The 112,737-nt window shown below is 66.7% G+C and carries 113 protein-coding genes, 3 tRNA genes and 3 pseudogenes (2 of these 119 running past the window's edge); 49 read left to right on the forward strand and 70 right to left on the reverse strand.

The window, feature by feature from the left end; genetic code table 11:
- Positions 1–588: the 5' portion of a YceI family protein gene (locus tag J2X34_RS17865; protein WP_429518728.1), read on the reverse strand. Its footprint begins 96 nt before the window's first position; only the first 588 of its 684 coding nucleotides appear in the window; the start codon lies at positions 586–588; its stop codon lies beyond the left edge, outside the window.
- A 315-nt stretch (positions 589–903) separates the two neighbouring features.
- On the opposite strand from J2X34_RS17865, the gene mdlC reads away from it, so the two are divergent.
- Positions 904–2,532, forward strand: coding sequence for a benzoylformate decarboxylase (gene mdlC, locus J2X34_RS17870; RefSeq protein WP_429518730.1), 1,629 nt, complete (start codon positions 904–906; stop codon positions 2,530–2,532).
- 431 nt (positions 2,533–2,963) lie between these two features.
- Here mdlC and J2X34_RS17875 read toward each other — a convergent pair whose 3' ends face one another.
- Together J2X34_RS17875 and J2X34_RS17880 are read right to left on the reverse strand one after the other, a co-directional pair.
- The gene (locus J2X34_RS17875; RefSeq protein WP_429518732.1) at positions 2,964–4,592 is read right to left on the reverse strand and encodes an MFS transporter; all 1,629 of its coding nucleotides are present in this window, start codon (positions 4,590–4,592) and stop codon (positions 2,964–2,966) included.
- Between the two features lie 44 nt (positions 4,593–4,636).
- The gene (locus tag J2X34_RS17880; protein ID WP_114723829.1) at positions 4,637–5,626 is read right to left on the reverse strand and encodes a linear amide C-N hydrolase; all 990 of its coding nucleotides are present in this window, start codon (positions 5,624–5,626) and stop codon (positions 4,637–4,639) included.
- Between the two features lie 484 nt (positions 5,627–6,110).
- Here J2X34_RS17880 and J2X34_RS17885 point away from each other — a divergent pair.
- Positions 6,111–6,544 (forward strand): annotated as a pseudogene (locus J2X34_RS17885) (carotenoid oxygenase family protein); the annotation flags it as partial.
- Between the two features lie 296 nt (positions 6,545–6,840).
- Here J2X34_RS17885 and J2X34_RS17890 read toward each other — a convergent pair.
- The 8 genes from J2X34_RS17890 to J2X34_RS17925 form a co-directional block, all read right to left on the reverse strand.
- On the reverse strand, positions 6,841–7,185 hold the full coding sequence (locus J2X34_RS17890; RefSeq protein ID WP_429518734.1) for a hypothetical protein: 345 nt from the start codon (positions 7,183–7,185) through the stop codon (positions 6,841–6,843).
- Between the two features lie 25 nt (positions 7,186–7,210).
- A complete protein-coding gene (locus J2X34_RS17895; protein ID WP_429518736.1) occupies positions 7,211–8,251 on the reverse strand; it encodes a MerR family transcriptional regulator in 1,041 nt (346 codons plus the stop codon).
- A gap of 33 nt (positions 8,252–8,284) precedes the next feature.
- Positions 8,285–9,613 carry an MFS transporter gene (locus J2X34_RS17900; RefSeq protein ID WP_429518738.1) on the reverse strand — a complete coding sequence of 443 codons (1,329 nt, stop codon included), beginning with the start codon at positions 9,611–9,613 and terminating at the stop codon, positions 8,285–8,287.
- Positions 9,610–10,068 carry a MarR family winged helix-turn-helix transcriptional regulator gene (locus J2X34_RS17905; RefSeq protein WP_114723826.1) on the reverse strand — a complete coding sequence of 153 codons (459 nt, stop codon included), beginning with the start codon at positions 10,066–10,068 and terminating at the stop codon, positions 9,610–9,612. The genes J2X34_RS17900 and J2X34_RS17905 overlap by 4 nt, the downstream gene beginning before the upstream one ends.
- 99 nt (positions 10,069–10,167) lie before the next feature.
- The gene (locus tag J2X34_RS17910; protein WP_429518740.1) at positions 10,168–11,043 is read right to left on the reverse strand and encodes a hypothetical protein; all 876 of its coding nucleotides are present in this window, start codon (positions 11,041–11,043) and stop codon (positions 10,168–10,170) included.
- Between the two features lie 2 nt (positions 11,044–11,045).
- On the reverse strand, positions 11,046–11,378 hold the full coding sequence (locus tag J2X34_RS17915; RefSeq protein ID WP_114723824.1) for a histone-like nucleoid-structuring protein Lsr2: 333 nt from the start codon (positions 11,376–11,378) through the stop codon (positions 11,046–11,048).
- Positions 11,379–11,513: 135 nt separating this feature from the next.
- Complete coding sequence (locus tag J2X34_RS17920; RefSeq protein ID WP_174907606.1) at positions 11,514–11,933, reverse strand: GlcG/HbpS family heme-binding protein; 420 nt, start codon at positions 11,931–11,933, stop codon at positions 11,514–11,516.
- Positions 11,934–12,056: 123 nt separating this feature from the next.
- Positions 12,057–13,385: a TerD family protein gene (locus tag J2X34_RS17925; RefSeq protein ID WP_429519028.1), complete on the reverse strand. Its 1,329-nt coding sequence runs from the start codon at positions 13,383–13,385 to the stop codon at positions 12,057–12,059.
- A gap of 166 nt (positions 13,386–13,551) precedes the next feature.
- Between J2X34_RS17925 and J2X34_RS17930 the strand changes: the two genes are divergently transcribed.
- The gene (locus J2X34_RS17930; protein ID WP_429518743.1) at positions 13,552–13,695 is read left to right on the forward strand and encodes a hypothetical protein; all 144 of its coding nucleotides are present in this window, start codon (positions 13,552–13,554) and stop codon (positions 13,693–13,695) included.
- Positions 13,696–13,714: 19 nt separating this feature from the next.
- On the opposite strand, the gene J2X34_RS17935 is transcribed toward J2X34_RS17930, so the two are convergent.
- Both J2X34_RS17935 and J2X34_RS17940 read right to left on the reverse strand, forming a co-directional pair.
- Positions 13,715–14,341 carry a PaaI family thioesterase gene (locus J2X34_RS17935; protein ID WP_429518745.1) on the reverse strand — a complete coding sequence of 209 codons (627 nt, stop codon included), beginning with the start codon at positions 14,339–14,341 and terminating at the stop codon, positions 13,715–13,717.
- 52 nt (positions 14,342–14,393) lie between these two features.
- A complete protein-coding gene (locus J2X34_RS17940) occupies positions 14,394–15,776 on the reverse strand; it encodes a phenylacetate--CoA ligase family protein (RefSeq protein ID WP_429518747.1) in 1,383 nt (460 codons plus the stop codon).
- Positions 15,777–15,909: 133 nt separating this feature from the next.
- Between J2X34_RS17940 and J2X34_RS17945 the strand changes: the two genes are divergently transcribed.
- Together J2X34_RS17945 and J2X34_RS17950 are read left to right on the forward strand one after the other, a co-directional pair.
- Positions 15,910–16,098, forward strand: a complete 189-nt coding sequence (locus J2X34_RS17945) for a ferredoxin (protein WP_429518749.1) — start codon at positions 15,910–15,912, stop codon at positions 16,096–16,098.
- 8 nt (positions 16,099–16,106) lie between these two features.
- Complete coding sequence (locus tag J2X34_RS17950; protein ID WP_429518751.1) at positions 16,107–17,315, forward strand: NAD(P)/FAD-dependent oxidoreductase; 1,209 nt, start codon at positions 16,107–16,109, stop codon at positions 17,313–17,315.
- Here J2X34_RS17950 and J2X34_RS17955 read toward each other — a convergent pair.
- The 3 genes from J2X34_RS17955 to J2X34_RS17965 all read right to left on the reverse strand — a co-directional run bounded on the left by J2X34_RS17955 (position 17,282) and on the right by J2X34_RS17965 (position 20,688).
- On the reverse strand, positions 17,282–17,929 hold the full coding sequence (locus tag J2X34_RS17955; protein ID WP_429518753.1) for a TetR family transcriptional regulator: 648 nt from the start codon (positions 17,927–17,929) through the stop codon (positions 17,282–17,284). The genes J2X34_RS17950 and J2X34_RS17955 overlap by 34 nt on opposite strands.
- Before the next feature lie 425 nt (positions 17,930–18,354).
- A complete protein-coding gene (locus J2X34_RS17960) occupies positions 18,355–19,560 on the reverse strand; it encodes a cytochrome P450 (RefSeq protein ID WP_429518755.1) in 1,206 nt (401 codons plus the stop codon).
- 6 nt (positions 19,561–19,566) lie between these two features.
- Positions 19,567–20,688, reverse strand: coding sequence for a thiolase family protein (locus J2X34_RS17965; protein WP_429518757.1), 1,122 nt, complete (start codon positions 20,686–20,688; stop codon positions 19,567–19,569).
- Positions 20,689–21,814: 1,126 nt separating this feature from the next.
- On the opposite strand from J2X34_RS17965, the gene J2X34_RS17970 reads away from it, so the two are divergent.
- The 5 genes and pseudogenes from J2X34_RS17970 to J2X34_RS17990 all read left to right on the forward strand — a co-directional run bounded on the left by J2X34_RS17970 (position 21,815) and on the right by J2X34_RS17990 (position 27,449).
- Positions 21,815–23,410: a long-chain-fatty-acid--CoA ligase gene (locus J2X34_RS17970; RefSeq protein ID WP_429518759.1), complete on the forward strand. Its 1,596-nt coding sequence runs from the start codon at positions 21,815–21,817 to the stop codon at positions 23,408–23,410.
- A gap of 157 nt (positions 23,411–23,567) precedes the next feature.
- Entirely contained in the window at positions 23,568–24,722 is a 1,155-nt protein-coding gene (locus J2X34_RS17975) for an acetyl-CoA C-acetyltransferase (RefSeq protein WP_429518761.1), read from the forward strand.
- A 12-nt stretch (positions 24,723–24,734) separates the two neighbouring features.
- Entirely contained in the window at positions 24,735–25,886 is a 1,152-nt protein-coding gene (locus J2X34_RS17980) for an acyl-CoA dehydrogenase family protein (protein ID WP_429518763.1), read from the forward strand.
- A gap of 88 nt (positions 25,887–25,974) precedes the next feature.
- A pseudogene (locus tag J2X34_RS17985) lies at positions 25,975–26,428 on the forward strand (MaoC family dehydratase).
- Positions 26,429–26,540: 112 nt separating this feature from the next.
- Positions 26,541–27,449 carry an SDR family NAD(P)-dependent oxidoreductase gene (locus J2X34_RS17990; protein ID WP_429518765.1) on the forward strand — a complete coding sequence of 303 codons (909 nt, stop codon included), beginning with the start codon at positions 26,541–26,543 and terminating at the stop codon, positions 27,447–27,449.
- A gap of 231 nt (positions 27,450–27,680) precedes the next feature.
- Here the strand turns inward: J2X34_RS17990 and J2X34_RS17995 are convergent.
- The 4 genes from J2X34_RS17995 to J2X34_RS18010 form a co-directional block, all read right to left on the reverse strand.
- A tRNA-Ser gene (locus tag J2X34_RS17995) sits at positions 27,681–27,771 on the reverse strand.
- A 51-nt stretch (positions 27,772–27,822) separates the two neighbouring features.
- A complete protein-coding gene (locus J2X34_RS18000) occupies positions 27,823–28,020 on the reverse strand; it encodes a CsbD family protein (RefSeq protein WP_114723820.1) in 198 nt (65 codons plus the stop codon).
- A 145-nt stretch (positions 28,021–28,165) separates the two neighbouring features.
- Positions 28,166–28,624 (reverse strand): nucleoside deaminase, encoded by a 459-nt coding sequence (locus J2X34_RS18005; protein ID WP_114723819.1) that lies wholly within the window; start codon positions 28,622–28,624, stop codon positions 28,166–28,168.
- A 16-nt stretch (positions 28,625–28,640) separates the two neighbouring features.
- Complete coding sequence (locus J2X34_RS18010; RefSeq protein WP_114723818.1) at positions 28,641–29,183, reverse strand: tRNA adenosine deaminase-associated protein; 543 nt, start codon at positions 29,181–29,183, stop codon at positions 28,641–28,643.
- A 49-nt stretch (positions 29,184–29,232) separates the two neighbouring features.
- Between J2X34_RS18010 and J2X34_RS18015 the strand changes: the two genes are divergently transcribed.
- Positions 29,233–30,198 (forward strand): prephenate dehydrogenase, encoded by a 966-nt coding sequence (locus J2X34_RS18015; protein ID WP_114723817.1) that lies wholly within the window; start codon positions 29,233–29,235, stop codon positions 30,196–30,198.
- On the forward strand, positions 30,195–31,544 hold the full coding sequence (locus tag J2X34_RS18020; RefSeq protein ID WP_181818920.1) for an amidase: 1,350 nt from the start codon (positions 30,195–30,197) through the stop codon (positions 31,542–31,544). The genes J2X34_RS18015 and J2X34_RS18020 overlap by 4 nt, the downstream gene beginning before the upstream one ends.
- Positions 31,545–31,559: 15 nt before the next feature.
- Here J2X34_RS18020 and J2X34_RS18025 read toward each other — a convergent pair whose 3' ends face one another.
- The 3 genes from J2X34_RS18025 to J2X34_RS18035 form a co-directional block, all read right to left on the reverse strand.
- Positions 31,560–32,156: a CueP family metal-binding protein gene (locus tag J2X34_RS18025; protein ID WP_114723816.1), complete on the reverse strand. Its 597-nt coding sequence runs from the start codon at positions 32,154–32,156 to the stop codon at positions 31,560–31,562.
- A gap of 147 nt (positions 32,157–32,303) precedes the next feature.
- Complete coding sequence (locus J2X34_RS18030) at positions 32,304–32,915, reverse strand: putative glycolipid-binding domain-containing protein (RefSeq protein ID WP_114723815.1); 612 nt, start codon at positions 32,913–32,915, stop codon at positions 32,304–32,306.
- A gap of 68 nt (positions 32,916–32,983) precedes the next feature.
- A complete protein-coding gene (locus tag J2X34_RS18035; protein ID WP_429518769.1) occupies positions 32,984–34,045 on the reverse strand; it encodes a hypothetical protein in 1,062 nt (353 codons plus the stop codon).
- Positions 34,046–34,208: 163 nt separating this feature from the next.
- Between J2X34_RS18035 and J2X34_RS18040 the strand changes: the two genes are divergently transcribed.
- On the forward strand, positions 34,209–36,701 hold the full coding sequence (locus J2X34_RS18040; protein WP_114723813.1) for an ATP-dependent Clp protease ATP-binding subunit: 2,493 nt from the start codon (positions 34,209–34,211) through the stop codon (positions 36,699–36,701).
- Positions 36,702–36,729: 28 nt separating this feature from the next.
- Here J2X34_RS18040 and J2X34_RS18045 read toward each other — a convergent pair whose 3' ends face one another.
- The gene (locus J2X34_RS18045; protein WP_429518775.1) at positions 36,730–37,677 is read right to left on the reverse strand and encodes a GNAT family N-acetyltransferase; all 948 of its coding nucleotides are present in this window, start codon (positions 37,675–37,677) and stop codon (positions 36,730–36,732) included.
- Between the two features lie 136 nt (positions 37,678–37,813).
- Here J2X34_RS18045 and dcm point away from each other — a divergent pair, with 136 nt between their 5' ends.
- The 3 genes from dcm (at position 37,814) to J2X34_RS18060 (ending at position 40,298) form a co-directional block, all read left to right on the forward strand.
- Positions 37,814–38,977 (forward strand): DNA cytosine methyltransferase, encoded by a 1,164-nt coding sequence (gene dcm, locus J2X34_RS18050; protein ID WP_114723874.1) that lies wholly within the window; start codon positions 37,814–37,816, stop codon positions 38,975–38,977.
- Positions 38,978–38,999: 22 nt separating this feature from the next.
- Complete coding sequence (locus tag J2X34_RS18055; RefSeq protein ID WP_114723873.1) at positions 39,000–39,404, forward strand: very short patch repair endonuclease; 405 nt, start codon at positions 39,000–39,002, stop codon at positions 39,402–39,404.
- Positions 39,405–39,467: 63 nt separating this feature from the next.
- A complete protein-coding gene (locus J2X34_RS18060) occupies positions 39,468–40,298 on the forward strand; it encodes an NAD-dependent epimerase/dehydratase family protein (RefSeq protein ID WP_114723811.1) in 831 nt (276 codons plus the stop codon).
- A gap of 33 nt (positions 40,299–40,331) precedes the next feature.
- Here the strand turns inward: J2X34_RS18060 and J2X34_RS18065 are convergent, their stop codons facing one another.
- Positions 40,332–40,718 (reverse strand): VOC family protein, encoded by a 387-nt coding sequence (locus tag J2X34_RS18065; RefSeq protein ID WP_114723872.1) that lies wholly within the window; start codon positions 40,716–40,718, stop codon positions 40,332–40,334.
- 62 nt (positions 40,719–40,780) lie between these two features.
- Here J2X34_RS18065 and J2X34_RS18070 point away from each other — a divergent pair, with 62 nt between their 5' ends.
- Positions 40,781–41,743: a helix-turn-helix transcriptional regulator gene (locus tag J2X34_RS18070; protein WP_114723810.1), complete on the forward strand. Its 963-nt coding sequence runs from the start codon at positions 40,781–40,783 to the stop codon at positions 41,741–41,743.
- Between the two features lie 29 nt (positions 41,744–41,772).
- Here J2X34_RS18070 and J2X34_RS18075 read toward each other — a convergent pair whose 3' ends face one another.
- On the reverse strand, positions 41,773–42,579 hold the full coding sequence (locus J2X34_RS18075) for an aldose 1-epimerase (protein WP_114723871.1): 807 nt from the start codon (positions 42,577–42,579) through the stop codon (positions 41,773–41,775).
- Between the two features lie 101 nt (positions 42,580–42,680).
- Between J2X34_RS18075 and J2X34_RS18080 the strand changes: the two genes are divergently transcribed.
- The 5 genes from J2X34_RS18080 to J2X34_RS18100 all read left to right on the forward strand — a co-directional run bounded on the left by J2X34_RS18080 (position 42,681) and on the right by J2X34_RS18100 (position 46,898).
- A complete protein-coding gene (locus tag J2X34_RS18080; RefSeq protein ID WP_114723809.1) occupies positions 42,681–43,778 on the forward strand; it encodes a glycerophosphodiester phosphodiesterase family protein in 1,098 nt (365 codons plus the stop codon).
- Between the two features lie 170 nt (positions 43,779–43,948).
- On the forward strand, positions 43,949–44,758 hold the full coding sequence (locus J2X34_RS18085; protein ID WP_174907588.1) for a class I SAM-dependent methyltransferase: 810 nt from the start codon (positions 43,949–43,951) through the stop codon (positions 44,756–44,758).
- Positions 44,755–45,531 carry a class I SAM-dependent methyltransferase gene (locus J2X34_RS18090; protein WP_114723807.1) on the forward strand — a complete coding sequence of 259 codons (777 nt, stop codon included), beginning with the start codon at positions 44,755–44,757 and terminating at the stop codon, positions 45,529–45,531. Before J2X34_RS18085 ends, J2X34_RS18090 begins: the two co-directional genes overlap by 4 nt.
- Positions 45,528–46,436, forward strand: coding sequence for a mycobacterial-type methylenetetrahydrofolate reductase (locus J2X34_RS18095; RefSeq protein WP_114723806.1), 909 nt, complete (start codon positions 45,528–45,530; stop codon positions 46,434–46,436). The genes J2X34_RS18090 and J2X34_RS18095 overlap by 4 nt, the downstream gene beginning before the upstream one ends.
- A gap of 30 nt (positions 46,437–46,466) precedes the next feature.
- Positions 46,467–46,898 carry a PaaI family thioesterase gene (locus J2X34_RS18100; protein WP_114723805.1) on the forward strand — a complete coding sequence of 144 codons (432 nt, stop codon included), beginning with the start codon at positions 46,467–46,469 and terminating at the stop codon, positions 46,896–46,898.
- Here the strand turns inward: J2X34_RS18100 and pcaG are convergent, their stop codons facing one another.
- Together pcaG and pcaH are read right to left on the reverse strand one after the other, a co-directional pair.
- Positions 46,899–47,570, reverse strand: a complete 672-nt coding sequence (pcaG, locus tag J2X34_RS18105; protein WP_429518790.1) for a protocatechuate 3,4-dioxygenase subunit alpha — start codon at positions 47,568–47,570, stop codon at positions 46,899–46,901.
- Positions 47,567–48,298, reverse strand: coding sequence for a protocatechuate 3,4-dioxygenase subunit beta (gene pcaH / locus J2X34_RS18110; RefSeq protein WP_429518792.1), 732 nt, complete (start codon positions 48,296–48,298; stop codon positions 47,567–47,569). The genes pcaG and pcaH overlap by 4 nt, the downstream gene beginning before the upstream one ends.
- Positions 48,299–48,393: 95 nt before the next feature.
- On the opposite strand from pcaH, the gene J2X34_RS18115 reads away from it, so the two are divergent.
- Together J2X34_RS18115 and J2X34_RS18120 are read left to right on the forward strand one after the other, a co-directional pair.
- Positions 48,394–49,350: a LysR substrate-binding domain-containing protein gene (locus tag J2X34_RS18115; protein ID WP_114723803.1), complete on the forward strand. Its 957-nt coding sequence runs from the start codon at positions 48,394–48,396 to the stop codon at positions 49,348–49,350.
- 106 nt (positions 49,351–49,456) lie between these two features.
- Complete coding sequence (locus tag J2X34_RS18120; RefSeq protein WP_397484751.1) at positions 49,457–50,245, forward strand: IclR family transcriptional regulator; 789 nt, start codon at positions 49,457–49,459, stop codon at positions 50,243–50,245.
- 186 nt (positions 50,246–50,431) lie between these two features.
- Here J2X34_RS18120 and J2X34_RS18125 read toward each other — a convergent pair whose 3' ends face one another.
- On the reverse strand, positions 50,432–51,349 hold the full coding sequence (locus J2X34_RS18125; RefSeq protein WP_114723868.1) for a D-isomer specific 2-hydroxyacid dehydrogenase family protein: 918 nt from the start codon (positions 51,347–51,349) through the stop codon (positions 50,432–50,434).
- Between the two features lie 324 nt (positions 51,350–51,673).
- Between J2X34_RS18125 and J2X34_RS18130 the strand changes: the two genes are divergently transcribed.
- Together J2X34_RS18130 and J2X34_RS18135 are read left to right on the forward strand one after the other, a co-directional pair.
- On the forward strand, positions 51,674–53,143 hold the full coding sequence (locus J2X34_RS18130) for an alkaline phosphatase PhoX (RefSeq protein ID WP_429518802.1): 1,470 nt from the start codon (positions 51,674–51,676) through the stop codon (positions 53,141–53,143).
- A gap of 200 nt (positions 53,144–53,343) precedes the next feature.
- The gene (locus tag J2X34_RS18135; protein ID WP_429518806.1) at positions 53,344–54,174 is read left to right on the forward strand and encodes a hypothetical protein; all 831 of its coding nucleotides are present in this window, start codon (positions 53,344–53,346) and stop codon (positions 54,172–54,174) included.
- Positions 54,175–54,437: 263 nt separating this feature from the next.
- Here J2X34_RS18135 and J2X34_RS18140 read toward each other — a convergent pair.
- The 3 genes from J2X34_RS18140 to J2X34_RS18150 form a co-directional block, all read right to left on the reverse strand.
- Positions 54,438–54,510 (reverse strand) — tRNA-Arg (locus J2X34_RS18140).
- 47 nt (positions 54,511–54,557) lie between these two features.
- Positions 54,558–54,649, reverse strand: a tRNA-Ser gene (locus tag J2X34_RS18145).
- Positions 54,650–54,744: 95 nt separating this feature from the next.
- A complete protein-coding gene (locus tag J2X34_RS18150; RefSeq protein WP_174907577.1) occupies positions 54,745–55,470 on the reverse strand; it encodes a dienelactone hydrolase family protein in 726 nt (241 codons plus the stop codon).
- Positions 55,471–55,531: 61 nt separating this feature from the next.
- On the opposite strand from J2X34_RS18150, the gene hisC reads away from it, so the two are divergent.
- The 3 genes from hisC (at position 55,532) to J2X34_RS18165 (ending at position 59,017) form a co-directional block, all read left to right on the forward strand.
- Positions 55,532–56,620, forward strand: coding sequence for a histidinol-phosphate transaminase (gene hisC / locus J2X34_RS18155; protein ID WP_429518811.1), 1,089 nt, complete (start codon positions 55,532–55,534; stop codon positions 56,618–56,620).
- 79 nt (positions 56,621–56,699) lie between these two features.
- A complete protein-coding gene (locus J2X34_RS18160; protein ID WP_429518815.1) occupies positions 56,700–58,403 on the forward strand; it encodes a bifunctional metallophosphatase/5'-nucleotidase in 1,704 nt (567 codons plus the stop codon).
- Positions 58,403–59,017, forward strand: a complete 615-nt coding sequence (locus J2X34_RS18165) for a hypothetical protein (RefSeq protein ID WP_429518819.1) — start codon at positions 58,403–58,405, stop codon at positions 59,015–59,017. Before J2X34_RS18160 ends, J2X34_RS18165 begins: the two co-directional genes overlap by 1 nt.
- A 131-nt stretch (positions 59,018–59,148) precedes the next feature.
- Here J2X34_RS18165 and J2X34_RS18170 read toward each other — a convergent pair whose 3' ends face one another.
- Together J2X34_RS18170 and J2X34_RS18175 are read right to left on the reverse strand one after the other, a co-directional pair.
- Positions 59,149–60,150: an alpha/beta hydrolase gene (locus tag J2X34_RS18170; protein WP_429518823.1), complete on the reverse strand. Its 1,002-nt coding sequence runs from the start codon at positions 60,148–60,150 to the stop codon at positions 59,149–59,151.
- A 378-nt stretch (positions 60,151–60,528) separates the two neighbouring features.
- The gene (locus tag J2X34_RS18175; RefSeq protein ID WP_429518827.1) at positions 60,529–61,896 is read right to left on the reverse strand and encodes a phenylacetate--CoA ligase family protein; all 1,368 of its coding nucleotides are present in this window, start codon (positions 61,894–61,896) and stop codon (positions 60,529–60,531) included.
- A 202-nt stretch (positions 61,897–62,098) separates the two neighbouring features.
- Here J2X34_RS18175 and J2X34_RS18180 point away from each other — a divergent pair, with 202 nt between their 5' ends.
- Positions 62,099–63,010, forward strand: a complete 912-nt coding sequence (locus J2X34_RS18180) for a tyrosine-protein phosphatase (RefSeq protein WP_429518831.1) — start codon at positions 62,099–62,101, stop codon at positions 63,008–63,010.
- 94 nt (positions 63,011–63,104) lie between these two features.
- Here the strand turns inward: J2X34_RS18180 and J2X34_RS18185 are convergent, their stop codons facing one another.
- Positions 63,105–63,356, reverse strand: a complete 252-nt coding sequence (locus J2X34_RS18185; protein ID WP_429518835.1) for a hotdog fold thioesterase — start codon at positions 63,354–63,356, stop codon at positions 63,105–63,107.
- A 41-nt stretch (positions 63,357–63,397) separates the two neighbouring features.
- Positions 63,398–64,249 carry a GAF domain-containing protein gene (locus J2X34_RS18190; protein ID WP_429518840.1) on the reverse strand — a complete coding sequence of 284 codons (852 nt, stop codon included), beginning with the start codon at positions 64,247–64,249 and terminating at the stop codon, positions 63,398–63,400.
- 137 nt (positions 64,250–64,386) lie between these two features.
- On the opposite strand from J2X34_RS18190, the gene J2X34_RS18195 reads away from it, so the two are divergent.
- Complete coding sequence (locus J2X34_RS18195) at positions 64,387–64,734, forward strand: response regulator transcription factor (RefSeq protein WP_429518844.1); 348 nt, start codon at positions 64,387–64,389, stop codon at positions 64,732–64,734.
- Here J2X34_RS18195 and J2X34_RS18200 read toward each other — a convergent pair.
- Positions 64,723–65,307, reverse strand: a complete 585-nt coding sequence (locus tag J2X34_RS18200) for a TetR/AcrR family transcriptional regulator (protein ID WP_429518848.1) — start codon at positions 65,305–65,307, stop codon at positions 64,723–64,725. The genes J2X34_RS18195 and J2X34_RS18200 overlap by 12 nt on opposite strands.
- Before the next feature lie 314 nt (positions 65,308–65,621).
- On the opposite strand from J2X34_RS18200, the gene J2X34_RS18205 reads away from it, so the two are divergent.
- The 3 genes from J2X34_RS18205 to meaB are packed head-to-tail and all read left to right on the forward strand — an operon-like array spanning position 65,622 to position 68,595.
- Positions 65,622–66,050 carry a cobalamin B12-binding domain-containing protein gene (locus J2X34_RS18205; protein ID WP_429518852.1) on the forward strand — a complete coding sequence of 143 codons (429 nt, stop codon included), beginning with the start codon at positions 65,622–65,624 and terminating at the stop codon, positions 66,048–66,050.
- On the forward strand, positions 66,047–67,708 hold the full coding sequence (locus J2X34_RS18210; protein ID WP_429518855.1) for an acyl-CoA mutase large subunit family protein: 1,662 nt from the start codon (positions 66,047–66,049) through the stop codon (positions 67,706–67,708). The genes J2X34_RS18205 and J2X34_RS18210 overlap by 4 nt, the downstream gene beginning before the upstream one ends.
- Positions 67,705–68,595, forward strand: a complete 891-nt coding sequence (gene meaB / locus J2X34_RS18215) for a methylmalonyl Co-A mutase-associated GTPase MeaB (protein ID WP_429518859.1) — start codon at positions 67,705–67,707, stop codon at positions 68,593–68,595. Before J2X34_RS18210 ends, meaB begins: the two co-directional genes overlap by 4 nt.
- A 274-nt stretch (positions 68,596–68,869) precedes the next feature.
- Here the strand turns inward: meaB and J2X34_RS18220 are convergent, their stop codons facing one another.
- Genes J2X34_RS18220 through J2X34_RS18235 form a run of 4 tightly spaced genes read right to left on the reverse strand, consistent with a single transcriptional unit; the run spans position 68,870 to position 72,879 of the window.
- Entirely contained in the window at positions 68,870–69,625 is a 756-nt protein-coding gene (locus tag J2X34_RS18220; RefSeq protein WP_429518863.1) for a glycerophosphodiester phosphodiesterase, read from the reverse strand.
- Positions 69,625–70,992, reverse strand: a complete 1,368-nt coding sequence (locus tag J2X34_RS18225) for an ABC transporter substrate-binding protein (protein ID WP_429518867.1) — start codon at positions 70,990–70,992, stop codon at positions 69,625–69,627. Before J2X34_RS18225 ends, J2X34_RS18220 begins: the two co-directional genes overlap by 1 nt.
- 46 nt (positions 70,993–71,038) lie before the next feature.
- On the reverse strand, positions 71,039–71,908 hold the full coding sequence (locus J2X34_RS18230) for a carbohydrate ABC transporter permease (protein WP_429518870.1): 870 nt from the start codon (positions 71,906–71,908) through the stop codon (positions 71,039–71,041).
- Positions 71,908–72,879, reverse strand: a complete 972-nt coding sequence (locus J2X34_RS18235; protein ID WP_429518873.1) for a carbohydrate ABC transporter permease — start codon at positions 72,877–72,879, stop codon at positions 71,908–71,910. The genes J2X34_RS18230 and J2X34_RS18235 overlap by 1 nt, the downstream gene beginning before the upstream one ends.
- Positions 72,880–73,188: 309 nt before the next feature.
- Between J2X34_RS18235 and J2X34_RS18240 the strand changes: the two genes are divergently transcribed.
- Both J2X34_RS18240 and J2X34_RS18245 read left to right on the forward strand, forming a co-directional pair.
- Positions 73,189–74,019: a DeoR/GlpR family DNA-binding transcription regulator gene (locus tag J2X34_RS18240; RefSeq protein ID WP_429518877.1), complete on the forward strand. Its 831-nt coding sequence runs from the start codon at positions 73,189–73,191 to the stop codon at positions 74,017–74,019.
- Positions 74,016–74,696 carry an HAD family hydrolase gene (locus J2X34_RS18245; RefSeq protein WP_429518881.1) on the forward strand — a complete coding sequence of 227 codons (681 nt, stop codon included), beginning with the start codon at positions 74,016–74,018 and terminating at the stop codon, positions 74,694–74,696. The genes J2X34_RS18240 and J2X34_RS18245 overlap by 4 nt, the downstream gene beginning before the upstream one ends.
- Before the next feature lie 100 nt (positions 74,697–74,796).
- Here J2X34_RS18245 and J2X34_RS18250 read toward each other — a convergent pair whose 3' ends face one another.
- Positions 74,797–75,879: an ABC transporter ATP-binding protein gene (locus J2X34_RS18250; RefSeq protein WP_429518886.1), complete on the reverse strand. Its 1,083-nt coding sequence runs from the start codon at positions 75,877–75,879 to the stop codon at positions 74,797–74,799.
- 210 nt (positions 75,880–76,089) lie between these two features.
- Between J2X34_RS18250 and J2X34_RS18255 the strand changes: the two genes are divergently transcribed.
- Entirely contained in the window at positions 76,090–76,683 is a 594-nt protein-coding gene (locus J2X34_RS18255; protein ID WP_429518890.1) for a dihydrofolate reductase family protein, read from the forward strand.
- 67 nt (positions 76,684–76,750) lie between these two features.
- Positions 76,751–77,641, forward strand: coding sequence for an alpha/beta fold hydrolase (locus tag J2X34_RS18260; protein ID WP_429518894.1), 891 nt, complete (start codon positions 76,751–76,753; stop codon positions 77,639–77,641).
- Between the two features lie 61 nt (positions 77,642–77,702).
- On the opposite strand, the gene J2X34_RS18265 is transcribed toward J2X34_RS18260, so the two are convergent.
- The gene (locus J2X34_RS18265) at positions 77,703–78,578 is read right to left on the reverse strand and encodes a LysR family transcriptional regulator (protein ID WP_429518896.1); all 876 of its coding nucleotides are present in this window, start codon (positions 78,576–78,578) and stop codon (positions 77,703–77,705) included.
- Between the two features lie 172 nt (positions 78,579–78,750).
- Here J2X34_RS18265 and J2X34_RS18270 point away from each other — a divergent pair, with 172 nt between their 5' ends.
- Positions 78,751–79,119, forward strand: coding sequence for a VOC family protein (locus tag J2X34_RS18270; protein WP_114723792.1), 369 nt, complete (start codon positions 78,751–78,753; stop codon positions 79,117–79,119).
- Between the two features lie 5 nt (positions 79,120–79,124).
- Here J2X34_RS18270 and J2X34_RS18275 read toward each other — a convergent pair.
- The 8 genes and pseudogenes from J2X34_RS18275 to J2X34_RS18310 form a co-directional block, all read right to left on the reverse strand.
- A pseudogene (locus J2X34_RS18275) lies at positions 79,125–79,526 on the reverse strand (alcohol dehydrogenase catalytic domain-containing protein); the annotation flags it as partial.
- A gap of 922 nt (positions 79,527–80,448) precedes the next feature.
- Entirely contained in the window at positions 80,449–81,087 is a 639-nt protein-coding gene (locus tag J2X34_RS18280) for a hypothetical protein (protein ID WP_429518902.1), read from the reverse strand.
- Between the two features lie 374 nt (positions 81,088–81,461).
- Positions 81,462–82,994, reverse strand: coding sequence for a hypothetical protein (locus J2X34_RS18285; protein ID WP_429518905.1), 1,533 nt, complete (start codon positions 82,992–82,994; stop codon positions 81,462–81,464).
- 335 nt (positions 82,995–83,329) lie between these two features.
- Positions 83,330–83,494, reverse strand: a complete 165-nt coding sequence (locus J2X34_RS18290) for a hypothetical protein (RefSeq protein WP_429518907.1) — start codon at positions 83,492–83,494, stop codon at positions 83,330–83,332.
- 84 nt (positions 83,495–83,578) lie between these two features.
- Positions 83,579–83,734 (reverse strand): hypothetical protein, encoded by a 156-nt coding sequence (locus J2X34_RS18295; protein WP_429518909.1) that lies wholly within the window; start codon positions 83,732–83,734, stop codon positions 83,579–83,581.
- 537 nt (positions 83,735–84,271) lie between these two features.
- Positions 84,272–86,098 (reverse strand): sacsin N-terminal ATP-binding-like domain-containing protein, encoded by a 1,827-nt coding sequence (locus J2X34_RS18300; RefSeq protein WP_429518912.1) that lies wholly within the window; start codon positions 86,096–86,098, stop codon positions 84,272–84,274.
- The gene (locus J2X34_RS18305) at positions 86,095–87,000 is read right to left on the reverse strand and encodes a hypothetical protein (RefSeq protein ID WP_429518916.1); all 906 of its coding nucleotides are present in this window, start codon (positions 86,998–87,000) and stop codon (positions 86,095–86,097) included. Before J2X34_RS18305 ends, J2X34_RS18300 begins: the two co-directional genes overlap by 4 nt.
- 527 nt (positions 87,001–87,527) lie before the next feature.
- Positions 87,528–87,869, reverse strand: a complete 342-nt coding sequence (locus J2X34_RS18310; RefSeq protein ID WP_429518920.1) for a DUF1330 domain-containing protein — start codon at positions 87,867–87,869, stop codon at positions 87,528–87,530.
- A gap of 263 nt (positions 87,870–88,132) precedes the next feature.
- Here J2X34_RS18310 and J2X34_RS18315 point away from each other — a divergent pair, with 263 nt between their 5' ends.
- The gene (locus tag J2X34_RS18315) at positions 88,133–88,687 is read left to right on the forward strand and encodes a hypothetical protein (protein ID WP_429518924.1); all 555 of its coding nucleotides are present in this window, start codon (positions 88,133–88,135) and stop codon (positions 88,685–88,687) included.
- 50 nt (positions 88,688–88,737) lie between these two features.
- Here J2X34_RS18315 and J2X34_RS18320 read toward each other — a convergent pair whose 3' ends face one another.
- On the reverse strand, positions 88,738–89,100 hold the full coding sequence (locus tag J2X34_RS18320; protein WP_429518928.1) for a hypothetical protein: 363 nt from the start codon (positions 89,098–89,100) through the stop codon (positions 88,738–88,740).
- Positions 89,101–89,165: 65 nt separating this feature from the next.
- On the reverse strand, positions 89,166–89,498 hold the full coding sequence (locus tag J2X34_RS18325) for a hypothetical protein (protein WP_429518931.1): 333 nt from the start codon (positions 89,496–89,498) through the stop codon (positions 89,166–89,168).
- A 149-nt stretch (positions 89,499–89,647) separates the two neighbouring features.
- On the opposite strand from J2X34_RS18325, the gene J2X34_RS18330 reads away from it, so the two are divergent.
- Positions 89,648–90,010, forward strand: a complete 363-nt coding sequence (locus J2X34_RS18330) for a hypothetical protein (protein ID WP_429518935.1) — start codon at positions 89,648–89,650, stop codon at positions 90,008–90,010.
- Positions 90,011–90,013: 3 nt separating this feature from the next.
- On the opposite strand, the gene J2X34_RS18335 is transcribed toward J2X34_RS18330, so the two are convergent.
- Complete coding sequence (locus J2X34_RS18335; RefSeq protein WP_429518939.1) at positions 90,014–90,997, reverse strand: hypothetical protein; 984 nt, start codon at positions 90,995–90,997, stop codon at positions 90,014–90,016.
- A gap of 324 nt (positions 90,998–91,321) precedes the next feature.
- Here J2X34_RS18335 and J2X34_RS18340 point away from each other — a divergent pair, with 324 nt between their 5' ends.
- Together J2X34_RS18340 and J2X34_RS18345 are read left to right on the forward strand one after the other, a co-directional pair.
- Positions 91,322–91,666 carry an MBL fold metallo-hydrolase gene (locus J2X34_RS18340; protein WP_429518942.1) on the forward strand — a complete coding sequence of 115 codons (345 nt, stop codon included), beginning with the start codon at positions 91,322–91,324 and terminating at the stop codon, positions 91,664–91,666.
- Between the two features lie 288 nt (positions 91,667–91,954).
- A complete protein-coding gene (locus J2X34_RS18345) occupies positions 91,955–92,329 on the forward strand; it encodes a hypothetical protein (protein WP_429518945.1) in 375 nt (124 codons plus the stop codon).
- A 164-nt stretch (positions 92,330–92,493) separates the two neighbouring features.
- Here the strand turns inward: J2X34_RS18345 and J2X34_RS18350 are convergent, their stop codons facing one another.
- Positions 92,494–92,910, reverse strand: coding sequence for a hypothetical protein (locus tag J2X34_RS18350; protein WP_429518948.1), 417 nt, complete (start codon positions 92,908–92,910; stop codon positions 92,494–92,496).
- Between the two features lie 217 nt (positions 92,911–93,127).
- Positions 93,128–94,711, reverse strand: coding sequence for an RNA-guided endonuclease InsQ/TnpB family protein (locus tag J2X34_RS18355; RefSeq protein WP_429518951.1), 1,584 nt, complete (start codon positions 94,709–94,711; stop codon positions 93,128–93,130).
- A gap of 3,794 nt (positions 94,712–98,505) precedes the next feature.
- Here J2X34_RS18355 and J2X34_RS18360 point away from each other — a divergent pair.
- Positions 98,506–98,814 (forward strand): hypothetical protein, encoded by a 309-nt coding sequence (locus tag J2X34_RS18360; RefSeq protein ID WP_147283579.1) that lies wholly within the window; start codon positions 98,506–98,508, stop codon positions 98,812–98,814.
- Positions 98,815–98,969: 155 nt separating this feature from the next.
- Here J2X34_RS18360 and J2X34_RS18365 read toward each other — a convergent pair whose 3' ends face one another.
- The 5 genes from J2X34_RS18365 to J2X34_RS18385 form a co-directional block, all read right to left on the reverse strand.
- The gene (locus tag J2X34_RS18365; RefSeq protein ID WP_429518953.1) at positions 98,970–99,839 is read right to left on the reverse strand and encodes a hypothetical protein; all 870 of its coding nucleotides are present in this window, start codon (positions 99,837–99,839) and stop codon (positions 98,970–98,972) included.
- A gap of 138 nt (positions 99,840–99,977) precedes the next feature.
- A complete protein-coding gene (locus J2X34_RS18370) occupies positions 99,978–100,283 on the reverse strand; it encodes a hypothetical protein (RefSeq protein WP_429518955.1) in 306 nt (101 codons plus the stop codon).
- A gap of 96 nt (positions 100,284–100,379) precedes the next feature.
- Positions 100,380–100,757 carry a hypothetical protein gene (locus J2X34_RS18375; RefSeq protein WP_429518957.1) on the reverse strand — a complete coding sequence of 126 codons (378 nt, stop codon included), beginning with the start codon at positions 100,755–100,757 and terminating at the stop codon, positions 100,380–100,382.
- Positions 100,754–101,368: a hypothetical protein gene (locus J2X34_RS18380; RefSeq protein ID WP_429518961.1), complete on the reverse strand. Its 615-nt coding sequence runs from the start codon at positions 101,366–101,368 to the stop codon at positions 100,754–100,756. Before J2X34_RS18380 ends, J2X34_RS18375 begins: the two co-directional genes overlap by 4 nt.
- A 9-nt stretch (positions 101,369–101,377) precedes the next feature.
- A complete protein-coding gene (locus tag J2X34_RS18385; protein WP_429518965.1) occupies positions 101,378–101,794 on the reverse strand; it encodes a hypothetical protein in 417 nt (138 codons plus the stop codon).
- 454 nt (positions 101,795–102,248) lie between these two features.
- Here J2X34_RS18385 and J2X34_RS18390 point away from each other — a divergent pair, with 454 nt between their 5' ends.
- A complete protein-coding gene (locus tag J2X34_RS18390) occupies positions 102,249–102,665 on the forward strand; it encodes a hypothetical protein (RefSeq protein ID WP_181818914.1) in 417 nt (138 codons plus the stop codon).
- A 634-nt stretch (positions 102,666–103,299) separates the two neighbouring features.
- Here the strand turns inward: J2X34_RS18390 and J2X34_RS18395 are convergent.
- A complete protein-coding gene (locus J2X34_RS18395) occupies positions 103,300–103,695 on the reverse strand; it encodes a hypothetical protein (RefSeq protein WP_258558122.1) in 396 nt (131 codons plus the stop codon).
- 122 nt (positions 103,696–103,817) lie between these two features.
- Here J2X34_RS18395 and J2X34_RS18400 point away from each other — a divergent pair, with 122 nt between their 5' ends.
- Complete coding sequence (locus J2X34_RS18400; protein ID WP_114723768.1) at positions 103,818–104,198, forward strand: hypothetical protein; 381 nt, start codon at positions 103,818–103,820, stop codon at positions 104,196–104,198.
- Between the two features lie 370 nt (positions 104,199–104,568).
- On the forward strand, positions 104,569–104,982 hold the full coding sequence (locus J2X34_RS18405; protein WP_114723766.1) for an SdpI family protein: 414 nt from the start codon (positions 104,569–104,571) through the stop codon (positions 104,980–104,982).
- Between the two features lie 1,012 nt (positions 104,983–105,994).
- Here the strand turns inward: J2X34_RS18405 and J2X34_RS18410 are convergent.
- Positions 105,995–106,717, reverse strand: coding sequence for a GAP family protein (locus tag J2X34_RS18410; RefSeq protein ID WP_429518972.1), 723 nt, complete (start codon positions 106,715–106,717; stop codon positions 105,995–105,997).
- 99 nt (positions 106,718–106,816) lie between these two features.
- On the opposite strand from J2X34_RS18410, the gene J2X34_RS18415 reads away from it, so the two are divergent.
- Positions 106,817–107,410: a TetR/AcrR family transcriptional regulator gene (locus tag J2X34_RS18415; protein ID WP_429518974.1), complete on the forward strand. Its 594-nt coding sequence runs from the start codon at positions 106,817–106,819 to the stop codon at positions 107,408–107,410.
- A gap of 261 nt (positions 107,411–107,671) precedes the next feature.
- Here J2X34_RS18415 and J2X34_RS18420 read toward each other — a convergent pair whose 3' ends face one another.
- The 7 genes from J2X34_RS18420 to J2X34_RS18450 form a co-directional block, all read right to left on the reverse strand.
- Positions 107,672–107,869, reverse strand: coding sequence for a hypothetical protein (locus J2X34_RS18420; RefSeq protein WP_114723765.1), 198 nt, complete (start codon positions 107,867–107,869; stop codon positions 107,672–107,674).
- Complete coding sequence (locus J2X34_RS18425; protein ID WP_107986258.1) at positions 107,866–108,111, reverse strand: type II toxin-antitoxin system Phd/YefM family antitoxin; 246 nt, start codon at positions 108,109–108,111, stop codon at positions 107,866–107,868. The genes J2X34_RS18420 and J2X34_RS18425 overlap by 4 nt, the downstream gene beginning before the upstream one ends.
- Before the next feature lie 67 nt (positions 108,112–108,178).
- Positions 108,179–108,673: a hypothetical protein gene (locus J2X34_RS18430; protein ID WP_114723764.1), complete on the reverse strand. Its 495-nt coding sequence runs from the start codon at positions 108,671–108,673 to the stop codon at positions 108,179–108,181.
- On the reverse strand, positions 108,670–108,867 hold the full coding sequence (locus tag J2X34_RS18435; RefSeq protein WP_114723763.1) for a hypothetical protein: 198 nt from the start codon (positions 108,865–108,867) through the stop codon (positions 108,670–108,672). Before J2X34_RS18435 ends, J2X34_RS18430 begins: the two co-directional genes overlap by 4 nt.
- Before the next feature lie 165 nt (positions 108,868–109,032).
- Positions 109,033–109,230, reverse strand: a complete 198-nt coding sequence (locus J2X34_RS18440; protein ID WP_107986261.1) for an antitoxin VbhA family protein — start codon at positions 109,228–109,230, stop codon at positions 109,033–109,035.
- A gap of 163 nt (positions 109,231–109,393) precedes the next feature.
- The gene (locus tag J2X34_RS18445) at positions 109,394–110,035 is read right to left on the reverse strand and encodes a Fic family protein (protein WP_429518978.1); all 642 of its coding nucleotides are present in this window, start codon (positions 110,033–110,035) and stop codon (positions 109,394–109,396) included.
- Between the two features lie 1,085 nt (positions 110,036–111,120).
- Entirely contained in the window at positions 111,121–112,149 is a 1,029-nt protein-coding gene (locus tag J2X34_RS18450) for a trypsin-like serine protease (protein WP_114723760.1), read from the reverse strand.
- A 554-nt stretch (positions 112,150–112,703) separates the two neighbouring features.
- Here J2X34_RS18450 and J2X34_RS18455 point away from each other — a divergent pair.
- A protein-coding gene (locus J2X34_RS18455) for a hypothetical protein (protein WP_114723759.1) crosses the window boundary here: on the forward strand, positions 112,704–112,737 show its start. The gene runs 305 nt beyond the window's last position; the window shows 34 of its 339 coding nt (coding positions 1–34); the start codon lies at positions 112,704–112,706; the stop codon falls past the right edge of the window.

The raw sequence follows: 112,737 nt of genomic DNA on the forward strand, positions 1-112,737 counted from the left end.
CGTGACCGGGACGCTGCCGGACGCGACCAGTTTGTCGCCGCTGTGCAGGACCTTCACGTCGACGGTCACCGGCCGGGTCTGGTCCTCGAGGGTCAGCGTCCCGTCCGCCTTCACGGTGGTGGCGGTTCCGTCGGTGGGCAGCGATGCCAGATCGACCGGCGTCGTGAGGGTGAACGTCGCGGTCGGGAACGTGTCGGCGGCCATGACGTTGCCGCGGAACTGTCCGTCGCGACGCGAGTTGTCGGTGGCGATGGCGGCCACCTGGACCACCACCTGGGCGCCGGAAAGCTTCTCACCGGAGACGTCGGCGGTCCCGGCCACCTGGTCGGTGGCGCCGACGACAGTGGCCCGCGCGCCGTTGAGGATCTCCGAGACGGTGTACCCGGCGGCGGTGCGGTTGGCGCCCTCCTCCGCGCCGACGATCCACTGCCCGTCCACCGAACCCGACGCCGCCTGTGCACCCTCGGTGGACACGCTCGCGGCCGGGGCATCGTCCTCGGCGATGAACTCACCGTAGATCCAGGGGCCCGCCGGAACACCCGCGCGCACCACCACGACCGCGGCACCGATGAGCCACCATTTCTTCATCGGCACAGCGTATGAGCACGACGGGGTAGGCGCCACGGCTACGTCGCCGCCCGGTGAGGTCTCGACCACCGTCGCGCCGCTCTGCCCCGCACGTCCGCCTCGAAACGCCGGGCCCGGTCGATCTCGTATTCAGAATCCCGCATCTTCGCCGCATCGAACTCATCCGTCGATTCATCCGTCGACTTCCGAATCGGAACACTCCGGCCATGATTCACTCGACAAAGCTGACAAGCACTGCAGATCGAAAACCCATCAAGACCAAGCCGGACATCACCGAACCCCGCTGCGGGGCGGTCACGGGGAGGATGGATCTCAATGGAAACGATTCGCGACATCACGTTCGATCTTCTGCGCAAACTCGGAATTACCACGGTATTCGGCAATCCAGGTTCGACCGAGGAGACATTCCTGAAGGATCTGCCCAGCGACTTCAGATACATCCTGGCACTGCAGGAGGCTTCAGCAGTCGCCATAGCCGACGGCTACGCTCAGGCCACCCGCTCCCCCGCGCTGGTCAACGTGCACACATCGGCGGGCATTTCCAACGCGATGAGCAACATCATGACTGCGGCGATGAATCACACCCCGCTCATCGTGACCGCCGGAAACCAGACGCGAGAAATGCTCCTGATGGAGCCGTGGCTGACCAACGTCGAGCCCGAAATGCTGACGAAGCCCTGGGCCAAGTGGAGCTACCAACCGGTGCGCGCCGAGGACGTGCCCGCGGCGTTCATGCGTGCGTACGCGATGGCGATGCAGCCGCCGGCCGGTCCGGTCTTCCTCTCGATCCCGCTGGACGACTGGGACCGACCCGCGGCGAGCACCCCGGTGCTTCGCTCGGTGACGACGCGGATCGGACCGGACCCCGACCGAATCGAGGAGTTCGCCCGCCGGTTGTCCGACGCGAAGAACCCGGTGCTCATCTACGGCTCCTCGATCGCGCGCGGGGACGGCTGGGCACAGGCGGTGGCACTGGCGGAGAAGCTCGGTGCACCCGTGTGGGCGGCACCATCCTCGGAGCGCCCGCCGTTCCCCGAGAACCACCCCCATTACAGGGGCGGGCTGCCGTTCGCCATCGGCCCCCTGTCGGAACGGCTGGCGGGCCACGACATCGGAATCGTCATCGGGGCACCGGTGTTCCGCTACTACCCGTACGTTCCGGGAGAGTATCTACCGGAGGGCATGTCACTCCTGCACGTCACCGACGACCCCGCCGAGGCAGGGAAGGCCCCGGTCGGCGACAGTCTGCTGTGCGATGCGGTCCTGGCCCTCGAGGGTTTGCTCGAGCTGGTCGAGGAACGGGCCCCGAGTGGCCCCGTCGCCGTGAATCCGCACCGCATGGCCCCGCATCCGGCGCCGCTTGTCGCCGAGGCGGGCGAGGCGGGCGGGACACTGACCGCGCTCGAGGTGTTCGAGGCGATCCGGTCCGTGGTGCCCGACGGCACCGTCCTGATGGAGGAGTCGCCGTCGAACATCGCGGAGTTGCACACCGCGTGGCCGATCGAGAAGCCCGACTCGTTCTACACCGCCGCGAGCGGCAGCCTCGGCTGGAATCTGCCGGCCAGTGTGGGTATCGCTCTCGCGGAACGTGATTCAGGCCGCAACCGCCCGGTGGTGGTGATGATAGGCGACGGATCGTTCCAGTACGCCATCCAGGCGTTGTGGACCGCCGCCGCCCACGAACTACCGATCCTCTACGTGGTTCCTCGGAACGAGGAGTACGCCATCCTCAAGGCGTTCGCCAAGCTGGAGGAGACGCCAGGAGTGCCGGGACTCGACATCCCGTCCCTCGACTTCGTCTCCCTCGGAGAGGGATACGGATGCGCGGGCGAACGAGCGGAGACCGTGGACGAGGTGCAGATCGCGGTGAAGGCCGCGCTCGCACGCTCCGGCCCCACCGTTCTGGAGGTTCCGATCGCAGCAACGGTCCCGCCACTGCTGTAGCCCGACATGGACTCCTCGATCGACTACCCAGACGCCGATCGACTACCTGACGCGCTGCCGTTAGCAGCGACCCACAGCCGCTTCGACATTCGAGGTGGCCTGATCTGATAGACCCGACTTCGCCAGACAAGTGGCCGTGCCGAGCTGAACCGCGAGCAGAACCAACACCGCCCCGCCCGCGCCGGCGGTGTTGGCTGTCTAGTGGGACTGTCTGAGAAACGGTGGATCCGGTCGTGGTCTGACACGCCGGGCGTGAGCCTGGCGGGAAGTATCGAGAGTCACCGATGCCTCGTTCGACCCGTAGATCGTCGGGAAACGTCAGCGACGCCTGACCGGGGTGGACGAGATCGTCCACTCGACCGGATCTACCACCCTCACCCACGCGACAACGCTCACGCCCTGTGGCTGCCAGCCCTGTTCCATGTTTCCCTTCACTGTTCCCGTCGAGTGGGCAGTTGGCGGAACGTCACGAGTGGCAGCAATACCGCAAGTCCGAGCACGAACAGGCTCGCGCGCAGCGCGACCAGTCTGGAATCGACGTTGATCTCCACCGCGCGGTCGAGCTGTGCCGAGGTCAAGTCCAGTCCGGCGAGACGGCCGCGGAGGTCATCGTTCGCGACGAAGCTGACCGAACTGGTGGTCACTTCGATTCTGCTGTCGGACCGCAGATCCGGGTCGTCAGCGACACGGCCCGAGGCGGATTGGGCGAGCACGGACATCAGCACGGCTCCCGCGACGGCAGTACCGGTGCAGAGTCCGAGGAAGTTCGCCATACCCCGAGCACTGCCGATCTCTCCGGAGAGCGACTGCGGGCTGGTCTCCATGAGCAGTGCACTTCCCGCACTCAGTCCGACTCCGATACCGAGACCCAGGCACACCTCGCTGACCCCTGTCCACACACCCGACCACTGATTCGAAATGGTCAGTGCCAGCAGCATCACGGCTGCGGCAGCGAGCACATGGGCACCGGTCAACAGCCAGCGGCACGCGAACAATCGCATCAGAACCGGTGTCGCAGCCGCCGAGACGAGCGCGGCGAGGGAGATCGGCACCAGCATCAGTGCCGAACCCACGGGCGTCTTCCCCAATACCATCTGGGTGTACAACGGCAACAGGTAACTCACGCCGGCCATCAGCAGGTTCACCGCGACCAGACCAATCAGGCAGGCACGGTTGAGCCCCGACCCGAACACCTGGGGGTCGAGCAGGGCCGTCCTGCCACCGTCGACGAGCGAATGCTGCCGCGCGGCGAACACATGCAGCACCAGCACGCCGAGCAGCAACAATGCCAGCACGGGCGACAGGCCGAGCACACTCATCGGCGCCGACTCGGCGGCCAGGAGAAGTCCCCATGCGCCGATCTGGTTGATCGCCGCGACCAACAAGAGCACACCGACGGCCGACAGCGCGATACTCGCCTTGTCGATGGAGCCCCGGAAGGGAGTCCGGGGCAGAACCACCCGGGAAGCGATGACGATGGTCCCCGCGATGACAACCAGCAGAAGGAGGAAGGGCGCCCGCCAGCCCCAGGTCTGCACGAGGAATCCACCGACCAACAGCGCGAGCGCAGCACCGATACCCGTGCTGCCCGCCAGGATCGACACAGCGACGGTGCGCTGTGTGCCGGAGTAGGCCTGACCGAGAATCGCCAGCGCGTTGGGAACGAGCAGCGCGCCACCGAGTCCCGCGACCGCTTCGCCCGCGATCAGCGCCGAGACATCCCGGGCCAGGAGACAGATCAGCATGCCTGCGATGTAGACGGTCAAGCCGAGCAGCTGGGTGTTCTTGGCACCGAGGACTCCGCTGATCTTGCCGCCCGTGACCGTGAAGGCGGCAACGAACACCCCGTACGCGACGATCGCCAACTGCACGTTCGAGATCGTGGTGTCCAGGCCCTCGACCACGCCGCTGATCGCCATGGGTAGCACCGACGCGTTGAACACCGAGACGAGACCGGTGAAACACACGAGAATCAGCGGCAACCAGCTCGCTCGCAGCAGCGCCTCGTCCGCGCTCTCGGTTGTCACACGAACGGCAGGCTGCTGATCAGCGGTGTCCATAGGTGCACCCCTCGGGGATCGTGCAGTGGGTTCGAGCCTGAAGATCAGGACGGCAGAGTCAGGAACTGCATCGGGGCCGTTTCCGCGAAGCGGCCGGTGACGTTGCCGGCGAGTCCGCCCTCGAGCGCCGTATCGCTCATCAGGTCAAGCTTGCCCGCCGGCGCGCCCACCCCGAAATCCAGCTTGTCCAGGTCCACCCACACGATGTTGGGCCGTGTCGTCGAGTCGAAGACGAACCGCTTGTTGGTCAGGTCGGCAACCGTCTGCCAAATCGTCTGCGACGCATACGGCTTGTCGGGATCGGGGATGCGGAAAGGCTGGGCGGCATTGCGGATGACGCTGAACATTCCCGCGACCGCCTCGACCTCGGTCTTGGGCTCGGGCAACCGGCCCACGTAGTACGCGGCGCGGGCGAACCGGTCGGTCGCGAGCGTGGTCCCGGGCAGGGGCCTGGTCCCACCGAACCCGTCGATCTCCTCGAGCAGTTCGATCTGCTTGTCGTAGGTCGGCGAATTGGTCATCACGCGATAGGCGCGGTCGTGCCAGACGGTGGCCTTGCCGTCGACGTACTCGATGATCGCCGAATCTCCGGTCGCATCATCCAGCGCGAGGTGTACCGCGGGCACCTCACCGGTCGCCGGGTCCCCGAGCGGTACAACCTGAACGTCGGACTCGGTGATCCACGCGGCGGCGTCCGCCACCGTGGCGAAGTTGTCCAGGAAGTACTGAAGCCAGATCGCCATGCTCAGAGCCGGCCGCGACTTGTCATGGGTGCCGTACTCGGACTCCGCGAGCCACAGGATGTGCCCCGCCAGTCCCGCCTCGTTCATGCCGTCCACCGTCATCATGTCGAACGCACCGGCCACGACACTGCCGTATTCGGCGGCCCAGCTGAGTGAACCACCGACGCCGTCATCACGTTTGATTCCCCGGGGAAGCGACCACAGGTTCGTTCCGGTATCTCGGTGATAGTCCATATTTCGCCCGACGAGCACAGCCCCTGCGGCGTCCGGCCAGATCACCCTGGTGCACATCACTCCACCTTCCGCAGCTCTCGAAAGAGCTGGCTTCTTCGTCGAGATCTCGAAACTGGATTAGGCGAACGATAGCAAGACTTTCGAGAGCGGCAGGCTCATTGGAGCAATCACCGCGAGCCCCGCACCACTCGTTGTCAGCCCGCGCCGAAACTCTCAATCATTTTGGTGGACACCCTGTTCTCCGATCCGGTCATCGTGTTCGAGGAGTGGGACGAGGTCGGGGCTCCCGGACACGACGAATGCGAGCGAGTCCCTCCGCGTTGGAGTTCCAGACGGGGTGCACGTCGCGGTGAACGCCGCGCTCGCATGCGCCGGCCCACCGGTCTGGAGGTTCCGAGCGCGGCAACGGTCCCGCCGCTGCTGTAGCCGCCGACTCGGGTCTCGTCGGGTGATGCCTGCCGGATCGGCCGGGACCGGTCTGGCAGGTATCCCGCACGGGAAGATCTTCCGGACCGGATACAACTGGTTCACCGGCGACGGCATGGTTCACGGCGTCCGACTCGGCGACGGGCAGGCACTGTGGTACCGGAACCGGTGGGTCGACTCGGAAGCGACGTCGGCGACCCTGCAACGGTTGGCCCCCTCCGAGCGCGGCCGATCACCCCTGCACGGACCGTCTGCGAACACGAACGTCATCGGGTTCACCGGCAAGACGCTCGCCCTGGTCGAGGGCGGTCTGGCGTGCGTGGAACTGTCCGAGGAACTCGACACGGTCGATGTCTGCGACTTCGACGGCACCGTTCGCGGCGGATACACAGCGCACCCATCGGGGGATCCGGAAACCGGTGAGCTCCATGCGGTTTCGTACCACTTCGGATGGGAAACACCTTGCAGTACAACGTGATCGGCGCCGACGGCCACCTCCGGAAGGAGATCCCGATCCGCGTCGGCGGCAGTCCGATGATGCACGCCTTCTCCCTGAGTCGCGACTACGTGGTGGTCTACGACCTGCCGGTGACGTTCGACGTTCGAAGCGCCGTCGCGGCCAACGTGGCCCGGCCACTGCGCCCCCTTGGCGGCATTGGTCTCCGAACGGACTGTGACCGCGGCGTGGCCGCCACTCGCGACTTCGATCCCCGATCGGCGATCGGCGATCGGGGAGTTCGTCTTTCATCCCGCGTCTTCCGATTGCGCGGAGGCCGGATTCCACGGCAACTGGATACCGACAGCGACGCACACGCCCTGACGCAACCGTGTCGACGTCCAGCGGTCTACGGGTGCGAGGGCCTCGGTTCGACGGAACGCTCGGTGACGGCCACGCCGACCTCGTCGACGGCCGTGCGGATCATCGCCCCGTACCCGTCGTCGCCGAGCGCGTCGAAATACCGACCGGCCGCATCGAGATGCTCGCGCGCCTGGTCGAACGATCCGAGCCGCCGGAGGTTGTCGGCGAGATTGAGGTGCAGCGACGGATAGAAGCCGCGAACCACGAGACCCGCGTGGTGTTGCCGGACACGGTCATTCGTGAGGGCATCGGCACGGGCGGCGTCCGGGTCACCGTCGCGGCCGAGCGTGACGGCACGGGTGATCGCGTCCGTCGTGAAGTCCGTGGTCATCGCGGTTCTACTGTCGCGGTGGAGGTTACGGGGCAGTGGGCATGGCGAGCGTGGTGAGGTCGCCGTCGGTGGCGGAGCGGATGACGACGGGCTGGTCGGCGGCGGAGAGGTCGAGCATAACGTCCGGCCCGACAGCCGTGGCGAGCGCGGCGCGCAGGGTGCCGGACGCGAAGTGCACCTCGATGCCCGGGCCGGACACCTCGGCGGTGAGGCGCGTTTCGCCTTCGTCGACACACACCACCACGGTGTCGGTGGCGATCGTGCACCGGATCCTCGCGTCGGGGCTGTCCTCGATCGCGGCGAGCAGCGCGTCCCGGGACACGACGACCCGGGTGGACGCGGCGGGCAGGGCGGTGAGCATCGCCCGGTAGTCGGGGAACGCGTCGTCGATGGTGGCGCATCGTCTTTCGTCGCCGCCGGCGACGACGACCAAGCGATCGGATCCGGATCGGAGGACGACGTCCCGGCTCCCACGCAGCCACGGGCCGAGCGCGGCAAGCTCGGCGGCGGCCACGACGACGGCCCACGGATCATCCGCGCCGGGGCAGGCGATGCTGCGCGTCGACAGGCGGTATCGGTCGGTGGCGGTGAGTGTGACGGCCCCGTCCCCCACCTCCACGAGAATCCCGGCCAGGACCGGAAACGCGGGATCCGACGCCACAGCGACCCGCACCTGCCCGATGGCATCGGCGAGCGTGGCGGCGCAGATCGACGCCGAGGGCCGCGGCGGCGGCGCCTGTCGGACGGACTCGGCGACCGCGGCGGCGGCGTCGGCCCGCTCCCGCAGCGCGCGGACGTGTGCGTCGAGCAGGCGTCCGGCGTCGTCGACCCCGTCGAGGATCCGCGCCACGACGTCCAGCGGGACGGCGATCTCCCGCAGCCGGCGGATCATCGTGGCCTGGTCGCGTTGGGCCTCGGTGTAGTACCGGTACCCGGTCGACCGATCGACGCAGGCCGGGACGAGTAGCCCGCAGTCGGCGTAGAAGCGCAGCGCGCTCGGTGTCAGTCCGCTCGCCCGCGCGAGCACGCCGATCGTGATCAACCTGTCCGTTCCGAATTCGCTCATCGGGCCATCATGGAGTCTCGACCAGCTTGAAGGTCAAGCCGCTTTCGAACGGACGGCCTCGGTGGACGCCGGGCCCTCGGCGATCGCGGGGGCCGGGGCGGTCGGTTCCTCCGGATCCTCGGGGATCGGTTGCGCCTGGGTGGTGACCTTCTTGCCGCGGCCGATCACGATCGCCGCGACCAGGGCGACGACCAGACACGTGATCGCGCCGAGCAGCAGCCCGGCCCGGCCGCCCCACTCCTGGCTGACCCAGCCGGCGACGGGGCCGCCGATGGCCGTCGAGCCCTGGAACGCCGTGGCCCACAGCGCCATGACGCGGCCACGCATCTGTGGTTCGGCCTCGAGCTGGAGGGTGCTGTTGGTGGTGGAGTTGAACGCGATGCTGACGGCGCCGACGATCACCAGCGCGATCAGTTCCACCGCCAGCGTGGGCGCGGCGGCCGCGGCCACCAGCGAGAAACCGAACGCGGCGGCCGCGACGATCAGGACGCGGGTGCCGGTGCGACCCCACGTGGCGACCAGCAGGCCGCCGCACACCGCGCCGATGCCCATCGCGGCCGTCATGAACCCGTACGCCTCGGAGCCGGCGCCGAACGTTTGATCGGCGACGATCGGGAGCACCACCTGGAACTCGAACGCGAGGCATCCGATGAACGCCATCATCAGCAGCGGCACCGCGAGATTGCGGTTGCCGCGGACGTAGCGCAGGCCCTCGCGGAGCTGGCCGCGGGCGCGTTCCATCGGCGGCGAGCGGTGCAACTCGGAGACGTTCAGTCGCAGCAGCGACGTCACCACCGCGACGAAGCTGGCGGCGTTGAGCAGGAAGCACACGCCCAGCCCGCCGGCCGCGATCGTGACACCCGCGACCGCCGGACCGACAATGCGCGACGCGCTGACCAGCGTGGACTGCAGGCTGACGGCGTTGCGCAGGTCCGCCGGACCCACCATCTCGAGCAGGAACGACTGCCGTGCCGGGTTCTCGAAGCAGTTGTTGAGGCCGAGCAGCAGCGCGAGCACGTACACGTGCCACAGCTGGACGGTGCCGGTGATCGTGAGGACGCCGAGGACGAGGGCCTGGACGCCCATCATCGTCTGCAGCACGATCATCAGCCGTCTCTTGTCGGCGCGGTCGGCGATGACACCGCCGTACGGCCCGAGCAGCAGGACCGGCAGCGTCTGCAGCGCCACGACCAGGCCGATCGCGGTGCCCGAGCCGGTGAGTTCGAGGACCAGCCAGGACTGCGCGACGAGCTGCATCCAGGTGCCGATGAGCGAGACGGCCTGGCCGCTGATGAAGCGGCGGAAGTTGCGGTTCGCGAGCGCCGCGAACGTCTGACGTCCGAGTTTTCCCGCGGCCGTCATGAGCGGGCCGTAGCCCGGGCCTGACACATCCGTTCGCCGAGCGCCTCGAGGGCCGGCAGCGCGTCGAGCAGATCCTGGGTCTTGGTCTCGGGGAGTTGGGCGAGGTACTCGGCGAACAACTGGGTCCGCTTGTCCCGCAACTGCGAGTGCAGGGCGATCCCCGCGGGCGTCGCGGCGACGACGACGGCCCGGCCGTCGTCGGGATCGGCCGAGCGCATGAGCAGCCCCTCGGCCTCCATCTTGCCGATCATCCGCGAGAGCATCGTCGGGTTGAGGGTCTCGATCTCGGCCATCTCGCTGGCCCGGATCGGCCCACGGCGCACCGCGGTGGTCAGGATCGAGAACTGCGTCTTGGTCAGCTCACCGCCGGACGTCTGCCGGTCGACCTGCCGGGAAATGCGTCCGAGTGCGACACGAAGCCGGGAGACCTCGTCGTCGTCGAAGAGGCTCGTCAACGTCCACCTCCAATTTACTTGCTTGTCGGCAAGCATACATTGAAGGTGTGGCGATCTCCACCCTCGGGTGCGTGACACCAGCCACGGGAGGGGGTCGGGTCAGGTCAGTTTCGCGGCCCGCACGACGGGCAGCAGACGCTGCTGGTTGTCCACCCACTCGCGCATCACGACCATCTCCTCGCGCCGCTGCACCGAGTCCCAGGTCGCCATCTCGATGTTGCCGACGAGGTTCTGGCTCTCCTTGACCACGCGTTCCCGCTTGGCCGTCACCACCCGGTCGCGGTAGCGCTTGACGGAGACGCGCAGGTCCTGGATGGCGTCGATCTCGCTCTTGATGACCTCGAGCGGCCGCGCGACGTCCTCGTCGAGTTCGGCGGGGTCCTCGATGCCGGCCGTGACGAGCCGCTGCTTGAAGAGGTGGATGCGGTAGAGGTCGGTGTGGATCTTGCGGGCCACGTCGTCGAGCTTGTCCCCCGTGATCCGCATCGGCGCGACATCCTGTCCGGCCCAGTCGAGGAACGCCTTGAACAGGGCCACCTCGGTGGCCAGGTAGACGAGCAGCGCGACCTCGGTGAGGACCTTGGGGTCGTCCGGATGCGGCCGGCTCTTGACGCTGAGCAGCTCACCCTTGACGAGGACCTCGTGCTTGGGGAACACCCGGTGCAGCAGATCCAGGTAGACGCCGGGGCCCACCTTCTTGCTGCGGATGCGCGTGATCCCGGCCTCGTAGCGGGCGGTCCACTCGCCACCATCGTTCGGGATGTCGTACAGGAACACCCGGATCGGATCGCCGTGGGAAAAGGACGTATCCGAACCCTGCGCCTCGTCGGCGGCGGCATCGTCGGCGCCCGCCGCGTCCGGTTCCGCCACGGGCGAATCCGCGGCGACCACCGCGGGGGTGGCCGCGTCCAACTGCTCCGCGACCACGGGTTCGGGCGCGGCAGCCGCCTTCTTGCGCTTACTGACGGTCGCCATGACTAGTGGGCGGCCGCGTACGCCTTGACGATGTCACCCGAGATCCGGCCGCGGGTCGACACCACATAACCGTTGCGGGCGGCCCACTCCCGGATCTCCTGGGTGCTGGCCCCATCTGTCGTCGGCTTCGCGGCGCGGGTCGTCTGGCGTCCGCCGACCTTGGTGGAATGGCGGATGTAGTAGTCCAGCTTGCGGTGGAACTCGGTGGCGTTCTTGTCATTGAGGTCGATGGTGTACTCGACGCCGTTGACAGCGAAACTGATGGTCTCGCCACCGAAGTCGATGGGCTCACCATCAAGATCATCGATGAGCTCGACAATTACCTTCTGTGCCACGTGTTACTCCCGAGGTTCGTCAACCAAGCTGCATCGGGAGCCTACGGGACAACCCCCACACAACCCGATGCGGATCAGGGTCGTCACGGCGTCGACCGTGACGGTGAGACCTTCGCGGTGCCCGCCGGGCGCCGGTCAGCGCGCGGCGACACCTGCCTGCGCGTATTCGACGTCCTGCTCCGGCTGCGCGCCGCTCACGCCGATCCCGCCGACGACCTCCCCGTCGACGCTCACGGGCAGGCCTCCGGGCAGCGTCGTCAGCGACTGCTGGGTCTGCGCATCGATCAGGTCGACCAGCGCGGGATGGGCGTCGGCCAGCCCGGAGTAGGCGGTCGTGGGTATGCCGATCAGCGCCGAGGTCGCGGCCTTCGCGCGTGCCACCCCGGGGGTGAACCATGCGGCGCCGTCGTCGCGCACCACCAGCAGATCGTGTCCCCGCGCGTCGACGACGGTCACGCTGACCCGGTTGCCGTCCCGCCGCGCGGCATCGATCGCCGCGTCCGCGGCGCGCCGGGCCGCCGCGAGATCGAGCCGGGCCTGCTTCGTATCCGCCATCGAACGTCCTCCCTCAGTTGCTCTCGTCGACCTCGATCAAACACGAGCCGCGCTCCGAATCCCCATCCGAGGGTCGGGGATTCGACGATCGCGGCCCCGGACGACCCGGCGCGACCGTCCGGATCAGGCCGGGCACCTCCCGCTGTACTTGTCCAGCCCGAGACCGCCGTTGCGCTTCTTGCTGCGCCCGGTGGGACCACCGGACGGCTTGCGCACCCACTTGCCCTTCGAGTCCAGGCCGGGCATCCGTTCGCTGCCGATGCGGCTGTAGCGCGTCTCGCCGTCGACGGTGAGCACCCCGTCCTGCACGTCGATGTGCGCGACCGTCGCCCAGAACGAGTTCTTGCTGTTGCCCACGTCGACGAGGATCTCGTCCGCGTCCGGGCCGGGCAGCCCGTCCTTGCCGGCGCGGCCGTAGCGGATCGCCACGCGCGGATTACCGAAGGTGTCCAGGGCGCCCGCCCCGTTGTCGACGCTCTGATAGATGTTGACCAGCAGGTCGCCGTTCTCGTTGGGCAGCACCCGCACCTGCTCGACGGCCGGCTTCTTGCCCTTGCCCGGGCCCTGGCTGTCCCCGTAGTGGTGGATGAACGGCCAGTGCTCGAGGCTCCCCCGGTGCCCCTTGTCGCCGCTGATGACGACGTACTCGTCGGTGTCCTCGTTGCGGCAGAAGAAGTACACGTCGAGGTCCCCGGTGCCGTACTTCTTCACTTTGCCGTTGCGGTCGTAGGTGGCGCCGCGCCCGTCCCATTCGAGGCCGACGGTCAGGACCCAGTTCGGATCCCCCTGCCCCTTCCTCAGGTCGATCCGCGCGGTCCGATCGGGCGACTCCTTGGTGAGCGCCACCTTCACCTTCTCGAAGGAGATCGGTGGTGCCGCGGCCGCGGCGGGCGCCGCGATCTCCGGAGTGGGCGGCGCGGACGGCGACGCAGGCGCCGAGGTGGCGTCGGCCGGCGTCCCGGGATCGTCGACGTCGATGCCGTGCTCACCGGCCAGCGCCGCCAGGCCATGGCTGTAGCCCTGCCCGATCGCGTCCATCCGCCAACCGGTTCCCCGCCGGTACAGCGCGACGACCTGCAGCACCGTCTCCGTGGACAGACTCGACGGCGTGAAGCGGAGCCGCTGGGACGTACCGTGCACCTCGACCGAGAGACCCGTGACCGCACCGAAGTCGATGCCCTGGGCTTCCGTGCTGGCGGTGAGCAGGACCCGATGGATGTCCGCCGGCACCGTGGTCAGGTCGACCGAGACGCTGTCGTCCGCGGTGAGCGCGACACCCGGCGCCGTCGGGTTGTTGAAGAAGACGAAGTCGTCGTCGGAACGCACCTTGCCGTCGTCGGCGAGCAGCACCGCGGCGATGTCGACCATCCCCGGCTGACCTGCCGTGGTCAAGCGGACCGTGTACCGATCCTCGGCCAGGTCGGTCTTCGAACCCTTGACCACTTCCAGCATCGTGCGTGCCCCCACCGTTCCTGTTCGTCGTGCGACGGCCGCGTCGACCGCGCACCATGCTGACACACCGCGTCGCAGCCGATCTCAGCGCGCTCCGGCGGAAGGCGCGAACGGGTCTGTGGCGGTGCCGATTCGCGTATACGCGTCGCCGAGTACCGTGCAGTCGATGGAGGCCGTGTCCCCGATCTCGTTCTCGGCGGAAGAATTTCGGCCACAGCCGACGACGAGGCCGGCCGAACTCATCGCAGACATGCCCGAAGTCCAGTTCCTCGAAGACTGGCCCTCGGGCATGTCGCGCCACATCGAATGATTCGGCGTCATCGGACAACTCAGGTATCGAAGATATCTGTCACCGAGCGCCCTCTAGTGTCAGTCAGCCCAGCGAAGTACGTCCTCAGCACATGGACTCGCGGCTGAACGAATGCCCCGCGCGCCTTTGCATACGTGATCGTCAGATCGTCGGCTGGGCCCAGCGTCCCGAACGCAGTAGTACTCCGCTTGCCCAGTGTGCCGATCCTTCCACGCATCACCAGCGGTGTTTGGAGCGGAACAGGCTCGAGGTACTCGACAGTGAGATCCACGGTCATCCCCCATCGGCCGCCTGCCTCAACCGCGCGCCCGAGAAGTTCGTCGAAGAGCAGTGACGTGACGCCGCCATGTGCGAATCCGGGAAGTCCCTCGTAAGCCTGCCTGAGGATGAAATGGGCGATCACTTCCTCGGCCGTCGTCTCGATCTCGACTTGTGGCGCGAGCGGATTGGTGCTCCCCATAGCGGCGCTGTTCACGGGCACCCCCGGTCTCAGAGCGTCGTCGGATTCGATTCGATCAGCCGGACGTCGAAATCCGTCGAGCTTGGCAAGTGCCTCGCGGATCGATGATGTTGCTTGATCGATCACCTCCGTTGGAGCATCGGTGCAGACGACCTCGTCGATCAGTTCCCGGAGACTCTGCGCCAACGATCCCGCTGCATGGTTCCGAGAGCGCACGGAAGACGACTGTTCAAACACGTCAAGCCTTCGGCCGATTGTCGACGACCCTGCGGGATTTGAAGGTCTGCAGTTCATGGGTTCCGGGAGCGACTACGCGCACCGGCACCCTGATCTGAGTCGACAGTTTGATTGCGGCCTCGAGCGACACGCGCAGCTGCTCGAGGTCCTCGGCGTCCAAGTCGGGGTGATGCTCGACCTCGACGCGCAGTTCGTCGAGTGCATTCTCGCGCTCGACGAAGATGCGGAATTCGGCGCCGGTGCCGTCGACGCTGCGGACTGCGGCCTCGATAGCGGTGGGGTAGATGTTGGCTCCCCGGATGATGAGCATGTCGTCGACTCGGCCGAATACGCCGCGAGGCAGACGGGGGTAGGTGCGTCCACACGGGCACGGGGTGTCGTCGATGACCCCCTCGTCGCCCATCCAGAATCGGATCATCGGCTGGGACTCTCGCCACAGATGCGTTGCCACCGTGGCTCCGGATGTTCCTGCGGGCACCGAGATGTACGGGTTATCTGGATCGACGACCTCGGTGTAGTTCTCGTCCTGGAACAGGTGTACGCCACCGTCAGCTTCGGTGCATCCGATATTGGCCAGGAACGGGTACATCTCGGATGTCGAGCCGGCGGATGCATCGACGAGCAGCGGGTTCCCCCACAATTGCATCAGCAGTTCACGAACGGATGGAATGCTGGCGCCGGGTTCGCCTCCGGCGATCAGCAGCGATACTTTGCTGTCACGGACGTCGAGGCCGAGTTCGCGTGAGCGCTGGGCGAGATGCACGAGGTAGGACGGTGTTCCTACGACGACGCTGCAATCCAGGGTGTGCATGAGGTTGATCTGCTGATCCGTAGGGACAACCGAGCCCGTCGGGAAGGTCGTCGCGCCGATCCGTTCAGTAGCTTGTAGCACTCCCCATCCGCCGAAGAAGAGCGCGAAGGGGAAGGTGATCTGGACGACGTCGTCGGGCCTCACGCCGGCGCTCCACAGCGCCATGGCAGACGCCTCTCGGGCCCGATCCCAGTCGCCGTGGGAGACGCCATACATCGTCGGCTTCCCCGTCGTTCCCGAAGAACCGTGAATGCGGGCCAGTTGATTGCGCGGGACACCGAGGTAGTCGCCGAACGGCGGGTACTGCTGCTGATTCGCGACCAGCATCTTCTTGGTGATCACCGGCACCTTCGCGGTGAAGTCCGCCAAGGACTGGACGGCGGCGGGCTTGAATCCGTGATTGTCGTAGTGCCGTCGATAGAACGGCAGGTTCTCGTACGCGTAGTGGAGCTGGTGCTGGATCCGTTCGAGGATCAGCTTGTCGCGTTCGTGGCGCGGCATGGTCTCGCGCGCCTCGTCCCAGAACCGTGTGGAGCGGGCGCGTCGCTGAGCTTCGTCTCGCCTGTCGGTCATGCCGTACCCTCCGGTGAATTATTTCTACCAAACCGTAGGTAGAAATATGGACGCACACGAAGTGTGATGTCAAGCACTGTGTTATTTTATCTACCAAACGGTAGGTGGATTGATTGGAATCAGAGGAGAAATCATGCGAGTCAACGTCGACATGAGTTCGTGCCAGCACTACGGGCAGTGCGTGTTCGCTGCGCCGGAGGTGTTCGATCTCGACGGCGACGGCAAGCTGCAGTACCGAGGTGATGCAGCCGAGGATCAGCGCGCAGCGGTGGAGGCGGCTGCAGATGCGTGCCCCATGCAAGCAATCACGATCGTCGATTGAGGCTGCATATGCGCACCGTGGCAGTTGTAGGTGGATCGCTCGGGGGCCTCCGCACCGCTGAGGCCCTCCGCAGTGCGGGGTGGACAGAGTCCGTCATCGTGATCGGATCCGAGGCGGGCATGCCGTATACGCGGCCACCGTTGTCAAAGAAGATCTTGTCGGATGGTGGGAGCTTCGACAGTGTGCGACTACGTCCTCGGCTAGAGGACGACGACGTCGATTGGCGGCTCGGCATTTCGGTCACCAAGGCAGATCTGGCCGAGAGGCGGCTGCACCTGTCGGACGGGCAGGTCGTCGAGTTCGATGCGCTCGTCGCGGCGACCGGTGTGACTCCCCGGACGTTGTCGGTCTCGGGACCAGACCTTGGACGGCACACGTTGCGGACACTCGACGACGCACAAGCGGTGCACCGAGAACTGGGGCCCGGTCGGCGTGTGGTCGTCATCGGTGCCGGATTCATCGGGTGTGAGGTTGCCGCCGCTGCGCGTGCGAAGGGCTGCGAGGTCGACGTCGTCTGTGCCGACGAGGTCGCCATGCTCCGCCCGCTCGGCCGCGAGGTGGGTCAGGCGATTCAGCAGAGACACGTCACGGAAGGGATACGTTTCCACCCGGGCAGAACGGTCCAGCGCTACGAGGGCATCGACCGAGTGTCGGGGGTCGTCCTCGACGACGGGTTGCACTTGAAGGCGGATGTGGTTGTCGAAGCAGTGGGTTCGGCTCCAAACGCGAACTGGCTCGAACGAAACGGGCTCGATACCACCGATGGGGTGGTGTGTGATTCGTGGCTTCGACTGGGAGGCGTTACGGCGACCGCGGGGGTAGGTGATGTCGCGCGGTTCCCCAACACACTGTTCGACACGGTGCCGCGTCGATTCGAGCACTGGCAGATGGCGGTAGACACCGCTCGTCAGGCGGCCCGCACGATCATGCACGATCTGACGGGGGCGCCGATAGAGACACTGCCGGCTTTCGAACCACTTCCGTCCTTCTGGTCGGACCAGGGGACGGTCCGAGTGGACGCGTTCGGGTCACCCGGGATCGCCGATTGTTGCGAGGTGCTCGAAGGCCACCTGGGCGGCGAGTGTGCGGTCGGCTACTACCGCGAGGGTCGCCCGGTCGGGGTCGTGTCGATCTGCATGCCCCGCCGTAGCGGGCACTATCGCACGTGGATCGCCGAGCGGCTCTACGCCTTGCCCTCGGCCTCGGTCGCGGGCTGACTCGGGAGCCGATTCCGTGGGCTCCGGCGTAGCGCTTCGGGTCCTCCCGTGGCCAGCACCGCTGCGTCGGAGCCCAGTGACGTCAACACCATGCCGGCGAGCTGGTAGGCGAGCTCTTGCGGCGAATACTTGCCGCCGACGGAGTACCACTCGGTCATGCTGTTGAGCATGCCGATGATGGCCACCGAGGACAGCCTGACGTCGATTGCGGAGTCGATGTCACCGGAGTCGACGCCGTCATGCAAGATCCCCATGAGCACGGCGTAATACTCGTCCTCGCTCCTGCTCAGTTGCTTCTGACGCTTTGGCGACAGCTGGCTGAACTCACGCAGCCTGATCCGGAAGGTCCGCAAGTTAGCGGCTACGAACTGAACATGCGAGTGGACGAAATCCGTCAACCGGTCGAGTGGTGCGCGGGGATCCTCGGCCAGCGGTGCCACTGCGTGCAGTGCTGTCACGTACGCCGGCTCGATGATCTGGAAGAGAAAGTCTTCCTTGGATGCGACGTAGTAGTACAGGCTGCCCTTCATGATGCCAACCGCGTCGGCAACGTCCTGCATGCTGGTGGCGTCGTATCCGTTCGCCAAGAAGGCGTCGGCCGCGGCGTCAAGCACTTCCCTAACTCGTTCGGCGTCCGGTCCGCGGCGCGGACGGCCCCGCTTGGCCGCTTTCTGGACCATCCTGTTCCCTCTCATCGACGGCCGTGGCCGATCTATTACTGCAACGCGCCCGCCGGGAACCGCACGAGTCGCTCGACCGCAAGGTGGTGAACGTGCTGCGCAGATACCGCACAAACGAGGCCTCGGAACCCCCGGGCCCGACTGGATTCACGGTACAACCGCGCAGCACGTCGCCTCCACTCCGGGTTCCTCAACTCCAGATGCTCGAATATGCCCAGCAATCCGCGTGGTTTGACCAACCTCTCGACGTGCGGCAATAGGGAATCGCTTCGACAGCACCAAGACGAAACGGTGGGGGTGTCGAATCTCGACACCCCCACCTTGACGTGCTGGACGGCTGCTGCGCGGCTACTGGCTTTTCAACGATTGGTGACGGGGAACGACGTCATGCCGCGGCTGATCAGAGTCGGGTGCCACTGCTGCGCGGAGTCGGCAATCGCGAGATCAGGGCACCTGGTCGCCAGGGCCTCGAATGCAAGCTGCCCTTCGAGGCGGGCAAGGAAATTGCCCAGGCAATGATGCAGGCCGAAGCCGAAAGCTACATGCCGGTTCGACGCACGGGTGATGTCGAACGAATCGGGATTGTCGAATACTGCAGGGTCGCGGTTCGCGGACGCTTGTACCAAGTAGACCGTGTCGCCCGCCCGCATGTGACGGCCACGCAGTTCGACGTCCTGCACAAGTCTGCGCATCGACATCTTGGCAGCGCCGTCGAAACGGAGAACCTCTTCGACCGCTGATCGCGCCAAATCCGGGTCATTCCTCAGCAACTCCCACTGGTCGGGGTTCTGCAGGAAGGCGCGCATCCCGTTTGCGATCATGTTGGTCGTCGTCTCGTGCCCGCCGAAGATGAGCAATGCACACGTGGACACCACCTCGTCGTCAGTCAAAGGTGGTTCCTGCTCGCCGGATTCGAGGATGCGGCTGATCAGGTTGTCGCCGGGCTGCGCCCGGAGTCGAGAAATGTGTGACCGGAGGTAATCGGTCAGCTCTGTCAGTGCGCGTTGGGCACGTTCGTGCCTGTCTGCGGTCGATTTCGCGCCGAAAATGAGCACGACGATCTCATCCGACCATTGCTTGAACAGATCACGATCCTGCGCGGGAACTCCCATGAGTTCGGCAATCACGACTGCAGGAATCGGATACGCGAGATCATGCACAAGATCCAGAGGGCCCGGATGGGCGATGGCGTCCACGGCTTCCTGGACCACCTTTTCAACCCGCGGTCGCATCGAGGCGACCGCCTTCGGAGTGAAAGCCGGCATCACCAACTTCCGGATCCGCGTGTGATCAGGCTGATCGAGGAAGACCATCCAATGCTGGAGAACGTCGTAGGTGGCCTTCCTCGCCTCCCGCTGCTCGGCGGACAGGCGCTCGTTGAACACCGGCCGCACACGATCCGACGAGAAAGCCGGGTCCCGAAAGGATGCCACCACATCGTCGTACCCGTACACGAACCAGGCCCGATACTGCTCATTCCAGTGCACCGGGCAGTTTACCCGCATCTCGGCGAAGTACGGGTAGGGGTCCGCCAGCCTCTCCGGGCTCAGAATATCGTGATCCATGAATCCTTATCCTCCCAAAATTGTTATAACGCAACCATTTCCGTCAATACCTGCGGCGCCGCCACCCATTGTCTCCACTGCCGCGGTCCGGGCACCGTCGACCTGACGTGCCCCGGCCTCGTCTCGGAGTTGCCATACGGCTTCGGCGATCTGTGCGAGTCCTGTGGCGCCGAGAGCGTGCCCTCTGCTCAAGAGTCCGCCGGATGGGTTCACCGGCTGGCGACCGCCTAGTTTCGTGTGGCCCGACTTCACCAATTCGAGGCCCTGGCCTACCGGAGAGAGTCCGAGTGCCTCGGTCGCCGTCACCTCGCCGATGGTGAAGGCATCGTGCACTTCGAAGAGGTCCATGTCGCCGGGGCCGAGTCCTGCCTTCTTCCACGCTTCCTCAGCGACGGACTGCATCAGTTCGAATCCCCACGGGTGATTCGAACGGTGATCCCAGAGGTTTCCTGATTGCAGCACGGTGGATAGGACACTGATGTCCCGCTTGCTGTTTCGTTTGGGCCCCACGACGGCCGCGGCGGCAGCATCAGAGATGTCGCAGCATTGGAGCAGCGTCAAGGGCTCTGCCACCATCCGGCTGCCGAGGACATCCTCGACGGTTACTTGTCGTCCATGTTGGGCGCGGGGATTCAACGAACCGTGCGCGCGATTCTTGACCGCCACCAGGGCGAGATCGTCGAGTTCGACGTCGTACAAATGGCCGTATCTACTGGCGGCGAGACCATAGATGCCGGGCATTGCGAGTCCGGCTACACCCTCGGAATCGTTGTAAGCTGGGGTGATTGGGCCGTTGAAGTGCGTCGTCATGGTCTCTACGCCGAGGCACAGCACATGCTCGTACCGTCCCGATTCGACCGCATGGACCGCTTCGAAGAGAGCGGTAGATCCGGTGGCACATGCATTCTCGACAGTGACGACCGGGACACCGACGATGCCGAGGGTCTGAAGGCAACGCTGGATCGTGCCCGTCACCCCGAACACCGTTCCGGCGAAAACAGCATCGACCCTGTCGATTTCGGCGTCTTCAAATGCCTCGAGAACGGCACGCTGAACCAGGCTGACATCACTCATGTGGGGTTGGCGGCCGAACATCGACGTGCCGACCCCGTAAATCGATGCGTTCATTCACCCACTCCCGTGTGCACTGCTCGCGCGAGCGGATTGCCGTGGTCGGTGACGGCGACCAATCGAGCCCGTGTTCCTGCAGGTATGGGCTCCTCCGGTGATGTGTGGACCAGCACCCGGGGGCCATCGTCCAGCACGAGATATGCGAGAGAAAACGGCGGCGTATACCCCGGCACGGCGATGTGCATGCGGGTCGAGGCGAAGATCTCGCCCTCTGGCCCGAACTCGGCTACCTCCAATGGATTTCCGCAGATGGGACACCTAGGCGCGGTCGATGCCGTGGGATACCGACACGTTGCGCACCGATTCCCCACGACGAATACATCTCTGCCTCGCGTGATGACACGAGGCCGCGGATCAGTGTCCTCCATAGTTCAATCCTCTCGGCTGCAAAGACGAATCAGACCGGCTCGAGCGCCGGCCTCAAATTATTTCTACCGTCCGTTTGGTGGAATATACCCACTTGCACCCGGTGCGTCCAGGGGTGTTGCCCAAAAGACCCGAAGTCATCGCTCAGCCGGCGCTGGACCGGCCGAGTGGATGCGAACACTGCCGCCACTCGATCCCGGAAGCACCACGTCCCCGTGATTGGTTGTCGTGCAGCGGATCCAGTCCTGGTTTCGGTTGCCGTGCGATCCACCGACACCAGACCGAGCGTCGTGGCACCCGAGTAGACATCACGAGATGTGGGAGGGCCTGCCCACTCACGATGAAGGTCCGGCCCAGGGCACCCGAACTCAGAGGTCCTCTCGAGAGTCTGCCCGAAAGTGTTCCTCCCGCAGTAAATTCGGGCTACCATTCACCCGGTTTGCGGCGTACGTTCGTTGAAGCGCGTAGCGAAACCCGAGGATTCGTCATGGCCGTAGCAGCGATGGCGATTCCAAGTGCTCTGCTGCGGGATGCAACTCGACTGCCCACTCCGTCAGGCGATACCAGTCCGCACCTCTGGGTGATCCCCTCGGATCCCCAGCCGCGGTCGCAAGACAGGTGACCTCGCAATACGCGGGACGTCGGCAATGACGACCCGATCTATGCAGACAGGCCCCCACTCAGCTCTTGCGCTCCGTAAGAACATGTCCCTCGTATCCACATCCGCTTTCGGCAGACACATCCTAAGGAGCAGCGCATGGACAGGCACGACGAACTGGCAGGCGCGCGCAGGCAGCACTGGGTCAACTACACGGCCCGCCATGCGTTACATCGAAGCGACCATGCTGCACTCAAGTTCGGCGAAAGAACTATCAGCTGGGCCTCACTTCAGGAGCGCGTCGTCGCACTCTCCGATGCGTTGGCGAGAAGAGGGGTCGGACATGGGGATCGAGTCGCTCTGTTGATGGGCAACAGACCCGAACTCATCGAGACCCTGCTTGCCACCAACCGGCTGGGAGCAATTGCGGTCCCATTGAACACGCGGCTCACGGCCCCTGAGGCAACCTATATTCTTGATGACAGCGGCGCGTCCGTGCTGTTCGTCGACGACGGCACCGCGGCACTCGGACACGCTGCCTCAGCGGGATCCGACCACAGTGTGCAGTTGGTGCTCGTGCCGGAACCGGACTCACCAGTTGTCGATTCTGGACTGTCGTACTCCGATTTGCTTTCCGAGGAGGGGCCCTCAGCGCCTGCTATCGACGTCGATGAGGACGATCCCGCACTGATCATGTACACGTCGGGGACCACAGGGCGCCCCAAGGGCGCCGTGTTGACTCACCGAAACCTCTCCGCGCAGTCGGCGATCGTTCTGACTGCATTTCGATTCGAAGTCGGAGACGAGGTCAACCTTTGCGCGTCGCCGCTATTCCATATCGCGGCTATCGCCACGGTGGCCCCGTCGATCATGATCGGCGCAACGATTGTCATCCTCCCGACTGGTTCATTCGATGCAGCGATGGTCCTCGACCTCGTGGAGCGTGAGAGAGTGACGTCGACCTTCCTGGTGCCGACTCAATGGCAGGCCATCTGCGAGGAGCAGGAGCAGCGCCCACGAAACCTCTCAAGCTTGCGGGTGAGCGGCTGGGGCGGGGCGCCGGCCACCGACGCATTGCTCCGCAGAATGAATGCGAACCTACCAGGAGCATCGAGCCTCGCCCTGTTCGGCCAGACTGAGATGTCAGCTGTGACATGCCTTTTGGAAGGCACGGACGCGCTGCGCAAACTGGGTTCGGTAGGCAAGCCGGCCCCGACAGTGTGGGCCCGCGTCGTCGATGCAGAAATGAACGACGTCACCCCTGGCGAGGTGGGTGAAATTGTCTACCGCGGTCCCGGGATGATGCTCGACTACTGGAACAACCCGGACGCTACCGCACAGGCGTTTGCTGGTGGATGGTTCCATTCCGGCGACCTGGTTCGTATCGACGACGAGGGGTTCGTGTATGTGGTCGACCGCCTCAAGGACATGATCATCTCGGGCGGGGAGAACATCTACTGCGCCGAGGTCGAGAACGCTCTGGCAAACCACCCAGCCATCGCTGATGTGTCGGTGATCGGACGTTCTCATGATCACTGGGGAGAAGCCCCTGTGGCTGTTGTCGTTCTGAGAGAAGGCAGCTCAGAGCTCACAATCGAGGCACTTCGAGCTTCGGCCGGCTCCGATCTCGCGGGCTACAAGCTACCGCGTGCCTTGGAGATCGTAGACACCCTGCCTCGCAACGCTTCCGGCAAGGTCGACAAGAACGCTCTCAGAGTGCGGTTCGGAGGGAAAGAACCACAGGTTCTTCGCTAGACCCACGCGTGGCGTCGGTCATGTCTCCCGCGAGAAGGGATCGCTCATCTCCGGGCCAGATCCGCACCTGTCGACGTCCGCTCTTCCCAAGTTCACAGCTCATCCGCTCGACCCACTTGGACGGAGCTTCCCGGGTGGGACACAACAAGGAGGAACAATGCCCGAGGCCTACATCGTTGACGCCCTGCGTCTGCCAATCGGTCGACGTAACGGTGGATTCGCCGGGGAGCACCCTGCCGATATGGCGGCCCATGTGATTTCGACCCTGGTCGGCCGTCATGACTTCGACCCGGCCGAGATCGATGACGTCGTGTTCGGTTGTCTGGACAACATCGGCGCGCAGGCCGGCGACATCGCCCGGACAGCCGCGCTCGCTGCCGGGTTGCCTGAATCGGTTCCCGGCGTCACCCTCGACCGTCAGTGCGGCTCGTCGCAGCAAGCCGTTCACTTCGCGGCGCAAGGAGTTATGAGCGGCACTCAAGATCTCGTCATCGCCGGTGGTGTTCAGAAGATGAGCCAGTTCCCGCTCCTGTCTGCTTTCCCTGCAGGCAAGCCCTTCGGCTCGCCGGACCCATGGACGGGCAGCCGGGGATGGCACGCGCGTTACGGCGACCAAGAGATTTCACAGTTCCGCGGCGCAGAGATGATGGCGGAGAAGTGGAACCTGTCGCGAGCCGAGTGCGAGAAACTCGCTCTCACCAGCCACCAGCGCGCCATCCGCGCCATCGACGAGGGACGATTCGACCGTGAGATTGTCCCTTTCGCGGGCGTCGCAACGGACGAGGCACCCCGGCGAGACACCACTACGGACAAAATGTCCCAGCTGGAAACTCTCGCTCCGGGTGGTGTTCTGACTGCAGCGGTCGCCAGCCAGATTTCGGATGGCTCGGCTGGACTACTGATCGCTTCCGAGGCCGCGGTCAAGCGCTTCGGCTTCACCCCGAGGGCCCGTATCCACCATATGACGGTGCGAGGCGCCGATCCGGTGATGATGCTCAGCGCGCCGATTCCAGCGACACAGCTCGCATTGAAGAAGGTTGGCCTGTCGATGGGTGACATCGATGTCACCGAAATCAACGAGGCCTTCGCTCCTGTGGTACTGGCGTGGCAGATGGAGCTCGACGCTGATCCGGAGAAGGTGAATGTCAACGGTGGCGCCATCGCCCTCGGACACCCTCTCGGAGCTACCGGGGCCCGTTTGATGACGACGCTTCTCCACGAGTTGGAGCGCACCGGGGGCCGCTACGGCCTGCAGACAATCTGTGAGGGCGGCGGGCAAGCGAACGTCACCATCATCGAGCGCCTCGGTTAGGGATGATCGAGTATGCAACGGGTCATGAATTACACCGATGAGCACGAGCTCTACCGCGAGACCGTTCGCGCGTTCCTCGAGCGAGAGGTCGAGCCCTACAAGGATCAATGGGACCTGGACCGCCTCATCGACCGCAAAGTGTATGCCGCCGCGGCCAATTCGGGCATCTACGGCCTGCAGATCCCTGAGCAGTACGGCGGCTCCGGAGAATCGGACTATCGCTACCGCATGGTTGTTTGCGAGGAAGTCGCGCAGGTCAACGCACTATCGTTCGGGGTGACAGTGTCACTCCAGGACGACCTGGTTCTTCACTATCTACTCGATTTGGCCACGGAAGAACAGCGCCGGCGCTGGCTTCCACAATTCGCTGACGGCACCGTCATCGGGGCACTGGCGATGACCGAGCCCGGTGCCGGGTCGGACCTTCGTGGCATCAAGACCACTGCCCGTCGGGACGGCGGGGACTGGATCCTCAACGGCCAGAAGACGTTCATCTCGAGCGGAATCATGGCAGACCTCGTGATCGTCGCAGCATGCACCGATCGCGATGCCGGCTCCCGGGGGTTCACCCTGTTTGTCGTCGAACGGGACATGCCGGGCTTCCTGCGTGGCCGCAAACTCGAGAAAATGGGTCTACCTGGTCAGGACACCGCCGAACTGTTCTTCGAAGATGTCCGAATCCCCGCAGCGAACCTCCTCGGCGAAGAGGGACGAGGGCTACAGCACCTGATGAGTCACCTTCCGCGAGAACGACTCGGGGTGAGTGCGTCGGCGATTGCGACAGCACGTGCGATCTTCGACCGAACTGCGGAATACTGTCGTCAGCGCCGCGCCTACGGAAGACCCTTGGTAGATCTGCAGCACGTCCGCTTCGAACTGGCGGAGATGTCCACCCAGCTCGATGTGGCGACCGCATTCATCGACCAGTCGGTTCTGGCCTACAACAGCGGGACGCTGACTGCGACTGACGCCGCTAAAGGCAAATGGTTCATGAGTGAGCTACAGAAGACCATCCTGGACAGATGTATTCAGTTGCACGGCGGATACGGGTACATGATGGAGTACCCGGTCGCAAGGGCTTACCTCGACACTCGAATTCAGACGATATACGGCGGCACTACTGAAGTCATGAAGGAAGTCATCGGCCGGGAACTATCTCGCTGATGCCCTCGATGCCGGGAAACCATAGATACGGCGCGGTGGCCCCGAGTGCATGGTCCTTCTACCGCCCGTCACAGCCTCCGGAGGAAAAGTGAAGGTCTTCAACGGAATCGAAGAATTGGCGAATGCCGGCGGCACAGGACTCGGTGTGAGCTCGTGGGTTCGTGTCGACCAAGATCGTGTTCAGAAGTTCGCCGACGCTACCGGTGATCACCAGTGGATTCACGTTGATCCCGACCGGGCGAAGGACGGTCCGTTCGGTGCCACGATCGCACACGGTTTCCTCACCTTGTCCATGCTGCCGCGCCTCCAGGAGGAGGCTGTACCGCGTGAATGGTGTAACCATGGCGATCAACTACGGGCTCAACAAGGTTCGTTTCGTAACTCCGGTTCGCAGCGGAGCCCGGATTCGCGCCCGATCGAGCGTCGGCGAGGTTTCGCGGCTAGACCGGGACGTGCAGGTCGAGTTTCGCACGACAATTGAGATCGAGGGTTCCGAAAAGCCAGCGTGCGTCGCCGAAGTGATCGCACGATTTATCGCCTGATGCCGGGACTTGAATTCGCCTCCGCCACTCTTGTCGCCACTCCTGCAGAAGGGCGAGACTTCAACTCTTCGTGGCCGGAAAGCAACTCATACAACTTCTCAAGGAGAATCGCATGTCAGGATTCGAGGAACGTGTCGTCATAGTCACTGGTGGTGGCGGCGGACTCGGGCGGGAGTATGCCCTGACCCTCGCCAACCAGGGCGCCCGGATCGTTGTAAACGATCTAGGCGGTGCACGTGACGGTTCCGGCTCGGGAACCGCGATGGCCGACGGTGTTGTCGAGGAGATCCGCGCTGCTGGCGGCTCCGCGGTGCCGAACTACGACAACATTGCTACGCCCGAGGGGGCGCAAGCACTGATCAAGACCGCCGTGGACGAGTTCGGTACGGTCCACGGCATTGTCAGCAACGCCGGCATCCTTCGGGACGGCGCCTTCCACAAGATGGCCGTCGAAAACTGGGACTCGGTGCTCAAAGTTCACCTTTATGGTGCGTACTTCGTGACCCGTGCCGCATGGGATCTATTTCGCGAGCAGAAGTTCGGACGTGTTGTCGTGGCGTCCTCCACTAGCGGCCTCTTCGGAAACTTCGGGCAGGCCAACTACAGCGCAGCGAAGCTCGGTCTGATCGGACTGGTCAACACTCTTGCCGCCGAAGGCGCCAAGTACAACATCACCGCCAACGCGATCGCACCCCTTGCCGCAACCAGGATGACCGAAGACATCGCACCCGCTGAAGCACTCTCCCAGCTTTCGCCGGAATTTGTTGCTCCCGTGGTTGCGCATCTACTCCACAAGGACTGCACGGATACCGCAGCCGTGCTCGTGGCTGGTGGTGGACGAGTGTACCGCGTTGCACAGTTTCAGAATCAGGGCGTGACGTTCACGCAGCCACCATCCGTAGACGAAGTGGCAGCGAATTGGTCCGCGATAACAGATCTCGGCGATGTCGTTCCAGCCCGCGATCCATTCGGTTCCGGCAGTATCGAACTGAGTTCGGCCCAGGCATCTGGCAGCGAGTAACGCAAGATCAGCGCCGCGCGCGACCTACTCCCCGACGATCGACGCGAGAGGGAACGCCCTCGCTTCGGGCTCACATGTCGGGCAGACCTCCGCCGAGGTCATCCTGGGCACCTACACGGGCCTTCTACAGCGATGCAGGGGCCGACGCGACGACTCTGGCGACAGTTCTCCCTCGGAGTAGTGAGTGCGCAAAAGAAAGTCCCCCACCTGTATAAGCAGGTGGGGGACTTTTGGCGGTGGCGGAGGGATTTGAACCCTCGGTGCGGGGTTACCGCACACAGCATTTCGAGTGCTGCACCTTCGGCCGCTCGGACACGCCACCGCCGAGAACTGTACCGGAGCCGACGCTCAGCCTGAAATCGGCAGGTCAGCGTCACTTTCCAGTCAGTTTGTCCTTGGCGGTGGAGGCGGCGTCCTTGACCTTCTCCGCGGCGTCCTTGACGGCGGATTCGACCTGGTCGCCCTTGCCCTCGTTCTTGAGGTCCTCGTCGCCGGTCGCCTTGCCGGCGGTCTCCTTGGCCTTGCCCCCGAGGTCCTGCGCTTTGTTCTGAGCCTTGTCTGCGATTCCCATGAGCACTCCTCCGTGAATCTGCGTGAACCTTGCGGTCCCGGTGCCACACGAGCACCTGCCTCCACCAGACCACGATCTGCGGAACTCTGCCGAGAAACTCCGCCCATGTGGGCGGCAATCACCCACATCGCTGCAGGTAGAACCGTCAGCGCTGGTCCTGAAAGAAACTTTCGAGCAGGCCCGCGCACTCGTCCTCGAGGACGCCGGCGCGCACCTCCGGACGGTGGGTGAGGCGACGGTCACGGACCACGTCCCACAGCGAACCGACCGCGCCGGTCTTGGGTTCCCACGCGCCGAACACCACCCGTTTGACGCGGGCGAGGACCAGCGCGCCGGCGCACATCGTGCACGGCTCCAGCGTCACCGCGAGGGTCGCGCCCTCGAGCCGCCAGCCGTCGCCGTGCACCTTGGCCGCGGCGCGCAGCGCGAGGATCTCGGCGTGCGCGGTGGGGTCACCGGCGGCCTCGCGGGCGTTCGCCGCCCGCGCCAGTTCCACACCGTCCGCGTCGAACACCACGGCGCCCACCGGCACGTCCGCGTCCGATGCGGCGGCGGCCGCGTCGAGGGCGACACGGATCATCCGCTCGTCGTCCTGGAGGCTCACGCCGGGCTGCCCGCGGTCAGCGTGACGAGAGCTTGTCGAGCTCCGCCGACAGCTCCGTCTCGAAGCCGCAGCGCTGCGCGACCATCGCGAGCTGCTCGTCCGGGTACAGATCGTGCTCGGCGAGGATCACCCCGAGCACGGCGTCCGGCAGACCCAGGTCGGCGAGCACACCGAGGTCGCCCTCCTCCCACGGTTCGACGTCGTCGAGCTCGTCGGGGTCGATGTCGGGGATCTCGATGTTGAGCGACTCGAGGACGTCCGCGGCGATGTCGTAGTCGATGGCGGCCGTGGCGTCGGAGATCAGCAGGCGGGTGCCGGTCGGGGCGGGACGGACGATGACGAAGAACTCCTCGTCGACGTCGAGCAGACCGAACACGGCGCCGGAGCTACGCAGCTCGAGCAGTTCCTTCTCGGCGGTCCGCAAACTCGTCAGTGCACCGCCGGTCAGCGGCGTGCACTTCCAGCGGCCTTCCTCGCGGACGACAGCCATACCGAAGCCGTCCAAGTCCTCGATCGAACCCGCGGAGGCGCTGTTGTTGTTCGCGCGCTGTGCACCCATGCGCGCAACGGTAGCCCGCGCGGTGCCGCTATAAGAAGTCCAGCGGCAAATGTGCCAACCTGTTCGGGTGGCTGACGACGTTTCCGCACCTGAAGTCTGTGTTCTCGGTCTGGGTCTGATCGGCGGATCCCTGCTCCGCGCGGCGGTGGCGGCGGGCCGTGACGGCTGGGGCTGGAACCGGTCGGCCGGGGCGGTGGACGCCGCCCGGGCGGACGGCTTCGACGCCGACACCGATCTGGTCGCGGTGCTGCGCCGCGCCGAGCGGTCCGGCGCGCTGATCGTGGTTGCGGTGCCGATGCCGGCCGTCGACGGGACCCTCGTCGCGATCGCCGAGCACGCGCCCGGCTGCCCGATCACCGACGTCGTCAGCGTCAAGGCCGAGGTGGTCGCTGCGGTCGCCCGGCACGGCCTGCAGGACCGGTTCGTCGGCGGTCATCCGATGGCGGGGACGTCGCAGTCCGGGTGGGACGCCGGGGACGCGGACCTGTTCCGCGACGCGGTGTGGGTGGTCAGCGCCGACGACGGCGTCGACCCGCAGATCTGGTCGCAGGTGGCGCGGCTGGCGCTGGACTGCGGCTCGGTGGTGGTGCCGGCGGAGTCCGTCGAGCACGACGCCGCCGTCGCCCGCATCTCGCACCTGCCGCACGTCCTGGCCGAGGCGCTCGCGCTGTCCGGCGCGGCCGGCGGCGACCTGGCGCTGGGCCTGGCGGCCGGATCGTTTCGGGACGGGACCCGCGTCGCCGGCAGCGCGCCCGGGCTGGTGCGCGCGATGTGCGAGGGCAACCGCGACGCGCTGCTCACCGCCGTGGACGAGACCCTCGACGTCCTGCACCGGGCGCGCACCGAACTCGCCGCGCGGGGCACGCTCGCCGAGTTGGTGGAGTCCGGGCACGACGCCCGGCTGCGTTACGAGCAGCGGGAGCGCTGGACCATCACCGACATCGAACCCGGCTCCGCGAACTGGCTCGAACGGATGCGCGACGCCGGACGCCGTGGCGGGGTGCTGAAGCCGTGAGCACGCCCACGCTGCGAGACGTCGCCCAGTTGCTCGCCAAGAACGAGATGACGGCCACCGAGCACGTGCGGGCCACGCTCGACGCGCTCGACGACCTGCTGGGCACGCCGTGGGAGAACCTGGTGGCCGCGCGCGACGACGAGGCGGCCCTGGCCGCCGCCGCCCGCGCGGATGCCGCGATCGCCGCCGGCGACTGGATCGGCCCGCTGCACGGCGTGACGGTCGCGGTGAAGGACAACATCGACGTCGCCGGGATGCCGACCCGCTGCGGCAGCGCCGTCCTCGCCGACGCCCCGCCCGCCGCGTCCGACGCCCGCATCGTGACGCGCCTGCGGGAGGCGGGCGCGATCGTCGTCGCCAAGACGCACCTGCACGAGTTCGCCTACGGTCCGACGGGTGCCGTCAACGCGTCCGGCCCGGCGGCGCACCCGCACGATCCGGGGCTCATCACCGGGGGGTCGTCGTCCGGGTCGGCGGCACTGGTCGCGAAGGGCGTCGTCCCGCTCGCGCTGGGCACCGACACCGGTTGCAGCGCACGCACTCCCGCCGCCCTGTGCGGCGTCGTCGGCTTCAAGCCCAGCTTCGGTGCGCTGCCGACCGGCGGTGTGTTCCCGCTGTCGACCACGTTCGACCACGTGGGCCTGCTGGCCGCCGACGTCCTCGACGTCTCGCTCGCGTGGGGCGCGATCCCCGGTATCGCGCACGTCCGCACCCCGGTCGCGGGGCTGCGGGTCGGGCGCCTGCGCGGGGAGAACTGGGACGTCGCGGACGCGGCCATCGAGGCGGCCGTCGATGCCGCGTGCCGGTCCCTGGTGGACGCGGGCGCCGAGGTGGTGGACGTGGAACTGCCCGAGACGCAGCAGTTCCTGGACGCCTACCCGATCGTCACCGGCTCCGAGGCGTACGAGACGCACCGGGCCTGGTTCGAATCCGCCCCCGAGCGCTACCAGTCGCCGACGGCCGCGCTGCTGGCGGCGCAGAAGGATCGCCCCGCCGTCGAGTACCTGCACGCGCTGCGGACCGTGGAACGGCTTCGCCGCCAGGCGCTCTCACGGCTGCGCGGCGACCTGGGCCTGGATGCCCTGATCACCGCCACCACTCCCCTGCGTGCCGTCACCCAGGAACAGGCGCTCTCGACCGATCCCGCCGTGGCCCGAACCCCGTTGCTGCGCATGTGCAGTCCGTTCAACGCGCTCGGCATCCCGGCGATCTCGGCGCCGGTCACGATCGACGACGGCGCGCCGGTCGGCATCCAGCTGATCGGCCTGCCCACCACCGCGGGCGGGCACGGCTCGCATCCGGCCGAATCCGCGGCCCTCGCCTGCGCACTGGCGGTGAGCAGCTGACCCCGCGCCAGCGGCTCAGGTGAGCTGCAGCGTCGTCACGCAGGTCGGGTCGTCGTCGTGCGTGGAGATCGCCGAGGTGGTCGTGCGGCCGCCGGTTTCGAGTGTGATGGTCGCGTCGACGGCTCGCGGCAGCCAGAGCCCCAGGAACCCGTTGTCGTTGGTGCGGACCGTCTCGTCGACGAGCACGGCGCCGCTTGCGCGGTCGGTGACCTCGACCCGGATGTCCTCGTTCGGCATCTCACCGAGACAGGTGGTGAGGCTGTGGAAGAAGCACTCGTGAGTCCGGTCGGCGTAGGGCGCGATCGAGACGTAGAACTGCTCGTCGGGTAGCGCCAGGGACGCCGTGGCACCGCTGCCGTCGGAGAGTTCGACCGTGCGGGGCTTGACCGAGGCGAGCAGATCGGCGGGGCGATCGGCGACCGGCATGGTGTCGAGTCGAGCGATCACCTCGCGGGCGTCGAGTCCGTCGAGGTCGTGTTCCGCGAGCAGTTCTTCGGCCGCGGTCGTGGACGGTTCGTTGCGTTCGGTGGTGGCACATCCGGCGAGGAGCGCTACCCCCGCCAGAGCGCAGACGAGGGCCGTGACTGTCTTCGCGAACCGGTTGCAAGCCATGCCGTCGACAGTAACGTGACAGCTACGGGGTAGGGGTATCCGGTAGTCGCGGGCGGACGTGGAGATCTCCGAAAGTCGGCGGATCGAACACGGCAGCAATCACTTTCGCAGGGGCGGTCTGTCGACCGTTCCCCGGTGGCCGGCCGCTCAGATCCGCTCGGCCAGGCCCTGGTAGTCGAGGACGAAGCCGTCCTCATCGACGGTGATCGACGAGCTCGACACCGGCGAGAGGACGTGGATGCCGTCGGCGCCGCTGCTGTAGGTGAGGGACGCCTCCTGCACGGCGAGGTCGGGCAGGTTGACGTAGACGACGGGGACCTGGAGGTCCTCGGACTCGTGCTGCAGGCCGAACCGTCGGATCGGCAGGGTGTTGAAGAACGGACTGAGCACGACGTCGACGTCCTTCGCGCCGGCGAAGCCGGAGCGCAGGTGGGTGGTGCCGGTCTCGACCATCCAGACGCCCTCCTCGTCGCGGCTGATCGACATCTGCCGCTCCCCCGTCGCGAGCGCGGTGCGCAGCGACAGCCGCCGGGTGACACCGTTCTCGTCGGTGACGAGGTCGTAGGACGCGCTGAACGCGGGATGCTCGGCGCACTCGCCGCCGATGATGCGGCCGGTGGCCTTGATCCGACTTCCGCTCAACTGCACCCGCACCGATTCCATCCGCGGCGCGGCGTGGGCGCGCCACGTCAGAACGGCAGGCCAAGGCGACGGGGCGCTCGCGGACGACCGGGATGCACCGGGGACGGGGTTGCTCACGGTGTCTACGGTAGGCGACGAACGCCGTCCAGGCGTGGACCGTGGGTGGGATTGGTTCGCGCGGGTCGTCATTCGGACAATTCGCCGCGCCCCTCGGCGCGCTCGAGCACGGCGATGCGCCGCGAGAAGACCACGAGGGCACTCAACCCGACCGCGACGTTGATGAGCGCCCCGAACTCCTCGGCGACGAAGTTGAAGACCTCCGTCAGCAGGATCGTCACCAGCGCCGCGACCCGCAGCATCCGGACCGGCCAGATACGACCGCCCCGCAGTCGGGCGATCGCGACCCAACACAGCACGAACGCGGCGGTCGAGCCGCACATCTGGCCGATCGTGGTGATGTCGGTACCGGTGCCGCCCTCGAGGTCCTCGGAGAGCGTGACGACGGCGTTGACCAGTCCGGCGGTGGAGAACAGGGCGAGCGCGATCGCGGCGATCCACAGCGCACGGGTGCCGTCGAACACCCGCGACAGGCGCTCGCCGAGCCACGTGCCGACGGTGTCGAGGCGTCCGGTCCGGCACGGCGCACACCGGGACAGCAGGTCCTCGACGCTCGCGATCGCCGCGGGGTCGACACCGGACGCCGCGGCCCGGCGCAACTGCCGGCGAGCCTGGGCCTGGCGGTGCGGCGTGAGGCCGCGGACCAGCCCGTCCGCGGCGGTGCTGGCGGCGTTGACGAGGTCTTCGGCGGTGGTCTGCTGCCGGGCGTCGTGAATCCATCGGTTGACCAGCAGCAGCGCCACGACGACCACGTACATGATCGCGACCGCGGGCTGGAAGAAGTAATCGTTTGTCTGCGTAACGAATTTGCCGACCTCGTCCAGGAACAGACCGAAGCCGATACCGCCGGCCACCACCGCGACCATCCGCGGCAGGGCGCCCAGGAACGAGAAGACGACCACCAGCGCGACCACCATCCCGAGTCCGCCCCACAGCGCGTGCGCGATGTGCAGCGTCGCGCCACCGATCTGAGGGAATCCGGTCGCGTACAGGTACGCGCGGGTCACCAGGATCGTCAGGATTCCGATGACGACGAACGCCTCGACCAGCGCGCCGGCCTGCGCGTCACGCAGCAGCCTCGGGTTGCGGGTACTGGACGGGTGTTGGGTGGGAACAGGCGCGGTCACCATGCGGCACAAACCCTTTCGGCAGGTGTCGGCGGCACGTGCCGCGAACTGGGGCGGAGGACTCTTTACTTTCACCCGCGGTGGTCGCAAGGTTGAGGGTGGTCCACCGGGAAGTAAGGACGAGTCCGAACCAGATAGCTGTAATCAGAGATTTGGAGGATAGGACATGACCGAAGGCTGGGGACGCATGGACAGCCCCTTCGACGACATTTTCGCGAGGTTCTTCGGATCGGGGTTGTCGTCTCAGCCCCCGGTCCAACGCGTCGATCTGGGTCGGCTGCTCAATGACGACGCTCGGCGACTGATCGCCGTCGCGCGGGATGCGGCGAGCGAATGGGGCAACACCGAGATCACCCCCGAACACCTGCTGTACGCGGCGGCGCAGAATGATCCGACCCGCGGCGTGCTCAGCAGCATCAACCTGGATCCGGACGAGTTGGCCGCCAAGATGGCGGCCCATCTGGACAAGCACGGCACCCCCAAGACGACACCCGGCGCGCCGAGCCTCAGTCCGGCCGCGAAGCTCGCACTGCGGACCGCGCAGCAGCAGGCCAGCGAGGCCGGCAGCAGCTACATCGGCCCCGAGCACATCCTGATCGGCATCGCCGCGAACTCGGAGAGCCCCGCCGGCAAGGCGCTGCTGGGCGCCACCATCGAGGGCGAGAAGGCGTCGGCGCCGCCGAGTTCGACACCGACGCTCGACGAGTACGGCCGCGACCTCACCGCCGAGGCCCGGGCCGGCAACATCGACCCGGTGGTGGGCCGCGCCAACGAGGTCGAGCAGACCATCGAGATCCTGTCCCGGCGGCGCAAGAACAATCCGGTGCTGATCGGTGATCCGGGCGTCGGCAAGACCGCGATCGTCGAGGGACTGGCGCAGCGGATCGTCAACGGCGACGTGCCGTCGACGCTCACGGACCGGCGCGTCGTCGCGCTCGACGTCGGCTCGCTGGTCGCGGGCACGAAGTACCGCGGCGAGTTCGAGGAGCGGCTGACGAAGATCCTCGACGAGGTCAAGGCGCACTCGGACGAGCTGGTCCTGTTCATCGACGAGCTGCACACGATCGTCGGCGCCGGGGCCGGCGGCGAGGGCGCGATGGATGCCGGCAACCTCCTCAAGCCGGCGTTGGCGCGCGGCGAGCTCCACGCGATCGGTGCGACCACGATCGACGAGTACCGCAAGCACATCGAGAAGGACGCCGCGCTCGAGCGCCGCTTCCAGCCGGTGTTGGTCGCGGAACCGTCCGTGGACGACACCATCGAGATCCTGCGCGGCCTGGTCGACAGCTACGAGGCGCACCACCAGGTGCACTACACCGACGAGGCCCTCGTCGCGGCGGCCGAGCTCTCCGACCGGTACATCACCGACCGGTTCATGCCGGACAAGGCGATCGACCTCGTGGACCAGGCGGGTGCCCGCGTCCGGCTGCGCACCCGCACACCCGATTTCGACACCCGCGCCGCGGAAGAGGAGCTGTCGCGGCTCAAGCGGGAGAAGGATTCCGCGGTCGGCCAGGAGGACTACGAGCGGGCCAACGCGCTCAAGGCACAGATCACCGAGGCCGAGGAGCGGCTGGGCGAGACGGCGGAGGAGAGCACGCCGGACGTCACGGTCCTCGACATCGCGCACGTCGTCTCGCGGCAGACCGGCATTCCGGTCGCGGACCTCACGGCCGAGGAACGCGAGCGGCTGATGAAGCTCGAGGATGTCCTGCACGAGCGGGTGATCGGGCAGGCCGAGGCGGTCACCGCGGTGGCCGAGGCGGTGCGCCGCTCCCGCGCCGGGCTGTCGGATCCGAACCGCCCGATCGGGTCGTTCATGTTCCTCGGCCCCACCGGCGTCGGCAAGACCGAGACGGCGAAGGCGTTGGCGGAGGCGGTGTTCGGCGACGAGGACCGGATGATCCGGTTCGACATGAGCGAGTTCCAGGAGAAGCACACCGTCTCGCGACTCGTCGGCGCCCCACCCGGTTACGTCGGCTACGAGGAGGCCGGGCAGCTCACCGACAAGGTCCGGCGACAGCCGTACTCGGTAGTGCTGTTCGACGAGGTCGAGAAGGCGCACCCGGACGTGTTCAACGTCCTGTTGCAGCTCCTCGACGACGGCCGGGTCACCGACGCGCAGGGCCGCACGGTCGACTTCAAGAACACCATCGTGATCCTCACCAGCAACATCGGCTCCGACCTGATCCTCGGGGCGAAGGGCGAGGACGTCGAGGATCTGGTGCCGACGCTGATGGAGCGGCTGCGGTCGCATTTCCGGCCCGAGTTCCTCAACCGGATCGACGAGACCATCGTGTTCCACCGGCTCGACCAGACCGAGCTGCGGCAGATCATCGAGCTGATCCTCGACAGCACCCGCCGCCAGCTGCACGCCCAGAAGGTGGAGCTCGACATCACCGAGGACGCCGTCGACTGGCTCGCCGAGAAGGGCTACCAGCCGGAGTTCGGGGCGCGGCCGCTGCGGCGCACCATCCAGAAGGAGCTCGACAACCGGCTCGCCGGACTGCTGCTGTCGGGCGAGCTGGAACCCGACGACACCGTCCGGGTGTCGGCGAACGGCGGCCTCGAACTCGGCGTCGTGCATCCCGGCAAGGGCGAGGGCTCGCTGCCGGACAAGTCGGAGAAGTCGGGGGCCACCGCGGCGTCGGAGTCGTGACCGCGACCCGCGCGTCCGCGGTGGGCGATCAGTCCGCCGCGGACGCGCGGTCCTTCTCGAACCTGGACATGAGGTCCTTCTCGAACCAGGACATGAGGTCCTTCTCGAACCAGTGGGTGGCGTAGGCGTTGTCGTTGTACGCCGGGATGCGCCGATAGCCCGACCGCTCGTACAGCGCAACGGCCTCATTGAGCGCGGCGTTGGTGTCGAGCCGGACCAGCCGTGCGCCGTGGTCGGCGGCGTAGGCCTCGAGAGCGTCGAGCAGACGACGGGCGATCCCGAGACCGCGCGCGTCCGGGGACACCCACATGCGTTTGATCTCCGCGACCCCGTCGTGAAGCTTGACGGCGCCGCAGCCGACCGCGGTGCCGCGCAGATCCGCGATCAGGACGGTCCCGTTGGGCGGCCGCAGGTCGTCGCCGTCGGCGGGCGTGCTCGCCGACGGATCGAAGCCGACGTCGAGGCGCTCGTCGACTTCCGCGAAGTAGCGGCCGAAACACAAGCGGACCGCCTCCGAGTCCGGATCGGCCACGGCGATGCCGACGGCGGCGGCATCGAGCAGGCGCGTGACCGTGCCCATCGCGCCGAGCAGTTCGCCGCGCTGACGGTCCGGCAGTGCGCCCAGGATCCGCTCCGCCCGATCCTGCGACGCCTTCTCCAGGGCGTCGCACTCGGCGCGACCGGCCGTGGTGAGCGTGACCACACGCCCGCGCCCGTCGTCCGGATCGGGCTCGATCCGCAGGACCCCGGCGTCGGCGAGGGCCCCGAGCAGACGACTCGCGTAGCCGGAATCGAGGTCGAATCGCGCCCGCAGATCGCGCACGCGGACGGTGTCGTGGCCGACCTCCCACAGGATCCTGGCCTGCGAGTACGGGCGCGGCAGATCCAGGTAGCGATCGTGCAGCACGCCCAACTGCTCGGTGATGCCCATGTTGAACGAACGCAGCGTCGCGGTGTCCTTCGATAGGTCGCTCATTTACCTGACTTTAGTCAGATAACTTGTTCCCGCCCATCCCGAGGGGACGCCCACCCGGGCGGGCGGGCGCTGTGCGCGAAGTCGTCGGAGTTCTCGAGTAACGTTCACCCAGTATTTGTGCGTGAGGAAGGGTGCCGTGACGTCGACCGGGAACATGGTGGGGCTGTTCGCCGGCATCGGCGGGGTGGAGTTGGGCCTCCGCAGCCACGGCTGGGAAACCGAACTGCTGTGCGAGATCGACGCCGGCGCCCAGCAGGTGCTGCGCACCCGATTCGCAGGCGTCGAACTACACGGTGACGTCACCCGGCTGCGCTCGCTGCCGCAGCGTACCGAGCTGGTCGCGGCCGGGTTCCCGTGTCAGGACCTCTCCCAGGCCGGCCGCACCGCCGGCATCACCGGATCCCGTTCCGGGCTGGTCGACGAGGTGTTCCGCCTGGTCAAGCGCAAGAAGGGCCCGCGCTGGCTGCTCATCGAGAACGTCCCGTTCATGCTGCAGCTGAGCCGCGGCGCGGCGATGCGGCACATCACCGACGCGCTCGAGGATCTCGGCTACACGTGGGCGTACCGGGTGGTCGATGCCCGCGCGTTCGGCCTGCCGCAGCGTCGCCAGCGCGTGCTGATGCTCGCGTCGCGCACCGACGATCCCCGCGAGGTGCTGTTCGGCCAGGACGCCGGCGCCCCCGACGAGGGCGATCCGTCACTGCATCCGTGCGGCTTCTACTGGACCGAGGGCATCCGCGGTCTCGGCTGGGCGGTCAACGCGGTGCCCACCCTCAAGGGCGGCTCCACCGTCGGGATCGCGTCACCGCCCGCGGTGCGGTTGCCGTCCGGGGAGATCGTCACCCCCGGCCTGATCGACGCCGAACGCCTGCAGGGCTTCGACCCGGACTGGACCGCACCGGCCGTCGAGGCCAAGGGGGTTCGCAACGGGCACCGCTGGCGGCTGGTCGGCAACGCCGTGAGCGTCCGGATGGCCGCGTGGGCGGGCGGCCGCCTCACCGAACGCATCCCCTACAGCCCCGACCACGAGACACCGTTGAAGCCGGGCGACGCGTGGCCCAGCGCCGCGTGGGGCCGCAACCGGCAGGCGTTCCGGGTCCACGAGTCGCACTGGCCGGTCCAGGACCCGTACGAGGATCTCAGCGGGTTCCTCGAGCACTCGCAGCTGCTGTCGGCCCGGGCCACCGCCGGGTTCCTCAAGCGGGCGCGCACCGGCAGCCTGCGCTTCGTGCCCGGCTTCCTCGACGACATCGAGAGCCACCTCGACCGGATGGGTGGCTACCCGGAAGCAGCCGCCTGATTCCGGTGCGAGGATGGTGTCGATGCCCTCGACCGATCCCCTGACCAGCGCCCGGATGCGGGCGCAGCGCCGCCGCGACACCGTCCCGGAGGTCGCGCTGCGACGCGAGCTGCACCGCCGCGGGGCCCGGTTCTTCGTCGACCGCGCTCCCCTGACCGGGTTGCGCCGGCGCGCCGATCTGGTGTTCCCGCGCCGCCGCGTCGCGGTCTACGTCGACGGCTGTTTCTGGCACAGCTGCCCGCAGCACGCCACCGCGCCCAAGAACAACGCGCAGTGGTGGGCGGACAAATTGGCGGCCAACGTCGTTCGCGACCGCGACACCGACGCCCGACTCGCCGCGGCGGGGTGGACCGTGGTGCGGATCTGGGAGCACGAGGATCCGGCGGAAGCGGCGGACCGGGTGCAGGCGGCTCTGGCCGGCGCGTGACCGCGGGTCTCGAATCGGCCGCGAAACCGGCGGCGACGGCGCGAGTTTCCTAGGCTCGTGTCCATGAGGATCCTCATCGCCGGTGCCGGGGGCGTCGTCGGACTGCCGCTCACCCGGGAACTGATCGCGCAGGGCCACGAGGTGGTGGGCACCTCGCGCAAGCCGGACTCGCGTCCCGAACTGCGCGACGCGGGCGCCACCGTCGTCCGGTTGGACGCCTTCGACGCGGCCTCCGTCGAACACGCGATCGCCGAGGCCCGCCCGGACGCGGTGATCCATCAGCTCACCGACCTGTCCGGCGCCGACCTCGAGGCCAACGCGGAACTACGCATCGTCGGCACTCGCACCCTCGTCGACGCGATGCGCCGGTACGGCGTCGAGCGACTGATCACGCAGTCCATCGCGTGGCTGTACGCCGACGGGGAAGGTCTCGCCGACGAGACCGCCCCGCTCATGGAGGCCACCGGGCCGAACGCCCGGACCGTCGAGGGCGTGGTCGCCATGGAGCACGAGTCCGCCGAGATCCCGAACCACGTGGTCCTGCGCTACGGCAAGCTGTACGGCCCCGGCACGTGGTACTCCCCCGACGGCGACTTCGGCCGCGCCGCACGCGACGGCGTCTTCGCCGGCAACGGCATCGAGAGCTTCCTGCACATCGCCGACACCGTCGCCCCCACCGTCGCGGCCCTCGACTGGCCCACCGGGATCGTCAACATCGTCGACGACGAGCCCGCCGGACCGGACACCTGGGTGCCGACGTTCTGCCGCTGGGTGGGAGCGCAGGAGCCGACGGGCCTGGGGCCCGGCCACGGTCGGGGCGCGTCGAACGCGAAGGCACGCGGCCTGGGCTGGGAACCGAAGTACCCGACATGGCGGACGGGGATGTCGGGCTGACGATCCGACGACGGCGGCCGACCCGTAGACCGCTCAGCCGTTGCGCGAGAGGCAGAAGGGGTGCCCGGCCGGGTCCAGCAGAACCCTCCAGTGGGCGGTGTCGGGCTGGAACGTGGGAAGCTCCGCCCCCAGCGACAGCACGTACGCCTGTGCCGCATCGAGATCGTCGACGCCTAGTTCGATGTGTGCCTGTTTTCCTTCTGCCGGGTCCGGCCACGTGGGCCTGCGGTAGTCGGCGACACGAATGAAGCCGAGACCGGGCTCGCCGCCACGGCCCAGCAGGACGAAGTCGTCACTCGAGTACAGGACCGGAAGCCCGAGCATCGAGCTGTAGAAGGCCGACAGTTCTGCGGGGTCCGGACAGTCGAAATCGACGGACAGGAAGCGGATTTGCGGTGGTGATGTCACGTTGTGCGTCATGAGCGCCACCATAGAAGCCGATAAGGACAGTTACTGTCCTGGTTGTTCGGGAAGATGGTGCTGTGATCGGTACCTCTGCCCGGCTGCTCGACCTGCTGGCCCTGCTGTCCACTCGTGTGCAATGGACTTCCGCCGAGTTGGCGAATCGGATGAATGTCGATGCGCGGACCATCCGTCGTGACGTCGCGCGGTTGCGGGAACTCGGCTACGTCGTGGAATCGGATCCGGGACCATGGGGCGGGTACCGGCTGGGATCCGGTCGCCAGATTCCGCCCTTCGTGCTCGATGACGACGAGGCGCTCGCGGTGGCGGTCGCGCTGCGCGAAGCGGCCGGCACCGGCGTGCTGGGCGGTGATCAGGCCGTGCTGTCCGCGCTGTTCAAACTGCACCGGGTACTGCCTGCGAGTGTGGCCGACCGGCTGCGTGCGATGGATACCGTGATCGTGCATTCGGCACAGGCCGGCGAGCCACAGATCGATCCGGACATCCTGCTGCGATTGGCGACGGCATGCCGCCGATTCGAGCGGCTCGTGCTGGCCTACCGAAATCACGGCGGGTTGGACTCCGTTCGAGAGGTGGACGCATATCGCCTCGTTCGACGGAACCGCCGTTGGTACCTGGTGGCCAAGGACGTGTCGAAGGGGGCATGGCGCAGCTTCCGGGCGGATCGCGTGCTCGAAACCCGCACCACGGGCAGCCGGGCCGAGCCGTTGGACGCACCGGATCCGGAAATATTTGTGGCAGAAGGAATCTCCAGCGTCGTGTACCCGATCTACGCGACCATTCGTCTCCCCCTACCGATCGAGCGTGCTCGGGCAGTGGTCCCACCGACGATCGGAACGCATACCGCTCGAGGCTCCGATTCCACGATCGTCGTCATCGGCGGCAACGACACCGATATGCTCGTCACCTACCTCCTGGGCCTGGGGGCCACCATCGAAGTGCTCTCCCCACCCGAGGTGCGCGACTCACTGCTCCAACGGATGCGTGACCTGATCGCGGTCAACACCCGACCGGACGCATAGGGGCACACCTGTCCGCACTCCACATCGGCTCAGAGCCGCGTCCACGTCCATCGGCAGTCGGCAACGAGGGGAGATTCCGGCGTCACGAGTTGCGGCATCGTGTTGACCCCGTTGGGTGGTCCCGATTGCGGCTCGACGCAGACGGCGTCATCTTCCATGTCGTAGACCACTACCCACTGCTCGGGGCTACCGAGTTCCAACCGGAGCAGACTCGGCCACGTCAGTACCACGTGCACGCCGTCGACCATCCCGAAGCAGTCGTCCCACGGTCCCGGCCTGGGGGCGATCCGCGCGCCCGACGGAAGGTAGTCGGGGCCGCGTAGTTCTTGCCAGTCGGGCGCGAAATCGATCCGAACAGGCTCGGTGTCGCGGCGCAGGTGGCGTGTGAACCACGGGTGCCACCCGACCTGTGCGGGAAAGGGATCCGATTCCGCGGTCACCTCCATGGAGAGGTCGAGGAAGTCCTCGGTCAGGCGGAATCTCTGGGTCACCCGACCCGCGAACGGCCACGGCGGGGCCAGCGCTTGCCGCAACGTCACGTGTGTGGCGGATGCGTCGACGACGTCCCATTCGCCGTCCCGTACCGTGCCGTGGATGGCGTGGGGGCCCGCATTGAGCGGGAAGTGATGCGTCACCGAGCCGACGGACAACTGGCCGTTGTCGATTCGCCCGCACCACGGCGCCATGGGGAAGCACCCGTACCCGTCGCCCTGCGCGAGCAGTTCGGCCCCGTCGATGACGAGGCGGGTGATCGCGCCGCCGCGCCGTGGCGAGATCCCGACGCGAATGTCACCGGCTTCTATTGCGAGATCGCCATTTTCGGTGTCACTGAACATGGCGGACATCATGCCTCCGATTCCGGAAATAGACCGAATCAATACTCGTCGTTCACCTGACGACCATCGGGCGGCCACGGCCTCCGCATAGCTTTTGCGGCATGAATCTTCGTCGGGCCATCTCCGCACTTGCGGTCACCTCCTTCGCCGCGCTGCCACTCGCGGCCCTCGCCCCGGCCACCGCGTCCGCCACCGGCAGCCTCGACTGGTTCGGATCGGCGGGCAGCAGCGCCCCGGCCGAGCCCACCTTCGATGTCCAGGCGCACCGCGGCGGCCTCGGCCTGTACACCGAGAGCAGCCTCGCCGCCTTCTCCAACGCGCTCGAAATGGGTGTCAGCACACTGGAACTGGACACGCAGGTCACCGAGGACGGCATCGCCGTCGTCACCCACGACCGCAAGATCTCGAACAAGAAGTGTCAGGACACCGCCCCGGCAACCCCGGGCGATCCGGAGTTCCCCTACGTCGGCAAGTACATCAAGGACCTGACTCTCGAGCAGATCAAGACCATGGACTGCGGCTCGCTGCGGCTCGCCGACCACCCCGGTCAACAGACGGTCCCGGGCGCGAAGATGCAGACCCTCACCGAGGTGCTCGATCTGGTGAAGTCGTACAACGCCCCCGACGTCAAGATGAACATCGAGACCAAGGTGGAGGCCGGCGCGCCGTCGGAGACCGCGCCCCGTGAGCTGTTCGTCGGCACCGTGCTGAACACCATCCGCGACGCCGGGATGCTCGACCGCGTCACGATCCAGAGCTTCGACTGGGGATCGCTCATGCTCACCCGTCAGCTCGCGCCGTCCGTCCCGCTCGTCGCGCTCACCAACGGCGACTTCCTGCAGATCGGCAAGGACGGCGCCTCGCCGTGGCTGGGCGGGCTCGACATCGACGACTTCGGCGGCGACGCCATCGCGGCGATCTCCACGTTCGGCGCGTCGGCGTACTCGCCGGTGCAGGGCACCCCGCAGAACGGCAAGGTGTCCGACCCGAACTTCACGCTGTACGTGACGAAGGAGATGGTCGACTCGGCCCACGCACGTGACATCAAGGTCATCCCGTGGACCGTCGACGACCCCGAGACCATGCATGCCCTGATGGACCTCGACGTCGACGGCATCATCACCGACTACCCCGACCGCCTGCGCACCGTCCTCACCGAGCGGGGACTCGAGCTGCCCGCGCCCGCGGCGAAGAAGTAGCGCCTCACCCATTCGAATTCGACGCCCCCGCCGACACCTGTCGGCGGGGGCGTCGCCGTCGGCCACCCCGACAGTCACCGGGTTCTCGGTACCATCGGGAGTGGACCTGTCGCCCGTGTGACCGAGGCAGCGGCGGGCCTCGGCAGGTGCAATCCAGGGAGATGATCCACGTGGATCGATCGACGGAGCCGGAACAGATCTCGACCCTCGCGACCCCGCAGCGGCTGGAAAAGCTGCTGCGGCCGGGTGTGACGTGGGTGCCGACGGCGGACGGGTATTTCGACACGCTGCCCGGTGAGACCGTTCCCCCACCGGGGCGCGCGCAGGCCGCGTGGCAGACGTCGCTCGGCGCGGCGATGTACCAACGAATGCAACGGGTGACCGCCGCCGTGATGGCCCCCGGATTCTCGACCGTCGCCGCCCAACTCCGGTTGCGACCGGGGCAGACGGTCGTCGACGTCGGTTGTGGGCCCGGCAACGTCACCACCACCTTGGCCGACGCGGTCGGCCCGCACGGGCTGGCGGTCGGGGTGGACCTGTCGGCGCCGATGTTGGCGCGAGCGGGTCAGCGGCCCCGTCCGAACATCGGACTTCTCCGCGGAAACGCGACACACCTCCCGTTGCGCGACGACTGCGCCGACGCGGCCTGCGCCACATTGGTGATCATGCTCGTGCCCGAACCGGTCGACGCCCTGACCGAGATGATCCGGATCGTGAAACCGGGCGGATGGCTGCTGGTGATGGTCCCGTGCCGACCCGACGGACCCGCCGCGGTGGTCGCCCGCCCGCTGACGGACCTGGCCGAACGTTTCGGCGGCGCACGCATGTTCGCCCCGGATGGCCCGGCCATCCTGCTCGAGCAGCTCGGCTGTGAACGGATCTACACCCGGCAGCGGTGCAACATGCTCACCGTGCGAGCCCGCGCCCCGGCCTCCACCCAGGATTCGACATCCGCCTCGTCGGGAAGGAACAGCAAGTGAACGCGAATGCGCCCCAACCACCCACCCCACCGGGTCCCGCCGACTTCGATGCGCTGTATCGCGGCGACTTCGACGCCCTCAACCAGAACCCGCAGCCCACCGAGACCGCACAACACCCCGGGTTCCAGCTCGACAAGGTGCCGTGGGACATCGGCGAGGCCCAGCCGGTGATCCGCAACCTCGAGGCCGACGGTCAGATCGCGAGCGAGGTTCTCGACATCGGTTGCGGGCCGGGCGAAAACACGATATTCCTCGCAGACCGCGGATACCGGGTCTGCGGGCTCGACGCCGCGCCCGCCGCGATCGACATCGCCCGCGAACGCGCCCGACTGCGCGGGCTCGAGAAGGCCGTCCACTTCGACGTCGCCGATGCCCTCACCCTGACCGGCTACACCGACCGATTCACCACCGCGATCGACAGCGCGCTGTACCACTGCTTCGACGAGGACACGCGCCACCGCTACGTCGCGGCGCTGCACCGCGCCTGCCGACCGGGCGCGCGACTGCATCTCCTGTGTTTCTCGGACCTGGTTCCGGACGAGTTCCCCGGCCCCTTCCGGATCAGCGAAGGCAACCTCCGCGACACGCTCGCGGGTGCGGGATGGGCGATAAGACGGCTCGAACGCACCACGTACACCACCGCGATGACCCGCGGCGACATGGCCGGGCAGGCCGACGCGCCGCTGGCCGCCGTCGCCGACAGACTCGGCTACGACGCCCAGGACCGTCTCCTCGCCCCGGCCTGGCTGGCCACGGCCGTACGCGCGCAATGAACACGGTGGCACTGGAATTGGTGCCACCGGAACTCGACGGCGGCACGGACCGGGCCGGGCAGGAGACCGGCGCGGCCGCCGAACACTGTCGGCGCCACGGGCTCACCGGCCGTGTGAGCCACGTGATGCTGCCCGGCATCGTCGCCGAGGACGCGGATCGGCCCGTCGCGCTGACGCCGCGGATGGACGTGCTGGACTTCTGGGCGGCGGTCCGTCCGGCGCTCGGCCCGGTCGCGGGCCTGTGCACGCAGGTCACGGTGTTCCAGGACGAACGCCAACTCACCGACCGCGTGCGGCGGTTGCGCGACGCCGGCATGGACGGCATCACCTTCGTCGGCAAGCCGCACGGCATGCCGGTCGCCGCCGCGCCGGGGATCACGCCCCAGGACGCGCTCATGCGCTTCCGTGACCTGATCCCCCACCGCGGCGTGGTGATGATCCCCACGCGCCGAGGCGAAGTCGGCCGGTTCGACGAGAAATGCGAGTGCGGCGCGACCTTCGCGCTGACCCAGTTGCTGTACTCCGACCGGATCGTGGACTTCCTGCAGACGTTCGCCGCGCGCAGCGCACACCGCCCGGAGATCCTGCTGTCGTTCGGATACGTGCCCGGCATGGAGCGGCAGGTGCGGCTGATCGATTGGCTCATCCACGACACGGGCAACGAACTGGTCCGGCAGGAACAGGAATTCGTCGCCCACACTGCGGCCGGTTCACTGGAACAGCGCCGACACGCGCTGCTGGATCTCTACCGACGCGTGATCGACGGGGTCCACGATCTGGGGTTCCCGCTGGGCGTGCACCTCGAGGCGCCGTACGGCGTCTCCGGCGCGGCGTGCGAGACGTTCGCCGAGATGCTCGACTACTGGTCACCGGCACCGCCGTCGCTGACGTGCGATAGTCGATGACGGACAGTCGAACATCGCCGAGGAGGTTCCATGTCGAGTAGCGGGGCACGGCTCAGCGTCGAGGACGCCCGCACCCATCTCGCATCGCAGCCGTTCAGCGTCCTGCTCGGCGCCCGACTGGTCTCGTTCGACGCGGACGGCGCCGTTCTCGAGGTCGATTCCCGACCGGACCTGCTGCAGCAGAACGGTTTCCTGCACGGCGGGGTGCTCGCCTACGCCGCCGACAACACCCTCACCTACGCCGCCGGCACGGCGCTGGGGCCCGGCGTCCTCACCGGCGGCATGACCATCGAGTACGTGCGCCCCGCCCAGGGAAGGACACTGCGCGCCACCGCGCGGGTGATCCACTCCGGACGACGCCGCGCGGTGTGCCGGTGCGAGCTGGAGATGGTGGCCGACGACGGCAGCACCCGCCTGTGCGCCGTCGCGCAGGGCACCGTGCTGCCGGTCGCCGTCCCCTGATCAGATATCGAAGAAGACCGTCTCCGCGCCGCCGTCGGGGGTGTCCTGCAGCCGGATATCGAAGGTGTAGAACACCTTTCCGACCCGATCGGAACGCTTCGCGATCAGTGTCTCGCGGCGGGTCTCCCACTCGATGCCGCCCAGAACGGGGTCGGCGGCGTTCGCGGCGGCCTCGTCGTCGAAGTAGATCCGGGTGTGCAGTCCCACGTTGATACCGCGGGCGAACACCACGACGCAGATGTGCGGGGCCTGCACGCGACCGCCGTCGGCCTCGACCGGACCGGGCTTGATCGTGCGGAATTCGAAGACGCCGGAGTCGAAGTCGGCGCCGGTGCGCCCCCAGCCCCGGAACGTCGGGTCGAGCTGCTTGTCCTGCGGGTCGAGGCGGTGCGCGTACTTGCCCGACGCGTTGGCCTGCCAGATCTCGAGCAGCGCGTCGCGCACCAGGGTGCCGCTGCCGTCGAACACGCGGCCCTCGATCGTGATCCGCTCGCCCACGGTGTCGTCCGCAACCAGGTCGTTGCCGAAGTTGTTCTCGAAGATCTCGAAGCCGGCCTGCTGCGGCGCGAGTCCGATGTGTACGTACGGGCCGCCGGTCTGCGACGGCGTCTCCGGGAACCGGGTGACCATCGGGCGCGGGGTCAGCGGGATGGAGGGCAGGGCGAAGGTCATCGCGGGGCTCCCGGGAGGGTGTTCTCGAAGAAGGTGGCGCGCCGGCCGCGCAGGGTGACGTCGAAGCGATAGGTGCGGGCGTCGAACGGGATGTGGTTCGCCGGATCCTCCTGCGCGATGAGGCTGCGGACCTGCTCGACGGTGGGGATCGTGTTGGCGATGGGGCAGCGCTCGATCAGCGGGTCGCCCTCGAAGTACAGCTGGGTGATCAGCCGCTGGGCCCAGCCGTCGGCGCTGAGCGACATGTGGATGTGGGCGGGCCGCCACGCGTTGGTGCTGTTGGGCCACGGGTACGGGCCCGGCTTGATGGTGCGGAAGACGTAGTAGCCGTTGCTGTCGGTGATCATCCGACCGCAGCCACCGAAGTTCGGGTCGATCGGCGCGAGGTGGTACTTGTCGTTCTTGTGCCGGTAGCGCCCGCCCGCGTTGGCCTGCCACACCTCGACCAGGGCGCCCGAGACGGGATTGCCGAACTCGTCGCGCACGTACCCGTGGACCACCAGGCGCTCGCCGATCGGCAGCCCGTCCTTTGCGAAGTTGAGGATCAGGTCGTTGTCCTTCTCCCCCAGTTCGCGCGCGCCGAACACCGGACCGGTGATCTCGGACAGCGTGTTCCGCGGCGAGATGAGCGCGTTGCGCGGCGAGCGCAGCACGCTGGTCTTGTAGCCCGGGGTCAGCGCGGGCGGATGCACCGTCGCGTCGCGTTCGACGAATTCGCCGATGGTCATGGTGATACTCCTGTCGAGCGGGTTCCCGACCACGCTATTTCTGAGTTCATCTCATGTAAATTGACCATTTCTGCTCATTTCCATAACCTACGGCTATGCCTGCCGGGTTCGTTCCGCCTCCCGAATCCCCCGTCGCGTCCCGACTGCTGCACCGGATCCGGCTGCGGCACCTCACGTGCTTCGTCGCGGTGGCACAGGAGCGCAACCTCGGCCGGGCCGCCGAGCGACTGCACCTGACCCAGCCGGCGGTGACCAAGACCCTCAACGAGCTCGAGGCACTCGCCGGGACGCGCCTGGTCGACCGGGGTCGGCACGGCGCCCGGCTCACCCCCGCGGGCGAGCAGTTCCTGCGGCACGCGGTGGAGGTGACCGACGCGATGGAGTCGGCGGCGTCGGCCCTCGCCGGCGCGGGCGCCCCCAGCGCACCGATCCGGGTCGGCGCCCTACCGACGGTCGCCAGCGTGCTACTGCCGGCCGCGATCTCCCGCCTGCACGAGCGGTATCCCGGCGTGGGAGTCCAGGTCACCACCGGGTCCAACGCGGTCCTGCTCGCCGCGGTGCGCGCCGGGGAACTCGACCTCGCGCTCGGACGCATGACCGAACCCGTTGCGCTGCAGGATGTCGCCTTCGAACTGCTCTACACCGAATCGCTGGCGTTGATCGTCCGCCCCGACCACCCGCTCACCGCGTCCACGGGTCCGGCATCGATGCCCGCGGTGCTCGAGTACCCCCTGGTGGTCGCGACGGCGGGTACCGTCCCGCGTCACCACACCGAGGTGCTGCTGCAGCGGCACGGCCTGCACCTGTCGGCCGGCTGCGTCGAAACCCTCGACGTCACCGTGGCCCGCACCCTCGCCCGCCGCGGCAATGCGGTGTGGTTCACCCCCGAGCGGGTGCCGCAGACCGACCTCGATGACGGCACTCTCGTGCGGCTGCCGCAGCCGACTCCGGGCACCGCCGAGCCGGTGGGACTGTTCCGACGACCCGCAGCGGAATCCTCCGCCGCCATCGAGGAACTGGCCGGAATCCTGCGGGAGCTCGCCGACGGATAGCCGTAACCGGGCGGCAGACTCGTCGGCCAGATCACCTCTCGGCAATGATGTATCCGGCCAGTCCGAACGAACGGCTGACCAGACAAGGCGAGACGTGGAGGTGTCGATGACGGTCGGCGGGTCGCGGAGCCCCCTGGCTTCCCGCGAACTACGCGGCGAACCCCCGGTCTCGATGATCGAGCGCACAACCCTGATCCTCGAGTCGTTCGACAGCCGCACGTCGCGGCTGACCCTCGAGGAGGTCACCCGGCGCACGCGGCTTCCCCGCTCGACGGTGCACCGGATCCTCGACAAACTCGTCCAGTTGGACTGGCTCGAGCACCTGACGTCGGGCTACTGCCTGGGGGGCCGCGCGATGGCCCTGTCCGCCGACGACGACAGCCAGACCGAGATCCGCGCCGCGGCGGCGCCACTGCTGCACGAACTGCACCTGCAGACCGGACTCGTGGTCCACCTGGCGGTGCTGGACCGCAGCCAGAGCGTCTACCTCGACAAGGTCGGCGGGCGCCTCGCCGCGACGCTGCCGACCCGCGTCGGTGGCCGCGGCCCCGCCTACTCGACCGCCGGTGGAAAATCGATGCTCGCGTGGCTCGACCCGGAGCGGATCGACGGACTCTACGAGAACCGGCTGAGCCGCTGCACCGACCGCACGATCACCGACATCTCCGCGCTGCATCTGGAGTTGGGGCGGATCCGCCATCGCCGGGGGCTGGCCTACGAGCGCGGCGAGGCGGTTCGCGGCGTCGCCTGCGTGGGCGCCGCGGTCCACCTCCGCGACCGGCCGGTGGCCGCGATCTCACTGTGCGGCGACGCGCGTTCGGGCAAGCTCGAGCACTTCGCCCCGCTCGTCCTCGACGCCACGCGCGAAGCCTCGCGCGTCCTTCACCTCAGCTGAGTACGTGCGCGCTCCGTTCCACTCTCCCGGACTCGTGACGGGGGCAAACGTGACGAGAACCTGGTCGCACGGGCCGACTTGACACGCGTGTCAACTCCACTGCATCGCGGGGAACACAGTTCGCCCGCTGGAACAGCCAGAACAGCAGCACCGCGACGACCACGACCGGTTACGGGTCACCCCGGATCAGTAGCCCGCCGACGCATCGATCCGCGCCACCAACTCCTCGCCCGTGACGAAGCGCCGCACGTTCTCCGCGACGTGCTCGGCGAACGCGGAGTGGCGCACCGAGGGCGGATTGGAATCGTGCGGGGTGATGATCGCGTTCGGCAGCGTCCACAACGGGTGGCCGTCGGGCAGCGGTTCCGGATCGGTGACGTCCAGCCCCGCGCCACCGATCGTGTTGTCCCGCAGCGCGGTCACGAGCGCATCGGTGTCGACGAGCGACCCCCGAGCGACGTTGATCACCCACGACCGCGGGCCGAGTTCGGCGAGCTGCCGGGCCCCGACCAGGTGCCGGGTCTCGCTGGTCGCCGGGGCCGCGACCACGACGTGGTCGACCCGCCCGAAGACCTCGTCGACGCGGTCGGCAGGGATCGTCTCGGCGGCGCCGGGCACCGGGCGGCCGGAGCGGTTGACCGCGATCACCGTCGCGCCGACCGCGGCGAGCATCGGGATCATCGTCCGCCCGATTCCACCCGCCCCGATGATCGCGACCCGCGCCCCGCGCAGCGTCCCGACCTTGCCGAAGAACTCGCGCTGCCGCCACGTGGTCGCGGCCAGGTGCTCGGGCAGCGCACGGACACCCGCCAGCAGCAGCATGAACGCGTGCTCGGCGACGGTCGCCGAGAAGGCGCCGGCCGCCGACGTCCACACGACCTCCGGGTGCCGCTGGATGACGCCGGCGTCGAACCAGTGCTCCACGCCGGCCGAGTTGAGTTGCACCCACCGAATCGACTCGGGCAACTCGGCCGGGAAACTCGTGGCGTCCTCGCCGTCCCACACGAGCGCCTGCGCGTCCGCCAGGTCCGCGAGTTCAGCACCACCGCGGACGACGGCGTCCGACAGCAGGTCGTCGGGCTTCGGGCCGAGGGCGATGAGCATCGGTGTCGTCACAAGGTCTCCTTCGCAGTGCGGCCGGTCGTCCCGGGCCTCGGTCCGAGGCTAGGCGTCGAGGCCGCGGGATCGACAGCTGCCGTCCCCACCGGCGGTGCCGGCGGGGGATTTCCGATATGCGTCCGAAGGGATTCGAGTCTCCGACCTCGATCTGCGGCTGTGTGCAGGAGCCCGTCACCGTAGGCGCGGCGGTACCAGCGCGAGGAAGTTCCGGCCCGGTTCATCGGCAGGCCATCCGGCGGCATTCCGTCGTTGTGGTTGCCGACCTACCGTCCTCGCGTCGTTGACTATCCAATGGGAGGTACCCGCACAGTGACCACCTCACCGCTCAATCGCCGCACGTTCCTCGAACGCACCGCCCTGGCCGGAATCGGGGTGACGCTCGCGGGCAGTGTCGGCACCCTGTTCCGGCCCGCTCTCGCGGGCGCCGCGCCCGCCGGCGTGATCGGCTACGGCCCGCTCGTCCCCGACCCCAACGGGATTCTCGCCCTGCCCGAGGGGTTCTCGTACACGATCGTCTCCCGCTCGGGCGAGACGCTGCTCGACGGTGGCGTCCCGTTCCCCAGCGATCCCGATGCGAACGGTGTGTTCGCGAACGGCACCGGCACCACGATCGTCACCAACCACGAGGTCGGCAGCAACGAACCGTACGGTGTCCCGGCCGTCGACGGGCTCACCTACGACCCGGGTGCCCGCGGTGGCACCACCACCACCGCGATCGACCGCAGCGGTGCACGCCAGGGCCAGTACGTCAGCGTCGCGGGCACGGTGAACAACTGTGCCGGCGGCATCACCCCGTGGGGCACCTGGCTCACGTGCGAGGAGACCGAGGCGCGCGCCGGATCGAACGGCTTCACCCTCGCCCACGGCTACGTCTTCGAGGTCGATCCCGCCAGCCAGGCCGCGAACATCGGCAAGAGCCCGATTCCGCTGAAGTTCCTCGGCCGGTACGCACACGAGGCCGTCGCCGTCGACCCGTCGTCGAGCGCCGTCTACCTCACCGAGGACGCAGGCGGGCCCAACGGCCTGTTCTACCGGTGGACCCCGCCGCAGGGATTCGTCGGTGGCCCTGGTGCGTTCCACGCTCTCGCGCAGTCGCCGGGCGGGGACACCGCCGGCGCCCTGCAGGCGATGAAGTGCTTCCTCGACGGCACCCACGTGCCCGATCTCTCCCAGGCCACAACACCGGGCGTCCGGTACACCGTGCAGTGGGTCGACGTCCCCGACCGCGACGCCAAGACCACCTCGGTGCGCAAGCAGTTCACCAACGACCAGGTCACCCGCAGCCGCAAGCTCGAGGGGCAGTGGTGGGGCGACGGCGGCGCCTACTTCGTCGCCAGCTTCGCCCGCACCAGCGACGGCAGCGTCGCCGAGCACGACGGGCAGGTGTGGTTCTACGACCCGGCCACCCAGACCGTCGAGCTGAAGACGCTGTTCGGGGTGAACCCGGACCCCTCCGTCGACACCGGCAACTACGACGGCCCCGACAACATCACGGTGTCCCCACACGGCGGCCTGATCCTCGCCGAGGACGGCGACGGCATCAGCCATCTGATCGGGGTCACCGAGAACGGTGAGCCGTTCTCGGTCGCCCGGAACGAACTGAACGAGAGCGAGTTCTGCGGTCCGGCATTCAGCCACGACGGCCAGACGCTCTACGCCAACATCCAGACCCCGGGGATCACCGTCGCGATCCGGGGCCCCTGGCGAACTTCGACGGGCTCGTCCGTCGGCTCGGCCGACTTCTCCTTCGGCTCGTCGAGCCTGCCGTTCGGCTCGTAGACCGAAGCCCTTGCAGTAGCAGGGGAACGAAGTATCAGCGGCCCGCTCCAACGTCCGGAGCGGGCCGCCCACGAGAAGTGCGACTTCCGATTCGTTCTGTGTCGTACTCGAGGAGGCGCTGACAGCCAATCGAGGTGTCATTGACCACGATGGATGCCATCGCCAAAAATCAGTCCGACTGGTCTGATTCAATCCCGGGCATGAAACGGACAATCGCCGCAATCGCTCTATCTGCTGCCGCGCTGGTGCTCGGAGGGTGCTCCAGCTCGGATCCTGGAACATCGGACTCGACCCCGACCGCGGAGCTCGGCGCCACGCAAACCGTGAAGGGCGACGGCTGGGAAGCCGAGGTCACCGTCGCGGATCTCGTCACGCGCGAGATGGACTACTACGGCGAGATCAAGCCGGAGCGGCAATACCGGGCGCTAGTCGCGGTCCGGTCCGTCAGCGGCGCGACTCCCCTCGCGTCGAATGCGTTTGAGGCCATCGCCGCAGACGGGGCGAGCCTCACGCTGTCAATCGGCGGCGAGTCGGACGACATTCAGGCAGGTGACATCCCCGCCGGCCAGCAGCGCGCGGGAATGGTGACATGGACCGGCAAGCCGGACATCCAGGTCTCGAAGATCTCGTACTTACGAGAGGGCGCCTTCCCTGCTGCAACGTGGACCGTGCCCGGTGCGCCTGAGTCGGCGCCGCCGTCACGGATGCCGAACCATGACGAGGTCGTCGCGACTCAGTCCGCTGCTCCGGCACCAGCTACCTCCGCTTCCGCGCCAGCGGTCGAAACACCCGTTGTGACGCAGGCACCGGCCGTGACGACTGCCCCGCAGGTGACGCCGACCTACGAGGCCCCCGCCGCCGTGGAGCCGCAGGCGCCGATCGGATTCACGGGTGCACCGAATGGGGCACCCGTTCCCCTGACGGGCAAGACGGTGGACTACTGCATGGATCAGTCGATGTATCAGCGCGGCACCACGCAGTTCACCGACGGAACAACCGGATGGACCGAGCAGTGCGCCTACGGCGGCTGAACTTGCCGCGCAGCTGACGTGAATCGCACCCCACAGTTCCAAGTGGGTATACCCGAACGCCCCGAGCGCCCTCGGGGCGTTCGTCGCCACTCGGTCCCCGGCAGGGAGAACGATCGAGGTGCGGAATGCGCAAGGACGTGGCAGTCGCGCTCGAACCAGGATTCGGGCCGTGCGCAGCAACTCGCACCTGAACGTGCCGTCCTGACCGCCTGATGCAAAACGAGAAATCCCCCACCAGCGATGCTGGTGGGGGATTTCTGATGTGCGCCCGAAGGGATTCGAACCCCTAACCTTCTGATCCGTAGTCAGATGCTCTATCCGTTGAGCTACGGGCGCATGTCCAAACAGTGTTCATTTGTTACTGGCCCAACGAAGCACCAGTGTGGCGGAGGCGAGAGGATTTGAACCTCCGGTCCCCTTTAAGGGGGACAACTCATTAGCAGTGAGTCCCATTCGGCCGCTCTGGCACGCCTCCTTGGGGGCCGGCCCTTTCGAACCGCCGGGCGAAACATTACACAGAGATCCCCGGCAAACGCAAAACGGCAGGTCAGGCGCGCATTGCCCATGGGATCACCGTAGGTTCCCGTCGAACCAGTCGAAGATCCGGCGCTGGGCGTCGAGCATCGCCACGACGAGCGGGTCCTCGTCCCCGGCGGCCGCCTCGGTGACCGGTGGCTCGTCGGCCCGGTGCGCGAGACCGCTGTAGCTGACGATGTTGGTGGCGACGTCGGCCCGCGCGACCGCGTCTCGTAGCCGCTCGACGTGGTCGCGCGGGGTCATCGGATCGTCCTCGCCGTACAGGCCCAGCCACGGCGCCTTGAGCGACGGCCCGGCCTCGACGAGGGTGGGGGTGTCGGCGTTGAGGGGTTCGACGATGCCGTGGGCGGAGACGCTCACGGCGGCCGCGACCGGCCGGTTGGTGGCGACGATCATCGCGGCGGTGCCGGCGTCGTCGAATCCGAGCACCCCGACGCAGTCGGTGTAGATGCCGCGGTCGACGAGCCAGTCGAAGGTGGCATCGAAGTCGTCGAAGAGGTTCTGGCCGAACACCTCGGTGTCGCTGTGCGCGGCTTCGCGATGGAACAGGTGCGGGGCCACCACCAGCCAGCCCTCCGCGGCGAGGGCGCGCATCAGGTCGATCAGCGCGGGGGTGAACTGGCGGGACTCGTGGAGCACCACGATGCCGCCGCGCGCATGGCGATCGGGCTGGACGGCGGTGAGCGGTACCCGCGGCGCCTCCACGACGGCGTCGTCGTCGGCGCGCAGGGGGGCGCTGTCCCGGAAGATTCCCGGCATGATTCAACCTTGGCACGACCACGTCGACAGTGCACGTGATCGCAGGGCGCATAATCGCATCGTGACCCCCGTGACGACCCGCGCCGATCTTGATTCCATCCCCACCTACGTGCCGGGCCGCAGTTATCCCGGGGCGATCAAGCTGGCGAGCAACGAGACGACGCAGGGCCCGCTGCCCGGCGTCGCGCAGGCCATCGCCGACACCGCCGCCACCGCCAACCGGTACCCGGACAACACATCCGCGGCGCTGATCCGCGCGCTGTCCGAGTCGCTCGGTGTTCCGACCGAGAACATCGCTACCGGATGCGGCTCGGTGGCGCTGTGCCAGGAGTTGGTGCAGGCCACGTGCAGCGTGGGTGACGAGGTCGTCTACGCGTGGCGCTCGTTCGAGGCCTACCCGGTCGTCACGAAGGTCGCCGGCGCGACGCCGGTCCCGGTGCCCCTCACCGCCGCGCACGGCCACGACCTGGACGCGATGCTGGCCGCGGTCACCGACCGCACCCGCCTGATCTTCGTGTGCAACCCCAACAACCCCACCGGCTCCGCGCTGGGCCGCGAGGAGCTCGAGCGGTTCCTCGACGCCGTCCCGGCGAACATCGTCGTCGCGCTGGACGAGGCCTACTTCGAGTACAACCGCTCCGGCGTCGACGGCGTCGAGCTGGCCCGCACCCGCCGCAACGTCGTCGTGCTGCGCACGTTCTCCAAGGCGTACGGGCTGGCGGGCATCCGCGTCGGCTACGCGGTCGCCGATCCGGCGATCGTCACCGCACTGGCCAAGGTGCACATCACGTTCAGCGTCAACGCGGTGGCGCAGGCCGCGGCGATCGCGTGCCTCGACGCGCAGGACGAGCTGCTGCACCGCACCCACGCCGTGGTCGCCGAGCGCGAGCGGATGCGCGACGCGCTCCTCGCCGCGGGCTACGACGTCCCGGTGACGGAGGCCAACTTCGTGTGGCTGCCGCTGCTGGACCGCTCCGCCGCGTACGGCGAGGCCAGCGCCGAAGCCGGCGTGCTGATCCGCCCCTACGGTGTGGACGGCGTGCGGATCACGATCGGCGACCCGCACGAGAACGATGCGTTCCTCGCGTTCGCGACATCCGGTGCGGCACTGGAGCTCGCCGGCCTCACGGCGGGCTCCCCCACGACGTAATCCAACCGTTACCGGTCGGCAGTTTCACCGCCGCCGAATCGTTGGCAGACTCTGGGCGGTGTGTCGACCAGGGAGCGGTTTGTCCGGACGCCGGACGCGGGGTCGCGTGTCGGTTCTCGCCGCGGCGCTCGGGGCGTCGCTGACCGTCGGCACGCATGCCGTCGACGCCCGCCCGCCGGACGTCGACACCGTTCCGGTGCGACTGCTCGCGATCAACGACCTGCACGGCAGCCTGCAGCCCCCCAAGGGTGCGCGCGCCCAGATCTCGCGGCCCGACGGTCCCGCGACCGACGCCGGTGGCGCCGCCTACCTCGCCGCGTATGTCGACCAGTTGCGCGGGCAGGCCCCCCACTCGCTGCTCTACTCGGTCGGCGACAGCTGGGGGTCGTCACCGATCGAGTCGGCGTTGTTTCACGACGAACCGACCGTGGACCTGTTGAACGAGATGGGCGTCGACGCGGCATCGATCGGAACCCACGAGCTCGACGAGGGATTCGGGGAGCTGCGCCGCCTGCAGGACGGCGGCTGCCACCCGGTCGACGGCTGCCAGTTCGAAGCGGACTTCACCGGCGCGCAGTTCCCGCTGCTCGCCGCGAACATGACCTTCTCCGACGGCACCCCCGCCACGCTCCCCTACTCGGTGAACTACGTCGACGGCGTGCCCGTCGGCGTCATCGGCGTGATGCCGTCCGACGCACCGTCGAAGGTCAGCGTCGACGGCGTCGCGGGTCTCCAGTTCGGCGACGAGATCGACGCCATCGACCGCACGGCCGACTCCCTCGACTTCCTCGGGGTGCACGCGATCGTCGTCCTCCTGCACCGCGGCGACGAGCAGGCCACCGGCGGCCCCAACGCGTGCGACGTCGGCGACAGCCCGGCCCGCGACATCGCGACCCGGGCGACCCCGAAGGTGGACGCGATCTTCACCGCCGACAGCCACACCCAGTACAACTGCACGGTCGACGACCCGGCGGGCAACCCGCGGCCGATGATGCAGGCCGCCTCGCACGGACGGATCGTGTCGGTGGTCGACATGAGTCTCGACCGCGCGACCGGTGAGGTGGATCGCGAACAGACGCAGGCCTTCAACCAGATCGTCACGCACGACATCACGCCCGACCCTCGGGTCGCCGAACTCGTCGACCGGGCGAGTACACAGTCCGGCGAGGTGGCCCAGCGGCCGGTCGGCGCCGTCACCGCGGACATCACCCGCGAACCCGGCACGGGCGGCGAGAGCCCGTTGGGCGACCTGATCGCCGACGCCCAACTCGAGGCGGCGCGCGGGCGTGGGGCACAGATCGCCCTCACCAATCCCGGCGGCGTCCGGGCCGACCTGCTCGCCGGCGACGACGACACCGTCACCTTCGGTGACGCCTACCAGGTCCAGCCGTTCGCGAACTCACTCCAGGTCCGAACCCTCACCGGAGCGCAGCTGAAAGAGGTTCTCGAGCAACAGTTCCAGCCTCGCGACGACGGCTCCGTGCTGGAACTGATCCTGGCACCGTCGGCCACACTGACCTACCGAATCGACCGCAGATCGCCGATCGGTTCGCGCATCGCCGACATCCGCCTCGACGGCGGACCCGTCGATCCGGACGGCCTCTACCGGGTGGCGGTCAACAAGTTCCTCGCCGACGGCGGCGACGGCTTCACCGCCCTGCGCGACGGCACCGAACCCGCCTCCGCCGGAACCGATCTCGATGCGCTCACCGCCTACCTTGAGAGCCACTCCCCCGTCGCGCCACCGGCCCCGGGTCGGATCGCGGTCGCGGCACCGAACTGATGACCACTACGAGACCCCTCGGGGCCGTCGGTGCGGCAATGTGCGCCCTCGTCGTGGCCGCGTGTTCGCAACCGCCCCCGGCCACCGACGGCCCCGAGAAGGACGCCGGGCAGGCCGTCTTCCGGGTCAAGCAGGGACCGATTCCGCGGGACCTCCCCGAGATTCCGAGCGCGCCTGCCGGCACGCCGATCGGTGCCGCAATCACGTTGGAGGGCATGTGGTCCGGCACCGCCCGCACCGATGACGCGTCGGCCGTGACGTGCCGGTACGACTCGACCGACGGGCATCGGGAATACAGTGTCGTGTCCCACGCCGCTCGCGACCACCACGGCAGCGACAACTACCCCCGAGCCGACTACTACGGTGCATCGTTCACCATTCCCGGCGACACCGACGCGGACGACAACGGTGAATCCGGCGTCGGGGCCGTGATCTTCTTCGCCGACGAAGCCGGCAACTACGTCCAGTCGGCACCCCCGGACGCCGACAGCATCGCGGTGCGAACCAGTGCCGACAACCGGGTACTCACCTTCTCGATGATCAATGTGCCTGCCGACAAACGCGATTCGGGACGACCGACCACCGCCGTCGGCACCATCAGCTGCCCGAACTGAGCCCGATCACACCGAGGGCGCGTGGGCGGCCGACCGATCACCACCACAGAGATTCACCGTCCGACCCGGCACCGATCGAAGGCGGGTATCAGGCCCGGTGGGCGAGTTCGGCAGTCAGCACCCGGATCCCGCTAGATCTCCAACGAGCGGGCCAGCGTCGGCCACGCTTCCCGCAGGTCGTCCTGCCAGTACGGCCAGGAGTGAGTTCCGTACGGGCGGTACAGGAATGTGGCCGGGATGCCGAGTTGCGCCAGCCTGCCGTCGAACAGCTGGGTACACGAGTGCGACGCCGCTTCGAGCGGCCCGCCGACGACCACCTTCTCGAGCGCATCGGGTGCGCCGAGCTCGTACGGGCCCGCCAGCCCGTTGCCGGTGGAGACGAAGATGTCCTTGCCCCGCAACTGTTCCGCGTTCACGGATGGATCGTGTGCGGGCCACGCCGGGTCGCCCGGCGTCCCCCACATGTTGTCGGCGTCGCCGCCCTTCGACGCGACGGTGCCGCGCACCGCGGCCTGCGATTCGACGCGGCCGGTGTCCATGCAACCGCTGAGCGCGGCGACGCCGCGGTAGAGGTCGGGATTGCGGGCGACGAGTGTCATCGCGCCCTGTGCACCCATCGACAGGCCGGCGATCGCGTTGACGCCGTTGCCCCGGAACCGCCCGTCGACGATCGGCGGCAGCTCGCGAGTCAGGAATGTCTCCCAACGGTTTTCACCGAGAACGGGATCGATTCGCTCCCAGTCGGTGTAGTAGCCGGCCGTGCCACCGACGGGCAGGACGACGTTGACGTTCTTGTCCGCGAAGAACTCGACGGCATCGGTCTTCTGCGTCCAGGTGCTCTCCTGGTAGTCCGACTCGGATCCGGCACTGACACCGTCGAGCAGATACAGCGACGGCCGTGCGGCCGCGCCCTTCGGATGCAGGATCTGCACCTGCACCACCTTGTTCATCGCCGGCGAGAACACGAACAGTGCCGTGCGCCGATCCGTCAACTCCACCACGTGGTCGACGTGCGCCGCCGCGGCAACCGCCGGTGGCATCTGCTCGATCGGCACGGCATTCGCCGCGAATGCCGGACTGAACATCGACAGCGCGACCGTCAGGCCCACCGTCGTCATGGCTAATCGCCCCATCACTACTCCGCCCACCCCCTGGGTATCAGTTGACACTCCACGGTACGGAGCGATCCGGTTCGCTGCCGGGTTCTCGACGACATCCGCCGCCGCTGATGTGCCGCCGGGCCGCAGGTGAGGGGGAAATGTGAGCACTCCGTTACAAGTGGACGCGGCCGGATCACGTCGCTGCCGGACGCGGACAATCCACATCACACCCGCGGTTCCGGAATGCCCCGCTACCGGTCGGCGTTGTGGACTTCGGATCGGTGCGCTCCGTGTCCCCCGGGCTCAACCCTTTGCCCTCGCGGAGTTCCGTCCGGCTGGAGCCGCGTTGCGCCTTTCGCCGTGAGGCGACCGAGCGCACCGATCCGCTTCTCGTTTCGACAGGGACGCCGATCAGGCCGTGGCAGCCACCCGCAGCGTCGGCCGGCGGTCGACGACCCTCTTGGCCTTCGAGACGGCTCGCTCGAGGGTGTCCGGATCCAGAATCTCCACCGTGAAGTTGATGTTCGTATCGTTCTTGAGCCGCGCACGTACGGCAGCCGCGAGGTCAACCTTGAAGGCCTGCACGTCTTCCGGCTCGAGCGTCGGGTCGTACTCGACCTGCACGGTGGCCGAATCCATGGTCGTCTCGCGGTCGGCAATGATCACGAATTCCACGCCGGTGCCCGGCACGGACAGCAACGACCTCTGGACCTGGCTCGGATACACGTTGGCTCCGCGGATGATCAACATGTCGTCGAGCCGCCCGTACACTCCGAGCGGCAGCCGCGGGTAGGTGCGGCCGCACGGACAGGGCTCGTGGGTCATATGCGACTCGTCACGCGAGGCGAAGCGGATCATCGGCTGCGACTCCCGCCTCAGGTGCGTGTAGACGATGCCGCCGCTGACACCGTCCTCGACGGCCCGGTTGGGATCCTCCTTGTCGACGACCTCGGTCCAGACCTGATCCTGCAGGACGTGCACACCGCGCCCGTGTTCGCACTCCGCATTGGTCGCGAACGGAGTCATCTCCGACGTCGTCGCCAAGTCACGCACGGTCATGCCCCAGCCCCGCTCGAGCATCTCGCGGGTCCCCGGAATGGCGGCGCCGGGCTCACCGATGAAGATCCCTAGGCGAAGCGGGGACGCCGCCGTGTCATAGCCGAGCGACCGAGCTCGCTCCAACATGTGCAGCGCGTAGGTCGGCGTACTGATCAGCACGGTTGTACCGACCCGGTACATCAACTCGAGCTGGCGCTCCGTCTCACCCGCGCCGATCGGGAACGCAGTGGCGCCGATACGCTCGCAGCCCTGGAGCGAGCCCCAGCCGCCGATGAACATGCCGAACACGGTAGCCAGCTGGACCCTGTCGGTGGAACGCACACCCGCGGTGAAGAAACCCTGGGCCATAACGTCGGTCACGTGCTCCCAGTCGGCATGCGAGATTCCGTACAACGTGGGAGCGCCCGTCGTGCCCGAGGAACCGTGCACACGCGCGATCTCGGATTCCGGCACACCGAGGTAGCTGCCGAACGGGGGGTGAGCGGCCTGATCGTCGCGCAGCATTTGCTTGGTGATGACGGGAACCAGTCGTGTGAAGTCATCGAGGCTTCGAACCTGATCGGGGTGAAAGCCGTGAGCGTCGTAGTGCCGCTGATAGAAGGGTAGTTCGGCGTAGGCACGGTGCAGTTGCCGCTGCAGCAGTGCCAGGATCTCCAACTCGCGCTCTGCGCGCGGACGGGTCTCCATCTGCTCGTTCCAGTAGACACGCTCGGGAGCCATTGACGACCACCTTCCTCTTCGCTGGTACCACATCATCGACTCCACGCACGGAACACGGCTACCCCCGAAATGGCCACGCGCTCGTCGCCAACCCCGCGAACCACACCGACAGGCCACCAACCGTTCACCGGGCGGCCACGGTTCCGCCAGTTCCTTCGATCAGGATTCGGTCGTTCTGTTGCGAGTGTTCGAAGGAGAAGCGTTGAATTCCCGTCTCAAAGTTGTCGGTGTCGCTGCGGCATTGACCGTTGTCCTCTCCGGATGCAGCCAGTCGACGACGGACGACACCGCAACTGCCCCGACCGTCTCGTCGACGGCGTCCTCGCTGTCGTCGAGTCCTACCGGAACGGTGCAGACTCCACGGCTCATGTCCGTCAACAACTTCCGCGACCTGGCGGGACCGAACGGCGGCTACACCACATCCGACGGACGTCGTGTTCGCGAGGGCGTTCTCTACCGCTCCAACGCGCTGACCACCAGCGACGTGGATGCCGCAACGTTGGACGCCCTCGGCGTGAAGGCGGTCTACGACCTTCGAACCACCGCGGAAATCGACAAGGGCCCGGATCGCGTTCCGGCAGGGGCGCGCTACACGCACGTCAACATCCTCGGCGACGCCGCGAGCGGCGCCGTCACGTCGTCGGTGGATCTCTCCACTCCGGAAGGCGCTGCGGCAGTGCTCACCAATGCCAACCGCCAGTTCGTGGCAGATCCGGCGATGCGCGCACAGTTTGCGACCCTGCTGACCGACATCGCTACAACGGACGGGCCGCAGATCTTTCACTGCACCGCGGGCAAGGATCGGGCCGGCTGGACGAGCGCGGTTCTACTGAAGATCGCCGGTGTCGACGACACGACGGTGATGAGCAATTACCTACTCACCAAAGAGTATTCGAAGGATTCGATCGAGGCGAGTGCCGCCAAGGTCACGGCCGCGAAGGGCGGGCAGGCAGGCGCGGCCATGAAGGTTCTCATGGGAGTCTCTCCCGAATTCCTCCAGGCCGGCTTCGACGAGATCAGCACCAGCTTCGGCACCTTCGACAACTATCTGACCAACGGACTGGGACTGTCGACCGACACCATCACCGCGTTGAAGACCAAGCTCACCGTCTGACAGCTCGGGGCCGGCTCTCTCCCAGTCGAACGAGGGAGCGGGGCCCGCGCGCGGACAGTCGCGCAGTCAGTCCCGGGCCACGGGCAACGCCCGACTATGACCCCGGAACAGTGCCACGACCGTCCACGAACACGATGTCAGCCTTGGCCGCCACTGTCACCGTGCCACGACTGTTGCAGGCACAGGAGAAGACGGTATCGGCAAACAGGAAGACCTGACCGCCGTGGCACGTTCCGTGTCCGTTGAGCATGTCTTCGGTGACGGTCATTGTTCCTGCGGCGGCGCCTTCCGCGAACTCGGTGACCGTGATGCCGTGCCGGCGGGATGCCCTGTCGGCCTCGAACATCGCAGCAGCCTGGCGCAGACCGGTCGGCGACGGAGGCGCGCTCACGAGAGGAGTCCCGCGACGCGAGCCGCGGACACCGCAGCGTACCGGTTGTGGACACCGAACACCCGGCGCAGCAAGCGCATTCGACGTCTCACCGTGTGAAATTCGATCCCGAGATTCTCGGCGATGTCGCGGTCGGTACACCCCACCGCGGCAAGCTCGAGCACCCTCAGATCCTCCGCCCCGACGGCCGGCGACTCGCCCGGGTCCGACTGCCCGCGTAGGGCTCCCAGCAGTTCCAGACACGTGGTCCGCACCTTCGCGTGTACCGGGCGTTCGGGCATCCCCGCGAGATCGGCCACCATCTCCTCCACGACAGCGCACCAGTGTGCGCGGCTCGACGCCGTATCGTTGTCGCAGGCGCTCGCCCCGTTGCCCGCTCGGGTCGGTGCCACGGCGGAGGGGGAGGTCTCCAGATCGCGGGACAGTTGGCGCCCCACTGTCACAAGGTCGTCGACGGCGCGGTCGCCGATGCTCATGGGCGCGCGCACGCCGCCGTAGAGGACCGCGCTCACCTGCCCGTGGACATGTGTGGGTATTGCGACCAACGCCCGCAGCCCCTCCCTCGCCACTGCACTGTCGTACTCGTGGGTGATGGCGCGTGCACAGGAGTAGTCCTGCACGGACACCGGCCGACCCAACGTCGTGGCTCTCCCACCCAGCCCCACACCAGGTGGAAGCGACAGCCCGCGGAGCGCCTCACAGCGGTTGCCGCGGAGGTTGCTGATCCGGAGCGTTCCGGAACGGACGCGTCCCGCGAAGACCACGTCGAATCCCGAGCGGCGCTGCGCCAGCGCAAGGGTGCGGTCCAGAGCACTGCTGGCGTCGAAACCTGCGGCGACCGGCGTCATCGAACACCTCAATTCGTCAGAAGGGTTGAAAGAGGCGAGCACTCGCTCGCATACTAACGACAGCACAGCCGACGAACAATAGGGCCGAACGGGGCAGATCCTCGCCAGGCGCCCACCGGGGACGGGAAGGGGTGAAGATGGGCGATCCACCGCTCACCGTCAGCGACACCGAGGCAATCCGCCGCGCGTTCGCCGAGCTGAGGGCACTGGCCGCGGGCGCGAAACTCGGCAGCGACAGGCAGACCCTGCGGGAGTTCTGCGGGCGCCTCGCCCCCACCGGACGACACGACGGCATGCTGTCCGAACGCGAGGTCGACGTACTCGCCCACGTCGCGACCGGCCTCCACAACGGACAGATCGCCGCCACCCTGAACCTGTCTCCCCAGACAGTCAAGAGCTATCTGCGTTCGATCCTGACCAAACTGGGCGCGCACAGCCGACAGGAGGCCGTCGACGCCGCCCGCCGGGCCGGGCTACTCCCCTGACTCGGGGCCGCCGCTCACCGCGGCGCCCTGCGGCCTCGTTTCGAGCCGAGCCATGATCAACTCCACGTGCTCGGCGACGAGGACGTCGGACTCCACGCCTTTCACCGCCCACCCCTTGAGCGCCGGCAGGTGCCCCAACAGGACGATGTCCTGCGCGATAAGTTGCACGTGGACGTCGCCGAACAGGCCGCGCCGGACGCCCGCACCGATCAGGTCCGCGAACAGGCCGGTGATGCCGAGTTCCCTCTCCTTGTATCGACGGTGCGCATCCTCGGGCAGGTGCCGATACTCCCGATACATCAACAGGATCTGCTCCTGATTCCGGACACATTCGCGGAAATACACCTCGATCATGAGGCGCAGCTTCTCCGGCAGATCGCGCTCACTGCCGGTCGCGATCTCCGCCAGGGTCTCCCGCAGGCCTCCGTAGATGGTCTCGCAGGCCATCACCAGCAGGTCGGACTTCGTCTGGATGTAGCGATACAGGCCGCCGACACTCAATCCGAGATCCTCGGCGAGCTCGTTCACCGAGACACTGTCGAACCCGCGCTCGATGATGTGCCGGGTCGCCACAGCCTGGAGCTGACTCCGCCGCTCCTCGCGACTCACCCTCATCGGCTCGACCCGGTCGCGTCCGCCGAGCGAAACGAACTGGGCAACTGTTCGCGAGCATGCAAGGGAGTCATCGATTCCTCGTCAGGTCGGGCGCCCCGCGAGCGGGCGGCTCCAGGGCTCCCCAGGGGGCTGCGGGTCAGCATAGCCATCGAGGAGCCGGCACGGGCCCGCAACCTCCCCTGGACGCTTGACGCATTTCCGCGCCGTGCGCATACTTCGAATGCGAGCGAGCACTCGCTCGCATTCGAGAGCGAGACCCAAGGAGGCATCACATGGGTGCACCCATCCGGATCATGGTCACCAAGATCGGTCTCGACGGCCACGACCGCGGCAGTCGCATCATCGCGGCGTACCTCCGGGACGCCGGACACGAGGTGATCTACACACCGCCGTGGCAGACGATCGACGCTGTCGTCCGGCTCGCGCGCCAGGAGGACGTAGCTGTCATCGGCATCTCTTCCCTCGCCACGGACCACCTGATCATCCCCGACCTGCTCGACAGTCTCAGGGAGGCCGGACTCGGCCACATCGCAATCGTCGTCGGCGGAATCGTTCCCGACAGCGAGCACGCCATGCTCCGCGATGCCGGCGTGGCACAGATCTTCGGGCCCGGATCCGCTCGTGACGAAATCGTCGGAGCCGTAACGAAGCTCGGTGAGGCCGTGCTGGCCGATCAGCTCAGGACGGAGGTGACGGCATGACCATGGTGGAACCCGTCACCGGGAGCGAACGCTGGGCTCCCGAGTATGCCGGTCAGGTCCCCGACGACCGGGTGGTCCGAAATCGGTCGGGCATTCCGATCGACCCGCTCTACACACCCGACGACTGGTCGGGTGACCGGTTCGCTTCGGATCTCGGGTACCCCGGGCAGGCGCCGTACACCCGCGGCATCTACCCGTCCATGTACCGGGGGCGCACGTGGACGCAACGACAGCTCATCGGGTTGGGCACCCCGGAGGACTACAACGCTCGAGTTCGCCAGCTGCTCGACCTCGGCGCCAACGCAATCAGCTTGCTGCCCTGCAATTCCGGGTTCAGAGGCCTCGACTGCGACGAGGTCCCCGCTCCCCTGCTCGGCACCTGCGGGACCGTCATCAACAACGTCGACCACATGGGTACTGCGCTCGACGGGGTTCCGCTCGACTCGATCTCCACGGCCATGAACGACCCCACGCCGTTCACACTGCTCGCCTTCGTGCTGGCCACCGCGAAGCGCCGTGGCGTGCCGTTCGACCGGATCACGGGAACCTCCAACCAATCCGACTACATTTCGCACTTCGTCGCGAACCACATGTTCTACCGGCTGTCCCAGCCGGGATCGCGACGGGTCCTGGTCGATCATGTCGCGTACTGCCGGGAGCGGGTGCCGGGGTGGAACCCGGTGTCGGTCGTGGGCCAGCACATGCAACAGGCAGGGGCCACCCCCGCCGAAACCATGGGCTTCACACTCTCGACCGCGATCCAGTACGCGGAGGACTGCATGGCCCGCGGCCTGCACCCGGACGCCATCCTGCCGCGATTCACGTTCTTCTTCGATGTGTCCATCTCCTTCTTCGAGGAGATCGCGAAGTTCCGTGCGGGCCGCAGGATTTGGGCCCGGATCACCAAGGAACGACTCGGCGCGAAGGATCCGCGCTCGTGGCGGTTCAAGTTCCACGGCCAGACGTCGGGCGTCGATCTCACCGCTCAGCAGCCCCTGAACAACATCGCCCGCGTGACAACACAGGCCATCGCCGGGATCTTCTCGGGACTCCAGTCGATGCACACCGACGCCTACGACGAGGCGATCACCTGCCCCACGGAGGAATCGGCTCGCATCGCCATTGCCACCCAGAACATTCTGCGCGAGGAGGCCCACCTCTGCGACGTGATCGATCCACTCGGCGGCTCCTACTACATCGAACGACTGACCGACCAGATGGAGGCGGAGATACTCCGGGTCATGAAGGTCGTCGAGGACGCCGGCGGGATGTACGAGGCCGTCGGCTCCGGACTGGTTCAGGGCATGATCGGCCGGTCCGCGCTCGCGGCCCAGGAACGTATCGACCTCGGGGAAGACCGGGTCATCGGGGTTAACTGTTACCGCTCGGAGGCGGACGAGGGCACCCAGCCGCCGCCGTATCGCCCCGATCCACACGCCATGGCGGCACATGTCGAAGCCTTCAAGCAGTTCAAGCGGGATCGCAGCGAAACCGACGTCCGGCGGGCCGTCGACGGATTGCGCCACGCGGCTCAGGACGAGGAGGCGAACGTGTTCGAGAAGGTGGTCGACGCCGCGATCAGCGGTGTTACACACGGCGAGATCGTCGGCACGCTCCGCGACGAACTCGGCTTCGGCAACCCACTGATCGTCGCATGACGGACCTGGTGGGAGAGCTCCTGGCCGGGAACGAAGCGAGTCTCGCCCGGGTCCTGACGATTCTGGAGCGGGGCGGGCCCGACGCCGCGAGCCTACGTAGCCGGATACGCCCGCACACGGGGCGGTCGTTGGTAGTCGGACTGACCGGTCCGCCGGGTGCCGGGAAGTCCTCACTGATCGGGGCCATGGTCACCGTGCTGCGGGGGGCCGGAGCCCGTGTGGCCGTACTGGCTGTCGACCCCTCGAGCCCCGTCTCCGGGGGCGCGGTACTGGGCGACCGCACCCGGATGGGGGCGCACACGTGCGACCCCGGGGTCTTCATCCGTTCCATCGCTTCTCGGGGATACGCCGGCGGGTTGGCCCGGGCAGTCCCGGCACTGATCGACGCCGTCGACGCTGCCGGTTGGGACGTCGCGCTTCTCGAGACCGTCGGAAGCGGCCAGTCCGATGTGGAGATCACGGAGTTCTCCGACGTCTCCGTCCTCGTCTCCGTGCCCGGGCTGGGTGACGACCTCCAGGCGATCAAAGCCGGGGTTCTCGAGGTCGCGGATGTCCTGGTCGTCAACAAGGCCGACCTCCCGGGAGCGGGAACCACTGCGCGACAGCTCGAACGCATGCTGCGGCTCAGGCGCACCGACGCTGTTCGGCCTCCCGTGATCAGTACCAGCGCCGTGGACGAGTCGGGTATCGAGGATCTCGTCGAGGCCGTGAGCAAAGCCGCGCGCGACGACGGGCGGATTCGTCGACTTCGCCGGGAGCTCGTCCGCGAGGCGGAGCTGGCATTCGCGCGGAGGCTGCGGGACCAACCACTCGACGAGGCGTGTGCGGCAGTGTTCACCGGGGCCCGGGAGTTCGAGGACGTGGTCGCCGACCTGGCGCGCCGTTGAATCGGGAAGGGCCGCACGGAGGGCGATCGCGTCGACCACCGTGCCGCCCTTCCTCCTCGCGCATCAGCCTTCCGGGTACAGCCCGAGCAGCCGAGCGGGCGTGTCGTGCAGGACCGCCCGCAGAAACACGTCCCCCAACCCGGGAGTCCGCGCCCGCCCACCCCGCGATCGCCTGCAACTGGTGGGCATAGGCGTAGGGCTGCCTGCTCGTCGGAGACCGGCGGTGGGGCTGTACACATCGCGCGTGCAGCCCCACCGCCGCGTCGTCAGCCGCTCAATCCCGGCGGATAAGCCGCCGCGCCTGCGACAACCACGCGCAACCCGCCCGCGGGTCGTCGACGGTACCGCTGACCAGGCCCCACTCGAGGCCTCGGCGGACGTCGTCGAGGCCGCGGACCGGCCAGGCGCCCACCTCGTGGCCGGAGTCCTGCAGCCGCCGGACGACGTCGAGGGTCAGCCCGTCCCAGCCGCTGTAGAACGCGCTCGCACCGGTCGCGGCGAGCACGGTCTCGATCCCCTCCGGATGTCGCTCGGCGTCGGGGTAGCCGAGCGTGATGAGTCCGCGGGGCACGTCCGGCGCCAGCTCCCGCAGCCGGTGCAGCGCCTCGGGCAGGAAACTGGTGAACCGGATCCGACGCGCATCGTCGGGGCGGGCGTTCGTGATCCGAGCCACCTCAGGGACGGCCTCGACGGCCTTGAGCTCCACCTGGAGTGTCACGGTGGTCGCGTCGAGCACGTCCTCGAAGGTCGGGACACACTCCCCCGCACCGACATCCACGCCACGGATCTGCTCGTAGTTCAGGTCCGCGACGGGGCCGAGTCCGCGGCCGCATTCGTCGGCGGCTCGGCGGTCCAACGTCGCGTCGTGCACGATGATCGCGACGCCGTCGGCGGACAGCCGCACGTCGAACTCGAGTTCGTGGACGCCGATCTCCTCGGCGAGCCGGAACGAGGCGAGGGTGTTCTCGGGTGATTCGGTCATCGCGCCGCGGTGACCGACGACGGCATAGGTGAGAGGCGGGGTACTCATCAGGCCACCAGCTCCTCGTACTGGGCGCGGATCGCGTCGGTGTCCTTGCGGATCACCTTGGCGGCAGCGGAGAGCACGTTCGCCGGGTCGGCGTTCTCGGTGTAGACCTTCTGCATCGCGTTGCGGACCTCGATGATCGTCGACGACACGTAGCGGCGGACGGCATCGGGCTGGCGGGCGATGTCGAGCTGCTTCACCGCGAGGCCATAGCTGGGGTTCTCGGCGATCCGCTTGGTGACCGCGGCCGACGCCGTGGCCCCCGGCGTCGCGGGCAGGTATCCGGTCTCGACGGCCCAGTCGCCCGCCTGCCGGTCCTGCGCCAGGAACTCGATCAGCTTGGCGGCAGCGGCCTTTCGATCCGGGTCGGCGTTCTTGAGGATGGACAGTCCGGCACCGCCGGTCGGCACGCCCACGTCCTTCGCGGTCGGCAGGAAGCCGGTGCCGATCTCGAAGTCGGCGCCCTTGACCAGTCCGGTGAGGGCACCGGTCGAGTTGGTGATCGTGGCGACGAGACCGTTGCTGAAGTCGGTGACGAAGTCCTGCGCCAGGTAGCCGGCCTTGTCGTCGTTGATCACCGCGCGGTCGAACGCGGCGGCGGCGATCGCCTCGGGCGAGTCGAGCGTCACGTCCATCCCCTGCGACATGGCGCCGCCGTAGTTCCACAGCAGACCCTGGAAGTACCAGTCGTCGGCGCCGGTGTAGGCGCGCATGGCCACCTTGTTGCCGCGGTATGTGCGGCCGGTGACGGTGCGCCCCCAGTCACGGAACTCGTCCCAGGTCTGCGGCGCCCGGTCCGGCAGACCGGCCTCGGCGAAGATCTGCTTGTTGTAGTAGAACAGCGGCGTCGAGCGTCCGAACGGCACCCAGTACGACGACCCGCGCACCACGCCCTCCTCGAACAGGCGCTGGTGGTAAGTGTCGGCGTTCCAGCCCCCGGTGAAGTAGCCGTCGAGCGGTTCGATCATGCTGGACAGGAAGAACTTGTTCCACGAGACGTCGGAGAAGACGGCGATCTCGGGGACCTGACGGGCCTGCAGACCGGCGGACAGCTTCTCGGTGACGCCGTCGTAGCCCTTGAACTGCTGGACCTCGGCGTAGATGTCGGACTGCGATTCGTTGAAGCGGGTGACCAGTCCGGTGAAGGCCTCGTGGTTGGTGCCAGACCACGGACTCCACACGACGACATTGGTGCGGCCCTTGAACTGGGCGGGCGGCGCGACGTCGGGTTGCGAGAAGCCGCCACCGGAGGTAGCTCCGCCGGGCGACCCGCAGGCGGCCAGGACCGGGACCGCGGCGGCGGTCATGCCGGCCAGGGTGAGGAAGCGGCGGCGGCTCAGCGAACTGGCACCGGGAGAGAACACGGACATGAGGGAACTCCTCGGGATCGTGAAAGTGACGGAGAGGGGATTGTTTTCAGTTCTTGACAGCCGCACCGGCGAGACCGGCGATGATGTACCGCTGGGCGAACAGGAACAGCAACAGCATCGGCAGCACCACGAGGACGGTGCCCGCCATGATCGGACCCCATTGATCGACGCCCTCGCTCTCCTTGAGGAACATCAATCCGATCGGGAGAGTGCGCATCTGGAGCGAGTTGGTGACGAGCAGCGGCCAGATGAAGTCGTTCCACTCGTCGATCACCGCGATCAGCGCCACGGTGACGACGGCGGGCTTGGCCATCGGCAGCACGAACCGGGTGAGCCGGCGCAGGTGCCCGCAGCCGTCGAGTTCGGCGGCCTCGAGCACCTCCCGGGGCAGAGCGAGGAAGTGCTGACGGAGCAGGAAGGTACCGAAGGCACTGGCCAGTCCGGGCAGGAAGATGCCGGCGTAGGTGTTGATCAACCCGAGGTTGCCGATGGTGATGTAGTTGATCAGCAGCGTGACGTGTCCCGGCACCATGAGGGCCCCGAGCACCGCCAGGAAGATCACCCGCTTGAACGGGAAGTTGAGGAACGCGAAGGCGTAGGCGCTGAACACCGCGAGGATCACCTTGAGGGTCGCGCCGACGGCGGTGACGATCGCCGAGTTCACGAAGAACTGCCCGAACGGCACCGCGTCCCACGCCCTTCGGAAGTGGTCGAGGACCAGCTCGGACGGAATCCACTGCAGCGGCCACCGGTAGATCTCGTCCTCGGGTTTGAACGCCGAACTGAGCATCCAATAGAACGGGATCAGGAACAGCAGCCCGACGACGACGAGGGCCGCCACCCCGAGGGTTTTCCGGACGCGCCGTTTGTGGGCGGTGGCGGTGTGTCGATGCGCGACCTTAGTCGAGGTGGCCATCAGTAGTGCACCTTCTTCTCGACGTACCGCAGCTGGACCGTGGTGACCACCAGCAGCAGCACGAACATGATCATCGCTCCGGCCGCGGCGGTGCCCGCCTTGAACTGCATGAATCCCTGCGAGTAGATGAACCAGCTGAGCGTCGTGGTGGCCTCGCCCGGTCCACCGCTCGTCATCATCGCAATGAGGTCGAACGACTGGAAGGCACCGATGATCTGGGTGACCGCGAGAAAGAAGGTGGTCGGCGACAGAAGAGGAAAGATGATGTGGCGAAACGTCTTCCACTTCCCCGCACCGTCCAGTCGCGCGGCCTCGAGAACGTCGCCGGGCAGCGACTGCAGCGCCGCCAGGTAGACGATGGCGACGAACCCCACCCCCTTCCACACTGCGACGATGATCAACGCGGGCAGCGCCCACCGACTCGACGTCGTCCAGTGCGGCGAGTCGAGTCCGAACGCGGAGAACGCCACGCGGCTGAGTCCGTAGTTCGGGTCGAACAGGAACAACCACACCGCGGCCACCGCCGCTCCGGAGAGGATGTGGGGTGAGAACGCCAGCGCCGAGACGGCCCTGCGTCCCGGGACCTTGGCGGCGAAGAGCAGCGCGAGGGCGAGTCCGCCGACGAGGCTGATCCCGACCACCGCGACCACCCACACCGCAGTGATCCGCAGGACCCGAAGGAACGACGGATCGGTGAACAACGTTGCGTAGTTGTCCAATCCGACGAAGGTCGGCTGCGGCGCGATCATGTCCCAGCGGGTGAGACTGAGATACGCGTTGCCGATCACGGGCCAGTAGGCGAATACCGCAATGAGGGCGAGATTGGGGAGCGCGAACAGCGCGAACAGCAGGTACTCGCGCCGCCGTCGCCGGGAGCGGCCGCCGCGGCGGCGCACAGCGGGCGCTGCAAGCTCCGGTTCGCGCATGGGTGGCGTCGGCGCCTCCGCGGGGCGCTGGATTGTCAGGGACACGGCCACGAACCTTTCCTGGGTATCACTCGGGTGTTATCAACGAGCTCGGCCGGTGCTGATGTTTGCACCCACCGATGAGTCGGTCAAAACCTCGATCACCCCCGGCCAGGAGACCCGATCCGCACCTCCAGAACACCTGAAATGGTTCTTGTACTGGACTTTTCGAAGGTCAGCCTCGCACCGGCCACGCCGGGAGTCGCTTGTGATTCGACGACCGTCGGGCAAAGCTTCGCGCCAAGTTCACGACCCATTCATCACAGTCGCGTTGATATGAACTGGTGGTCCCGACAGCAGAAGTGAGGACGGTTCATGACGCAACGCTCGATCAGCGACACCCGACAGGAGCGGCTCGACGCGATACTCGAATACCTTCTGGCGGACCAGGATGCGTCGGCACAGAGTCTGGCCACACGGTTCGGGGTGTCGCTCATGACGGCGCACCGTGACCTCGACGAACTCCAGCGACGTGGCATCATCCGCAAGTTCCGCGGTGGCGTCAGCGTCCAGCGCACCAGCACCTACGAGATCGCGGCGACACTGCGACGACTGGTGGCGGTCCCGCAGAAGCGGGCTATCGCCGCCGCCGCACACCAACTGGTCTCGCCCGGACAGTCGGTGCTGCTGGATGATTCGACGACCGCGGCCTCCATGCTCGACCATCTGCTGGACGTCGAGGACCTGCACATCGTCACCAACTATCTGCCGGCGTTGTCGCGGATCGCTGCCGACGGCCGGAGCGCCCTCACCGCGATCGGCGGCACGTACGACGTCGGCCACGAGTCGTTCCTGGGCGTCGCCGCGGCGGCGTCCATCCGCGGCCTGCGCGTGGACACGGTGTTCTTCTCCACGTCGAGCGCCGACGCCCACGGCACCTACCATCAGGAGGAGTCGATCGTCGCGGTCAAGACCGAGATGATCCGGTCGGCACGCCGACGCGTCCTGCTGATGGACTCGAGCAAGCTCGGTGGAACGTCGTTGCACCTGGTCACGGACTGGTCGTCGATCGACCACCTCGTCACCGATACCGCAGCACCGGCCGACCTGCTCGACACGCTGCGGAGCCGCGGTGTGGCCGTGACGGTCGTCGATCCGGAAGAGAGTTCCTACCAACCATTTTCGTCAGACGAGGAGAACCTGTGATCGAGCTCGACACCGCCGTGCAGGCGGTGCTGTGGGACATGGACGGAACGCTCGTGGACACCGAACCGTACTGGTTCCGTGCCGAAACCGAACTGATGGCCGCGCACGGGATTCCGTGGAGTCACGAGCAGGCGACATCGCTCGTCGGGAGCGCGTTGCCCGACTCGGCCACCGTCATGCGGGACGCCGGGGTGGATCTCGGGATTCGCGAGATCATCGACACCCTCCTCGAGTCGGTCATCGCCCAGGTTCGGGTCGAAGTGCCGTGGCGACCGGGGGCGCGGGAACTGCTCGCGGACGTCCGCGATGCCGGAATCCCCTGTGCGATGGTGACGATGAGTGAACGCCCGCTGGCCACCGAGATCGCCCGAATGCTCCCGCCAGGCACGTTCGAGTTCCTCGTGACCGGAGACATGGTCACTCGCGGCAAGCCGCACCCCGAGCCCTACCTGCTCGCGGTCGAGACGATGCGCCGGACGCGGGAGACGCTCGTGCACGACCGAGTGGTCGCGATCGAGGATTCGCTCCCCGGGCTCGCATCGGCCCGCGCCTCGGGAGTGGTTGCGCTGGGCGTACCGAACATGGTTGCCCTGCCGGACGATCCGGGACACACCCTGTGGCCCACGCTCGAGGGGCGAACGGCCGCACACCTGCACGAACTGGTGCTGGAACGGTAGCTCGCCGGGTGTCGGCCCGAGCGCCCACTCCTCGCCGGTGGACGCGGATTTCCTCCGCTGACGACGAAGAGTGGGCGCTCAGGCCGACTCGACAGCCTGCTCAGGCGCTCAGACGTAGCCCGGTGCGGGCGTCGAACACATGGAGCGCCTCGGGGTCGACCCTCACCCGCACCGTCGTGCCGAGCGGGATCGCCCCGTGGCCCTCGGTGCGGACCGTCAGGTCATGCCGCGTGCCGGCCACCGTGACGTGCCCGTACACGAACGCATCAGCGCCCAACTCCTCGACGACGTCCACCCGCATCTCGACACCGTCGTCGGTGCCGCACAGACGCACCGCCTCCGGTCGCACGCCGACGGTGATCGCGTCACCGCCGGCCGCCGCGACGACGTCCCTCGCGATCGGGACGGTGACACCGGCCAGGCTCGCTCCGCCGTCGGCGAGTTCGAGGTCGATCAGACTCATCGCCGGCGAGCCGATGAACCCGGCCACGAAGCGGTTCACGGGGCGCAGGTACAGGTTCCGCGGCGTGTCCACTTGTTGCAGGACCCCACCCTCGAGGACCGCGACCCGGTCGCCCATCGTCATTGCCTCCACCTGGTCGTGGGTGACGTAGAGCGTGGTGACACCGAGTCTGCGGGTGAGCCGGGCGATCTCGTTGCGGGTCTGCACACGGAGCTTGGCGTCGAGGTTCGACAGCGGTTCGTCCATCAGGAACACCTGCGGTTGCCGCACGATCGCGCGGCCCATCGCGACGCGCTGGCGCTGACCGCCGGACAGCGCCTTGGGCTTCCGGTCCAGGTACGGCTCGAGGTCGAGCATCTTCGCCGCCTCCTGCACTCGACGCTTGATCTCGTCCTTCGGTGTCCTGGCGATCTTCAGCGCGAATCCCATGTTCTCCGCGACCGACATGTGCGGATACAGCGCATAGTTCTGGAACACCATGGCGATGTCCCGGTCCTTCGCGTCGACGTCGGTGACATCGCGGTCGCCGATGGACAGGCGTCCGTCGTCGACATCCTCGAGTCCGGCGAGCATGCGCAGCGAGGTGGTCTTGCCGCAGCCGGACGGCCCTACGAGAACGAGGAATTCGCCGTCGGCGATGTCCAGGTCGAGTGCGTCCACGGCGGGACGATCGGCTCCGGGATAGCGGCGGGTGATGCCGTCGAAGGTGACGGTGGCCATGGGGGCTTCCTTTCACGGGCAGGAACGTGCCCGACGATCCGTGGTGAGGGGCGAATGCCCGACCGTCATTGCAGCGCGTCGAGGTGAACGACGCGCGGTCGTCGGGGGACACTGGGGCGAACGCCGGGCGGGCACCTCGACACCGATGAGTTTGGGGTGGATCGTCGGTCTGTATCAACGAACAGTTCGTCGAGACGAAGGAGACAGTCCGTGCGCATCGTGGTCAGTGAGTTCATGAGCCTGGACGGCGTCGTGCAGGCACCGGGTGGGCCCGAGGAGGACACCGACGGTGGCTTCGCCCACGGCGGGTGGTCCCATCCGTACTTCGACGCCGAGGTGATGGGCGCGGCGATCGGTGCCGCGGCGCAGCAGACGGAGGCGCTGCTGTTCGGGCGCCGCACGTGGCAGACGATGGCGGCCGCGTGGCCGGAGCGGGCCGGAGACCCGTTCGCCGACCACATGAACAACATCCGCAAGTACGTCGTCACCGACACCCTCACCGACGACCAGCTGACCTGGACCAACACGACGCGTATCCCGGCCGGCGACGCCATCGCGGAGATCCGGAAGCTGCGCGCCACCGCAGGCGGCGACCTGTCGGTGATGGGCAGCACGACGCTGGTGCGGACACTGCTGCGTGAGGTCCTGGTCGACGAACTCCTGCTCATGATCGAGCCGGTGCTCCTCGGCGGCGGGAAGACGATCTTCCCCGACGACGGTGTCCAGCGCCCGCTCGAGCTGGTCTCGTCGGTCACCACGGGCACCGGGGTGCTCGTGTGCACCTACCGCCCCGTCACCGACTAGCACCGCCCGGGTCGAGGCATCGAAAATCCGTTTACAAGGCCCGGCAGGGCGGACGAGGATCGGGCCCATGTCTGTGGATATCTCGGTGCCGGCCCGACTGGGCGAATCGCGCCTCGCCGACGGGCGAGTGATCGGGTGGGCCGAATGGGGCCGTGAGGACGGGGTTCCCGTGCTGCTGTGCCCGGGCGCCGCCACCACCCGATCACTCGGGTTCGGCGCCGGCGTCGTCGATGCGCTCGGCGCGCGGCTCGTCTCGCTCGACCGTCCGAGCCTCGGCCGGTCGACACCGCTGCCCGGTAAGACGTTTCGAGACTTCGCGGCCGATGTCGGCGAGTTCACCGCGCTGCGTGGGCTCGGCAGGCCGGCGATCGTGGGGAACTCTCAGGGGGCGCCCTTCGCCCTCGCCTGCGCGGCGGCCGGTGTCAGTGGCGCGGTCGCGATCGTGTCCGGTGCGGACGAGGTGGCGGCACCGCAGTTCGCCGATGCCCTGCCCGAACCACTCCGCGATCTCGTCGAACTGACCGCGTCGGATCCGGACGCCGCGGAACGTCTCTTCGCGACGTTCGACGCGGACGCCATGTGGCAGATGGTGATCGACTCCAGCCCCGCGTCCGACCTCGCGGTCTACCGGGACCCCACGTTCGAGGCGTCCTATCGCTCCAGCATGCGTGAGGCGTTCGCGCCGGGCCCCGCCGGCTACGCGCGCGACACGGTGTTGGCGATGGGAAGCTGGCCCATCGACCTCACGACGATCCGTGTCCCCGTGGACATCTGGTACGGCGATCAGGACACCAGCCACTCACCCGACCACGGTGAGAGTCTGGCCGCCCGCATCCCCGGAGCTGTTCGCCACCTGGTGCCCGGCATCGGCGGCGCCGTCCTGTGGACACACGCCGAACCGATCCTGCGCGCGTTGCTCGGTCACGCCGATCCGCGGGACCAGGACCAACGGAGCTAGGGCTTGTCTCCTATTGCGTGATGGATCTCAGCCAGATGCAGACCGTCCGAGATGAGCCGCATCATGCTCGCACTGTGACCAGCGCGCGTAGGGCGCCCGCTGCGGGGCTCAGCGGCCCATGCGCTCGCCACACCAGAGCAAGACGGGCCGACACTCGCGGGGTGATCGCGACCGTGCGGATCAGCTCTCCGGCATCGTCCTGCGAGACCTCGGATGCCGGCAGGATCGCCGTTCCGAGTCCTCGGTGTGCGAGTCGAGCCGCGACCTGTGGATCGCTGGCCTCGAAGGCGATGTGCGCGGGCAGGCCGGTCTCGGCGAAGCTTGCGTCGAGAGCAGAACGGATCCCCGTTCCGCGCGGCAGCGTGATCAGTGGGCGCGCGGCGAGCTCGCGAAGCGAGACTGTGGGTTTCTCCGCCAGTGGATCGGTGTGGGCGACAACGGCCACGAGCGCCTCTTCGCGAATGACGCGACAGGCGATACCCGACGGCGAGTCCCCGGCCAGGCCTACGAAAGCCAGGTCCAGTCGTCCGGTGCGGACCTCCGTCAGGAGGGCCTCCGAACTCACGGTCATGGTCATTTCGATGTCTGGGTAGCGGGCGTGGAAGTCTGCCAGCAGTTCGACGAGGTCGAGTGCCGCCGAGGGCACCGAGCCGATACCGACGTGCCCGCGTGCCAGGCCTGCCACCGCATCGGCCGCATCGCGCGTCGCCGATGCTGCAGCCACCGCGGCGCGCGCGTAGGGAACTACAGCGGCACCGACCTCGGTCAGTGTCACCGTTCGCCCCGAGCGGTCCAGAAGGGCATGCCCCAGTTCGCGTTCCAGGTGGCGTATCTGCGCACTGACACCCGGTTGCGCGACATGCAGTCGATCCGCAGCTCTGGTGAAGTTCGCCTCGTCGACGACAGCCAGAAAGTACCGCAGCTGGCGCAGTTCCATAACCGTTGATTCTAGTTGCGAGACGAACCAGCTCTTGGACGTATCGCTGCTGTCGAACCTAGCGTGGTCACGCGGCCTACCCTCCGCCGAGTGATCTGCGTCCATCACGGGTTTGGTTCCGGTCGGACGGGCACACGACGGCCGTCATATTCCGCCGAGCAAAGGACATCGCATGCGCCTGCCCAATCAGTTCTTGATCTATGTCAGCGACACCGCCTCGTCGGCGGCGTTCTACGGCGAGCTATTCGGCATGCAAGCTCAGATGCTCAGCCACCGTTACGCGATCTTCGACCTGGGTGGTGGGGTCGTTCTCGCACTGTGGGGAGGGAAGACTCGAACGGCCGACGCTCCCTCGGTCCCGGCGTTCGAGGTCGGGCTCCTGGTCGAAGGTGGAAGCCCGAAGATCCGAGAGATCTACGACGAGTGGCTGGACAAGGGCGTCGAGATTTTGGAGGAACCATGCGAGGACGTATTCGGGCTGACGTTCGTGGCCGCGGATCTGGACGGTAACCGACTCCGGGTAGCACCCGTCGACCGCTGAACTCGCCTTACCAGGGTGCCGTCCGCCAGCGGTACCCGGATGGCCTCGGCCTGCGCGCCGCCGATCCCGTTCCCGGCCCAGAACCCGCCGTGGCGGCACCACGTCTGCAGACCCTCCTGGCAGAGGTCGCACGTTCCGTCCGACCAGGCGAACGGGCCGATCACGAAGTCGCCCTTCTTCAGCGTCGACACTTCCCCACCGACCTCTTCGACCACCCCGATGAACTCGTGCCCCATCGGCGTACCGCCGGGTGTCGCGGGCAGGTTGTGGTACGGGTGCAGGTCGGATCCGCAGACGCACGTGCGCACGATCCGCACGATCGCGTCGGTCGGCTGCTGCAGTGTCGGATCCGGCAGATCCTCGACCCGAACGTTCCCGACCCCCGACGCGCTGCAACTCCTCGCCAGCTGGGCGGCCACCCAGGACCGGTTCACCACCGACTCGACACCGACGTGACGGTGGCACAAAAAGGCCCCTCACCTGCCGAAACAGGTGAGGGGCTGTGGCGGAAGCGGAGGGATTTGAACCCCCGGTGGGTTTAACGCCACGCTCGCTTTCAAGAAGTAAGCGGGTACAAAAACGAAATCCAGGCAAAATTTCCGCTGGTCAGTGCCTTTGCCTCTCGAATGACCTGTTCCAACAGCTCGACACTGCCCAATTGTGTGTCACATCTGTGTCATATTGCACTCCCTTGACCTCACTGCGAAATACTCCCGGCACCACCGGCCCTGGCGAAGGTCAAGATAGACGTGCTGTTCAAGCGCGCCCGGTCCGTTGTCGTTCACGAGTCACCTCGCTTCCGCGGCCGCCGGCCGCGACCGCGCTGGTCACTGCTTCCGGGCGGTACGAGGGGTGTTCGGGCAGCTTCGCGCAACCGGGAAAGAGGTGATCGCACTCGCTGCCACACATCGCGTACCGCTGCGGGCTGCCGCATACGTGATGATCGAAGTCCGTCCGCTCGCCAAAATGGTTGCCGTCGTCCCACCACTCGTGATGTCCGCACTTCGCGCATGTCAGCTCGTTCTTCATGCCTCATGATCGCCCCGCCTCTGCGGCCCTGGTTGACCGGGCCGCACTAGCCATCGAGGGAGAAGGCGCAGCGATGACAGCCGCACTGACACTGACTCTCGCACCGACGACATCATGGTCGACCCGGATGTTCGACAGCAGGGCGGTGCCGGGCCGAATCTAGATGGAATCGGCCCGGCACGCTACGTCGCGGATCTGACTGTCCACGCGCACCCGTCCCGATACCAGGCCGGCCCGAGCCCATCGAGCCTCGTGGCTGTCGGACCAAGCCGGCGGCGGGCAGGTGCGAGTGTCCGCGACTTACGCAGTCGCAGTTGCCGACAACTGTTCCATCCCCTGGATGGCGAGGTCATCGACGGTCTGCGCTCCGTGATCGGCCACGTAGTGGTAGATCAGCTCGGCGCGGAGCGTCCCGCTCACCCGGACATAGTGATCGTTCCAGTCGGTGTCGATCACGTTCCAAGGCACATCGTCGGAGGCGCCGGAGTAGTCCGCCCTGTAGACACACGCTTCCCACTCGACATCTGCTTCGACTCGCACCTCGCCGATAGTGGTGCCGCCGTCGAATTCCTCGTGCTCGTCGACGATGAGGGTCGCCAAGTCGTGGGTGACTGCCACGACGTCGATCGGCCCCTCGGTGACCTCGGGGATGGTCACCTCGAATGCGTGTCCGGCCCCTTCATCAACGGCGAGCTCATGTTCCGTCAACTGTGTGTCGCCGTCGACCGCTTCACGGAGCAACTCGGTAACGCTCTTGAACTCCTCAGCAAGCTCGGCATACGGGTTCGTTGCGGCGGCGTGCTCGGAATCGGCCATCGCCAACCCTTCGCGATAGCTGACGTCAGCCTGGTCCTTGTGCTTGCGGGCAGCACGCTTACGCGCAGAATTCTTCGTCATGGGGTCCTCCAACCACTGTTCAGCGCGTACAGCAGCCCGCATCCACTACACGCGCGATAAGTGCGTTGGATGAATGTCGCAGATCCCGTGGACCTTGCCCTCAGACGTCGTGTGCGATGCGGGCGCACGGTGACTCAGGTGAAGCCATGCGAAACGGCTCAAGGTCACTGAGCGTACCAGTCGTTGCTGGGTTTGACCGACTCTTGTCAGCCGATCTCGAAGTCGGTCTGCCGGATACTGCGCTCGGGGGTATCGCGTCCGGTCGACGGATCGTCCTGCCGGACAGATCTCAGCAACACGTTCGAGCGCAACCAGCGCAGGAACCGCCATCCGACGGTGCGAGAACACCGCCACCTATCACCGCGAGTCACACCGTGGCCGGCAAATCGGCCGATTCGCCGGCCACAAACGGTCGATTACAGCCGACGTGAATCCGGCTTCCGATCGTCGGGCCCTCGGCCCACTGCCTGTGCGCGCCAGAACGACTCCCCTGTCAGCACGTCTGCTTCGACGAGCCCCCACGCCCGGCGGGTGGGCAATAGCAGACCATCCCCGAAAGTAGCGTTTGGCTGTAAGGAGAACTCACCAATCTCGACATTACGATGTGGTGGTTCACCGTTGAGGACACGAAAGCTCAGAAGGCCACCGGCGCTGGCTCCTGACCTGGAGATTGCCGTCACTGCCACGGCCTCAGTACGCTCTGCGTGCAGCGAGGGGGGAACGTAGGCGCCGTCAATCGTGCGCTGCATCGGAGAAGTCCACACTTCACCAATCATCACGAGGGCATCTGCATCGTATTCCAGTGCCGCCCGCGCTATGTCTGCAGATATTGCATGCTTTCCTTGGGTGTCGACAGTCATGTGGACTCGTCCACCCATACAAGAGCCCCGGCGGAAGTAGTAGGTGAACCACCCGTGGTCTTGACCAGACCGGAGGATTCCTCGCGCCATTTCAGCATAGGTTTCAACGGTGCGAGCCAACTGGTCGTCGCTCTGCATCCCGCCCAGTGCGTGACGTGGAAGCTCGGGTAGATCACCATAGATGCGACTCTCGCGAACCTGGTCAGCGACCTCCGGGTCGTAATCCGCCTTCCAATTTCGATACTCCTTCACTTCGGTTCCATCCACTAGTCGAAACCGGGTGATGCGGTGATGTCGAGTGGAGACCATACATGGCAATTTCCCGTCCAGGGGTTGATCCTTCAGGATCTCGGCTTTCCATGCCACGGCTTCTCCCCTCGTGCCACCCGAAACCCGGTACGTCCTCATGCCCATGAGCTCATGGCACCTCGCGAGAATGGAGCTCAGACGTCCATACGCATGCGCCAACAGGGAGAGTAGTTCGTACTCCGGCATCTTCTCGTCCACCCACCGATGCTCCAGAATTACACTCGCCCCTTGTCGAATGCTCATTGGGATATCGAGCTCATTCAGACCCTCCAGCACTTCCTCGACCGTCAACTCGACAGGTGCATTCACCGGGTTTTGGAGAATCGAACCGAGGCTGGCAGTGCGAAGTTCTTCCCAAGTCAATTGCTCACCCATGACTGCCATAGCTTCTTCCCCGTAGGAAGGAACCAAGGTCACCTTGAGTCGAGAAAGAGTATTGAGTTCACCTTGCTTAACGATAGTGTTCCTAGAGTCAAGGCTCCAGCGTAGAACAGGGTCCTGTTTCATCGATTCCTGCTCTTTTGAATACCACTCGGCGAAGCCATCGATTCTCGATTTTTCCGACTGAAGCGCGAAGGTGACATTCCTCAGCGCTTGAATGGCAGAATTCAGCCCATCCCGGAAATCATCCGGATCGCTGTACGAATCGGCACACTCATGCCAACGCCGATGCGCCTCGCGAAGCCTATTTTCCGCGACTTCAATCTGACACCCGTCGGGACACCGTCGATACTCGTATTCACACCATGCAGCCGGTTTAATAATCACATTCTCAAGCACCTTACTAATTTACACCAAACTTCACCCGAATTGAACGGAAACTTCCCGGTGCCGCTCCGCCCGATGGCACCTGGGAGTATGCCAGTTGAGCTGGAACTGAAATCCCAAAACCTTGGAAGTGAGACACACGGTGAGGGCCGGGCGACAGCGAGTGATCACCACAGTTCGCGACGTCACATAAGTTCATCCCGAAACTGCATGTCGACACTGTTCTGCGGAGACGAGTTTCAGGATGCCTCCGGCATTGAGTTCGGGTACGCGGCGGGTACCGTGACGACAATTCGCGGGTGATGAGGCGCACGCCTGGCCATCGCGACAAGCGCAGGGCTCTGTTGTCAAAGATGGCCCAGACTCTTGTTCACCGGACGCAGCACCGTGGGCTGCTGCGGACCCGATGGCGGGCCGGAAGTCTGTGTGACCGCGGTGCGGGCCTTGCGGTCGGTCAACTCCGCCAGTGCGACGTGGCCGTCGTCCCGGATCGCCTTGGTGCAAGGAAGCATCCCTGTCGGGGATCCTCAACAGCGGATTGTTCAGGCGGTCGTGGTGGTAGGTGAACGGCGCGTCGGCGCCGAACGCCTCCCGAATCACGCGGTTGTCTTCGTGGTCCTGGTCGCAGGACTCGAGGACGACTCGCTCACCGAGAGCTCCGCCAGATCACGCGCGGCCGCCGCGAGGGAGAGGTCTCGTGCGCTCCGTTCGGTCAGCTTCCATGCCTTGACCACGTACAGGCGGTGCGCCACAGTCTGGATCGAACGCGGGGAAGGCGGCGTGGGCCCGCCTGCGACACCGACACCAGCCGCTCGTCCTCGACATCGTCGACACCAGCGACCTCTCCGCACCGGGCTAGGGTCAGGATGTCGTGGCCGACGCGCTCCACGAGCAATTCGGGCTGGGCATCGGGTTGCCCTGACCCCGTAACCCGGCGTCATTCACATCTCGAGGCGGCGGAAGTCGAGGTGCCGCTAACGGTCTCGTCAGCTCCCCCGCTGTTACCACCACCGCTGCTGTCCGGGTCCCGGCGTCCGAGCCAGAGCGGGCTGTCCTGCCTGCAAGAGCGGCTGATCGCTCACTCCCTGGCGCCGACCTCCTCGGCTCCCATCGTGAGGTGTTCCCTGCGCGGAGCCGTAGCGGATGATCAACTCCGCGAAACACGTCTGCCCAGGCTGCTTCCACCTCGCCGAAACTCAACATCGCTACCGAAACTCAGCTAACTAACCCGACGAACACGAACCCTCGAATCCTATGGAGGCTGCGGCCGGGCGATCGCCCGGCCGCAGTCAGTCGACGACCGTTGCGAAGCGTGCCCAGTCGGTGAACTCCCAGTCCCATCTGCGGCAGACCCGCTCCTTCGGCAGTCCTTCGTTGCTGGGGTCGACGATCATAAGCTTGACGTAGCGGCCGTCACCGATGAGCACTGCAAGCAGGTAACCGCCTGGGGAGGCGAGCATCAGCGACATCTCATTGTTCGTCATGGCAAACCGCGCATCCGCGTGGTCGACCTTCTTGACCTCGATTCGCACGGGCTCTCCGGCAGGGTTGCTGCCGGAGAGGTCGTACCCGACGTTCTGTCCGCTGACGTCTTCGAGGCGCCAGCCGCGGCCGTTGAGGTACTCCATGGTCGCGACTTCGGCAGTGCGCCACCGGGAGACGATGTCTGCCAGAGGCTCCACCGCCGGGGGTACATCTCCTTGGCGCGCAACTTCTGCGGGGCGCTGGGCGACGATCGGCGGGGAGGGCAGCGGCGACGAGGCCGGCCCCCTGTCGACGACGCGTTGCTCAGCGGCGGTGAGCTGTCTGCCGTAGCTACGGGCCATCTCGCCGAGGTGCGTGCCCAGGTGCGCGATCAAATCGTCGGACAGCTGCTCGACCACAGGTTCGTCGACGAGCTGCTGGAGGTTGAGGGTGTCCAGTCCCAGGACGGCTTTCAGCGCGCGTGCGCTGGGCTGGTTCTTCTTCGTGTACAGCGCCACCGGTGCACCTGCCGGGAAGATGCAGGTGACATCGTCAGTCGTCAAAGGTATCGGCGAGTAGGCGAACGGCTTCGGCCGGGACTTCATCGCGCGTTGGAGCGCAGCGAGTAGTGCGTTGCTCGCTGTCGCGTGTGAGGACACCAAGAGGGAGCGGAGGTCCTCGCCTTCCAGGACCAACTCCCAGAGCCGCTGGAACAACGGAGCCTCTGGCGTAGTCAGCTCGTGTGCGATGGCGGAGGCGGCGTCCGCGAGCACCTGTTGAGTGGACTCGTCCCCGACAACGGCGTGCGTGCGCGATGGATCGGTCAGCAGGTCTCCGGACACGGCCACGGGCAGGCCCGGTTCGTCGTCTAGCGGCAGGCCGCAAGCGAGGCGGCCGCGAAGTCCGGTGAGCGACTGGGCGCGTGCGTCGAGGGGGACTGCGATCGTCGCGGTCCCGTACTGGAGCAGCCCGAATCTCGCGGCTCCGGCTTGGTCGTGGAGCGTCACTCCCGAGTCGTCGCGATCCACGCTGATGGTGACGGCCCGTTCGGGGGTGCTGATGTCCACGCGGTCGACGTGGCGGAGAAACAGCAGGCTTGTCGGGTCGATGGCGTCCAGCGGAGCATCAGCGCCGTCGCGTCCGGAGATCGTGAAAGTTGCGCCGTCGGTCCTGTCGGCGCTGCGGATCTCGCACGGGATCCGGATCAGAGGGACTGCAGAAGGTGACTGTTCGCCGAGCAACTGGGCGGTGACGTTTCGGTCGAATGAGAAGGCCACGCCGGAGGACCGGACATCGACACGCGAAGCGATCGCGGCGAGAGACTTGAATCCGATGCCGCGGTATCCGATCGAGTCACCGCCTCGGCGCTTGGTCGAGCTTGCACTTCTGCACAGTGCCTCGGCATCTGCGAACGTGAGGGGTCGGCCGTTGTTCGCCCAGGACCAGGTCCTGCCGCCGAGTCCGGTGATGGTGATGATGGTGGATCCGGCGTCGTCCGAGTTCTGCAGCAGTTCGTAGGGCACTCGGTTGCGGTAGGTGTCGGCCAGCAGGTCTTCCATTCGAGCGATCTCCCCGAACAGGCCGGGGGCCTGCTTGTGCTCGTCGACCAGCCGGGCCTGCAACGCTGCCAGGTGCTGGGCCAGCTCGCTCATGCGTCGCCGTCGGTCACGCGCACGACGACCCGGTGCGGATCACTTGGCAGGTCCTCGATGTCGATGACGTCGCGGCCGATCCACCGAGGCTGGCGGCGGGGGGCGTTCCCCCGGTCGTCGACCGGGATGTGCCCATAGAACGTGCAGGTTCGGCCATCGAGCAGGAACCCGGTGTCGTCCAGGATCTCGAATCTGATCTCGGGTACGTCCACCTCGAATGGCGCGGAGTCCTTCACGGTGGATCCGTCGTCTTCCCAATCGCGCCGGCTCAGGTGCGCCTTGAGAAGATCCTCCGCGCTGCCGAAATCGAAGGTGCCTTCGGCGTGCACGGTCAGTGTCGTCCTGTAGTCACCCTTTGACAGGTAAGCGTTCGCGACGGCGACCTTCGCGTGAGGAGCGTCGACGCTGGTCTCGTCCACCACCGTGATCTCAAGTGAAGTCGTCGGACTGGGAAGTGTGAGCTTCGAGTTGATATATAGGTCCGAAACGTCGTCGAGATCGTAGGCCGTCAGACGGAGATCGAGGTCTTTCGCGGCCAGCGGCTCGCGGCAGGTCCAGGTGTCACTCTTGGCGGATACGCGGATCAGGCCCTTCTTGGCCTTCTTGATCTTCTCAAGGACGACCCATTGGTAGTTGCTCGAGGGGGCAGGAGTGTCGCGCCGGTTCAAAGTGAGGAAAACCTCCGAGGCATAGTCACCGCCATCGCTGCCTTTGAAGCGGTCGGTCCAGTCCTCGGACAGAAATCGGAAGGTAGCAGAGAAAGCAACGCGCTGCTCGTGGTTAGTCGTATCATCCGATTTGGTCACGAGCCGAGCTTGAGCGTCTTCTACCTGCCAACCTACAAGCGACAGTGCCAGTTCGTCGACGCCGATGTCGATGACCTCGGCCCTTTTGTTGCCCATCAATCCGCCTTTCGAAATGGCCGTGCGCCACCTAGCAAGTTCAGCGACTCTATCTCCCGATGCGGACAATCAGCCGCAAGGAGGGAGTGAACGCTCATCATGTACCGCGCGCCCTACACCAGCGACAGAATCCGACGGCGCGCGAGGTAGGCGCTGGCACCTGCGCGGAGAAGCGTCGATGCGGCTCGTTCTCGAACGTACCGACACCTCGGGCTCGTTGTTCTTGGGTGCTGCGCAAGCGGATACAACGTGCCGAAAACGGCTTTTATGTCAACCAAGCCCTGGCAGTGCCCTCTCGACCGGGCATGGCATCGCATCACGCCGAAATCCGCCTCCCCCACCCCGCGCCATGGTCACTCGATATTTCTCCGCGATCACCGACGGTGATTTCCTTTCCCATCAATCCCCCCTTCGTACTAGGCGACGACCGAGGATCCGGTCCTCGCTTCTCGCGGCGACTCCAACCGGAGAACGGGACCGCGGCCAGGCCCCGTGCGGGCGGCTCGCCGGATCCGACAGGTCTCCGATCAGGCAAGACCTTCGATAATGCGGAAGTCACGCTCGACGCCGTCGGCGAGGACAGCCAGCGCCTCCTGGTAGGCCTCACTCTCGCGCGCCGCGACGGCCTGTTCGAAACTGTCGAACTCGATCAGGATGGTGCGCTCGGCGATGCCGGCATCGTGGGCGACGACCTGAACGCCACGCGAGAGGATCCGTCCGCCTCCGAGCTGGACGGCCGGACGAGCCAGCTTGTCGTAAGCAGCCAGCTTTTCCGGATCTGAAATGGTGCGGTAGACACTGACCCAGTAGCCCTTGGGCTTGACTGCCGCTATGTCCCCAGTGAGTGCCTGACTTGCTGATGTGTCCATGATGGTCCCCTCCTATGCCCTGCTGTGGACGCGGGAGGCAACCAATCGCATTCGCCCCCCGGCTTGATCGCGGTCTCAGCCTAAGCGTCGGGGTCCCGAGGGCATTACCGAAGGGGTCTGTGAGCGGGTCTACTACCGGACCGCTGGGCGGTCCGTCGTGGCATCCGTCCCGGAGCCGGTGCGACTGGCCGGTTGGGGTAGCCGTGATCCCGTTCGGTAGAAAAGCGACGGATACGACAGCGTGTCCCCTACCGTCTCTACACATGAACAACACCGCGCGGACGGGGCTGGCAATTGCGGCGGCAGTTGGCCCACTTCTTCTGGTCGGCTGCTCTTCGGGCAGCTCGACCGCGGAACCTGCTGCGAGTGAGGCGGAATCGATAGTCGGCGGGCCGCAAGCGGATTCAGGGGACTGTGCCGCCACGCAGGTGTACGGCGACGACGCGAGCCTGTTCGGGCGGGAATGGCTGCTCACCTTCAAGCAGAACTCATCCACCCCGGTGAGCCTTCTTCGCTGCCACTACGTGCATAACCCGAACGGGGATGGCGATCAGTTGGCACCCGATGCCCCTCGCAAGGCTATGACCGGGGACCTCGTTCCACCGCCGGTCATCATCCCCGGCGGCGCTGAAGTCCAGAAGATCCTCCTGTCGCTACCCGATTCGACTGACCTGGGTCACCGCTGCCCCGGGCCGCAGCCGGTGGTGGACTTCGACGAGTTCCGCGTGCTCGACCAAACCGGGACGGCGGTGGCGAAGTTCCAGACGAGCGAGTACGGAAATGGTTGCGGGGTGTTCCGCGTGATTCCCTCCGCCTGATGCCGTAGCGCTCGCCGCGCCCCCCTGCGGTCCATGACAGGACCTGATGCTTACGACTGGTCCCACGCTTCGACCAGAAGCCACTCGCTCGACGGAACCGCGATGACAGCCGACAGGTCCAGCGATGGAACGGTTTCCGGGTAGCGAGCGTGGACGAAGTCCAGATCCACTCCGTTGAGTACGACGGCGGCGGGCACCGCGTAGACGCTCGGGTAGCCGCCACCCCGCAGCTGCCGGCATGACGCCTGCTCGTCGAGCCAACTGAGTCCACCAAGACCTGCGGACCAGCTGGCTAGGGTGTCGCCTCCCAGAATCCTCGGGCCCAGGCGCGGGTCGTCCGGCCCGAGGAGCGGTTCATGTGGTCTGATGACGGCGATATCCCAACCCAGCATGATCGCCAGTGTGTCATTCACGCGACGCGATCTCCGTCTGCTCTCGACGATCTCGGGCGCGCTGGACCATCGCAGCGGCGGGCCGATCAGCGACGCCGACCGAGACCTGGTGCGCCCCCGCTGACGAAGCGGATGTCCGACGGATTCGATGTCGCGTGCGCGGCGTCGGTCAGGCTGTTGCTGGTTGCTTCATTGCGCCTCCTGATGGCTTCCAGCCTGGGCTCGCGCAGTGCTTCCAATCTTGCCAACCTGTCCAATTCGGATTGGTCCGCTACGCCGTGCGCCTTGCGAGCTTGCAGGCCCCAAACTATCTTCTCGAGTCGCTGCGGATTCTGTTGCAGCTCTTCGAGTTCTTTGAGGTCACGCTTCGACAGTGTGCCGGCATGCCGCCGCTTCGGCTGCTTCGATCTACGGGCCATGCCGGGCATCGTAGTTCGATCCTCGACGTTCGAAACGGTTGTGTCCCCAGCAGCCGCGAGATGCCCGGGACAAGGATTGATTCGCAGGGCTCTTCCAAAGTCCGCCGACCGGGTGGCACCGGACCACGCTGGGACTATCGTTTCCAGTCGTGACGACGCCTCGACACTCACTGACTCCGGAACAGGCCGATGAACTGCGCAAGGCCATCGCCTCTGCGGAGATGCTCCACCCACCCACGATTTCGTCGGCCGAGGAGGTCGGCCTCGTGCTCGATGTCGCCGCCGTCGGTGTGAGCGGAAGTGGATTCATCGACGGTTCCGGTCATCCGTACGTACGGTGTACCGACGGCAGATACTTCCGACTCCCGGAGGGACTTCGGAGCTGGGCTGTCGAGTCCATCGCCATGCACCAAAGCCTCGTCCAGATCGACAACCGGAGATTGTTCCCGAGCTCGATCGAGTTCGGGGTCTTCGAAGGCAGAATCTACGCGGAGTACACCGACGTTCCGTAACACTTACGGCGTTGAAGGCTGCACGCGGTGGATCCGGAAACCTTTCGGGTTGTCGATGTCGACAGTGAATCCGTTGTGCTGCTTCGGGAGCACGGTTCCGACTGTGTTGGTGAGGATGACGTCGAAGGCTTGTGCGATCCGGAGGATGGCTTCGCCGGCGACAATCGTCGTCTTCTCGGTGAGGCCGTCGCTGATCTTGTGGCGGCGGCCGTGGCCTCCCACTGCGCGACCGGTATGGTTACCTGCCGCGTCGTAGAGGTCTCGGCCGTTACCTGAGTCGGCGTCGACTCCGGTCACGTACTCATGTTCTTTGCGCCATCGGTGGAAGTTCTCGGCCCGGATCTCGAACGCCGCAACCCATTCCGGTGAAAGCGCCAGTTCGCGGAGCGCTTCGAGCGAGGCGGCGTGAAGCGAAGGAGTGAGAGCCTTCCTCAGGCCTTTGACCGTGTCCTTGTTGAGCGAGAGCCACGCGTCGCTGTCGTCGGTGGCGAACGGGACGTATGTGGGGCCGAGCGTCCCAACCCGGGTGAGCGTAACGAGGCTGGCTTGAGCGTCGGGAGCGGTTCGGCCCACCCGGACGACGAAGTTGGTCAGCCGGTGCCCGACCTCAATTGCGGTATCGATGGCGCTCTCAGCGAGATAGCGCTGGGCGAGGGCCATGCCCGCAGGTTCCGTCTTCGACTGGATGGCGCGCTGGTGCCAGACGGCCTCAAGATACGCGGCGGCGCTGAGCATGAGCGATTCCGCTATCGAACCGGCGAGGGCGCAGGTTTCGCGCCACTGGCTGCGCTTGAGCTCAACGGAGGGGCCGGGTTCGAAATCTGCCCGGCTGTACTTCCATGCACGCTCGCAGACGCGCTCGACCTCGTCGAGGCAGAGCTCGGACGGCTCCGGTCGGCAGCCGATGCTGCCTTCGTGCGCTCCGATGTGCTTGAGGCGGGACCACGCGGCTACGCCGCGTGCGTCGTCGTCATCGTTGGTGGTCATGCTCTTCCTCCATTTGGCACAGCCGAGATCCTGCCGCCCAGACGTGGGCCGGGCGACAGGAGTGCGATCGGTCCGGTCATTGCATGGCCAGGGCCGTACGCCGATGCGCACGGCCCTGGTGACTCAGTTCTGGTCGTTGACGATCAACTCCAAGGCGTCCGGGAAGTAGCTGTGCCCCGGACGTCGACACATTGTCGATGATGGCCTGATAGTCGGTCGCGAATACCTCGAACAGGCCACGGGCAAGGACTTCATCCCAAAGCTGCACCAGCACGCAGTGTTGCCACGGCTGCTGCACATCGCCCGCGCAGGGCCACCAAATCGGTGCCGGTGAACGCGCAAGCCATCGCACCCGGTCATCGTCTGGATCTACCGGGCTGCCCCGTGCCGGTGACCACTCACCGCCACACCTCCAGGCACACCGCGTTCCATCTGCCGCTGCACGGCGTCATCGTCACCGGCGATGCCCTGGTCACCGAGCATCCGCTGTCGAAGATCCACGGTCCGCAGCTGCTCCCGCCGGTCTTCGACCACGGTCACGGGGACACAATCGAAGCCCTTGATGACCTCGCCGTCGGCGAGGCCGACACCATCCTGCCGGGCCATGGCCCGGTGGTATCGATGCCGATCGCGGCGGCCGTCGAGCAGGTGCGTGAGCGCTCCCACTGAGCCTGTCAACGAACGATTCCCGCCGACTAGTTCTGGCACCTGCTCAACATCTACACCGACGGTGGCCTCGGTCACGAACCGAGGCCACCGCCCTCAGCTCCCCCTATTGCCTTTTGCACTGGCCCTGGTCTACCGCTCGCAGGGGCCTGCAGAATACTAAGGCCACCCCTGTGGTCGGATTTGGTCGAGTCGGAAACCTTATCGATCCGGCGGTTCCGAGTGTCACTGACCTCCGACCAATTCACGACTTCAACGCTCGGCTGTGACACAACACCGAAAGAGAACACCATGCCCGACACCAACAATCACGACCCGGCCGTCGAGAACGCCGACAGATCCTTCAACCTCATTCCCCTGGAGCAGGCTCCCGGTTTGGTTCTGGGGATGATCGCCCGCTTCGCTGAAGGTCTGCCAGAACCGATGGTCATCGGCGCGAACGATCAGCCGTTGGCCGCCTTGATCCCCATCGATGACCTCCTTCGGCTTCGTGAATACGACCGTCGCGCTCTCGATTCCGAGGACTCGTTCTACGCCGAACTCGATCATCGGCTTCACCACGCGGACATCGAGCAGTCGGTGATAGACCTCAACGACGTCGCCCGGTCTCTCGGGCCGACCGGAGAACAGTGGGCCGACAGACGTCCCGGCAACGAACAAGACTGACGAGGTCGCCCGCTCCCATATCGACCGAATTCCGTCGGCGCACAGCCCCGCTCGCCGCCCGGCGCGGTCCACATGTCGTTGCCGTCGACGATCTACACCCCGGTCAGCTTCCGCAGGACAGTTTCCCTATGAAGGGCTGTCCAACACGGTACGTCCTCACCGGCTCACATACCTCGCCGGGCAGCGTCGATCACGTTGTCGACGGCGATCTCGGTGAGCTGTCCCGCTTCGAGGTCCTCGAGCGGACTGTTCCCGTCGAGCATATCGGTCGCGGTCAGCCACCAGCTCGCGGCGCCATACGGGTCCTTGTCGACGAAGAGGCGTCGGTTCGCGTGACGGACGACGTCATAGATCTTGTGCCGGCAGGTGTCGAACTGGAAGACCGGGTACAGGTAGTCCGGGCGGGCGCCGACGGGCAGGCCGATCAGTTCGCCTGCCGCGCGGTGCTTCTGGGCGACACTGCGGGTCGAGGCAGCGGTCGGTGCCAGCATCCGGGCGACCTCCGTCAAGTCGACCACGACGAGCGAGTCGCGGATAAACCTCTTGGCGGCGTCCAGGTCCGACTGCCGTGACGTGGCCATACATGCGAGGCTACCTCGAACCTGATCTAGGACGACGCCGGTCTGGGGTCCGCTGTCGCTCCGCTCTCCGAGCAGAGCTTGTCTATAGGACTGTCCCCGTACACGCGGGCGAGATGCCGAGGCCTGCATGATATTCGAGAACGTCATGGGACCGTCCCCGTACACGCGGGTGCGATGCACTCGACTGACTGCACCGATTCCCGAGCAGTTCCCGGTATCACGGGGGTGGGGACGGGAGGTCCATTGCTGGCCTCTGTGGCCTACCTTTCGGCAGGTCTGCCGGACCCCAACGCCGGGTCGGCCGTGACCGGCTCGGTGTTGGGGTGTCGCAGCTTTTAACGTCGTCCGTATCCACGGCCGACCGGGTGAGGGCGAGTGAACAGATGTTGCGGGCAGCGTTGAGGTCACGGTCGAGGACCAGGCCGCACCGCTCGCAGCGATACACACGCTCGGACAGACACAGCGTGGCTTTTACTGCGCCGCAGCCTGAGCATGTCTTCGAAGTCGGCGCGAACCTGTCGACAATGACCAGGCATGCGCCGTACCACGACGTTTTGTAGTGAAGTTGTCGACGGATCTCCCCGAAAGCGGCGCGGCGGATCGACCGGTTCAGGCCGGCCTTGGCTCGCCGACCATTCGGCAGGAAGCTGCCCGGGTGGTCGGGGTCGGGTTTGGGGTGCGGGGCGGCTGTCATCCCGGCCACCGCCAGATCTTCGATTCCGACCGTCTCGAATCTGGTCGCGATCCGTTTCGTCACCTCATGCAAACGACCTCGACGTCGGACCGCGTCGACGTGCTGCAACCGCGCGATCCTGCGGGTGGTCTCCGCCCATCCTGCCGAGGGGCCCTGCTCGTGGGTGGGGCCGCGCTTCCGGGCGGCGTGCCGTTGGAGTCGGCGCAGACGCCGCCAGAAGGCGGCAGATGGGTAGCCGCCGATCAGTTCGTCGGTCGACAGCGCGACCAGCGAATGCACTCCCACATCGACACCGGCCGCTCCGGCGGCCCGCTGCCGCCGGGTGGTTACCGGCGCCGGAATCACCTCGGCGGGAATCTCGAGGACGATACTGACCGTCCATCTGGTGCCGCGCCGGACGAATCGAGCAGATTTGGGGATAGCACCACGCTGGATCCAGCGACGCAGCCGACGGGTGTTCTCGTGTACCCGCAGCGAACCAAGGTTGGGGATACGAATCCGGTGCCCCTGGTCGATCATCTTCCACGGATCGTCGCCGCGACTGGTGACGCTGAGGTTGAAGATCGCGAACGAATCTTTCGAACGATGCTTCTTCTTGAACCGTGGCCATCCGACGGGGCGGCCGTCCTTTCGTGGCTCGCGTGATGGGCGGGTCGACGCCCCCAGATGATCCCAGTAGCGCGCAATCGCAGCATCGAGATCGCCGAGTGCCGTGCTCACGACGAACCGCGAGACTCCATGGTTCTCTGCATGCCACCAGTGGAACCGGCTGCCCTGATCACTGCTCAGCTCGGTGAGCCGACGACCGAGCGAGGTTCTGTTGGGACGCCGACGCAGCTCCTCGGGCGCCTGAAGCAGCGCCCCCCTGCGCCAGTCCGCATCGCCGAGCAGGGTCTGCGCCTCGCCCTCTGTGCGGGTGACCGCGTGGGCACGCTCACGCAACCATGCATACCGCCGCCCATTCCATGCGTTGATGGCGGCCAGACCCCAGTTGTACACCGCGCGAGAGGTACCGGCGGAACGCTCGAGCAGCAGTTTTTGGTCGTCAGTGAGCGCCGCTGCATCGAGGTGCAGCAGCACTGCGCGTGAACATGTCATGTCGGCCATGACGGATTCCCTCGATCCTCATTCAGATCTCGTGGCCCTCCTTCTGGTGTAGCACCCAACACCGATACGCAACAGAGGAAAGCGCGGAATTTCTTTCCAGGTAAGGGTTTTCGCCGATCCGAGCCGCACCTTGCCCTGACCGTGTTCCCGCGCCCGATCCATGGGGTGGGAGTTTCCGAGGAACAATCCAGGAACCTCGGTTACGAATAGCCAGTGGGCGATTCGCCGCCGCACCGAAAACAGAGAACGCGCCACGCCTGGCGGCATCCCGGTGTCAGAGCATGAGAGTGGCGGCGAGAATCGAAGCGACGGCGACAGAGAACCGAAAATACTGCGACGCGAATAATATTCACAGAGTCCCCGAAACTTCTTCCGAAGTAACGAGATCGAGTTTCCCTCCACGACACCCCGCCGACACCGCGTGGAGTCGTACGGCCACGGAGAAAGCACCGCCGTATCGCCCGCGGATCCAGGCCCGGATACCTGGCACAGACGTACTACCGGCAGCCCTCACGACAGCCCCGCCTCACCGTCACAGCCACTCGGACAATGCCGAGCACAACACCGCTGATTCGACACGGGTCAGCCCGCGAGAAGTGTGATCACGCCCGGACTCGTAGCGGTGGCGTGCTCGCCCCCGCAGCACCCTCCGGGTGCTCACCCCGCGAGTGTCCACCGCTCCCACACCGACCCGGATTCCAGGGGCGCACAGCCCCCTCACCACCCCGCCGAAACCCGGCCGGCGAGCGCCACCGGGGTGGCCGAACCAGGCCACCCGACAGGGGCCGTGACGTCACCAATTCACTCGTGCCGGATCACCTCGCGACAGAGGTGCCAGATCGACCCGCAGGCACCATCACCGAAGCCCGCCACCGTGCCCCGGCCACGGGCACATGGACCCCGCCCGAGCACAGCGAGCGAGCCGTCCCCGGCGGCATCCAGATCCCCGGAGCCGTCACCGACGGCGCCGCCGCCGGGCCACCGAGCACTGCGGCAGCAGTGTCGGAACATCCTTCGCGACCGGGTCGCGTCGAACCGGGTAGCGAGCGAGCGAGCTGCCCCAGCCACGAGACCCGGTCACCGGGGGGTGACACGACCGCCGTGCCAGCGGAGCGCAGCAGGGCGACCACTCCGGCAGCCGGCCCACCCGCGCGCCAGGGGCGCGAACCAGGCCGGCACGACGCAGCGGCAGCAGTGGTTGGGAGCGAGCGAGCAACCACCCCGGACGGGTCGCAGGCGCGCCAGCGCCGAGCACCGCACCGGAGACAGGCCGCGGCGGAGCGGGCACCCCGCAGGGGGCGCCGTCAGGAGTGAACGAGAAGGCCGCCCGCGGCCGCCCGAGAGAGCCCTGACGGCGATAAGGACCCTCGCGCAGCGAGGGCGACGAGGCGCCAGCCGAGGAGGTCGTCCCGGCTCTGCCGGGCAAACGAAGGGTGTAGTGAGCGAAGCGAACGAAACCCGAAGTGCGTCACGACTCCTTATGCCCTTTTTGATTCGAGCCATAGCGAACGGCTCCGAGCGTCAGCGAGGGGAGTTTGCGTAGTTGGCGACATGGGGAAACAGGCCTGGATCTCCGTATTTGCGCCCCCTCGCAGATAGGCGAGAGACCCCGAGAACAGGGGGGCGCAAATACGGCATCGTTTTCCTGTTTCCCCAGTAAGAATCGGGTGCGGTTTGCGTAGTGTGTTGCACATCACTGACGCAGCGGTCGCAAATACGCCGGAGGCGGGATTTGAGGCCGATCGGGGGCCGCCGAGCGCAGCGAGAGGGGCCACCGCACCGCCAGGTGGCGTCAGGGTCACGCGGACCGCGCCAGCGGGCCGTGCCAAGCAAGGCGCAGCCGTCGCCCGTGGCGTCAGCCGCGGGTCATCTCTTGGTCCCGTGGTGGCCTCAGGAGGTGGCGTCAGCCGCCGGACACCATCCGCGTAGGCGGAGCGGTCTCGTGGGTCCGATGCCCGCGCGTCAGCGCGTATCGAAGAGAAGCAGGCATCGGTGAGGGCCCCACGGGGACGCGCAGCCGCAGCGGCCGGCGACGGCAGGCGTCGGCTACAGCGCCGCCAGGCGCGTCACCATCCCGCGCCGCAGGAGCGGTGTCACAGCCCGCGCGACAGCGCGAGCCGGTTTCAGGGTCTTCTGGTCCTCGGCGTCACCGCCACTGATCGGTTGCCACGAGGACGGTCGGCGTGACGACACAAGCCCGCGGCAGCGCGGTGCCGCAAGCGTGCGGACGTGGGGCCAGGACACCGTCTCGCTACGGGCTCTCGTCACCGGCCGTCGCCGTCTGGAACAGGGGTCCGCAGCAGGTGCCACAGCCGGTTGGTCACCGGTCCCCGGGAGCGGTCCAGAAGGGCCTCGGACGGGCCGCGCGAGGGGGCCTGCCGGAAGGGGGTGACGTCACGACTGCGCGGCCGCCGTAGGTGGCTGCCACACGGTGTCACCGCCGCGGCCTCAGCCGCGGCTGCAGCAGCCCTCGGCGGCCACCGGCAGCGCCAGGAGGCAGCGGCGTGGCCGCCCGGTGGGGACACAGGGCGGCGGTCGCGTGAGCGGCCTCGGGAGCGGCTGCGGGGTCTGCCCGCAGACCGGCCACGGCAGGGGCGGCCGCCACCCCGGCGCCGGGGTCCGTGGCGGCCGGCCTCGGTGGCGGTAGCCACGGTCGGCTGCAGGATCTTGCGCCGGGACGGCAGGAACAGGGCGGCTTCTGCGGCGCACGTGGGTAGGTCGCAGTGTCCTTCTGCGACCGGCTCCGGCGCGTAGCGTCCGGGGTCGCCAGGTCACCCATCCGTGCATGGTTCACCTGGTCCCACGTGCGCCGCAGAAGCCGCTTCGTATCGGTGCGGGAGTATCTCGGGGACGGAAAAAGAATTCAGCGCGCAGCGCTTGTAGCCGGCCCCGGTTCCCGGTGGGCGCATGGCTCCCGGAATGGGCGCAGTACGGGCTTTTTGAATGCCCGGAATTCGTCTCATTCGCGTAAATGCGGATTGTGCATGGAGATCACCGCTGCCGGAATTGTTCGCCGGGTGCCGACGCCATTTATGAGGGGCCGTAGAGAATCGCGGGAGCGGTGCGGCCGGGGTTGCCGGCCGCCACGAGCGTCTGCAAAAGCCCAGGTCACGGGGTTGTGGCGCTTCTGCGGCGCCGCAGTGGTGTTCCAGCGGCGTCCCGGTGGCGTCTCGGCGGCCCGACTGCGCCCAGGGTGCAGCCGGTGCGACAGACACGCCGCTGTGCGGATGCTGTGCGGACACTCTCAGGCGACAGCACCGCCGCACGGCGTCCACAGCCGGGGCATTGAGTGGACGTTGCGCGGATAGTCACCCGCCGCTGTGCGTACACCAGACGCACTCTTGCCGTAGAACTGCCGCTCTACGGCCACTGTGTCACCGCAGAGCCGCCGCACTGTGGCCGAAGTGGCGATACCGCCACACAACCGCCACCGTGGAGACACCCTGTGGCGAATCTGCGGCGGCTGTCTGTTCGTTGTACGTCCCGGTGTGTCTAGTGCGAGCTGTGTGCGGATGGTGTGCGGCTGCTCAACGGCGTATCCGCCGCCACGTACGCGCCACGCATCCGCCGCTGAGCAGCCGCAGTACAGCCGTTCAGTGGCGGTTGTCCGGCGATACTCCGTCGCTGTGGCACCGGGGCCGCGATGGTGGAAGTACGGAAAGACAGAACCCGCACTCTGCATGAAGCAGAGTGCGGGTTCGGTGGCCGCGGCCGGCGTGGGGGCGGCAGCGGGTCGCAAGCTGGGGACGGTCGATGGGATCTGCCGATCCATTGCTACAGAGGGGGAGTCTGTGTTGTCAGTGAAGAAGGTCCTCGGGGTGGCCGCCGCGGCCGCTGTCCTGGGCGTCGGGTTCGTTACGGCCAACGCTGCGCAGAGCGAGGTGGCACCGCGAGCACCGGACGCGAGTGCTGCCGCCCTCGCGGAGGCGCAGGCCAAGGCCAACGATCCGGACTCGGGTTTGCTGGACGGTCTCACGGACGAGGAGAGGGACCTGCTGAGCTCGTCGAAGGTCGCGTCGGCGCTCCTCGACGCGACGACCGGTGCGGTCCTCAGTGTGGGTGAGGGCGACTTCATCCCCGAGGGCGCAGCGTCCGCGCGATAGCGTGAAGAACAGAAGGCACCCCGGCCATTCGGCCAGGGTGCCTTCTGTTTGCTGCGGCTCTGCTGATCTCGCAGAGACGGGACGCCCCCACCGTCACCGCAACCGCAACCGACTTCTCGGCGCAGCTCGGCGCCCAGCTCGGCGTCGCGGTGAGTTCAGCGTTTCCTCCACTCGACCTCGCTGTTGTAGCCGGCGTCGCGGGCGACCGCGGACACGAGGGCCTTCGCCGCGTCGGTGAGGTCGTGGTCGATCGAGACGGGACCACGCATCCACATGGCGTCGACGACCCGAGTGAGGTCCGACTTCTCAGCCGGTGTGAGCTCGACGCTCGCGAGTGCGACAGCGAGACGGTTGAGGGCGTCCGCGGTCGAGTGAACCGGGAAGGCCTCGTCGACGTAGCGGTAGGGCTGATACGGCGCATCCTTGCCTCGATGGCGGTAGATCTCGTCAGCGCTCAAGCCCTGGTCGCTGAGAATGTGACATGGGAAGCGACCCCCGTAGTCGGCCCGATACTTGAGCACCTGGTCAATCGACGATCGCATTCCGCCGGTGACGGCCTTGTAGGAGAAGTAGCGCAGACCGTTCAACTGATCCCTGGTGAACACCTCGCTGTCGAGAACTGCGAGGTTGGCGGCGACCTCGTCGAGGTAGCCGTCGTCGCAGATCACCGCTGTCTCGTCGAAGAGCAGGCTGTGCGAGGCCCACACCCCATGCGCCGGTGCGCCCAGCGGCTTGTGCTCGCAGATTCCCAGCACCGTGCCGGTGTCGGGGTACAGGACCACCCAGTCGACTCCGTCGCCGGATTCGGTCACGTACGGGATGCGTCCGTCCTCGAGATCCGCCTCGGTGAGGGTCGGCGTGATCATCTGCACGATCGCCCAACGCAAGGCGTCGTTGTCTGATGATCCGAGTGCGGCGATCGCTCGATTGATGTCGCCTTCGAACGCCTTGTGAGCAACCCCGGTGTTCGAGGTCCATGTGGACCGAAGCGGTGCTGCATAGGGCGCGCGGTCGAGATCTGTCACAAGGTGTCTCCTTGTCTTCTGGTGAGTGATGCGGGTCGATCGATCGGAACATTGTTGCCCGTTCGCACCTTCTTTGTCCGAAGCAGAGTGCGGGTTCTGGTGGGGTGATGCGCTCAGCTCGGTGCTGGGCGCCGGTCGTCATGTCCCCTCCGGCGGGTCGGGTTCGTCCGGTGGTTCGGGGAGCTCTCGTGGCAATCCGAACTGCTCCCGCAGTGACCGATGACGGGAGACGAGGAGTCTTCTCGCCAGCGACGCCCTGGCCGTCTCGATCTCACGCTCCGCCTGAGCGACCGCCTCGCCGCGAGTCGCGTATGCGAGGCCGCGCAGTTGCTGAGTGCGGCCGCCGGTGAGCTCGAGGATCGGAACGTACGGCCAGCGCGCGTTCCGTCCGCGTTTCACAGCGCCGGGTGGGCCGAGGTCGGCGATTGCGGCGGCGGTGGCCACGTCCTGGAAGAAGCCGGTCGAGCACCGCGCCGCAGCTCTCGCACAGTCCGCGGTCGGTGGCCGGCTGCCACTCGCACTGGAGGCAGCGTCGATCGGTCATGGCGTCGACTCGTCGGCGTCGACGGTGTCACAGTTGCTGCCATCGTGTGGCCGGATGCCGTTCACGATCTCACGCAATCCCCAGATCAATAACCAGGCGATGAACGCCACGATTGCCGCGGCCGCCAGGAGGCCGGCGAGCAGTCCTGCATTCCTGACGGCCGGCGAGACAGCCTCCCGCGCGGCGGCGCACCACCCGTCGCCCCGATCCGGCAGCATCATCAGGACCGCGAACGCGGTGCCGACCTGCAGCAGCAGGGTGATCACCATTGCTACGCACCCGACAACCAACGGCCACTGCCGCCGGCGCAGACCGCGCGGCTCGGGCTCGGTGTCACCGACACCCTCGCCGCGCAGCTCCGGCCGACCGCTCATGTCGTGCTCCTGGGCGCATCGGGCCGGTCCGCGAATCCCTCGGACGCCACGGGCGGCTCCATCCCCTCGAACAACGCGCTGAGCTCCTCGAACGCCGCAGCCTCGTCCTCGGGCGTCTCGAAGAATTCGGACACATCGATGTCCCCGACAGCCGTCTCGGTGACGGTGCCCACAGCGGGGAGAGTGATCCTGAACGCGAACGCGGAGGGGTTGCGGTAGCGCCCCAGCTGCTCCGGACCCATCTGCGAGACCAGTTCCCGGAGCGGGGTGGCGAAGGACGCCCCGAGATCGACCACGACCGCGACGGCGAGATCGTCGCCGTCGACGACCCAGGTCGGGTCGCCGTCGCGGTCGGCGTAGACGGCGGCCGCGGCCGGCCAGATACCGCGCACGTACTCGGCGAGAGCCAGCTCGATCGTGCGGTCAGCCCCGTCGGCCGAGGCGACCTCACCACCCTGGTGGAGCTTCGCGAGTCGCTCGATCTCGTCGAGCGCACCGTCGAGTACGCGGAGTTCGTCGGTCGGGGTCTGCTCGACCGTCGCCGGCGTCAGCGCGTTCCGGGCTGCGGTGACGAGCTCGAGGAGCCGTCCGGTCATGTCGGTGGTCGTCATGGCTGCTCCTCAGCAGGTCGTCGCGAGGTGGGTGCCGCCGTTGTGGTCGAGGACCACGAGCTCGGCGGTCACGCCGGCGTCCATCGCGGCTTCGGCGATGCCGACGGCGAAGTCGGTGGCGCAGCGGGTGATGGCTGCGTCGACGGTGCCGCTGAGGTCCACGGCGCCGAAACGGCGGATCGTCCCCAGTCCGGGCACGGCGGCGACGAGGTGGACCCGGTCGTCGAAGTCACCGTCGGCGCCGATGGCGGCCAGTGCGTGCACGTGGATGGGGTGTCCTCCGTCGACGGTGACGGTGATGCCGGCCTCGTCGGCGACGAACAGGCCGGTGGGCACCGGTGCGACCGAGAGGTCGGAGCAGAGAGTGTCGGCGCGCGGGCTGTTGCGGCGGCGGCCGGGGAAGGTGGACTGGACGACGATGCGCATGGGTGTCTCCGGTGATCGAGGGGTGGAGGGTTTCGGCCTCCGCCCGGCGTTGGCTTTGCCAACCAGCCCGACACGGTCGGGCTCCGCAAACCATCCCGACGCTGCGAGCGGCCGAGACCGCCGTCAGACCAGGCACGGGACGGGCACCACGGCGGGCCGCCCCACGGCACGCTTCGCCGGTCCGGTCACGGGCCGGCGGGCACCCAGCGGCCACCCTCCGTCGTCTGCGCGGCCTTCAGCGCGTCACAGGGAGGCCGATCCCCCATGGACTTCCCGTTCTCGGCGGATACTGCCCCTGAGGAGGTGATCGAGATGAGTGCAACAGCTTGGGCTTTTTATGGAGTATGGGCCCCGCTCTTCTACGTGCTCTCCCTGTTTGGAGTGCCGGTCAACTGAAACGGGCACGACAGCGGGCCAGCAAATCCGGGGGTTGCTGGCCCCCTTGGAGGTCGCCATGATCGATTTCGTTCGCCGATCGGTCGCCTGCGCCGCGATCGTGGCCGGTGCGGTTCTGGCGCCGCCGGCCGCCGCCTCCGCCACTGTCGCCGTCCCGTTCCAGATCGACCCGTACGGAAGCTTCGATTTTCCCTCGGTCCGCTGCGTGGCCGTGGTCGGCGAACAGCCCGGGGCGGTGACGATCGCCGGTCCGGAGGAACGCAGACGAGAAGGCCGATCGGGGTGCCTACAACTGTCCGAAGTGTGCTGGCTGAACCTGTCGAGCGGAGCCTCCGGCTCCACCCGGATGTCGGGCGGCTCGGACGGATACCCGGAAGCGGTCCTGCCGACCGGGACCGGGCAGGTTGTTGTCGTCGTCGTACACACCGGCAGCTCGTTCGTCACACCGGGCATCGCAACCGTCTACGTCCTGTAGTCGACGGGAGGACAACGCAACACCTTCCGCGTCTGCATCCCGTGTGACCTCGGTGGACACTGCCCCTGGATTGAAGGAGACGAAGCAATGGACAACGACCTCGCACCGCTCAACGGCGTTTTCATACCGAGATGGCTCTTTGACGTGCTGTACCAGGCCTGGCTTGTGTGGGAGCCGCTGGTCGGGCCACCGGTAACCCATTGATCGACCGAGACCACGCCCCGTGCTGGCTAGGTGGCTACTGCAACCGCTGAAGGGAGCCTGCCCAGGGTCCTGGCGCTCGCGTCGGAATGAGTCGGGAGGATCGGCGGACACTGCCCCTGACGCACCCCCCGGATTCGAAGGAGGCGAAGCAATGCTCGACAACACTCCCACGCCGCTTGGCGACTTCTTCGTGCCGAAGTGGTACTACGACATCGTGTACCAGCTCTGGCTGTGGGGCATCCCGCCGCACTAACCCGAAACGACAGTGGGCCAGCGAGACGGGAGTGCTGGCCCACTGTCGTGTGTTCGGTTTGTTTTCAGGGATCGGTCGCCGAGACCGCCGTCAGAACGGGCACGGGACGAGCGCCACGGCGCGCCGCCCATCGGCACGCTTCGCAGGACCGGTCACGGGCCGGCGCGCACCTGGCAGTCACCCGCCGCCGGAAAGTTCGCCGCTGTTGCTGTCGGTAGACGTGGATCTGTGTAGGCGGTAGGTAGCGCCGTTTTTGAGTTCGTCGGAGGTGAACCGCTGTGTCACGAAGTTGCCCACGTAGATGTCATATTTTCTCTGGTTCGCGGGGACGGCCTCGAAGTGTGCGGTGTACGTACACACGCCCGTGCCGTCGGGGTTCTGGTCGATGGAGTCGACCTTCAGTGCCGACGAAGCGTATGCAGAGCCACTGTCCCCGAGGATGACTATCTGGTCGTTCGGGGCAACGTGAGCTGCTCCGATAGTGCACTCGCCGGCGTCGACCGATGCCCGGTCTGCCTCTCCGGTGACGGTCACCATGGCAGCGAAGGTCTCCGGCACGTCGACGTTGGTCACACAGCTCGTCAGAAGTACTGCTCCCACAGATGCGGCTGCCGCGAAAGCGATCTGCCTCAGTTTCCACCCCATAGACAGCCACGATAGGCAGTCGTATTCGGCGCTATCCGGGGGACGAGCCGATGGAGACGCAGACCGGGCACCGGGTGGTGGACGGCACGGGCCGGCGCATACCCGACCAGCGCGATGCGGCTGTGCGTGCAGTGGCGTACCGAAGGACGCCGCTGTGTTTAGCTGCATGGATGGGGCGAGTGAACTGGCAGCGCGTGTCGGCAAAGCTGGACGCGTGGGCGCCCTTCGTATTTCTCGTGTTGGTCGGCCTCATTCTCGGGCCGACCATCGTCAACGACGCCTTCACCGCTCCGTCAGGGTGGAACTGGTTCCTGTTCGGGCTGTGGGTATTCGTCGTCGTGGGTCAGATCTGGCAATGCGCGAAAGGGCTGCGACGTCGTGGAGAGGGCGGGGGCACACTCGGACGAAATGGGGAGGTAGGTACGAAGTGAGAACGTGGCTCCACGAAACATGGCACGCGGCACCCCGGCAGAGCGTTGTCGCCGCCTTCGTACTGACAATGGTGTTGACCGTCACCACAGCGGCGCAGCAGTCGTGGCCCATGGCCGCTTACGTGTTCGTCTCGTCGGCGGTGTGCGGTAGCGCGGTTCTGGTACTTGTGGCGCGATCGAGAATCCAGCACCAGGGCAACAGCTAAAGCGAGGCTGAAACTGCGAGGTAGAACGGTTCCGGGTTCAGTCCGCCATGCCCCAAGGGTTCAACTGGGAAACAGTGCCCCCCGCGGACCGGTGAAGCGGTCCGCCCAGCGGGCCGGCGCGCACCCAACCGCGGTGCGGAAAGACGATCGCGAGTTCGTCGGTAATGTCCGTTGTGTCGAAATTTTCTGATAAGGGGGCGGCACTGGTGGACACATCAGAGTTACTGGGGCTGACGATCTCGATGACGTCGTCGACGCTCATCGCCGCGGGCTTTGCTGGACTTATGCCGCACCTCATCGGAGACGAACCGAATCCCGTTATGGGCATCCGGACGAAAGCGACGATGGCAAGCCACGAAGCGTGGCAGTTGGCCCACCAGGTTGCGCAGCCGATTCTGCGCCGGACCGTATGGACAGCCGTTGCGGGACTGTGCATACAGGTCGTTATCGGTTTCGTGACAGGTTTCGGGTCCTTGCCGTCAGCTGTCGCTGCAACGGTTGTGTGCGCGGCGGCCTTCATCGTCCTGATCGCTGCGGCGTTGAAGGGCAACGCCGCAGCGAAGACCCTGAGTCGTTAAGCCGCCGGTCGGAGGGCGCTGGGTGCGGGCACGGGACGGCCACCACGGCGGGCAGCACGCTTCGCCGGTCCGGTCACGGGCCGACACGCACCCACCCACCCACCGCGCAGACAGCGAAACGCCCCGGAATGAGACCATCGGGTATGAACATGCAGTTTTGGGAGGTATCCGCACTCTTACGGAACCTGCGGTACTACCTCGTGAATGCCCGTCGATTCTTCACAGGGTGGAGTGTCACCGAGATCCCGCCCACCGAACTCCCGCGCCCCGAGGACCGCTGATCCGACGAGGTGCCCGGGCAGTTCGGTGGCACACTCGGACGAAATGGGGAGGTAGGCACGAGTGAGAGTGTGGCTCCGCGAAACATGGCGGGCGGTACCTCGACAGAGGGTTGCCGCTGTCGTCTCACTGACAACAGTGTTGACCGCCACCACCGCGGCACAGCAGTCGTGGGTCCTGGCTGCTTCCGTGTTCGTCTCGTCAGCGGTGTGCGGTGGCGCGACTCTGGTACTCCTCGCGCGATCGAGAATCCAGCACCGGCGCAGCAACTAGGGCTATACCGACGAGTGTCGAGGTACAACCAAGATTGACGAAGCGCGGCGCTAGATTGATCAACGACGCACCGGTTACTTGAGGGCACGAACTGTTCCGCGGGGATGAGCCCCGCGGAGGCGTGTCCGGGAGATGTTTGGGGGACGTACCTATGTTGCGGTCGTATCGGTACTCGTCGAAAGGGATCATCTTCTGCAGTCTGCTGCTGGCAGTGGCTATAGGACTACGAGCACAGGGGCAGACGATCTGGGGAGATGTTCTGCTGGCCGCTTCGATAGTCGGGCTGCTGGCGGTCGCTTTCGAGGGGGTCAGATCCCGGAATCGTGAAGCTGACAACGGTCGTCTGTGATGACGTGGAGCCTGGTTGATTCGATCCAGACGTCGCGACCCTCCCCGGGGTTCGTCGAAGTGGCGCGGTGTGTTCCGCTGATTTCCGTTGCACCTCGACAGCTGGTCAGCGTCAGCGCGGTACCCAGCCGAGGTCTTGGAGTGCGGTAGCGGCGAGGAAGAATCCGGCGACGCCGATGATCCACAGCGTCGTGCTCCGGGCGTTCCGTGTCAGCCAGGTGTCCAGCCGTTTCAGTGGTACCTCGACGGCGGAGCGTGCCACGAGGCGTCCAGCGGTGAGCGCCAGCGCAGGTGCGATCATCACCAGGCAGTACCCCGCCAGCACCAGCACAGCAGCCGGCCATCCGGGGGTCTGTTCAGCGATGATCCCGGTCGCGACGAGGTACGGCAGCATCGAGGCGACCTCCAGGAGAACTGCGGCGACCGCGAGCCCGACCAGGGCGGAGGTCGCACTGTCGCTCATGGCGCGCTCGCGCCAGCGGCTCAGCCGCCCTGATTGTTGCGCGCGCTCGGCGGCGCGAGCACGAGCGGCTTTCGTGTCGAGGGCGAAGCTGGCCGCTAAAAGCGCGGCACCGACGATCAGCCGCGCGGTGGTCGCAGCGGTGGTGTCCAGCAGTCCCGCTGCACCGTCGATCACGAACCGGCCGCCGGCCATGAGCGCGATCCCGATGCCGTAGTAGACCGCCGCGACGGTGCCCAGGTAGAGCAGGATGCGGTGCGGCCGCACCCGCCCCGGCGTCATCAGCAGCCAGACCGGCACCAGGAGCGTGCCGAAACTCAGTGAGTCGGTGAGCGCCAGTACCGCGAGGGCACCCGCGGCTTCGGCGGAGATCACCGCGCCGCCCCGTCCGCCGTCGTGTCGTGCTCCTGCATGACGCCCCCTTAGTACAGTCGTACCAACTCAGCAGTTGGCACGATCGTACTAGGAGGAGTGGTGACGGCTGTCGCCCCGCGCGAGGAACGCAAGGCAAGGCTGGCCGAGGCCGTCTGGCGGATCATCGCCGAGCGCGGCATCACCGCGGTGTCGGTGCGGACGGTCGCCACCGAGGCCGGGATGGCGGTTGGGTCGCTGCGCAACCTCTTCTCGACGCAAGCGGAGCTGCTGGAGTTCTCCGCCGAGCTCATGGTCGCCCGCGCCGCTGCCCGTGTCACCGCAATCCCGCCGAGCGCCGACACGGTCGCGTATGCGCTGGCCGCGATCCGCGAACTCATGCCCCTGACCCCGCAGACGCGCCGGGAGTTCGAGATCAACGTGGCCCTCATCGCCGAGACTCCCGCACACCCGGGCCTCGCCCGGATTCGCGACCACGCTCACAGGCAGCTCCTGGACCTGTTCACACGCATCGCGGCCATGCTCCGCGACGAAGCCGCGTCGTCCTCGGCAAGCCGGACGGACGGCCGGCGTCTGCTTGCGCTCGCCGACGGTCTCGGAATGCACCTGCTCCACCAGCGCGCCGGCGACGACACCGACTGGGCACTCGACATCATCCGGGGCGAACTACACCGCATCGACAACGAACCCGGCTGACGACAATGAGCTGGGCGAAAGAACAGAACCCGCACCTGCCGGCGAAGGCAGAGTGTGGGTTCTGTGTTCGGGTGCCCATGTGCCGCCACGGATCTAGGAGTTGCTATGAGCGTCGCGCGGTCCTCGTACCGACGCAGTATGTCCGGATCGGAGGCTCCGTGAGGCTCGGTGGCCGTGACGAGCTTGTTCCGTAAAACAGTCGTTCCCGGGATGAAATAGTCATCCCAGGAACGAAACTGTGCAGTTGTACGCGCCATCGAGTTAGCTCAGTAGCTCCCGACGGAACGCTGCCAACTCTTCTTCCACAGTGCTGGTGCCGTTCGCCACGCGTCGCGAGGCAGCCTTGGTTGCTTCGGTGACGGCGCCACCGGCGAGACGAACGCCCGCGGTGGCGAACTGGATCGCCTCTTCAACGCTGCGGACAGGCACCTGCTTCGTCACCTTGCGTGCGACAGTCATTCGATCAGGTCGTGGGTGGTGCCGCGCTCGAGCCTATCGATCGAGGCCAGCAGCCGACGGGCGTTCTCCGGGCTCCTGATCAGGTACGCCGTCTCCTTCAACGACTCGTAGTCGTCGAGAGCCACCATCACCACCGGCGCATGGCCAGCCCGGGTGATCACCACTTCCTCACGGTCGGCGGTGACGGCGTTCAAGGTCTCGGCATATCTCGCCCGCGACTGCGAATACGTCATCGTCTTCACGGGCCGACCCTACCTGGAAAAACACAGGACCCGCGTCTGCCGGAGGCCGCAGAGTCACAGCCCCCATCTACGTCGACTCCCAGGTGGCGGCAACGATCACGTCGGCCGCCTGCTCGATCTCGGCGTCGGTGCCCGCGCAGCCGGTCAGCCACGCCACGATCGACACCGGCCGGCCGGCCACGACCAGGGACGGCTGCGGCTGCGTGAGCAGCGCCTGCACCGTCAGCGGGTGCAGATCGTCGTTCAGCAGCGGCAGGACCTTCTCCAGATGAGGGACCGCGCCGACGGCGATGAACTGGGCAGGCGGCAGCAGTCGGCCCTGGCCCGACGTAAACGCCCACAGGGTGCCGTCGGTCAGGCGCTGGCGGATGCAAGTGGTGGTGACACCGAGGCGCTGCGCCGCGTCGTCGACCGACAGGGAGCTGTGCACCAGGTCCTGCATGCGGATGTCCCGGTCCACGCGAGCCGCCGTGGCGGCCGCGGGGTCGGTGACGAAACCGGCCTCGGCCAGCAGCGTGGCGTCGTGTTCGGACAGCGCAGGCCCGGCAGACGGGTCTGTCACGCAAGCCTGCGGTTCAGTTCGGCGGACACCGTGGCGACCCTCTTCGCTACCTCCGCGACCTGCCGCTTCCTTGAGCTCGCAGCGGCGATGACGGCATCGTGCACGAACGTTTTCAGCGACACGTTTTCGCGTTCGGCAGCCTCCCGCAGTTCCCTGTGCTCTTCGTCGGTGAACGTGATGTTGAGTGATGGCACGGCGGTGGTCCTTTCTCATCAGTCCCTCGCCAGGATGCCTAGTCGTTCAGCGGCCCGGCAAGGGTGAAGCCGCATCGGCGGCGGGCTCCGGGGCTCGGATCGTTCAGTCGCCGAACTCGAAACCTTGGTCGCGCTGGCTGTTAGTGTTGCTGCGCGAGCATCGAGTCAGCTCAGAAGCTTCCGACGGAGTGCCGCCAGCTCTTCCTCTGCCGTGCTGGTGCCGTTCAACACGCGTCGCGCGGCAGCCTTGTTTGCTTCGGTGACGGTGCCACCCGCGAGACGAACACCCGCGGTGGCGAACTGGATCGCCTCTTCAACGCTGCAGGCAGGTGTCTGCTTCAGCACCTCGTGCGCGAGAGTCATGCTGGCGCCCTTCTCTGTGCGGTTCGGTCGATCGCATTCTCGATTTTACGTGGTTGTTGATCAAAGCGTCGGCAGTGAGACGATCAGCGTCGACCTCGGCGGACGGCGACGGTGAATACGACGTCGTAGCGGATCTGCCAGCTGTGACCTGCAGTCTCCAAGTTCAGCGCGGGAGCGCGGTGAGACCGTGTTTGCGCATCAGAGCCTTCGCCGCGTCGTGCTCGTCGTTGATGTACGCCCGGGCGAGCAGATCGTTGACGGTGTCAGCGAGCCGCGGATCGTTCTCGTCGACGGGAACGACCAGCATCTGGCCGTGGCCGATGAGCGGGCTGTTCGCGACGAACAACGCGGTGCGCTTGTTCCCATCCTCGAACGGCTGAGCCTTGGCGAGCTCCACGAACAGATCCAGTGCGTTCTCTATGACGTCATCGCAGGCCAGTGAGTCGATCAGCTGCTGGAGACCATCGTCGGTCAGCGCAGGAGGCATGTGCCGGCCGTAGCGGGTTCCGACGCCGATCTGCTGGTCGTCGGTGCGCAGCTGTCCCGGGTGCAGTGCGCCGCTGCGGGTGATCTGCGCGTTGATCGCGCGGACGTAGGGAGCATCGACCGGCTGATCGTGGTGGTCGATGACGAACTGAGCGACGTCCCGGAGGTCCTCGAGCAGCGCGAGGTCGGCGCGGGAGCAGATACCGGCCAGGCTTCCTGAGCGCAGGAAGTTCTCAGTGTCGAGGCGGCCGACAGCGAGACCGTCGAACACCTTGCCTGAGGTGTAGACGACGCCGGTCAGGTCGGCAACGATGATCATGGGCAACAGCGTGCTCCGTGCATGTGGTCGGAGGCCGGCCAGCGGCCATCCCCGAGAAATCACTGTAGGTTCTCATCCATCTTGTCGGCCACAGACGTCGGTAACCTGCGCATTCTCGCGCAAATGTCGCATCAGGATTCTTGCGTTCTTGTCGTGATCCTCGAATCGCCCGTAGCGAGCGGATCCGTGAGATCTGCAATCAACGGGCCGGGATACCCAAGGCGGGAAGCGCCTGTGTCAACCTAAACGGCCCGGGGTGACGGCTCGAGGTGTGACCGGACGGTGGCGCGAGTTCCAATCGGACGCAGTCAGGTGTGCAGGAAGACCTGCGCTCTTTCTGATGTGAGGCGCCCTGATCGTCGGTGGTGACCGCGGATCACCCAGCGTTGCTCGAACGCGACCTCCGCGAGGCGGTCTGCGAGGCGCCCTGATGCCCCACAGGTGCTCGAGCCTGCCGTTGATCGCCTTCCTCGGAGCGTTGGAAACCCCGACGTCGCAGTCATTGCGTGGTCCTGTCTCGAGTCGACCTGGCAGCTCTGATCGATCGGACTTCCATGAGTTCGCTACGGATAACCGCCAGCTGGTGGCTCAGCGCCTCCTGAGGCCCGGAGTCGGAGGGTTTCTGGTGCCCTTGATGTTTCTTCGGTATCGCTGCAGCCTCGTCCGCGGATGCGGCGCTGCGGTGACCGATCGGGTCGACACCACAGAATGTGGCGCCGACCCGACAGGCTGTGCGCTAAATCAACCCATGGAGCCGAACAGTAAGTACCCAGAGCCGAACAGCAGTCGTGCTACAGCGAGGTCCATCTCGGTGATCGGTCGCAGAGGGCAGGGGCGGGAGCCAGTTGAGGCGCCGCCTTCAGCGTCCTTCAGACACTGAGCGATCTCTTGCTCGGTGAAGGTCCGGTTAAACCGAATGGCGTCCGAGATGGTCTCGGCGGAACCCGTCTGGAAGAGGCTACTGCCGCTTGCGGGAAGGCTCCCGCCGCCGGTGGAGTCTTGAGCATGGGCAACGGCCGGGGCTGCGGCCAGGAATAGCCCCGCGGTCAGGATTACGGATCGAGTCAAAGTGAGTCGCATGGTGGTCAGCTTCCTATGTAGCCGATATTCGGGGCATATCCAGCGTTTCGGAAGGGCAAGTTTGCGCCCACCCCGCCGGTGAATGCACGGGCAATCTCACCGAGGTTGGATTGGGATTGCGTCGCCATAATATTCTGAATCCACGGAATATACGGGGTGAGGTTGGTCATCATTGACCAATTTGTGCAATTGTAAATCGTGTTCTGGGACACAACAACTCCCTGGCCGGTATGGACACCGAACATCGATCCGCCGGAGAAATAGGCGCCACCGGAATCGCCCTTGCAAGTGGGGTAATCGGTGGCAGTGAACGACGAGAGGTCATTGAACACTGAGCCGTCGACGAACGTAATAGAGGGGATGTGGTACTCGTAGTCGAGTGTCGACGAAGAGGAGAAGTTCTGCGGGGTGTTGGTGTTGTTGATCCCGGAGTACCCGACGAGTTTGAGGGTGTCGGAGATGGTCGGTGTGCGGGTTGACAAGCTGAATGGTGTCGCACTGATGCCGGACCCGACCTTGATCAGTGCCAAGTCCACGTTCGGCTGGTTAATGCGGTAGATGTTCTCGATCCCGGCGAACTGCCCGTCGGACTGCTGAATGAATCCTGGCGCCCAAGGGGCGGTTCTGACACAGTGATCGGCGGTGAGCCAGAACTTTCCACCGATGTAGTTCGCGGTGCACGAGCGGTAGGAGTAGGCGACCGCGGTGAAATAGAGTGCTCCGACGCCGTCGTGACGCGTCTCGACAGGGTTGGTGCTGCGAGCGGAAACCTGGCCGGCCCCGCCACTGTCCGGCGACGCAACCGTCGGCGCCGTCTGAACCGTCTGCTGGTATTGCTGTTCTTGCTGAAGGTAGGCCTGGAAATCGGGATCGAGTTCCAGCTCGCTCTGGCTCAGAACCGGGGCGGGATCGTCTAGTGCCTCAGGGATTTGCACAACCATGGCGTTGGGAGTGTCGGTTTCGGCGTTCGCCGGCAGCGTCGGGACCAACACAAGGCTGACCGCCCCTGCCGCAGCCGCGGCGATCTTTAACATTCGTCTCACTGCATCATCTCCAGACTCATGAAGTTCTTTCGTGCACTGGCAGATATTGGCTGGACTTACTACAAGTAACGATTCGATCGATCAACGAAGCTGGAAGGCGATTCCCGATCGGGAAGGGCCCAGGTGAGCACGCCGCAGGTCAGCGCTCCGAGGTACAGTACCGACTCAACGGTCTGCTGTGGCTGAAAGGGATAAATAGGAAGCCGCTCGAGCGCACGCGGCAGTGCAACACCAAAGACTCGCCCGATTCGTCACGCTGGGTTGGGGCTTCTACGTGACTTGTCTCATCGACCTCCGACTCGGGGCGACCGCGGAACCATGTGGCAAGGAACCGGAGCGTTCTTCTCCGGTTTCGCAGCAGCCTTGTTACTTGGCCCGGCCGCGTCGTCGACGGCACGACCCGCGCTCTTTCGTCCCGCGTGGCTGCTGCGTGGTTGGGGCCATACCCACACAACAGGTGGACAACCAGGGAAAACTCTGGACGAGCCCCGTAGAATGGGCGAATCGACGCTGCGCCGGCGGCCTGAGCATGAGAGGAGTGCGAGATGACCGTCGTGAACATGAAGGTCACCCGCCAGA

The organism is Rhodococcus sp. BE178 (assembly GCF_050433545.1).
Lineage (GTDB): Bacteria > Actinomycetota > Actinomycetes > Mycobacteriales > Mycobacteriaceae > Prescottella.

Coding starts and splice junctions, on each gene's coding strand:
- mdlC (WP_429518730.1), top strand. CDS start 904: ATGGAAACGATTCGCGACATCACGTTCGATCTTCTGCGCAAACTCGGA.
- J2X34_RS17875 (WP_429518732.1), bottom strand. CDS start 4,592: ATGGACACCGCTGATCAGCAGCCTGCCGTTCGTGTGACAACCGAGAGC.
- J2X34_RS17880 (WP_114723829.1), bottom strand. CDS start 5,626: ATGTGCACCAGGGTGATCTGGCCGGACGCCGCAGGGGCTGTGCTCGTC.
- J2X34_RS17890 (WP_429518734.1), bottom strand. CDS start 7,185: ATGACCACGGACTTCACGACGGACGCGATCACCCGTGCCGTCACGCTC.
- J2X34_RS17895 (WP_429518736.1), bottom strand. CDS start 8,251: ATGAGCGAATTCGGAACGGACAGGTTGATCACGATCGGCGTGCTCGCG.
- J2X34_RS17900 (WP_429518738.1), bottom strand. CDS start 9,613: ATGACGGCCGCGGGAAAACTCGGACGTCAGACGTTCGCGGCGCTCGCG.
- J2X34_RS17910 (WP_429518740.1), bottom strand. CDS start 11,043: ATGGCGACCGTCAGTAAGCGCAAGAAGGCGGCTGCCGCGCCCGAACCC.
- J2X34_RS17920 (WP_174907606.1), bottom strand. CDS start 11,933: ATGGCGGATACGAAGCAGGCCCGGCTCGATCTCGCGGCGGCCCGGCGC.
- J2X34_RS17925 (WP_429519028.1), bottom strand. CDS start 13,385: ATGCTGGAAGTGGTCAAGGGTTCGAAGACCGACCTGGCCGAGGATCGG.
- J2X34_RS17930 (WP_429518743.1), top strand. CDS start 13,552: ATGGAGGCCGTGTCCCCGATCTCGTTCTCGGCGGAAGAATTTCGGCCA.
- J2X34_RS17940 (WP_429518747.1), bottom strand. CDS start 15,776: ATGACCGACAGGCGAGACGAAGCTCAGCGACGCGCCCGCTCCACACGG.
- J2X34_RS17945 (WP_429518749.1), top strand. CDS start 15,910: ATGCGAGTCAACGTCGACATGAGTTCGTGCCAGCACTACGGGCAGTGC.
- J2X34_RS17950 (WP_429518751.1), top strand. CDS start 16,107: ATGCGCACCGTGGCAGTTGTAGGTGGATCGCTCGGGGGCCTCCGCACC.
- J2X34_RS17960 (WP_429518755.1), bottom strand. CDS start 19,560: ATGGATCACGATATTCTGAGCCCGGAGAGGCTGGCGGACCCCTACCCG.
- J2X34_RS17965 (WP_429518757.1), bottom strand. CDS start 20,688: ATGAACGCATCGATTTACGGGGTCGGCACGTCGATGTTCGGCCGCCAA.
- J2X34_RS17970 (WP_429518759.1), top strand. CDS start 21,815: ATGGACAGGCACGACGAACTGGCAGGCGCGCGCAGGCAGCACTGGGTC.
- J2X34_RS17975 (WP_429518761.1), top strand. CDS start 23,568: ATGCCCGAGGCCTACATCGTTGACGCCCTGCGTCTGCCAATCGGTCGA.
- J2X34_RS17980 (WP_429518763.1), top strand. CDS start 24,735: ATGCAACGGGTCATGAATTACACCGATGAGCACGAGCTCTACCGCGAG.
- J2X34_RS17990 (WP_429518765.1), top strand. CDS start 26,541: ATGTCAGGATTCGAGGAACGTGTCGTCATAGTCACTGGTGGTGGCGGC.
- J2X34_RS18000 (WP_114723820.1), bottom strand. CDS start 28,020: ATGGGAATCGCAGACAAGGCTCAGAACAAAGCGCAGGACCTCGGGGGC.
- J2X34_RS18010 (WP_114723818.1), bottom strand. CDS start 29,183: ATGGGTGCACAGCGCGCGAACAACAACAGCGCCTCCGCGGGTTCGATC.
- J2X34_RS18015 (WP_114723817.1), top strand. CDS start 29,233: ATGTGCCAACCTGTTCGGGTGGCTGACGACGTTTCCGCACCTGAAGTC.
- J2X34_RS18025 (WP_114723816.1), bottom strand. CDS start 32,156: ATGGCTTGCAACCGGTTCGCGAAGACAGTCACGGCCCTCGTCTGCGCT.
- J2X34_RS18035 (WP_429518769.1), bottom strand. CDS start 34,045: ATGGTGACCGCGCCTGTTCCCACCCAACACCCGTCCAGTACCCGCAAC.
- J2X34_RS18040 (WP_114723813.1), top strand. CDS start 34,209: ATGACCGAAGGCTGGGGACGCATGGACAGCCCCTTCGACGACATTTTC.
- J2X34_RS18045 (WP_429518775.1), bottom strand. CDS start 37,677: ATGAGCGACCTATCGAAGGACACCGCGACGCTGCGTTCGTTCAACATG.
- J2X34_RS18055 (WP_114723873.1), top strand. CDS start 39,000: ATGCCCTCGACCGATCCCCTGACCAGCGCCCGGATGCGGGCGCAGCGC.
- J2X34_RS18060 (WP_114723811.1), top strand. CDS start 39,468: ATGAGGATCCTCATCGCCGGTGCCGGGGGCGTCGTCGGACTGCCGCTC.
- J2X34_RS18065 (WP_114723872.1), bottom strand. CDS start 40,718: ATGACGCACAACGTGACATCACCACCGCAAATCCGCTTCCTGTCCGTC.
- J2X34_RS18075 (WP_114723871.1), bottom strand. CDS start 42,579: ATGTTCAGTGACACCGAAAATGGCGATCTCGCAATAGAAGCCGGTGAC.
- J2X34_RS18080 (WP_114723809.1), top strand. CDS start 42,681: ATGAATCTTCGTCGGGCCATCTCCGCACTTGCGGTCACCTCCTTCGCC.
- J2X34_RS18095 (WP_114723806.1), top strand. CDS start 45,528: ATGAACACGGTGGCACTGGAATTGGTGCCACCGGAACTCGACGGCGGC.
- J2X34_RS18100 (WP_114723805.1), top strand. CDS start 46,467: ATGTCGAGTAGCGGGGCACGGCTCAGCGTCGAGGACGCCCGCACCCAT.
- pcaG (WP_429518790.1), bottom strand. CDS start 47,570: ATGACCTTCGCCCTGCCCTCCATCCCGCTGACCCCGCGCCCGATGGTC.
- pcaH (WP_429518792.1), bottom strand. CDS start 48,298: ATGACCATCGGCGAATTCGTCGAACGCGACGCGACGGTGCATCCGCCC.
- J2X34_RS18115 (WP_114723803.1), top strand. CDS start 48,394: ATGCCTGCCGGGTTCGTTCCGCCTCCCGAATCCCCCGTCGCGTCCCGA.
- J2X34_RS18120 (WP_397484751.1), top strand. CDS start 49,457: ATGACGGTCGGCGGGTCGCGGAGCCCCCTGGCTTCCCGCGAACTACGC.
- J2X34_RS18125 (WP_114723868.1), bottom strand. CDS start 51,349: ATGCTCATCGCCCTCGGCCCGAAGCCCGACGACCTGCTGTCGGACGCC.
- J2X34_RS18135 (WP_429518806.1), top strand. CDS start 53,344: ATGAAACGGACAATCGCCGCAATCGCTCTATCTGCTGCCGCGCTGGTG.
- J2X34_RS18150 (WP_174907577.1), bottom strand. CDS start 55,470: ATGCCGGGAATCTTCCGGGACAGCGCCCCCCTGCGCGCCGACGACGAC.
- J2X34_RS18165 (WP_429518819.1), top strand. CDS start 58,403: ATGACCACTACGAGACCCCTCGGGGCCGTCGGTGCGGCAATGTGCGCC.
- J2X34_RS18170 (WP_429518823.1), bottom strand. CDS start 60,150: ATGGGGCGATTAGCCATGACGACGGTGGGCCTGACGGTCGCGCTGTCG.
- J2X34_RS18175 (WP_429518827.1), bottom strand. CDS start 61,896: ATGGCTCCCGAGCGTGTCTACTGGAACGAGCAGATGGAGACCCGTCCG.
- J2X34_RS18185 (WP_429518835.1), bottom strand. CDS start 63,356: ATGTTCGAGGCCGACAGGGCATCCCGCCGGCACGGCATCACGGTCACC.
- J2X34_RS18190 (WP_429518840.1), bottom strand. CDS start 64,249: ATGACGCCGGTCGCCGCAGGTTTCGACGCCAGCAGTGCTCTGGACCGC.
- J2X34_RS18195 (WP_429518844.1), top strand. CDS start 64,387: ATGGGCGATCCACCGCTCACCGTCAGCGACACCGAGGCAATCCGCCGC.
- J2X34_RS18205 (WP_429518852.1), top strand. CDS start 65,622: ATGGGTGCACCCATCCGGATCATGGTCACCAAGATCGGTCTCGACGGC.
- J2X34_RS18210 (WP_429518855.1), top strand. CDS start 66,047: ATGACCATGGTGGAACCCGTCACCGGGAGCGAACGCTGGGCTCCCGAG.
- meaB (WP_429518859.1), top strand. CDS start 67,705: ATGACGGACCTGGTGGGAGAGCTCCTGGCCGGGAACGAAGCGAGTCTC.
- J2X34_RS18220 (WP_429518863.1), bottom strand. CDS start 69,625: ATGAGTACCCCGCCTCTCACCTATGCCGTCGTCGGTCACCGCGGCGCG.
- J2X34_RS18225 (WP_429518867.1), bottom strand. CDS start 70,992: ATGTCCGTGTTCTCTCCCGGTGCCAGTTCGCTGAGCCGCCGCCGCTTC.
- J2X34_RS18230 (WP_429518870.1), bottom strand. CDS start 71,908: ATGGCCACCTCGACTAAGGTCGCGCATCGACACACCGCCACCGCCCAC.
- J2X34_RS18240 (WP_429518877.1), top strand. CDS start 73,189: ATGACGCAACGCTCGATCAGCGACACCCGACAGGAGCGGCTCGACGCG.
- J2X34_RS18250 (WP_429518886.1), bottom strand. CDS start 75,879: ATGGCCACCGTCACCTTCGACGGCATCACCCGCCGCTATCCCGGAGCC.
- J2X34_RS18260 (WP_429518894.1), top strand. CDS start 76,751: ATGTCTGTGGATATCTCGGTGCCGGCCCGACTGGGCGAATCGCGCCTC.
- J2X34_RS18265 (WP_429518896.1), bottom strand. CDS start 78,578: ATGGAACTGCGCCAGCTGCGGTACTTTCTGGCTGTCGTCGACGAGGCG.
- J2X34_RS18270 (WP_114723792.1), top strand. CDS start 78,751: ATGCGCCTGCCCAATCAGTTCTTGATCTATGTCAGCGACACCGCCTCG.
- J2X34_RS18280 (WP_429518902.1), bottom strand. CDS start 81,087: ATGCGGGCTGCTGTACGCGCTGAACAGTGGTTGGAGGACCCCATGACG.
- J2X34_RS18290 (WP_429518907.1), bottom strand. CDS start 83,494: ATGCTTCCTTGCACCAAGGCGATCCGGGACGACGGCCACGTCGCACTG.
- J2X34_RS18300 (WP_429518912.1), bottom strand. CDS start 86,098: ATGAGCGAGCTGGCCCAGCACCTGGCAGCGTTGCAGGCCCGGCTGGTC.
- J2X34_RS18305 (WP_429518916.1), bottom strand. CDS start 87,000: ATGGGCAACAAAAGGGCCGAGGTCATCGACATCGGCGTCGACGAACTG.
- J2X34_RS18310 (WP_429518920.1), bottom strand. CDS start 87,869: ATGGACACATCAGCAAGTCAGGCACTCACTGGGGACATAGCGGCAGTC.
- J2X34_RS18315 (WP_429518924.1), top strand. CDS start 88,133: ATGAACAACACCGCGCGGACGGGGCTGGCAATTGCGGCGGCAGTTGGC.
- J2X34_RS18325 (WP_429518931.1), bottom strand. CDS start 89,498: ATGGCCCGTAGATCGAAGCAGCCGAAGCGGCGGCATGCCGGCACACTG.
- J2X34_RS18335 (WP_429518939.1), bottom strand. CDS start 90,997: ATGACCACCAACGATGACGACGACGCACGCGGCGTAGCCGCGTGGTCC.
- J2X34_RS18345 (WP_429518945.1), top strand. CDS start 91,955: ATGCCCGACACCAACAATCACGACCCGGCCGTCGAGAACGCCGACAGA.
- J2X34_RS18350 (WP_429518948.1), bottom strand. CDS start 92,910: ATGGCCACGTCACGGCAGTCGGACCTGGACGCCGCCAAGAGGTTTATC.
- J2X34_RS18355 (WP_429518951.1), bottom strand. CDS start 94,711: ATGGCCGACATGACATGTTCACGCGCAGTGCTGCTGCACCTCGATGCA.
- J2X34_RS18375 (WP_429518957.1), bottom strand. CDS start 100,757: ATGAGCGGTCGGCCGGAGCTGCGCGGCGAGGGTGTCGGTGACACCGAG.
- J2X34_RS18380 (WP_429518961.1), bottom strand. CDS start 101,368: ATGACGACCACCGACATGACCGGACGGCTCCTCGAGCTCGTCACCGCA.
- J2X34_RS18385 (WP_429518965.1), bottom strand. CDS start 101,794: ATGCGCATCGTCGTCCAGTCCACCTTCCCCGGCCGCCGCCGCAACAGC.
- J2X34_RS18390 (WP_181818914.1), top strand. CDS start 102,249: ATGATCGATTTCGTTCGCCGATCGGTCGCCTGCGCCGCGATCGTGGCC.
- J2X34_RS18400 (WP_114723768.1), top strand. CDS start 103,818: ATGGAGACGCAGACCGGGCACCGGGTGGTGGACGGCACGGGCCGGCGC.
- J2X34_RS18405 (WP_114723766.1), top strand. CDS start 104,569: ATGTCCGTTGTGTCGAAATTTTCTGATAAGGGGGCGGCACTGGTGGAC.
- J2X34_RS18420 (WP_114723765.1), bottom strand. CDS start 107,869: ATGACTGTCGCACGCAAGGTGACGAAGCAGGTGCCTGTCCGCAGCGTT.
- J2X34_RS18440 (WP_107986261.1), bottom strand. CDS start 109,230: ATGACTCTCGCGCACGAGGTGCTGAAGCAGACACCTGCCTGCAGCGTT.
- J2X34_RS18445 (WP_429518978.1), bottom strand. CDS start 110,035: ATGATCATCGTTGCCGACCTGACCGGCGTCGTCTACACCTCAGGCAAG.
- J2X34_RS18450 (WP_114723760.1), bottom strand. CDS start 112,149: ATGTTAAAGATCGCCGCGGCTGCGGCAGGGGCGGTCAGCCTTGTGTTG.